Here is a 114,538-nt window from a genome sequence, read left to right on the forward strand (position 1 = left end):
CGTCGTCGCGGGGTAGTCGTCCGAGCCGGGACCTCCCGGACCCTGCGCCCCGCCGCCGTCGGGCGTGCCCTGGCCGGCCGCCGGCTGGGAACCCCAGCCGCTCCCCCACGACGGCGGATTCTGCGGCTGCGGAGGAAGCGGGCGATCGCTGTTGCCCTGAGTACCTGGCTGCTCGTTCATCGGAGGTCCTTTCGTTGCTGTTGACCACAGCATGGCAAGCTTCGCTGGGCTTCGAGCACGTGTTCGCTGAACGCATTCTGGGAGGTCGCTGGGTTGTCCCCGGACGAAGAGGTGACCGTTCGCCGGTTCTCCAGTATCACCCGCAGCGCCGACGGCCCGTTGAGTTCGGTGCGGCGGGCACAACGGCTGCGACCGACGACGCCGAGTGCCAGCCGGAGCGCGAACGCCCGGCGGCACGGCGTGCGGCGGAGCCGACGACGCCGCACGCCGCCGGCCGCGGTGTCGTCAAGCGTTCGCTGGTGGCACAGCGGCGACGGTGGACGCTCCAGGAGGCCAACCATAGAATCGGGAACACGGAGCCTCCGGCGTCCGCCTGACCCGATCCGGGATCGGCGCAGTCCGGAGGGCGTGCTGAAGGGTCGAGAATGCGAATGTTGAGCGGGCGCGCGAGCGTCGCCACCGTCCTGGGCGCCCTCGTGGCCCTGCCGCTGATGACGAGCACGGCCGCCGCCGCGGACGAGCCGGTGACCTTCCCGTCCGGTGACTACGTCGTGGACACGGCCGGCGTTCTCTCGGACCGCGAGGAGAGTGTGCTCGAGGCGGAGATCGAGCAGTTGCGCTCCGAGGACGACTTCACGCTGCGCATCGCTTACGTGAACACCCTCGAAAACCCGTCGGATCCTGATGCGTGGGCCCGGAGCACCCTGGACCTCAACGCGTCCGACCCCCAGTCCGCCCTGCTGGCGGTCAGGCTGCAGCCGGGGACGGCCCGCTTCGGAGCAGCGGAGGGTTCAGCGCTCGCCGACCAGGACGACGCGATCTACAACCGCTACATCGGTCCCGAGCTGGAGGCCGGTGAGTTCGGCACCGCAGGCCTCGCCGCCGTCGACGGGATCCGTGCGGCGCTCTCGGGGTCCGGCGGCGCGGGCACGTCGAACGGCGGGACGTCCAGGGGCACTACAGATTCCACGGCTGGAAGCGGCCTCGGTGGCCTGGTGCTGGTGGGCGGCCTGGTGGCGGTCGCCGGGGCCGGCGGTTACCTCCTGCTGAAGAATCGCAGCAGCGGCCAGAGTAAACGGGAGCAGTACGGGTACGGCCCCACTTCCCCGCCGGGCGGCGGTGAGCCCGTCGATCCGCTCGCGTCCGTGAGCGTGGAGGATCTCCGCAAGCGGGCGGGGAGCCTGCTCGTAGCGGCCGACGACGCCATCAAGTCCAGTGAGCAGGAGCTCGGGTTCGCCGAGGCCCAGTACGGCAGTGACGCGATCGCGACGTTCTCCTCCGACATCGCCGCTGCCCGTCAGCACATGAGCGAGTCCTTCAAGCTCCAGCAGCAACTGGACGACCACATCCCCGACACCGAGCAGCAGCAGCGCCAGTGGCTCGGTGAGATCATCCGGCGGTGCGAGGACGTCAACGCGTCGCTCCAGGCCCACAAGGCCGATTTCGACGCCCTGAGGGAACTCGAGAAGAACGCACCGGAGGCCTTGAGCCGCGCGCAGGCCGCCGCCGACGCCGCCGGTACGCGCTTCGCCGATGCCGAGCGGTCGTTGCGGACACTGCAGACCCGTTACCTGAAGACCGCCACCACCCAGGTGGCCGACAACATCGACCAGGCGCGCGAGCGGCTCAGCTTCGTGGGCAGCGCGTCCACCGAGGCGCAGGCGCGCATGGCCGAGGGCGACACGGGCCGCGCCGTCATCGCCGTCCGTGCGGCCGAGGAAGCGGTGCACCAGAGCACGGTGCTGCTCGACGCCATCGACAAGCGCTCCGAGGAGCTCCGGGCAGCGGAGGCCGAGCTGGAACGGGCGCTGCCGGAGGCCGAACAGGATCTCGCGCAGGCCCAGGCCATGGACCGGACCGGGCAGTACCACGACCTCGCGGGTCCCATCGCCGCGATGCAGTCCACCGTGACGACCGTCCGTCAGGAACGGCAGAGTGCCCGGAGCAACCCCTTGGCGCTCCTGCAGCGCCTCGAGACTGCGCACAGGCAGCTGGACGCGGCACTCGGAGGCGTGCGCGACCAGGAGGAGAACGCGCGACGGGCCCAGGGCGCCCTCCAGCACGCGATCATCGCGGCGCAGTCGAGCATCTCGGGAACGTCCGACTACATCCGCGCCAGGCGTGGCGGCGTGGGCAGCGAGGCGAGAACACGTCTCGCCGAAGCCGAACGGAACCTCGACCACGCCGTCCAGCTGCAACGGACCGATCCGGTGACCGCCCTCTCCCACGCGCAGCAGGCCTCCGCCCTCGCCGACCAGGCGGCGCAGCTCGCGGAACAGGACGTCGACGGCTTCGGCGGCCGCGGCCTCGGCGCCGGAGGGATGTACGGCGGCCGTGGTGACGGCATGGGCGGGGCGCTGCTCGGCGGCATCCTGCTCGGCTCCGTCCTGAACGGCGGCGGCTTCGGTGGTGGCTTCGGCGGCGGCTTCGGCGGCGGAGGAGGCGGCGACGGGGGCTTCGGTGGTGACGGCGGAAGCTTCGGCGGAGGCGGTTTCGGCGGGTTCGGCGGAGGGGACTTCGGCGGCGGCGACTTCGGCGGCGGCGACTTCTGATCGTTCCCCCGCACCGGCACGGCCAGCAGGACCACAGACCAGCACGAAGAATCGAAAGGGAGATCAATGGTGAAGCAGTCAATTTTCGGCAGGATCGCACAACTCACACGAGCGAACATCAACTCGTTGCTCGATCAGGCCGAGGACCCGCAGAAGATGCTCGACCAGATGGTCCGCGACTACACCAACAGCATCGCCGAGGCGGAGAGCGCGGTCGCCCAGACCATCGGCAACCTGCGGATGATGCAGGACGACTACAACGAGGACGTCGAGAACGCGCGTAGCTGGGGCAACAAGGCACTGGCTGCCTCCCGGAAGGCGGACGAGTACCGCACCTCGGGTGACACCGCGGACGCGCAGAAGTTCGACAACCTCGCGAAGGTGGCGATCCAGCGTCAGATGGCCGCGGAGAACGAGGCCAAGGGTGCCGAGCCCACGATCGCCTCGCAGACCGAGATCGTCGACAAGCTCAAGGACGGCCTCAACCAGATGAAGGGCAAGCTCGGTGAGCTCACGGTCAAGCGGGACCAGCTCATCGCCCGCGCCCGCACCGCGCAGGCGCAGCAGCAGGTCCACGACGCCGTCAAGAGCATCGACTTCATGGACCCGACCAGCGAGGTCGGCAGGTTCGAGGAGAAGATCCGGCGCGAGGAGGCCAAGGTCCGCGGTCAGCAGGAGCTCGCGTCGTCGAGCCTGGACTCGCAGTTCGAGAGCCTCGAGGATCTCGGCGAGCAGACGGAGATCGAGGCCCGGCTCGCCGCGCTGAAGTCCGGGACCGGCGGGCAGTCCGCCATCGGGCAGGGTGCGCAGGGTGCGGCGCCGACCGCCTCGCCCGCGACGAGCGGCGAGACGACCTACTGAGTTCTCGACGTACCCGACGGAGGGGACCGTGGCCTTCTCGGCCGCGGTCCCCTCCGTCGTCAAGGCTCCCCCTCTGTCAGAGGTCGCAGGTAGATTGATCGTCATGGCTGTAACTCTGATGTGGTTCCGGGACGACCTGCGTATCTCCGACAATCCCGCCCTGATCGCGGCGGCGGAGAGCGGTGACGACGTCGTCGCCTGCTACGTCCTCGACGAGGAGACGGACGGCATGAGACCGCTCGGCGGGGCGTCGAAGTGGTGGCTGCACCATTCGCTCGCAGCGCTCGCCGAGGACCTCGAGGACCTCGGTATCCCGCTGGTCCTGCGGCGAGGACCTGCCGGCGATGTGCTGCCCGGCATCGTGGAGGAAGCATCGGCCCACGCCGTCGTGTGGAACCGCCGCTATGGCCTGGCGGAGCGCACCATCGACGCGATCCTGAAGGGATCCTTCGGTGAACAGGGCATCGAGGCCACGAGCTTCCAGGCCAACCTGATGTACGAACCGTGGGAGGTCACCTCCGGCGCAGGCGAGGCCTACAAGGTCTTCACACCGTTCTGGCGGGCCTGCCTGGCCTCACGCACACCCCGCAAGCCCCTCTCGTCGCCCACGGCGCTCCACGGCCCCCGTCTCGCCTCCGACGACCTCGCGTCCTGGACGCTGCTGCCGACCACGCCCGACTGGGCGCAGGGTCTGCGGGACACTTGGACCCCCGGGGAGTCGGGTGCGCACCGGCGGCTCGATCTATTCCTCGAGTCCGCCGTCCACGGCTACAAGGACAAGCGGAACCTCCCCGCGGTCCAGGGCACCAGCATGCTGTCCCCGCACCTTCGCTTCGGCGAGATCAGCCCGTTCGAGGTGTGGCACGCCGCCCAGGCCCACAAGAACAGTGCGACGGCCGAGGACATCCGCGTGTACGGCTCGGAGCTCGGATGGCGGGAGTTCAGCTGGCAGTTGCTCTACTTCAACCCGGAGCTCGCCACGGTCAACTACCGCCCCGAGTTCAACGCCTTCACGTGGGAGGAATCGACCGAGACGGAGCTCGAGGCGTGGCAGCGGGGCCGTACGGGCTATCCGTTCGTCGACGCCGGCATGCGCCAGATGTGGGACATCGGGTGGATGCACAACCGTGTACGGATGGCGACGGCATCCTTCCTCATCAAGAACCTCATGATCGACTGGCGCATCGGCGAACAGTTCTTCTGGGACTGCCTCGTCGACGCCGACGCGGCGAGCAATGCGGCGAGCTGGCAGTGGGTCGCCGGATCGGGTGCGGACGCGAGCCCCTATTTCCGCATCTTCAACCCTGTGCTGCAGAGCAAGAAGTTCGACCCAGATGGCGCGTATCTCAAGCGCTTCGTGCCCGAACTCGCGAATGCGGAGAACATCCATGAGCCCTGGAAGGGATCGGCTCCTGAGTACCCGGACCCGATCGTGGATCTCAAGGAGAGCAGGGAGCGCGCCCTGAGCGCGTACAAGGCGCTCTCGGGAGGCTGACGGAGCCGTTCTCCCTCTGCAGCTTCCCGTCCCAGAGCTGCGGAGGGGCCTCTGGCTCGTCGTGGTCAGCCTTCGCTCACGGCGCCCAGCGGACAACGCTCATCTCTCGACCGCACACCACGAAAAAGTCCGGCTCACCCTCAGGTGAACCGGACTTCCTCTTTCGTTGCGGGGACAGGATTTGAACCTGTGACCTCTGGGTTATGAGCCCAGCGAGCTACCGAACTGCTCCACCCCGCGGCGTAAATACAACGTTACCGGGTCGTGGGCGGGGAGGCAAATCGACCTCCTCCCCGCCCGGTCCCGACCGGTCCGGCGATCAGCCGCCGGCGGCTGCGGAGGAGCGTTCCTCCGCGTCGAGTGCCCGCTGCAGGGCGTCCTGCAGGCGGGTCTGGGCTTCGCCGTACGCTGCGAAGTCACCGTCCGCGAGCGCCGTGTTGCCGTCCTGGATGGCCGTGTTGGCATCCTCGAGCGCAGTCCGCAGATCGGCGGCCGGATCGCCCGTCACACCACCCGGGGTGCCACCCGCGCTGGGCGCGGGAGAGGGCGACGGCGTGGGAGTTGCCTCGCCTTCGGCCGGCGGGGTCGCTGGATCCTCCGGCGTCTCGCCGACGTTGTCCTCGTCGCCGGTCGTCGCTCCCGAGCTGCCGCCGAAGACCTGGTCCAGCGCCTCGGCGAGCGTGGGCGCGAAGCCGACCGTCTCCCCGAAACTCACGAGCACACGTCGCAGGACGGGGAAGGACGAACTTCCCGACGACTGCACGTACACCGGCTGGACGTAGGCGATACCCCCACCGATCGGCAGGGTCAGGAGGTTGCCGTTGATGACCTCGGACGCACCCTGGCGCAGGAGGTTCAGTTCCTGCGACACCGTGGTGTCCGAATTGAACAGGTTCTGGGCCTGCCCGGGGCCGACGACAGAATCGATTCCCGAGCTGTCCAGCAGCGTCAGCTGGCCGTAGGTCTCGCTCTTGACGCCGTCCTCCCCTGTCCCGGCGTCGCCGTTGGCGGCGAGGAAGCCGTACAGGACGTTACGGGGAGTCTGTCCCGGTGGGACGAACGGGATGTAGGGAGTGGTCAGGGAGAACGCCGTCTCCTCCTGACCCTCCTCCTGGCCGGGCATCTGCAGGGTCAGGTAGAAGGGTGGCTGACGGTTCGCCGTGGTCGCGGCGGCCGCGTCCGTGCCCTCGCCGGGATCCGACGGAACGCTCCACGCCTCGCTGTTGTCGAAGAATTCGTCCGTCGCCGTGACGTGGTACTTCGCCAGGAGCTCGCGCTGCACCTTGAAGAGGTCCTCCGGGTAGCGCACGTGCGCCATCAGGTCCGCGGACATCTCGCTGTAGGGCTGCAGGGACGAGGGATATACGTTCTGCCAGGACTTCAGAACGGGGTCCTGGTCGTCCCAGGCGTAGAGGTTGACCGAACCGTCGTACGCGTCGACCGTCGCCTTGACCGCGTTGCGGATGTAGTTGATTCGCTCCGCCGGCAGGGCCGTCGTCAGGCCGCCCGCGGTCTGCGAATCCTGCGTCGCGGTGTCCAGCGCCTGCGACTGCGAGTACGGGAAGTTCGCGCTGGTCGTGTATCCGTCGATGATCCACTTGACACGACCGTCGACGATCGCGGGGTAACTGTTGCCGTCGAGCGTGAGGTACGGGGCGACCTTGCGGACTCGCTCCACCGGATCACGGTCGTACAGGATCTGGGACTCGGCGTTGACCTGGTCGGAGAGCAACAGATCGGTGGACTGGAACTTCAGGGCGTACACGAGGCGGTTGAAGGCGTTCCCGACGTCGGGGCCGCCCTCGCCACGGAATGTCGTGCGCGAGTCGGTCTCAGAGTTGTCATCCTGCGGACGATCGATCTCGGCGGGCGAGGTGCCCTCCGGCGCTCCCACGACGGAGTACTCGGGCGAGGACTCACCGAAGTAGATCCGCGGCTCGTACGTGGACTCGTCGCCGAGCACGCCGGTCGACGGGATGCCGGACTGCAGGAACTCGGGGCGGCCATCGGGCTGCACGGTCGAGCCCGCCGCTGCGACGACCCCGTAGCCGTGGGTGTAGAACGCGTGCTCGTTGACCCATCCCTCCGGGACACCGTTGGTGTCGAGCTCGCGCACGGCGATCACCGTGTCCTGGATCTCGCCGTCGATCTCGTACCGGTCGACGTTGAGCGTCTCCGGGAACTGGTAGTACTGCCTGAACTGCTGCAGCTGACTGAAGGCGTCGGACACCAGGTTGGGATCGAGCAGACGGATGTTCGCCGTCGTCTCGCCGTCCTCGTTAAGGGCGCCTGCTTCCGGTGTGGCGACCGGCTCGTAATCGCGCACCTGGACGTCGTCGAGCCCGTAGGCCTCCCGGGTGAGGTCGATGTTGCGGTCGATGAAGTCCCGTTCAGCATTGAGGCGCGAAGGATCGACCTGGAAGCGCTGGACGATCGAGGGGTACACGCCACCGGCGAGCAGGGCGGTGATGATGAGCATCGCGGACCCGATGAGAGGCAGCCGCCACCGGCCGATGAACGCCGATGCGACGAACAGGGCGGCGACGATCACGGCTGCGACGGCCAGGATGGCCTTCGTGGGGATCACGGCATTGACATCGGTGTAGAGCGCCCCGGCCCACGTGCCCTGGTTGAGCAGGGTGTCGTAGCGATCGAGCCAGTAGTTCACGCCCTGCAGCACCAGGAAGACCGCGGCCACGACCGCGATCTGGATTCGCGCCGCCTTCGTGGTGAAGAGTCCCTTCTCCTCGAGGCGGATGCCGCCGTAGAGGTAGTGCGTCAGGATCGTCGCGATGGCGCTGATGATGACCACGCTGATGAGGAAACTGGTCACGAAGCTCAGGAACGGCAGCGTGAACATGTAGAACGAGAAGTCCATGCCGAACTCGGGGTCTTCGCGACCGAACGGCTCCTGGTTGAGGAAGAGCAGCACGTCCTGCCACTGCGAGGACGCCGCCGTGCCTGCGAAGGCGCCGAGGACCACGGGGATACCGAGCATCAGCAGGCGGCGAATGGGCTCCAGCTGCGCCTGGTACCGGTTCAGGTTGTCCTGGATGGCGCTGTCCGGCGCATAGATGGGGCGGCTGCGGAACGCGATGCGCAGACTCAGGAACACGGCTCCGGCCATGACCAGGAACGCCACGAGGAACAGGGCGATCCTGGCGAGGTTCTGCGTGACGAACACTTCGAGGAAGCCGAGCTGGTTGTACCAGAGCACATCGGCGTACACCTGCGAGAGGTAGACGAAAGCGATCACGATCACCGCCACCACGATGATGGTGGGGATCAGCGGACTACGGCGGCGACGTGCTGCTGCACTCGCCGGGCTCGGGCTGCTGCCGAACGGACGGTCTGGTCCGGATGTCACATCTACCTCATCGTTAGCTGCTGCGGGTCACGACGACGGCTGCTTCCCCTGCTGACCCGAGCCGAACACGACGAAGGCCGACGGGGAGAAGGGCCCATCGTTAGTCATTCTGCCCTGTTCACGTTCGGCCGGACCACTTAGGTTCCCCGCCTGCTGCCGTCGTCGTCCGATCGTCACCCAAATGTGTCCTGCCGGGTCTTGCCTGCGACGCAGGTCACTCGTCCGCACCTCCCCGTCAGCAGGAGGGGAGGGAGTCAGCGCCCTCGCCGGAGCCGAGGGTCCCGACGGCGTCGACCGCCTGGTCGAGCGTCTCGATCCTGACGACGGTGAGGCCGTCGGGGATGTTGCCGACCACCTCCTCGCAGTTCTGCGCCGGAGCGAGGAAGAACTCCGCGCCGTTCGCACGCGCGCCGACGAGCTTCTGCGCTATCCCGCCGATGGGGCCGACGATCCCGGCGGAGTCGATGGTGCCCGTGCCGGCGAAGTGCCGGCCGCCGGTGAGGTCGCCCTCCGTCAGCGTGTCGACGATGCCGAGCGCGAACATCATGCCGGCGGAGGGGCCGCCGACGTTGTCGAGCTGGATCGACACGTCGAAGGGGAACTCGAAGGAGGAGGCGAGGAGGATGCCGAGCTGGTAGTCGCCCTCGTCCGACCGACGCGGCGTGACGGAGACCTCCGTCGGTGCGCCGTCGCGGACGAGGGACAGCCGTGCCGGTGCACCGGCGTCGTCGGCCAACGCGGCCCGCAGCGTCTCGACCGTGTCGATCGTGCGACCGTTGATGCTCCTCAGGACGTCGCCCTCCTCGAGCACTCCCTCCGCAGGGGCGTCGGACCCGAAACCGGCCACCGTGAGGTCCTCGGTGTAGTCGATGTCCTCGTGCGTCAGCGCGGCTGCGATCGCCGACTCCTGCGAGGAGGTCATCGCGACGCTGTTCTGCTCCTCGAGCTGCGAGGACGTGATGCCCTCGGGGTAGACGAGCTGCTCCGGGAGCACGTTCTCGGTCGGGCTCGCCCAGGCGCGGAAGGTGTCGAAGACGTTGACCTGACCGTTCGGCCCACCGCTCACGAAGACCGTCGTGAGATCCAGCTCGCCCGACGGCGGGAAACTCTCCCTGCCCTCGACCCGGATCAAGGGCTGCCCGTTGACCTCCCCGATCGTATTGAAGGCCGGCCCCGGGGATTCGATCACATAGGGCGAGGGCAGGAGGACCGCAGTGGCGCAGAGGACGACGGCGAGCCCGCCCGAGACCGCCATGGCACGAAGGCGTGGATCCCTCGGCCGCGCCTCGGGCCGGGGTGTGGGCGTCTGGGTGTCGACGGGGTGCGTCACGGTGCTTCTTCCTGTTGAGCGCTCACTTCGAGGGCGCGCAGACCCTGCGGCGCCCGGAACCTCAGAGTAAACGTTCGGACCGACCGCGATTCGCCCGGTCTTTGCCCTCAGCGAACGATGGACGCGGAAGTCGGACAGCGGTCGGGATGGCCCGGTAGCGTGGTGGACACATTCGGGAGCGGTGGGAACGCCGTCGCACCCGGCCCGCCATGCGACTCCAGGACCGGTGGTACCGATGACCAACCCTCCCACTCCATCGAACGGCGACGACGACACGCCTCAGGACCCGCTGTCCGAGATGCTGTCCAAGATGTTCGGCGGTGGAGCCGGTGGCTTCGACCCGCAGGAGATCGCGAAGGCTGCGGGTCTACCCTCCGACCCGGCCGCCATGGCGATGATGATGCAGCAGGTCCAGGCCATGTTCTCCACCCAGAGCGAGGGGCCGGTGAACTGGCAGATGGCACACGACCAGGCGCGTCGGGTCGCTGCGTCCGACGGTGATCCGTCCGTCACGCCCCTGCAGCGCAGGAGCGTCGACGAGTCCCTGAAGCTGGCCGAGATGTGGCTCGATCCGGTCACCGACTTCCCGAGCACCGGCCAGCTGGGCCGCGCGTGGTCGCGCGCCGAATGGGTCGAGGCGACGATGGTGACGTGGCGGCGCCTGACCGAGCCCGTGGCCACGAGCATCGCCAAGGCGCTCTCCGACGTCATCACCCAGCAACTGCCCGAGGAGATGGCCTCGATGATGGGCATGATGGGTGGCCCCGCGTCGATGCTGCAGAACGTGGGTGGCGCGATGTTCGGCATGCAGCTGGGGCAGGCGGTCGGTGCGCTGTCCAAGGACGTCGTGGGGTCGACGGACATCGGCGTGCCGCTGGCCGACGGTCGGATGGCACTGCTCCCGGTCAACGTGGCCGCCTTCGGGGAGGGCCTCGACATCCCCGAGCAGGAGGTGCAGCTCTTCCTGGCGGTGCGGGAGGCTGCACACGCCCGACTCTTCACGCACATCCCCTGGCTCACCGGTCACCTGCTCGGCAGCATCGAGCGTTACGCGCGGGGCATCCACATCGACATGGGGAAGATCGAGGAGGCCGCCCGCGACATCGATCCGACGAACCCCGAAAGCATCCAGGGTGCCCTCTCGCAGGGCGTGTTCATGCCCGAGCGGACCCCGGAGCAGGACGCCGCACTGGTGCGGCTCGAGACGACGCTCGCGCTGGTCGAGGGCTGGGTCGACGAGGTCTCCGCGAAGGCGGCCGCGAACCTGCCGTCCGCCGGTGCCCTGCGGGAGATGGTGCGTCGACGGCGTGCCACCGGCGGTCCTGCCGAACATGCGTTCGCTTCCCTGGTGGGCCTCGAACTGCGGCCACGGCGGCTGCGCGACGCGGCGACCCTGTGGGCCCTGCTCGCCGAGGAGCGCGGGATCGACGGACGCGACGCCATCTGGCAGCACCCGGACCTGCTGCCGACGGCGGAGGATCTCGACGATCCTGCGGGCTTCTCCAGCCGCCGCGCTCTGATCGAATCCTCCGGCGCAGACGTTGATGCGGCTCTCGAACGGCTGCTGGCCGGGGACTTCGACCAGCCCGCGAGCGACACCGCTGCTGCCGCTGATGCCGGCGGGTCTCCCGGTACGACCCATGCCGCCGATGCCGCCGACGGCACTGGTTCCGGATCCTCCGGAACGTCGGACTCGCCAGATGCCGCAGATGGCGCGCACACCGCAGACCTGGCCGAGGGCGGGAAGCCTGCGTCCGGGGAGGACGACGCCGACGCGAAGGACGCGTTGAACGACGGCGCAGCAGGTGACTCCGGGGAGGGCACCAGCGAGGAACCGGGGTCCGACGACCGTCGCTGACGGTCGGGGACGTCGCCGATCGGACATCGGTGACGTCCCTGGTCAGGTATCGGCGTGGTTCCTCAACAGATCGTCGACGACGTCCCGGTCGCCGTAGGAACCTCAGGGTGCGGCTCGTCCGTCGGCGTCAGCCGGTGCGAGGCGAAGGCTGCACCGTCGAGGAACGCCTTCGACGTCGCCGTGTGCGGGTACGCCTCGAGCAAAGCCCAGAAGACCGCATTGTGCGAGGGCTCGATGAGATGACTCATCTCGTGCAGGATCACGTAATCGATCACGTAGTCGGGCATGCCCTGGAGACGATGGGACAGGCGGATGGACCGGTGCGCGGGGGTCGCTGATGCCCATCGGGAGTTCTGATTGGTGACCCAGCCGATCGACGACGGCACACCCCTTCCGCCGAGATAGGTACGGGCAAGGGTTTCGGCACGACGCATGAGGTCCTGCTGAGCGCTGTCCTGGGAGGGCCGCTCGAGATACTTCGCCGACACCCGCTCGACCATGCGGTCCACCCAGTCCCGTTCCTGGCGCGCCGAGAAGTGGCCCGGGATGGAGACGCGGATGACGCCGTCCCGCAGATCCGCGCTGACGGTCCGTTTCCTCCGCGCTGATCTCCTGACCTCGACCGGCAGACGGCGGGGCGCCTCAGGCGGTGTCGACTCCTCAGACACTGTCGGCGATCAACTCGAGCACCGCGTCGCCGTACCGCTCGAGCTTCGCTGATCCCACTCCCGAGACGTCGCCTAGTTCCTCGAGCGTCTCCGGTTTCGCCTCCGCGATGGCGATCAGGGTGGCATCGGTGAAGACGACGAACGCCGGCACGTCCTTCTCCCGGGCTTCGGCCCGCCTCCACTCACGGAGCGCCTCGAACGTGGCTTCCTCGTAGGAGGCGGGACAGTCGGCGCACCGCCCCATCTTCCGCTCGGAGCCGGTGAGGAGCGGGCGCTTGCACACCCTGCACGTGACCGGTCCGGTCGCCTTCCGGCTCGCCTTCGCCCGAGGCTGACGGAAGGTCGCCTGACCCGCGACGGTCGGTCGCAGCGCGTCGAGGAAGCGGGACGGTTTGCGGCTCGCCCGTCCGCCCGGGGAACGGGAGGTGGACCAGGACATGGAGAGGTGGATCCGCGCCCGGGTGATACCCACGTAGAGGAGGCGGCGCTCCTCGTCCACGGCTTCCTGCGTGTCCGCGAACGAGATCGGCATGAGCCCCTCGCTCAGTCCCACCAGGAAGACGGCATCCCACTCGAGCCCCTTCGCGGAGTGCAGCGAGGCGAGCGTGACACCCTGCACCGTCGGTGCGTGCTGCGACGCGGCACGTTCCTCGAGTTCGGCGACGAACATCTGGAGGGTGAAGGCGTCCGCTCCCCTGGTGCGGTTGAGATCGTCGGCGAGGGACACCAGTGCCGCGAGCGACTCCCACTTCTCTCGGGTGGCGCCCGAGTTCTGCGGTGCCACCGAGGTGTACCCGAGTGACGCCAGGACGTCCCGCACCTGCTGCGGCACGTCGTCGTCCCCCGGCGTACGCGCTGCAGCCCTCAACTGGAGGAGCGCGTCGCGAACCTCCCGGCGCTGGAAGAACCGCTCGCCACCGCGCAGCTGGTAACCGATCCCGGCACTGGCCAACGCCTGCTCGTAGGCCTCCGACTGTCCGTTGGTCCTGTAGAGGATGGCGATCTCACTCGCCCTGACCCCCTGATCGAGCAGCACCCCGATCCGGCGCGCGGTATCGGCGGCCTCGGCCTCGTCGTCGGAACACTCCGTGAAGGCCGGCTCCGGACCCGGATCCCGCTGCGCGACGAGTTCGAGCGGCGTCGACCAGGTGGTGCTCGAGGAACGGCGGTCCACCTCGGAACTCCTCGCCGCGAGCAGCGAGTTCGCGGCGCGGACGACCTGCGGGGTGGAGCGGTAGTCACGGACCAGCTTCACCACCTGCGCGCCCTTGTAGCGTCGGGTGAAGTCCAGGAGGTGCCGGGAGGTCGCGCCCGTGAAGGAATAGATGGTCTGACTCGTGTCACCCACGACGCACAACTCCGAGCGCTCCCCCAGCCAGAGGTCGAGCAGCCGCTGCTGCAGTGGCGAGACGTCCTGGTACTCGTCGACCACGAAGTGGCGGTACTGCGCCCTGACGGTGGCTGCCACCTTCTCATCCTCCTCGAGGATGGCCACCGTCGTGAGCAACACGTCCTCGAAATCGATGAGGTTGCGGTCGATCTTCAGGTCCTCGTAGGCGGAGAAGATGCGCGACACCGTGACGAGGTCCATCCCGGCCGGCGCTTCCCGCCCCGCTGCTGCAGCCATGTAGGCGTCGGGTGTCAGCATCGACACCTTGGCCCACTCGAGCTCCGCCGCCACGTCGCGGATCGCGGCACGATCGGTCGTGATGCGAAGACGACGGGCTGCTTCCGCGATGAGCTGCGCCTTGTGGTCAACCAGAGCAGGCAGCGGTCCTCCGACCGCCTGGGGCCAGAAGTACTGGAGCTGCCGGAGCGCCGCGGCGTGGAAGGTGCGAGCCTGCACACCGCCCGCGCCGAGGTCACGGAGCCTCGTGCGCATCTCGGCGGCCGCACGTGCGGTGAACGTCACCGCCAGGACCTGCTGCGGCTTGTACACGCCGGTCTGGACCCCGTAGGCGATCCGGTGGGTGATGGCGCGGGTCTTCCCGGTACCCGCGCCGGCGAGCACGCACAGCGGCCCGGAGAGGGAGCTCGCGACGAGTCGCTGTTCGTCGTCGAGCCCCTCGAGAATGCTGTCCTCGAGCAGTACGCCGGTCACTAGGGGCGAGCCTCCGACGGCTCCTCGTCCAGGGGACCGCCGTACCAGCGCTCGATCAGCGCACGGGCGATGGACACGCCGCCGGCCACGGCGATCTTCTCGTCGCGCACCTCCTCGAACAGCTGCGCGCGCGTGAACCACCGCAGGGACCGCATCTCCTCGAGGTCCGGCACGGCGTCCGTGGTGACGGCACGCGCCGTGAAACCGAGCATGAGGGAGGCAGGGAACGGCCAAGGCTGCGAGCCGAGGTACCGGGGCTCGTCGATCTCGATCCCGGACTCCTCACCGACCTCGCGGAGGACGGCGGCCTCGAGTGATTCCCCCGGCTCCACGAAGCCGGCGAGCGTCGAGTACCTGTTCTCCGCCCACGCCATCGCCGAGCCGAGGAGGATGCGGTCGTCGTCGTCGATCACGGACACGATGATCGCGGCGTCCGTGCGGGGGTAGTGCTGCGACTCGTCCTGCGGGCACTGGCGCACCCACCCGCCATCACGGACCAGCGTCGGTGTGCCGCAGCGCGGGCAATGCGTGTGCGTCGCGTGCCAGTTCGCGATGGCCGCAGCCTCCACGAAGAGTCCGGCGTCGCGCGCGTCCAGAGACGCGGCGATCTCGCGCAGGCCGAGCCACTGGTCGGCGGGCACGACCGATGCGTCGGCCTCCTGCAGGACCGCGAGGACGACCGCCTGTCCGGCGTCGACTGCGCCCTCGTTGATGCGCCCGAGGTAGACGACGAGTTCCGGGCGCTCGAGGGCCGCGGGAGCGACGAGGGAGAGTCGTGTCCCCGCGACGGGCGCCTTGCCGCCGCTGAGGGCCAGCACGAGCGTCTCCGGCGAGGACCACAGCTCGTCGAGGATGTTCTCGGACGTCCTCCGGTCGCCGTCGCGGTCGGAATCGGCACGGGAGAGCGGGAGCGATCCGAGGGGTGGGAGCACGAGGTTTCGGAGCGCGGAAGTCATGCTCCTACGGTACGTGGCGGGTCTCCCAAAACACACTCGGGGGCGAGCGGGTGGAGGAGTAGTCCGCCCGCCGGAACGAGTAGTGCATCTGACGACTCGCCGCCCCGGTGTAAGAAGGTGCCCCGCTGGTCGCCCTACGGTGGACCTTGTGAAACGGACACCCATGGAACTTGCTGCCATCGCCAGCGCCGCAGTGCCTGGCCTGGCTCCGACGGGCGTCGCAGGTGCCCCCGACGACGCCGCCGATTTCGACTCCGCCCTGCTGGTGGACGACGCCGGGAAGCAGTGGCGCGTCCGGTCCCCCAGGCACCCTGAGGCGAGCATGCGGCTCGAGACCGAGCTGCAGGCCCTGCGTGCCTTCACCCCGGCCGTCAAGGCGGAGCTCCCCTTCCTGATCCCGCACATCGCGGGCAGCGTGCGCCAGGGCGAGCTCAGCACCTTCGTGTACTCCCATCTGACCGGGACCACCAGGACCCTCGAAGCCCTCGCCGCCGGCGGGCGGACCATGGCGCAGGAGATCGGCCGCGTCATCGCCGGGATCCACGACCTGCCGCAGGAGATGGTGCAGCGCGCCGATCTCCCCAGTTACGAGGCGAACGAGTACCGCCAGCGGAAGCTCAACGAGCTGGACCAGGCCGCCACGACAGGCCGTATCCCGTCCGTGCTGCTGCGCCGGTGGGAACACGCCCTCGAGGACGTCGCGCTGTGGCGTTTCACCCCGACGGTCGTCCACGGGGATCTGCACGAGGACCATCTGCTCATCGCGGCCGGTCGCGTCTCCGCCGTGACGGGGTGGACCGACCTCAGCATCGGCGATCCCGCGGCGGACTTCGCCTGGCTCGCCGCGGCGGAGCAGCCGTCCTTCGTGGATGCGGTGTACGCGGGCTACGCCGAGGCCAGGGGCGCAGCCGTCGACCCCCACCTCGCCCGGCGCGCGGCCCTCGCGGCCGAGTTCGCTCTCGCGCAGTGGATGGTGCGCGGGCTCGCGCTCGACGACGCACGGATGATCGCGGAGGCGGACGGCATGCTGGCGACCCTGCGCCACGACGTCGAGGTGATCGAGCGGGAACAGCACGAGGCCGCAGAGCGGGCCCGGCTCGCCCACGAGGAGCGCCTCGAGTGGGGCGACCACGAAGGCTTCGATCCCGACGACGATCCCTCCTTCGAGGACGACGCCGAGGGCGGCGCCGAGGGCTCCTGGACGGACGACGTCGGGACGGAGGATGCCGGAACCGACGACGAGGACCCCCGACCCTCCGGTGGACGCTCGTCGCACGATCGGACGGGGAACGGCAGCCACGTCGTCGACCGAGGATCGACGTACGGGCACGACGCTCGACGCTCCGGCACGCTCGCCGCGCGGAAGGACCACGAGCACGGACCGGAAGACGCCGTCGGTCACGCGCAGATCCAGGGCGACGAGCACCGGGACGACGAGCACCGGGCCGACGCCACCGACGGACGCTCCGGCTCATCGCTCGCCCATGCGCGCCTCACCGCCGGCCGTCGCGGCGCGTCCGTCATTCCCGACCCCGACGGGGCGTCGCGCACCGCGAACGTGACGCTCCTCAGGACCTCCGATCGGACCGACGACGGACCGGCCGACGACGTCGCGACCTCGGCGCTCCCGATCATCTCCTACGGAAGCTAATCGGCGGGGCCCTCCTGCAGACTCGCGCCCGCCCTGTGCGCGCTGCCGATGATGCGTTCGAGTTCGTCGGCATCCGCCAGGTCGTGAGGCCTCACCACGAGGTCGTCGGCGACGTAGAAGAAGGCTGCCCGCACCTTCTCCAGCGGCTCGTCCTTGAGTCGTGACCACGCGAGACGGTAGACGGCCAGCTGGATCGACTTCGCCGCCCTGCGGTCGGGTGCGGGCGGGCGTCCCGTCTTCCAGTCGATCAGGTCCCAACCGCCGTCGGCATCCCGGAACACGGCGTCGATCCGACCCCTGACGACGGTGTCAGCGATCCTGGTCTCGATGGGTACCTCGATCGCCGCCGGCTCCCGGAGGGCCCACTGGGACCTCTCGAAGATCTCGGCCATCTCCGTCAGGCCGAGCGTCTCGTCGACGTGCGCGTCCGCGCCCCCGGGGTACTCGCCGAGGTCGAGCATGCCTCCCGCCCCGTAGAACTCCTCGATCCACGCGTGGAATGCCGTGCCCTTGCGGGCGGCGGATCCCGGTCGTCGCGGCAGCGGACGACGCAACTGCTGCATCACCGCCGCGGAGTCCTCCCGCAACTCGACGAGGGTGGACGCGGAGATGTGTGCCGGCAGGGACAGCGGACGGCGACGACGGTCGCGCTGCTGACGCGCGAGGGCGAGGCGGACCTCCTCGTCCCAGCGTCCGCCGCCGAGCTGCACATCGAGGCGGGGGGTCTGCAGCTGGTCGACGACGGCGTTCGCAGCGAATTCCATCGCCCCGCGACGCGACCCGAGCGGATCCACCGGCCACACGGCACGTTCCGGCGCGGACACGGCAGGATTGGTATCGCCCGCATGCTCGGTCGAGATCCAGTGCGGAGCGTCGTACCCCTCCCGTCCGGCCGTCGCGAGGGTGAGCAGATCCACGAGGTAGGCGGACGGCTCCGACGGTTTCGTCCGGCCGCCGCCCCACGCCGACGAGGTGCAGACCAGGGCATGTTTGGCGCGCGTGAAGGCGACGTAGGCGAGGCGACGCTCCTCACGTTCGGCGTGGGCGCGCGCCTCATCGGTGAAGACCTCCTCGCTCCCCAGCCACTCACGCTGGTCACGGTGCTCCCAGTCCCACTGGGGTAGCTCCGGTGCGTCCCCCCTGAGAGGCCAGGGAATGGAGGCGTCGCCGCTGCTCCACCGCGAGTCCTTGCCGCTGGGGAACGATCCGTCATTCATGCCGGGCACGAAGACGACGTCCCATTCCAGGCCCTTCGACGCGTGCACGGTGAGGAGCTGCACTGCGTCCCGGCTCGCTTCGAGCTGGGTCACCGGCAGTCCGTCCTCCTCCTGGTCGGCCGCTTCGAGCCAGCCCAGGAAAGCCGGCAGATCCACCCGTTCCGCACTCGCCACGAATCCTGCGACCGCCTCGGTGAAGGCGTCGAGGTTGCGTCGGGCCTCGTGGATGCTCTGCCCGGGCCTGGAGGCGACCTCGATGTCCAGCAGCATGGTGCGTTCGACCTCACCGATGAGCGTCCCGAGATCGTCACCGACGAACCCGCGCAGCATGCGGAGCTCGGCACGGAGCGCCAGCAGACGCTGGCGCGCGGCGTCGCTGAGCTCCCGCCCCGAGGCGGACGTCCATCCGGCGGGCGGGAAATGGTCCACGGCCTCGACGAGGCTTCCCGCCTCGGCCCTGTCGGGGACGACGGCGGCGTCGGCAGCCTGCCCATCCACCGTGCCGTCGGAGAGCCGGCGAGCATCGCCCCCGCGGCGGTACAGCGCTTCCCGAGCATGGGCAAGGTGGCGCGACCACTCGCCGAGCGCCATCAGATCGGCCGGTCCGACGCGCCACCTCGCTCCGGCAAGCAGCCGCAGCATCGAATCGGACCTGTCGGGATCGCCGAGGACGCGAAGGGTGGCGAGGAGGTCCACGATCTCCGGGGTACGGAGGAGCCCGCCGAGCCCGACGACCTGCACCGGGATCCCTGCACGCTCGAGTTCCCTGCGCAGCGGATCGAACTGCTTCCGGCCCCGGCAGAGCACGGCGATGGTCGGCATCAGCGGCGTCCCGTCCGGTTCCGTCTCGAAGCTGCGGCGACGCTGACGGACGACCTCCAGCGCCACCGCCTCGGCCTCGCTGAGGGCCCGACGGTCCTCCGGATCCGGCGCGGAGGACCCGGGGGTCCGGACGCGTGCATCGGTGGCGAAGCGCCCGAGGAGGACTTCCCCCAGCGGGGCACCGGGTCGTGCGACGAGTTCCGGTACCTGCTGCACCCCGGCTGTACGCAGCCATGGGGCAGGAGTGTTGAGCGGCGCCGACACCGTATTCGCCGCCTCGAGGATGGAGGTGGAGTTGCGCCAGGCGATGGACAGGTGACTCACCGATGACGGCGTCCGCCCGTCCGCGGTGTACCGCGGGAACGCCGTGCGGAAGGTCGCCAGCTGTCCTGCCGAGGCACCGCGGAATCCGTAGATGGACTGGTGCGGATCACCCACTGCGGTCACCGACCGGCCATCGGCGAACAGGCGCGAGAACAACACCATCTGCGCGTGGGACGTGTCCTGGAACTCGTCGAGCAGCACTACGCGGTACTTCGCACGTTCCGCCTCCCCTGCTTCGGGTACTTCCTGCGCGATGCGCGCCGCCAGGGACACCAGATCCCCGAAGTCGAGGCTTCTCCTGGACAGCTTGGCCTCGGCATACCGCTCCACCAGTTCGGTGACGGTGACGCGCGTCCTGAGCTTGTCCAGGAGCTGACGCACCTTCTGCGTGGACACCTTGTCCGATCCCTCGACGTACGGGCGGGAGACCACGTGCTCGACGTGGCGCCGCAACTCGTCCCGCACCCTGCTCGGTGTGACGAGGTGCTCGGCACATTCGCCTGCCATGTCGAGCACCGACTTCACGAGCGTGCTCTTCGCCGCGGTGAGGTGCTCCCACTCGCCGTCATAGGCCTCGACGACGGTCGACGCGAGTTGCCAGGCCTGCGCAGTACCGAGCATGACCGAATCGCGTTCCACACCGATCCGGAGGCCGTAGTCCTGCACGATCCCGTTGGCGAAGGAGTGGTAGGTCGAGATGGTCGGGTCCAGCCGCTCGTCGGGGCTCACCGGCCCCCGTACCCCGGACCCGCTTCCTTCCGTGACCCGGCCGGCTGCCGACGCATCCGCTTCCGCGGTGGCGGTGTAGAACTGGGCGAGCCGCTGACGCACCCGCGACGCGAGCTCGCCGGCCGCCTTCCTCGTGAAGGTGACCCCCAGGATCTGCTCGGGCCGGACCAGCCCGTTCGCGACGAGCCACACCACCCGATCCGCCATCGTCTTCGTCTTCCCCGACCCTGCCCCGGCGATGACCAGCATCGGCTCGAGGGGCGCCTCGATCACTGCGACCTGCTCGTCGGTGGGGTAGAGCACGGGGGTATCGGCATCGGTGTGCAGCAGTTCCGCCAGATACCGCGCAGAGAAGGCGGGTGCCGGGTGCGGTAGGCCCACGATCGGCTCCGCACGGCTGTCGACGTCCGCGCCGGTGCCGGTCCGGCTGTCGGTGCCGTCCGTCGCTGCGTGCTGTCGTTCAGTCACTGGGTCACCTGCTTGCCTTCCTCGCACAGCGGGCACACCTCGGGCAGCCTGCAGCCCGTGCCGCCGAACCCGGAACGGCGGGGGTCGTGCACCGTGTCGAACGTAGCCGATGCCATCAGCGCCGCCGCTTCCTCGATCATGCTCCTGGCCCACCCGTCCGTCGGCTCCAGCGCAGGCTGCTCCTGCACGGCGAGGCCCTTGGACTTCGTCCCCAGGTGCACGAGCGCCGCCCCTCCGGGCTCCCTCCGGACCGGCGCCTCGATCGTCGTGGGGTCGCTGTCGCCGGGCCCCTCGCCGTCGGACGGCGTGTCAGCAGGGCCGCCGTCGTCCGCGGCACCAGAATCTGTTCCGTCGTCGAACCGCGCTCCCTCCGCCACCGCGGTCTGATAGGCCGCGAGTTGAGGATGCTGCCCGATCTCCGCCGCCGGAGGGGCGCTCCGGCCCGTCTTCAGATCAACGACCACGAACCGTCCGTCGGCGTCGAGCTCGAGCCGGTCGATCTGACCACGGAGCCTCACGATGCGCTCCTTGTCCCCGACCGCCATCCCGAGGTCGACACTGAAGTCCACCTCGGTCGCCGCCAGGCTGCGACCCGCAGACCTCATCGACAGCACATAGGCGGCGAGCTTCCGCACCATGACCTCCGCCCGCCGGAACTCAGCACGTCCCTCCCACGAGTCCTGGATACCGAGTTGGGGCCATCGGCGCTCGAGCTCGCGGACGTACTCGGTCCCGCTGGCGTCCGGGAGGTCCTGGGCGATCTGATGCACGAGCGTCCCGAGCGAGCGGGCGAAGTCGGTTGTCCGTTCACCACCGGCCGCAGACACGAACCAGCTCAGAGGCGACCGCAGGACGGACTCCACCTTCGAGGGCGAGACGGGGATGGGCTGGTCCGGAGGGACGACAGGCGCGTCACTGCTCGGTCCGAGAACGCCCCACCACTGATCGGGATGTGCCCCGGGAACCGGCGGCTCCTGCGCGGCGAGATGGGCGAGATGGCCGACCGCCTCCCGCGCGAGCGGGTTGGTGTCCGGGCCGTCCTGGGCGTACTTGCGCAACTCGGCGACGAGGGCGCGCAGGGTGACGGGACGGAGCACCTCCGTCCTGGCACGCTCGCCGACGCCGGGCGGAAGGGGGTCCACGAGGTCGAGGAACGGTGACGGCTGTTCCTCCTGCGAGGACACGGCGGACACGACGAGCTCCCGTGTGGCGCGGGAGACCGCGAGGGAGAACGTCCGCAGCTCGTCGAAGCGGATGTCCTGCGTGAGCGTCACCGGGTCGCGGGTCGATCGGAAGGACTCTCCGTGGTCCAGCAGGGCGCGGAGCTCCCCCGAACCGAGCATCTCGCCGCGCAGGCGGAGGTTCGGCCAGACGCCGTCCTGCACCCCGGGGACGATGACGACCTGCCAGTGCCGGCCTGCAGCGCTGGCGGGCGTGAGAACGGAGACCGAGGGCTGGCGATCAGCGCGCCGGGCGAGGGTGTCCATGGGGATGTCCTGGCTCAGGACGTACTCGAGGAACAGCGCGGGTTCCGCACCGGGCACCTGCTCGACGAAGCGTTCCGCCGTGTGGAAGAGAGCCATCATCGCGTCGAGGTCGCGATCAGCCCTCGCCGACGACGGTCCTTCGGACAGTGCCGTGTCCGACCATTGCTTCGACAGCCCCGACGCGGACCACAGGGCCCACAGGACGGTCTCGGGGTCGGTCCCGGGTTGCTCCGCCGCTGTTCTTCCGGCGTCGATCATGCGGCGGAGCCTCCGGACCGGGGCGCCTTCTGTACCGAGCACGGGCGTCTCGTCGGTGGTCCCGAAGAGGGCGGCGAGGAGGTCGTCGCTCGATCGCGTGCCACCCTGCAGCAGTTCGGCACGGCGCAGGACCTGCCGCAACCGGCGCAGGTCGAGACTGCTCGCACCACCGAGCCGTGAGGTGAGCAGGGACACGCAAAGTTCCGCGTCGAGGTCCACACGACCGATGACCACGGCGAAGAGGTCGAGGAGTGGGCGGACCGCCGGTTCCTCGCGGATCGCGGTCTCCGCGGCAGGTACGTTGACCGCGACGCCCTGGGAGGTCAGGAAACGCTGCACCGCCGCCACCTGCGCTCCGTTGCGCACGACGACCGCGATGTCGTCCAGGGCCACCTCCCTGAAGAGGTGGGCCTCGAGGACGCGCTGGACGATGAATCGCTGTTCGTGGAACGAACTGTCGAGAAGGTGCGCGGACACGTGGAGGCGATGTCCGTCGGCCGTGGCCAGGTCGGTGCCGTCGTCGGAAGCGGACCCGTCGGGACGCCCGGAACGCACGAAGCCCTCGGGATCCACGGGGCCCACGGGACGCACGGAGCGGTAGGACGTATCGACCGCCGTCGTCGCGATCCTGGCGGCGACCCTGCTCCATGCGTCGAAGAGCGGTCCGGCCAGGGTCTGCGACGAGGGCAGGGTGACCGTCGTGAGGTCCTCGGGAAAGAGTGCCGACAATCGCCCCGTCAGTTCGGGGCGCGCTCCGCGGAAGCCCTGCGCCACCGTGTCGGGGCAGGAGGTGACGACGACGTCGTTGCCCGCACCGAGGAGCCCGAGGAGGGCGTGCACCGCCGGGTTGGCTTCCTGGTAGTCGTCCACGAGGATCAGCTGGAGCCTTCTCCGCTCCTGGTCCAGGAGGTCGGCGTCATCCTCGAGGAGATGCCGCGCCGCCGTGAGGATCCCGGCGGGATCGAACGCCTCGGGCATCCGGAGATCGAGCACGTCCCTGTACTCACGGTAGAGCGCGGCCGCAGCCACCCACTCCGGGTGGTCGAAGCGCTCACCCCACGCGGCCAGGTCATCGGGACGCACGCCGTACTCGCTGACGCGGTCGAAGAGATCGCGGATCTCCTGGCGAAAGCCGCGCGTGGGCAGTGCCAGCGACAGCCCTGCGGGCCACTCCAGCCGGGGCATGCCGTCCGTCAGGTGGCCGGTGAGGAGTTCCCTGATGATCAGGTCCTGTTCGGCGCCCGAGAGCAGCCTCGGCGGCCGGGTGATCGACGGCGTGCGACCCTCGGCCTTGGCCCGCCGGATGAGGTCGAAGGCGTAGGAGGCCCAGGTGCGTGCAGGAGCTGTGCTGATGCTGCGCTGGAGCTTGTCGGTCACGTCGTCGCGCAGCCGCGTCGCCGCAGCACGCGTGGGGCCGAGGAGGAGCAGCCCCTCGGGTTGGACCGCCCCGGCCGTGATGCGCCGCACCGCGAGGTCGGTCAGCAAGGAGCTCTTGCCGCTACCCGGTGCACCCAGGACCAGGACCGGACCCGTCACCGCCTCGAGCGAGGCGAGGACGGCGTCGTGGTCACCGGCAGGTCCGGACCAGGGATGACGAGGCACCGCCCGAAGGGTGCCGGCGGTGTCCGGAAGGGTGGTGGTCATGGAACAAGCCCATCACATCCCACGGACATTCGACCGCTGCGGCTCGCCCTCGTCGCCCTCGGTCGGCGGCCGCCCTCCTGGTCCGCCCGCGAGCCCTTCGATGAGCTCGACGATCGGCTCGTACTCCACCGCCGACGGGTCCCAGCGGGCGCGTCGAAGGTCGACGCGGTAGTCGTCCGGCCCGGCGTCCTCCGCCCCGACGCGGAGCGCCGTCCCCTCCTGCTCGTAGTGGAGCCGCGCACGCGCCGCGAGTCCCTGCGGTGGGTGTCCGCCGGCCCTCACGACCCGCCACCACGGGACGGCGCGGGTGCTGTGGGACAGGGCTCGTCCCACCTGCCGTGGGCCGCCGCACTCGAGCAGTTCAGCGATGTCCCCGTAGGTGAGCACCCGTGAGACCGGGATGCTCTCGGTGACGGCGAGCACCGCGGCGGCGAACGCGACGGGATCGACGCGCGACGAGACAGCAGGATCCACATGGCCACCGACACCGGCCGTGTCCCGGTGGCTCTCCTTCGGGCTGATCCTCGGCTGCACGCCTGCCATGCTAGCCCTGCCCCGGAGGGCATGCGGACGCCGTCCGCCGGTCCCACGGTGCGGCTGCGCCATTTGGTCGGACCGGGCCAGTAGCTTGTCCCCATGAACAGCTGGCACGAGCGCCCACGGGCTGCCTTCGATCTCGAGACCACGGGGCGCGACCCACTCGACGCACGCATCGTCACGGCGACGATCGTGGTCGTGGACGCTGCCGGCGAGGTCATCGAGCAGCACGAGTGGCTGGCCGATCCCGGCGTCGAGATCCCCGATGGCGCTGCCGCGATCCACGGGATCACCACGGAGCACGCCCGGGCTTCCGGGCGACCGGCGCCCCTGGTGGTGCGGGAAATCGCCTTGGTGCTCACGCGCCTCTTCGACGCCGGTGTGCCCGTACTCGCCTACAACGCCCGGTACGACTTCACGGTGCTCGCCGAGGAGGGCCGCCGCCACACGGTGGCGACACCCGATCCGTCGCCGGTGATCGACCCGTACATCATGGACAAGCAGGCTGACAGGTACCGCAAGGGCAAGCGCACGCTCACGGCCCTCTGCGAGCACTACGGCATCGCGTTCGAGAAGGCTCATACGTCCGCCGCGGACGTGCTGGCGACGCTTCGCGTCGGTCAGGTCCTGGCCGAGAGGTACGCCTTCCTCCAGCGCCCGGCGGAGCCCCTGCACCAGGCGCTCGTGGTGTGGGCGGACCGGCAGGCCGCCAACTTCGAGGAATACCTGCGGCGCACCGATCCCGACGCCGTGATCGAGCGGGCGTGGCCGATCCTCGGACGTGCTGCCACCGGCGCAACGGCGACGCCGCCGGCCGCGGCTCCGATCCCCGCGCAGATCACAGCTATGGTTCCCGAGCTGATCCCCGGGCAGATCGCAGGACTCATCCCCGCGCTGGTTCCCGCGCCGCTCCCGGCGCGGATGCCGGAGCCGGCACTCGTGGAGGCCGAGGCACACGTGGCGCCGCCGCTCCCCAAGGAGCTCGCCGAGGTGGCGTGACGTCCGAGGCCACTGGCACGGGCGCAGAGGCCGAGGCCCAGTGGATCGCGCGCGGAGCCGACATCGAGCACGGCGCACGGCCGGCCGAGCACCGGGTGGTCAGTCGATCGGCACGGCCTCCGCGGCGGCTCTCGCCGCAGCAGGCAACGCGGCGTGGATGCGCTCCATGGCGGCGTCGTCGTGGGCGGCGGAGAGGAACCACGCCTCGTAGACGGACGGCGGGAGGTAGACACCGGAGTCGAGCATGGAGTGGAAGAAGGGCCCGTAGCGGAACCCCTCCTGGCCCTGGGCATCCGCATAGTTCCACACACCGTGCTCGGCGGTACCGAACGCGACGCTGAACAGGTTGCCGGCGCGCTGAATCGAGTGGTCCACCCCGGCCCTCGACAGTTCCGCGGACAGGGCGTCGCTCACCTCGAGGGAGCGCGCGTCGACGTGGCGATAGACGTCGGCGGTCGCGGCGGTCAGGGTGGCGACACCGGCGGCCATGGCGATCGGGTTCCCCGAGAGGGTACCCGCCTGGTAGACGGGCCCGATCGGCGCGAGGTAGTTCATGACGTCGGCCCGCCCGCCCAGGGCCGCTGCCGGGATGCCGCCGCCGATCACCTTGCCGAAGGTCAGGAGGTCGGGCGTCCACGGGTACTCTGCGTCGTCGGCCCCACCGGTGAGCTTCCAGTAACCGCCCGCGTGGGTCCGGAACCCGGTCATGACCTCGTCCACGATGAACAGGGCACCGTGCTCGGACGTGATGCGGCTGAGGAACGCATTGAAACCGGGAGCCGGTGTCACCACGCCCATGTTGGCCGGCGCCGCCTCGGTGATGACGGCGGCGATGTGCTCGCCGTGGGTGCGGAAGGCCTCCTCGACGGCCTCGACGTCGTTGTAGGGCAGAACGAGTGTCTCCGCCGTCGTCGCCTCGGTGACGCCTGCCGAGCCCGGCAGCGCGAGCGTGGCGACGCCCGAACCCGCGGACGCGAGAAGGCTGTCCACGTGACCGTGGTAGCACCCCGCGAACTTGACGATCAGGTTGCGGGACGTGAAGCCGCGGGCGAGCCGCACGGCGGTCATCGTCGCCTCGGTACCGGTCGAGACCATGCGCAGGAGCTCGACGGCGGGCACGCGGTCCTTCACGAGCTGGGCGAGGTCCGCCTCGGCGGGTGTGGAGGCCCCGAAGGTGAGTCCGTGGTCCACCGCACGGTGGACCGCGGCGATGACGTCGGGGTGGGAGTGCCCGAGGAGCGCCGGGCCCCAGGAGCAGACGAGGTCGACGTACTGCTTCCCGTCCGCGTCGGTGACGTAGGCGCCGTGGGCATCGACGAGGAAGCGCGGGGTGCCACCCACCGAGCCGAAGGCCCGGACAGGCGAGTTCACACCGCCGGGCATGAGGGCGCGGGCGCGCTCGTACAGGGTGTCCGACGTGGTCGGGGATGTGGTCATGGGAGGGGTTCCTTAGTTCTTCTCGTCGAGCCAGAGTGCCAGCTCGGAGGCCCAGTAGGTGAGGATCATCTGCGCACCGGCGCGCTTGATGCCGAGGACGGACTCCTCGATGGCGCGGCGGCGGTCGATCCAGCCGTTGGCCGCGGCGGCCTCGATCATCGCGTACTCACCGGAGATCTGGTAGGCGGCAACGGGGACGGGCGACATCGCGGCGACGTCGGCGAGGACGTCGAGGTAGCTCATGGCCGGCTTGACCATCACCATGTCCGCTCCCTCCTCGATGTCGAGCTCGACCTCGAGGAGGGCCTCGCGCCGGTTGGCGGCGTCCATCTGGTAGGTCCGGCGGTCGCCGGTGAGCTGGGAGTCGACGGCCTCGCGGAAGGGGCCGTAGAACGCGGACGCGTACTTCGCGGCGTAGGCGAGCACCACGGTGTCCTGGTGGCCGGCCTCGTCGAGTGCCTGGCGGATGACGGCGACCTGGCCGTCCATCATCCCGGAGGGGCCGAGCACATGAGCACCGGCCCTCGCCTGCTCGACGGCCATCTGCGCGTAGAGCGCGAGGGTCGCGTCGTTGTCCACCGAGCCGTCGTCCGCGAGCACGCCGCAGTGGCCGTGGTCCGTGAACTCGTCCAGGCAGACGTCGCTCATGACCACGAGCGCATCGCCGACCTCCGCCCGCACGTCGGCGATCGCCCTGTTGAGCACGCCGTCGGGGTCGATGCCCGCACTGCCGGTCGCGTCGCGGCGCTCAGGGATGCCGAACAGCATGATGCCGCCCACGCCCCGCTCCACGGCCTCGGCCGCAGCCCGACGGAGCGAGTCGGTGGTGTGCTGCACCACGCCAGGCATGGACAGAATGGGCGAGGGCTCGGTGAGGCCCTCCCGGATGAAGGCCGGCAGGATCAGCTCGGACGGATGCACGCGGTACTCGGCGACCACGCGCCGCAGCGCGGGGGTCGAGCGCAATCGGCGCGGACGGTGCTGGGGGAAACTCACGGCTGATCTCCGATCGGTGGTGTCGACATCGGTGAGGTGGTCGGCGAGGTGGACAGTGGGGTAAGCAGTGAGGCGAGCGGTAACGCAGCCACCGCTCGTCCCACGCAGGACGGGAGGCCGTCGAACGCCTCCCGGACGGCGTCGACGATCGCGCCTGGGGTCGGCGCGGCCGCCGTCGCGACCGGGGACCATCCCGCTTCCCGGATCGCCGCGGCGGTCGTCCGGCCGATGGCCACCGGATGGAACGTCACGTCCCCGCCGCCCAGCGTGTCACGGAACTGCTGCACGGTGCTCGGCGCGGTGAAGACGACGGCGGGCTGGACACCTGCGGAGGCCGACGCCATGAGGTCCCGCGGTGAGACGAGCGGCGGGGTTTCCCCGTCCTCGACGACGCCGGGCACGCTCCTGCGCGGATCGGCCGGGTAGGGGACGGTGCGGTAGGCCTCGACGCGGTCGACCGTCCAGCCGAGATCGGCGAGCCCCGACCGCAGGTCCTCCGGCGCAAGGTCCGCCTGCGGGAGGGCGATGCGACCGTTCCCCGGGCCGAGCGCCTGCAGCAGCCCTGCCGAGGACGCGTCCTCGGGCACCAGGTCGGCACGGATCCCCGCCTCCGCGAGCACGCGCGCGGTCGTGGCCCCCACGGCGGCGACGCTCGCTCCGCCCGCCGCGATCGCCTCGCGGAAGCCGGGCCCGCTCCCCCGCGCGACGACGTCGAGCGACCTCACGGTGTTCCCGCTCGTCACCACGAGCCACCGGTACTCGCCGGCTGCGAGATCCGCGATCATCCTCCGAGCAGCATCCTGGTCCGACGGCAGCTCGGTCGCGGTGAGCGGCATGGCATACGCCGTCATCCCGGCGGCCTCGAGCGCCGCCGCGATCCGCACCGCCCGCTCCGGAGGACGGAGGACGACGACGCTCCTGCGCGCGAGGGGATCGACCACGCGGCTCAGCTGTTCAGGGGCGCGATGTCGGCGGCGCCGGCAGCGACCAGTTCCTCGGCGAGCTCCAGCCCGAGCCGGGCGGCCGCGACGGCGTCGGTCGCCGGCGCCGATCGCGTGAGCCGGAGAACCGCCCGACCATCCAGGCTGCAGACCGCTGCCTCGAGCGCCAACTCCTCCCCCCGCAGGTGCGCGAGCGCACCGATCGGGGCGGCGCAGCCCGCTTCGAGCTGCAGCAGGACGGCCCGCTCCGCCGTGACGGCGAGGCGGGTCGGGAGGTGGTCGTAGGCGGCGAGTGCCTCGCGCAGGCCTGCCGTTGCGTCGACCTCCCTGCACTCCACCGCGAGCGCGCCCTGTCCGGGCGCGGGCAGCATCACGTCGGTGTCGATCAATTCGCTGATCGCCTCCTCGCGCCCCAGCCTCCTGAGACCCGCTGCGGCGAGGACGACGGCGTCGAGGTCACCGGGTGCGCCGATGACGAGCCCCGCCACCCGGCCCAACCGCGTGTCCACGTTGCCCCGGATGTCGACGACCTCGATTCCGGGGCGTGCAGCCCTCAGCTGCGCAGCGCGGCGCGGCGACCCCGTTCCCACCCGCGCGCCGTCCGGGAGCGTGGCGAGCGTCAGTCCGTCGCGGGCGCACAGGGCGTCGCGCACGTCCTCTCGCTCCGGCACGGCGGCGACCGTGAGTCCCGGCGCCGGGAGCGTCGGCAGGTCCTTGAGGGAGTGCACGGCGATGTCGCACCGCTCGTCGAGCAGGGCGTCCCGGAGGGCGGCGACGAAGACTCCCGTGCCGCCGATCTGCGAGAGCGAGCCCCGCGAGACGTCCCCTTCGGTCCTCACCCTGACGAGGTCGTAGGGCAGCCCCGAGAGCTCCGCGATCCGCTCCGCGACCGTGGTGGTCTGCGTCATCGCCAGGGCGCTGCCCCGCGTGCCGACGCGGACGGCGGTGGTGCCGACGTCCATCACATACCGGGGTTGGGAAGAGGCGTCCCCACGGTGGAGTCCACCGCGGCGATGGTCGGCTTCTCGCCGCGCCGGTTGGCGCAGCAGTTGGGCCGGCAGACGTCGAACCACGGGCCGAGTGCCGTGGCGGAGGGCCGCTCTGCGATGTTGTTGTCGATGGTGCGCTCGAGCACGAGGTCGATCAGGCCCTCGACGAACTTCACGTGCGTGCCCGGGGTGGGCACGCGGTCCGCCACGATGCCGAGTTCGCCGCAGGTCTCCAGGGCCTCCGTGTCGAGGTCCCACGCCACCTCCATGTGGTCGGAGACGAATCCCAGCGGGACGATCACGACGCCGCGCGTACCGGACTCGTAGCGGTCACGGAGGGCATCGCTGATGTCGGGCTCCAGCCAGGGGATGTGCGGGGCGCCGGAGCGGGACTGGTAGACCAGCGACCACTCGACCCCTGCTGCCTCGGGGATGCGGTCGAGGACCGCCTGCGCCGTGGCGAGGTGCTGCGCCACGTAGGCGCCTTCCTCGTACGCAGGGCCACCCTCGCCGTTGCGGGGTCCCGCCGCTTCGGCATCGCCCATGGGGATGGAGTGCGTGGAGAACATGATGTGCACGGGGGCGTCGGGCGTCCCCTTCTCCGCGAGCCCGGCACGAACCGTGGCGAGGCCCGCGCCGACACCCTCGACGAACGGCTCCACGAAGCCCGGGTGGTCGAAGTACTGGCGGACCTTGTCCACCTCGAGCCGACCCTCCAGACCGGTCTTCACGAGCGCCATGCCGAGGTCCTCGCGGTACTGGCGGCAGCTCGAGTAGCAGGAGTAGGCGCTGGTGGTGACGGCGAGGACCTTGCGGTGCCCGGCGTCGTACGCCTCCTGCAGCGTGTCGGCGATGAAGGGCTCCCAGTTCCGGTTGCCCCAGAACACCGGCAGGTCGATGCCGCGGCGGCGGAGTTCCGCCTCCATCGCGGCGCGCAGGGCGCGGTTCTGGCTGTTGATGGGGCTCACGCCGCCGAATGCACGGTAGTGGTGCGAGACCTCCTCGAGGCGCTCGTCCGGGATACCGCGTCCGCGGGTGACGTTGCGCAGGAAGGGGATGACGTCGTCCTGCCCCTCCGGTCCGCCGAAGGACGCCAGCACGATGGCGTCGTACGCCTTCGGGGCCATGCGTCCGCGCTCGTCCACTCCGTCAAGGGGGTTGAATGCCTGCGTCGTCACTGGAGCACCTCTGCAATCTCGTCGTGGGTGATTCGTCGGCCGGTGTAGAACGGGACTTCCTCGCGGACGTGCCGGCGTGCTTCCGTCTCGCGGAGGTAGCGCATGAGGTCCACCAGGTCCACGAGCTCCGGAGCCTCGAGGGCGAGGATCCACTCGTAGTCGTTCAGGGCGAACGAGGACACGGTGTTGGAGATGACCTGGGGGTACTTCCGACCCTTCAGGCCGTGGTCGATCAGCATGTCGCGGCGCTCGTCCGTCGGCAGGATGTACCACTCGTAGGACCGCACGAACGGGTAGACGCACACCCACTCCGCCGGTGCGACCCCGCGGGAGAAGGCCGGGCTGTGGGACTTCGTGAACTCGGCGTCGCGGTGCACGCCCATGGCCGACCACACGATGGTGGTCTCGGCGAAGAGGTCGGTGCGTCGCAGCTTGCGCACGGCCGCCTGGAGGTCCTCCGGCTTCGGTCCGTGGAGCCAGACCATGACGTCGGCGTCGGCCCGCATGGCCGAGACGTCGTAGAAGCCGCGAAGCACCACGCCGTCCTGCTGGAAGGACCCGATGACCTCCTCGAGGGGGTGTGCCCCGGAGTCGGTGGTCGCCGAACCACGCTTGAACACCGTCCAGAGCGTGTAGAAAAGTTCCTCGGCGGGAGCGCTCTGAGCTGCCGGGTCCTGGGGGGCGTGGGCGTCGTTGCTGCCGGTCGGCTGAGTCATGGTCCTAGTCTGCCTCCTGGCCCGGGGCGTTTCGAATCCCAAGTCTTCTACAGCAGGTAGAAGAGATGAACGTCACACTACGCGTCGGCCCCCGGATCGTCCAGGGCGTCGGCGAGGGCATGCGCACGCTTCCGGGCGTCGTCGACGACGGCGACGAGACCGGTGCCCGCGAGCCATCCGCCCGTCACCGCGAGCGTCGAGGAGGAACCGGCCACGATGGCCCGGATCCGGGCCACGCGGTCCCGGTGACCGACGGACGCGTGGGGCAGCGCCCCGGCCCAGCGCACCACGTCGTGGTCGAGGAGCGAGGCCTCGTCGATCGGCACGCCGAGCAGCGCCGTCGCGTCCGCGAGTGCGTGGCGCAGGAGGACGTCGTCGGGCGTCCCCAGTCCGACGTCGGACGGGCCATCACCCACGCGTCCGTAGGAGAGGCGCAGGACGTGCGTGCCCGGAGCGGCGTCGTCGCGCAGCCACGCCCACTTCGCGGTGGCGTGCGTCAGTGCCTTGGCGGCCACGCCGGCGACCCCGCGTGCCACCAGCACGCCGGTCCCGCGCGGCGCGGCGTCGAGTCCCGGCGCGTGCACCACGAGCGTGACGAGCGCGACGCCGGGAACGGGCGAGGGCCGCTCCCCCGCCAAGTCGGGGATCACGGGAGCGAGGAGATCGACCGCGGCACCCCCCTCCACCGCCACCAGTAAGCCGTCGGCCGGGACGCGGTGCGTGCCGGCCGCGTCCTCCGTGACGACGGTCCACCCGCGGGGTGCCGTCCCCACGCCGGTGACCCGCTCGTCCGTCCGCAGGTCGGCGCCACCCGATCGCAGATCCGCCACCAGGGCGTCCCGCAGCTGGTGGATCCCGCCGATCAGGCCCCCGACCGCCGCACCCGCGGGCGCGGCGGACCGCAGGGCTCCGGCCGCCGCACCGAGCGAACCGAGCCGTGCCATCGTGGCCCGTAGTCCGGGCGCCACGGAGTCCGCGTCGAGGTCGTCGGGGTCCGCCGAGAACACTCCGCCCGCGACGGGGGCCACGAGCAGCGCGAGGACGGCCTCGCCCATGCGTGAACGTACGAGTTCACCGAGGCTCACCGATGCACGCGTTGCGAGGGTGCCGAGCGGTTCCGTGGCGTCCTTCGCCGCCTCGCGCGCTGCGGTCTCGCCGATGACGTGGACGATCGCGGGGGCCGTGGGGTCGGCGGGGATACCGAGGATCCCCGAGTTCGGCAGCGGCTGGGCGCTGCGGCGGAGGTCCTCGCCCGGCAGTTGCACCCACGCGCCGGACGCGTCGGGCGTGACGATCAGCGAACCCAACCCGAGGTCCTCGGCGAGCGACGGGACGGTCGCCGAGCGCGTGGAGAACGACTCCGCGCCGCTGTCCAGGCGCAGGCCCCGCAGGACGCGGCCGTCGACCGTCCCGCCGAAGCGGTGCGTGCGCTCGAGCACCGTGACGTCGATGCCCCGCGCGAGGAGGGTCCTCGCGGCGACGAGTCCGGCCATCCCGCCGCCGACCACGACGACGCGGCACCGCGGGCCTTCCGCGGACTCGTCCGCCGCTCCGTCCGCTGCCTCGACCGCTGTCCCGTCCGCGAGCGACCGCGAGCCGACCATGACTACGGCGCCACCGAGTGGACGAGCTCGACGACGCGCGTGAGCACCTGCGGGTCGGTGTCCGGCGGTACGCCGTGCCCGAGGTTCACGACGTGGCCGGGAGCGGCCGCACCGGCCCTCAGGACCTCCCGCACGTGCGCCTCGAGCACGGGCCACGGGGCGGGCAGCAGAGCCGGGTCGATGTTGCCCTGGAGCGGTACGGTGCCACCGAGCCGGCGGTTCGCCTCGTCGAGCGGCAGCCGGTAGTCAACACCGATCACGTCCACGCCGACGTCGTGCATGGCCACGAGCAGCTCGGACGTGCCCGTCCCGAAGTGCACCAGCGGTGCACCGAGGCCGCGCACGTGGTCGAGGGCGCGGCCCGACGCCGGGGCGACGTGGCGCTCGTAGTCGGCGAGCCCGAGCGAGCCGGCCCAGGAGTCGAACAGCTGTGCCGCACTGGCTCCTGCCTCGAGTTGCGCCCGGAGGAACATCCCGGAGGCGTCGGCGGCCCACTCGGTGAGTGCGCGCCACGTCTCGGGGTCGGCGTGCATTATGGTCCGCGGGCCGAGGTGGTCGCGGGACGGCCGGCCCTCCACCATGTAGGCGGCCAAGGTGAAGGGGGCGCCCGCGAAACCGATGAGGGGCGTGCTCCCGAGTTCCGCGACGGTCAGCGCGACCGCGGCCCGGATGGGATCGAGAGCGGCATCCGTGAGGACGGGGAGGGCGGCGACGTCGGCCGCCGAGCGGACGGGCGTCCCGAGCACCGGGCCCACCCCGGGCACGATGTCGACGTCAACCCCTGCGAGCTTGAGCGGGATCACGATGTCGGAGAAGAAGATGGCGGCGTCGACGTCGTGCCGGCGGACCGGCTGCAGGGTGATCTCGGAGGCCATCGCGGGGTCGAGGCACGATTCGAGCATGCCCGTACCCTCCCGGAGCGAGCGGTACTCGGGCAGCGAACGGCCCGCCTGCCGCATGAACCAGACAGGACGCCGGTGCGGGGTCCGTCCCCGGTACGCTGCGATGAGCGCCGAATCGGTGGTGCGTCCGTCGACGAGTGGGTGCGTTGCTCCGAGCTCCATGGGGCCGATTCTGCCGAACATCCGGGCGGAACGATAACCGGGTCGGCGTCGCGGGGCCAGGGGTGGTGAAGATCACCGAGCGCAGGAACCACCCACGATGGGTGGAAAGCCGCAGGATCACGCGGTTCCGCGCCGGAAGACGCCGCGTGGACCCTCGCGGTAAGGACTGCCTGACCGGCGGCTGCGACACGATCTCGGTATGATTGACGTGTTGTGGTACTCCTTTCTCTCGTAGCGACGCACTCGAACGTGGACCTGGAAACTGTCGCCCGACTCAGCGTCGGGGCCCCCCAGGTCCCTTCCGCCGCGCTCGCCGGTGGCCAGGCCGTGGCGGGCGCCGTGGTCCTCGCGACGTGCAACCGCTTCGAGATCTACGCCGAGGCTCCGTCCGAGGAGGACGTCGAAGCCGCGCGGTCCGCGATCGTCTCCACCATCAGCCAGTACTCGGGCATCTCCGAGCAGTCGGTATCCGCCTCCTTCGAGACCCACACGGGCCAGGACGTCGCCGAGCACCTCTTCGCCGTGGGCGCCGGGCTCGACTCCGCCGTCATCGGTGAGCGGGAGATCGCCGGGCAGGTGCGTCGCGCCCTCATCGACGCGCAGGCGTCAGGTGCCGCCAGCGGGGGTCTCGTCCGTCTGTTCCAGGCCGCCTCGAAGACCGCCAAGGACGTCGGGGCGCAGACGGCCCTCGGGAGCCGCGGGCGCTCCATCGTCTCCGTGGCCCTCGAACTGGCCGGTGACCTCTCCGGCGACGCCGACTGGTCGGGCCGGAGCCTCGTGATCTTCGGGACCGGCGCTTACGCAGGCGCCACCATGGCGGCGCTCAAGGAGCGCGGCTGCACCGACATCTCCGTCTTCTCGTCCTCGGGACGCGCCGAGGCCTTCGTCGCCACCCGCGGCGGTACGGCCCTCGCGTCCGCAGATCTGCCGGGCGCCATGCGCCGTGCGGACGTCGTCATCGGGTGCAGCGGTAGCGACGCCCGGATCGACGCCGACGACATCCGCCGGGTCCGTCAGGGCACCGACCGGCCGCTGGTCATCATCGATCTCGCCCTCAGTCACGACTTCGATCCCGAGGTCGGCACGCTCGACGACGTCGAACTCATCACGCTGGAGTCCGTCCGGGCCGCGGCTCCGGAGGAGCAGGCCGACGCTCTCACGCAGGCGAGCGAGCTCGTGCGGTCGGCAGCCCGGACCTTCGAGGAGCAGCAGGCCACGCGTGCCATGAACGCGGCGATCGTCGCCCTGAGGCAGCACACGCAGACCGTGCTGGACGCCGAGATGGAACGCGTGCGCGCGCAGCACGGCTGTACCGCGGCTGCCGAGGAAGTGGAGTTCGCTCTCCGCCGCATGGTGCGGCAGCTCCTGCACGTCCCCACGGTGCGTGCCCGCGAGCTCGCGGCCGAGGGTCGTCAGGACGAGTACACCGCCGCTCTGGAAGCGCTCTACGGCATCGATGTGGCGCCCGTGGCCGACGGACCTGCCGTTCCCCGCCCATCATCCGCGGCTTCCGCCGAGCCAGTCGACGGCACCGTCGACAGGCCGTCCACCGCCGTCGTGCCCGTGCCGCGCGAGCACCGTCACGGCGCCGGCGGCGTGTGCCCGGTGGACCACGACCGGCCCTCACGCAGCGCCTGACGCCCCTCGCACCGGGCCCGCACCACGTCGCCCGACGGGCACCCCTCTAATACGTGGCTTTGTCCGGCTCGATCCTGTCGACCCACGCGAGGATTCCGCCCTCCACCGAGCGCACGTCGGAGTGACCGCGTGCGAGGAGTACACGGGCGACGTCGGCGGACCGCATCCCCGACTTGCAGTGCACGAGGATCGTCCGATCGGCGTCGACCACGACCTCCCCGGTGATGACGGCGTCCTTGGGCGCCAGTGAGGCGCCGTCGATGCTCACGATGGCGTACTCCTCGGGGGACCGGACGTCGAGCAGATCGAAGTCCACCCGACCGTCCGCACGCTCCGCCAGGAGCACGGCGAGCTCCTCGACGGACACCAGAGGCACCGACGGCTCCGCACCGACGGCCCCTCCGACTCCGTCGGCTCCCGCTCCGGCACCCGGCGCACCGGTTCGTGAGGGCAGACCGCAGAACGCCTCGTAGTCGGCCAGGTCCGTGATGCGCGCTGCGGTGGGATCGGGCCGGACCCGCACCTCGCGCCAGGTCATTGCGAGGGCGTCGAAGACCAGCACCCGCCCCAGCAGAGTGGTGCCCGTACCGGTGATCAGCTTGATGGCCTCGTTGACCATCACGGAGCCGATCTGCGCGCACAGCACACCCAGGACGCCGCCCTCGGCACAGGAGGGCACGGCCCCCGGTGGCGGCGCCTCCGGGTAGAGGTCCCTGTAGGTGGGTCCGCGGTCCTGCCAGAACACGCTCACCTGCCCGTCGAAACGGAGGATCGAACCCCACACGTAGGGCTTGCCGAGGATCGCCGCGGCGTCGTTCACGAGGTAGCGGGTGACGAAGTTGTCGGTCCCGTCCAGCACGAGGTCGTACCCGCCGAACACCTGCAGCGCGTTGTCGCGGGTCAGTCGCTCCTCGTGCAGGATTACCCGGACGAGCGGATTGACCTCCCGGATGCTGTCGCGGGCCGAGGCGGCCTTCGACCGTCCGATGTCGGACACCCCGTGGATCACCTGCCGCTGCAGGTTGGACAGTTCGACGTCGTCGTCGTCGATGATCCCGAGCGTGCCCACCCCCGCCGCTGCGAGGTAGAGCAGCGCGGGCGAGCCGAGGCCTCCTGCCCCGATCACCAGCACCCTGGCGTTCTTCAGGCGCAGCTGAGCCTCGATCCCGAAGCCCGGGATGATGAGGTGGCGGGAGTAGCGCTCGGTCTCCTCCCGGGTCAGCGTGCCGAGTGCCTCGACCAGCGGTGGCAGTCCGGCGGGCGTCCCCGCCGCACTCCCGACGGCGGCCGGCACGGACGATGCCGACGGCGTTGTGGGCGCGGACTGCGCGGGCGACGGCTTGAGCTGCGAAGCGTTCATACCCAAGGGTATTCCCGCCACCGGCCCACTGCTTCCGGGACGTCCTCAAGGACGGCAGGGGGACGCGCCAGGCGGAGAGCCGCGAGCACGATCGCCCTGCCCCGTACCACCGCGGATAGACTGGCGGGCACGACGGCGCGACCACGCCACACATCGCGCCGCCCCTCCCCCGGCGCATGCCGCCCATCCCCGAAGCGAGGACCGAGCCCCTGTGAGTGCCGAACCGACCACCGCCGGACGGGCGCCGCGGATGCCGCGCGACGAGCGGCGTCGTCAGCTCCTCGCGGCAGCGCAGGAGGTGTTCGTGAGCAACGGGTACCACGGGGCGGCCATGGACGACATCGCGGAAGCCGCGGGGGTGAGCAAGCCGGTGCTGTACCAGCACTTCCCGGGCAAGCAGGACCTCTACCTCGCGCTGCTGGACAGTCACCTCGCGGAACTCACCGACCTCCTCGTCGACGCCATCCGGTCCACCGATGACAACAAGATGAGGGTGCACGCGACCATGCGCGCCTACTTCCAGTTCATCGCCCAGGACAGCCGGGCACACCGGCTGGTCTTCGAATCGGACATCAGCAACGAACCCGAGGTCAGCAGGCGCCTCGAGGCGTTCAATGCACACTTCGCCGGCGCGATCGCCGGGGTCATCGCCGATGACACCCAGCTGTCCAGCGTCGAGGCCACCCTCCTCGGCCGCGGGCTCGCCGGAATGGCGCAGATCAGCGCCCGCTACTGGCTGGAGACGGACGGCAGCCTCGACATCGATGCCGCGTCCGAACTCATCTACCGTTTAGCTTGGCGCGGAATCAGCCGCTTCCCCAAGGAGATCTAGAGTAGATTCCGGAGGGAATCCAGAGGATCACAACAGGAGGCACGCGCCATGGAAGTCAAGATCGGTATTCAGAACGTCAACCGGGAGATCACCCTCGACTCCTCCGAGACCGCCGATGCCATCGCGGACCTCGTGGCCACGGCCATGAGCGGCGGAACCGAGCTGCGGCTCAGGGATTCCAAGGGCCGCCAGGTCATCGTCCCGACGTCGGTGCTCGGCTACGTGGAGATCGGCGCCGAGGAATCGCGCCGCGTCGGCTTCGGCGCACTCTGACCGCTCTGCCCCGCGGGACGGCCGCGGCCTGACCGTTCCTCCGGGAGCGCCGGGAGCATCGGCACCAGTACGTCTACTGCAGAAGACCTACGGATCCTGTCCGTAGGTCTTCTGCGTGAACGACACCTTCGCCGGCCCGGGTGCGACGTCGGACCCGGGCTTTGGTTGAGGTGCGGGCCGAACGTCCGGGTTGTCCGGCCGAGGCCGAGGAGCCCCGGATCCGGGGTCTATGCCGTCAGACCGAGCGCACTCATGCGGCGCGAGTGGTTACGCGTCAGCTGGGAGAACATGGCCGTGGTCTGCTGCGTGTGATCGGCCTCGTCGGCGAAGAGGAGACCGGCCAGGTACTGGCGCTCGATGCCGACGCGCTGGGCCTGCGTGAGTGCCTCACCCACGAGACGCCGGCCCCACAGGGCGAGCCGGGAGGCGAGCCGCGGGTCGTCCGCGAGCGCCTCTTTGAGACGCCGGTGGAGGTGGGCGGCCCCGTCACCCGAATCGATCGTACTGATGAGCTCGCGTGTACGAGGATCCAGCCGATCGGCGAGCGCCCGGTAGAAATCGCCCGAGAATCCGTCGATCACGTAGGCCTTCATCAGCGACTCGTACCAGTCACCGGGTCGGGTGCGCTCATGGAAGGCATCGACCGAGGCCTGGAACGGACTCATGGCGTCCTCGATCGTCATACCCAGATCGGCCACGAAGGCCTCGACCAGTTCGAAGTGTTCGAACTCCTGCACCGCGAGCCTGCCGAGGCTCGCCCGGTCCGCGAGACTCGGCGAGAAGCGGGCGTCGGAGGAGAGGCGTTCGAACCCGGACAGCTCGCCGTAGGCGATGACGCCGAGCAGGTCCGCGACGAAGCGCGCGTAGAGGGGCTCCTCCAGCGGGTCGGCGGCGGACTCCTCGGGGAGAGCATCCGCTGGGATGGCGGACACCGGAGGAAGAGGTGCGGGTGGCGTCGTCTGTGTACCTGCGCTCGAAGGGTGGGCGTCGGGCGACGACGACTGCGTCGAGGTGGGAGCCGTGCTGTCCGAGGAGCGGTTGTTCATTCTGCCAAGAGTACGCAATGGCCGGGCGGCGATCCCGATGAGGACGCATCCGTGTGCCGGAACGAGTAGCGGACATCCCTTCATGCGGGGCCCCTGCCACTCCTTGTGCCGCTCGCGCCGATGTCTGTGACGTGCATTACCGTAAGGCCTGTGCCAGCACAGCATATGGATCTCCGGGACCGGGACTCCCAGCAGCGCCTCACGGAGTCGCTGCGGGCGTTGCGCGAGGAACTCGAGGTCCGGGAGGGGTTCGCCCCGGACGTCCTCGCGGAAGCTGAGACCGCGGTGGCCCGGCACGAACTGCCTGCCGTCGACCTCCGGCATCTCCCCTTCCTCACCATCGACCCGCCCGGTTCCACGGATCTCGACCAGGCCGTCCACCTCGCACGCACCGGCGCCGACCGCGCGAACGAGACGGACGCCCTGCAGAGCGCGCACGCCGGTCATCGCACGGATGGAGCGGCAGGCTCCGACGGCACTGCCCGTCCGCCGTCGCCCGCCTACGAGGTCTGGTACGCGATCGCGGACGTGCCGCTCTTCGTTGAGCCGGGCGGCGCGGTGGACGCCGAGGCGAGGCTGCGCGGACAGACGCTGTACGCGCCGGACGGTCGCATCTCGCTGCATCCGGAGGTCATCTCCGAGGGCGCGGCGAGTCTTCTGCCCGATCTCGACCGCCCCGCCTTCGTATGGCACTTCGAGCTGGACGCGAACGCCGTGGTGCTGTCGGTCACCGTCAGCAGGGCGACGGTCCGGAGCCGCCGCCACCTCACCTACGCCGAGGTCCAGGCCGCGATCGACGCCGGCACGGCGGACGACCAGCTGGTGCTGCTGCGGGAGGTCGGCCTGCGCCGCATCCAGCTCGAACTCGACCGCGGCGGCGCGAGCCTCAACCTGCCGCGCCAGGAGATCACGCACGACGGCGAGAGCTACGACATCGTCACGGAGCCGGCTCTCCCCTGCGAGGACTGGAACGCGCAGATCTCGCTGATGACCGGCATGGCTGCGGCGCGCATGATGATCGACGGCCGGATCGGGATCCTCCGCACCATGCCCGAGCCCGACGACGGCGCGCTCGGCAAGTTCCGGCGTCAGTCCGAGGCACTGGAGCATCCGTGGCCGTCCGACCTGCCGTACGGCGCCTTCCTGCGCACCCTGGACGTCGGCGATCCGAAGCAGCTCGCCCTCATGCACGCCGCTGCCTCCCTCTTCCGCGGGGCCGGCTACACGGCGTTCGACGGCACCGTGCCGGAGGATGTCGGACAGTCCGCGATCGCGGCGCCCTACGCCCACACCACCGCCCCCCTGCGCCGCCTCGTGGACCGCTTCGTCCTCGTGACATGTGCTGCTCTGTGCGCGGGCGAGGAGGTCCCCGCCTGGGTCCGGAGCGCGCTGCCCCAGCTCAACTCCCTCATGGCGTCGTCGAACCAGACGGCGTCGCGCCTCGACTCCGGGGCCATGGACGCCGTGCAGGCTGCCCTGCTGAGCAACCGCATCGGTGAGGCCTTCTCCGCCGTCGTCCTCCAGGGCTCGCCACCCGCCGTCGACGACGCCCCGGGCAAGCGGGCACCGCGGCTGTCCGGGACGGTGCAGGTCACCGAGCCACCGCTGGAAGCGAAGTGCTACGGAGAGCTCGTGGCCGGCGAACGCGTCACCGTCGTACTGCTGGAGGCGGACATCGCCCGGCGACGCCTGCGCTTCGAGGTGAAACCCGCGGACACCTCGAACAGCGCCGCGCACGGGTCCGATGGCAGTTCGCGAGTGCAGGCAGGGTAGGCTTGACGGTAGTAATGGATGCCCGGTCGTTATCATCTGGATGACCCGCAGAACCTCCTCGATCACGAGAACCCCGCAGCCGCGATCTCCTCGCAGCACGCACGCAGTCGCAAGCCCGCGATCGGCTTCCACTGGCCGCCCTGTGCCCGCCGATACGCTCCGCCCCGGTCGAATCATCCGGTGCGTCGAGCCTCGGCGGCCACAGAGCCTGAATGAAAGAACGTGCAGAACGTGCAGAACCACATCACGGACACCTCCGCCATGACGGACGCCCACCACCTCGTCGCCGACAACTCCGAAGACGCCATCGACGTCGAGGAGACCCTCGTCACCACCGAGGAACCGCACGCGGTCGTCGCGGAGACGTTCGCGGACTTCAACGTCCGCCCCGACATCGTCGAGTCCCTCGCCGACGCCGGCATCATCCACCCCTTCCCCATCCAGGCCATGACTCTCTCGATCGCGCTCGGGGGCCACGACATCATCGGGCAGGCCAAGACCGGCACGGGAAAGACCCTCGGTTTCGGCATCCCGGCGATCCAGCGTGTCGTCGGCCCCGATGACGCCGGCTACGAGAAGCTGCCCGTCCCGGGCGCCCCGCAGGCCCTCGTGATCGTCCCGACACGCGAACTCGCAGTGCAGGTCGCGAGCGACCTCACGACGGCGGCCAAGAAGCGCAATGCCCGCATCGTCACCATCTACGGCGGACGGGCCTACGAGCCCCAGATCGAGGCGATCAAGAAGGGTGTCGAGATCGTCGTGGGGACCCCCGGTCGCCTGATCGACCTCTACAAGCAGAAGCTGCTGGTGCTGAAGAACGTCAAGATCGTGGTGCTCGACGAAGCGGACGAGATGCTGGACCTCGGGTTCCTGCCCGACGTCGAGACGCTCATCGCCGCGACACCGCCGGTCCGCCAGACGCTGCTGTTCTCCGCGACCATGCCCGGCCCCGTCATCGCGATGGCCCGCCGCTACATGACGCAGCCCACGCACATCCGCGCCGCGGATCCCGAGGACGAGGGCATCACCAAGAAGGACATCCGGCAGGTCATCTACCGGGCACACAACCTCGACAAGGCCGAGGTCGTCGCGCGCATCCTCCAGTCGCGCGGCCGTGGCCGGGCCATCATCTTCTGCAAGACGAAGCGCACCGCTGCGAAGCTGTCCGAGGAACTGATCGATCGCGGATTCGCGGCCGGCGCGATCCACGGCGACCTCGGCCAGGGCGCGCGCGAGCAGGCCCTGCGGGCCTTCCGCGGCGACAAGATCGACGTCCTGGTCGCCACCGAGGTGGCTGCCCGCGGCATCGACGTCGAGGACATCACGCACGTCATCAACTACCAGTGCCCCGAGGACGAGAAGGCCTACCTGCACCGCGTGGGCCGCACAGGCCGCGCCGGCAAGAAGGGCACAGCGGTCACCTTCGTCGACTGGGACGACGTGCCTCGCTGGGGTCTCATCAACAAGGCGCTCGGCCTCGACACCCCCGAGCCCGTCGAGACCTACTCGTCCTCGCCCCACCTCTACACGGACCTCGACATCCCCGAGGGCACCAAGGGCCGCCTCCCCCGTAAGGACCGCAAGCTGGCCGGCATCAACGCCGAGGTCCTCGAGGACCTCGGGGAGACCGGCAAGCGCGGCGGTGGCGCACGGACCGACGGCGGCAGGAACGACGGCGGCGCACGGACCGACGGTGGCCGAGGCCGCTCGGGCGGTGGACAGCGCAGCTCGAGCGCCGGCCCCGATCAGGGCGACGGCTCGCGCGACGGGGCTGCGGGCGGCTCGCGCGCTCCCCGCAGTCGCGGTCGCGGCGGCAACCGGAGCAGCACCTCCGAGGCACCTGCCGTGACGTCCGAGCCCACTGATGGCCCGCGTCGTGGCACGGGGCCCGAGTCCGACGCCCCTGCAGGCGATCGGCCGCGCAGGAGCCGCACGCGGCGGCGGAACGGCGAGGTCGTCGCCAAGCCCGCCGGTGGCGCCGAGGACTGACGCCCGGTGACCGATCGACCGGCGCGCGCAACGCCGCCGGCGTCGTCGGACGTGTCACCGGCGTCCGCGCCGTCGTCGGACACGACGTCGGCCTGGAGCCCTGACGGGCCGAACCTCGTTGTCCACGCGGACAACGCGGCCTACCTCCCCACACTGCCCGACGGCGCCTTCTCCATGATCTACGTGGATCCGCCCTTCAACACCGGCCGTGCGCAACGGCGCCAGCAGACGTCGATGGTGCGGGCGGCCGACGGCACCGGTGACCGCGTGGGCTTCAAGGGCTTGTCCTACACGACGGTCAAGGGTGTGCTCGCGAGCTACGACGACGCCTTCGAGGACTACTGGGACTTCCTCGCCCCGCGCCTCGCGGAGGCCTGGCGCCTCCTGGCCGCCGACGGCACCCTCTACGTGCACCTCGACTACCGCGAGGTGCACTACGCGAAGGTCATGCTGGACGCCCTCTTCGGCCGGGAGTGCTTCCTCAACGAGATCATCTGGGCCTACGACTACGGCGCGCGCACGCGGCGGAAGTGGCCTGCGAAGCACGACAACATCCTCGTCTACGTGAAGGACCCGGTGGGCTACCACTTCGACTCCGCCGCGGTGGACCGGGAACCGTACATGGCCCCCGGGCTCGTCACCGCCGAGAAGGCCGCTCTCGGGAAGCTTCCCACCGACGTCTGGTGGCACACCATCGTCTCCCCCACCGGCCGGGAGAAGACGGGGTACCCGACGCAGAAACCCGAGGGACTCCTGCGACGCGCCGTTGCTGCGAGCAGCCGTCAGGGTGACTGGGTGCTCGACTTCTTCGCGGGTTCGGGCACTCTGGGCGCCGTGGCGGGGAAGCTCGACCGCCGGTTCGTCTGCGTCGATGCGAACCCGCACGCCGTCGACGTCATGCGCGCGCGCCTCGAACCCTGGCTCTAGGGCCGGAGACGCAGGAAGGGCCGGATCCGCGAGGTCAGCAGACGGCGGCCGAGCCCGTCGCCCGTTCCCTGATGAGGTCGAGCGTCTGCTCGGTCGTGACATTCTCGCCGAGCAGGTTGGGTTTTCCGGTGCCGTGGTAGTCGCTGGAGCCGGTGACGAGCAGGCCGTTCTCCCGGGCGATCCGCCGCAGTTCCACGCGGGCGCTCTCGGGGTTGTCCCGGTGCTCCACCTCGAGACCGAGCAATCCGGCGTCGATCATCTCGTTGATCACCGCGCCGCCCACCACGGCTCCGCGGTTGAACGCGGAGGGGTGAGCGAAGACCGGCACGCCGCCCGCCTCGCGAATGAGCGCGACCGCCTGGGCGGGGTGCGGCGCGTAGTGGCTCACCCAGTAGGGGGAGCGGGCCGTCAGGACGCGTTCGAAGGCCTCCGAGCGCGTGGCCACGATACCGAGGGCGATCATCGCGTCGGCAATGTGAGGACGGCCGACCGTCGCCCCCTCGGTTACGTGCTCCTGCACGAGTTCCCAGGTGATCGGATAGTCGGCCGCCATGAGTTCCACCATGCGTCGGGCTCTCGTGAGGCGCGCGTCCCGCGATTTAGCGATCTCCGCAGCCAGCCCGGCGTGCAGCGGGTCGTGGAGGTAGGAGAGCACGTGCACGCTGACACCGGTGTCCGTCCGACAGGACACCTCCATGCCGGGGATGAACGTGATCCCGTGCGTGAGAGCCGCTTCCGACGCCCGATCCCAGCCCGCCGTCGAGTCGTGGTCGGTGAGCGCGACGGCGTCCAGCCCGGCGGCAGCCGCCGACGCCACGAGGACGTCCGGGTCCTCCGTGCCGTCGGAGACGTTGGAGTGCGTGTGCAGGTCGATTCTCACCGGACCAATCTACGCGGCGCCGCGGGTCCTCCCGAACGCGGGCTGTGCTCCCCCGGGCCCGGCGGTGGGCCTCGGCCACCCCGGGCCGGCGGGGAGCACAACGGTCGACGACGACGGGGAGCCGGCCCTCGACCGGGCGCTCGGGCTTTCGACCACCACGGTCTCGGTGAGACGATGACGAGATGAACACCGACGACCTGAGCACCGCGAGCCAGACCCCGAGCACCGATGCCGAGGGACAACCCCTCGCCGAGCGCAACGAGAACCGCTCCCAGAGACCTGATTCCGACGCCTTCAAGGCCTTCATGGCGGGCAGTTGGGCTCCCGCTGCCGCCGACCTGCCCGACGAGGCGCCCGTGGCGACGCATGCTGCACGACGTCGTCGGGCTGTGTCGGAACGGTTCCCCGGGGAGCGGCTCGTGATCCCGGCCGGTCCGTACAAGGTCCGCTCGAACGACACCGACTACCGCTACCGCCCGCACTCCGGGTTCGCGCACCTGACCGGGCTGGGCCTCGACCACGAGCCCGACGCCGTCCTGGTCCTCGAACCCGTGGATCCCGGGACGGGCGACGACGGCGGCAACCACACCGCCACCCTGTACTTCCGGGAACTGGCCGGCCGCGACAGCGCCGAGTTCTACGCGAATGCGCGCTATGGCGAGTTCTGGATCGGTCAGCGACTCTCCATGGCACAGCTCAAGGCGCAGCTCGCGCTCGAGACGGCGGACCTCGCCGAGCTGGAGGTGGCCATCACCAAGAATGCCGGCGTGGCCGAGATCGGTGGCATGAGCATCCGCCTGCTGCGGGAGGTGGACCAGAACGCCGACGCACTCGTGGACACCTCGCGCATCAACACCGGCGTGGACCTCGAGAAGGCGGACGCGCTGGACGCCGTCCTCGCCGAGGTGCTGTCGGAACTGCGCCTGATCAAGGACGCCTGGGAGATCGAGCAGATGGAGGCCGCGGTCGCCGCCACCGTCAACGGCTTCCACGACGTGATCCGCGCCCTGCCGCGCGCCCTCACCCATCCGCGAGGGGAACGCGTGGTGGAGGGGGCGTTCTTCGCACGGGCGCGTGAGGAGGGCAACGACCTCGGGTACGACACCATCGCCGCTTCGGGCAACAACGCCACGACGCTCCACTGGATCCGGAACACCGGGCAGGTGCGAGCGGGCGACCTCCTGCTGCTCGACGCCGGCGTGGAGGCGGAGACGCTGTACACCGCCGACGTCACACGGACCCTGCCCGTCAACGGCACCTTCACCGACGTGCAGCGCCGGGTCTACCAGGCCGTGCTCGACGCCGCGGACGCCGGGCTCGCTGCGGCACAGCCGGGACGCAGGTTCCGCGATGTCCACCGGGCCGCAGTGACGGTCCTCGCGGAGAACCTGGACCGCTGGGGCCTGCTTCCCGTGACCCTCGAGGAAGCCCTCGCCGACGACGGCCAGCACCACCGGCGCTGGATGCCCCACGGCACCAGCCACCACCTCGGGATGGACGTGCACGACTGCGCCCAGGCGAAGCGTGAGCTGTACCTCGACGGCGTACTGACGGAGGGCATGGTCTTCACCATTGAACCGGGACTGTATTTCAAGGCCGAGGACCTCGCCGTACCAGAGGAGTACCGCGGCATCGGCGTGCGCATCGAGGACGACATCCTCATGACCGCCGACGGGCCCGTCAACCTCAGTGCGGCGCTCCCCCGCGATCCCGCGGACGTCGAGTCCTGGATCGCCGGGATCTGGGGCGCCGACGACTGACGCCGGCCCTCCTGCGCAGGAGGACGTCGGAACAGTCCTAACGCACCGAGAAGGCCGGGACCATCGGTCCCGGCCTTCTTCAGGTTTGCATCGAGGACCTGCCGCTGGATCGTCGCCGCATGCCTTCTCGCGCGGCGCTCCGCTGACCGGCTGTGTAGCGGTCAGCGCCGCTGCGGACGCCCGGTCACGCGGTCAGCGTGTGCCGTCGGCGGAGGAGGAACCGTGCCCGGTCCCAGCCGCCTGTCCGTCCTGAGCCGGTGCGGTCCCGCCCTCGCTCCCCTGCGCCGGCGCAGGTGCCCCCGCCGCCGGATCGTCCACGCGGACTCCGTACTGCGGGCGGCCGTCGGGCAGGTCGGGGAACCGGCCCCGCCTCGGCCCGGTGGTACCCGGCCCTGCGGTCTGCGACTCGGGCGAGCCGGGCTGCTGACCCGTGCCCTGAGGCTGCCCCTGCCCCTGCCCCTGCGGCTGACCCTGAGCCTGGCCCTGACCCTGACCCGGCGCCTGCTGCCCCGCGTAGGGGTCGTTCCAGGACGCTGGCCGGTCGGGCGCGCCCTGCGGCGGCTGGGACGGCGCCTGGCCCCAGGCACCGGGGTTGGATCCGGGATGCTGCGCCTGACCGTTCATCGGGAGCTTCTGCAGCAGGCGGCGGGCTTCTCCCGCGAGCGACGGATCGACGAGCACGTCGTAGCTCGTGGCCACCACCTGGCTGGTCGAGGTGAAGTCACGCTTGCCGCGCTGGAAGGCGTAGGTGAGGACACCGAAGAGCAGCCAGAAGATCGCGCCGAGCGCGATGGAGGACGGGACGGTGCTGATCATCTCGCTGCCCGCGAAGAGTCCGAGGATGATGCCAACGAACAACCCGAACCAGGCACCCGACGCCGCGCTCGCGAGCGCCACGCGCGGGTAGCTGAGCCGCCCGGTGACCCGTTCGACCGTCTTCAGGTCGTTGCCGATGATGGCCACCTTCTGCACCGCGAACTTGTTGTCGGCCAGGTAGTCCACGGCCTTCTGCGCGTCGAGGTAGCTCGTGTAGCGGCCGATCGTCTCCCCCGTGGGGAGGATGCGGTCCGGAGTACGGGAGCTGGTGGTTCCGAGCGGTGGTGTCGACATGACCCCATTCTTGCTCACGCCCGTGCTGGAGGGGAGGCTTATCGCCGGTGGTGAACTGCTGATCACCTGGACGTCGGCCGGACGGACGCTGAATGCGTGCGGCTCCTCCCCGCACCACGTGCGTGCTGGTGGAGGGTCACCGAGGCGTACCGCGGGCGGTCTCCGCCACGGGCCCGGGTGCGATACCGGGTGTGCTTGCCGCTGCGGATAGCCTAGAGCTGTGACTACCAACCCGACCCGCGTCTTCGTCGCGCGGTTGCTGGGCCTCGACGTGTTCGATCCGCTCGGTGACCGTCTCGGCCGTCTCCGTGACGCCGTGGTACTGGACCGCGGTCCGGCCAAACCGCCGCAGGTCGTCGGCCTCGTGGTCGAGGTTCCCGGCAAGAAGCGCGTGTTCGTCCCGATGACGCGCATCACCTCGATGGACCCGTCCCAGATCATCTGCACCGGTCTCGTCAACCTCCGCCGCTTCGAGCAGCGCGGCGCCGAGATGCTCGTCGTCGCGGAGCTCTTCGACCGCCGGCTGACCCTGCGGGACGGCAGCGGCAACGCCGTCGTCGAGGACATCGCGATGGAGCGGAACCGGGCCGGTGACTGGCACGTGTCCCAGCTCTTCGTGCGCAGGGGCGGCTCGGTGTCGCCCCTGCGCGGCCTCCGCCGGGGCGGCGAGCGCCTCATCATCGACTGGCTCGACGCCTTCCACGGCACCAACGACGAGCCGCAGGGCGCCACCCAGTTCGTGGCCCAGCACGACGACCTCAAGGCCGCCGACTTCGCCGACGCGCTGCACGAGATGAACGACAAGCGGCGCATCGAGGTGGCCGGCGAACTGCAGGACGACCGCCTCGCCGACGTGCTGCAGGAACTGCCCGACGACGACCAGGTCCAGATCCTCACGTCCCTCTCGCGGGAGCGGGCGGCGGACGTGCTCGAGGAGATGGACCCCGACGACGCGGCCGACCTCCTGAACGAGCTGCCCGAGGCGCAGAAGGAGGAGCTGCTCCAGCTCATGGAGCCCGACGACGCCGAGGACGTGCGCCGGCTCCTGGAGTACGAGGAGGACACGGCGGGCTCCCTCATGACCACCGTGCCCGTGATCCTGCCTCCGGAGGCGACGGTCGCCGAGGCCCTCGCCCATGTACGACGCGAGGAGCTGACACCGGCCCTCGCCTCCTCGATCTTCGTCTGCCGCCCGCCGCTCGAGACGCCGACGGGCCGCTACCTCGGCGTCGTGCACATCCAGCAGCTCCTCCGCTACCCGCCGCCGGAACCGCTCGGCAACATCATCGACACGGACCTCGAGGCCGTCGGCGACCAGGCGAACGTCAGTGAGGTGTCCCGCATCCTCGCGACGTACAACCTGAACTCCCTGCCGGTGGTGAACACCGACGGCAGGCTCGTCGGTGCCGTGACCGTCGACGACGTCCTGGACCACCTCCTGCCCGACGATTGGCGGGCCCAGGACGACACAGCCGTACCGAAACGAGGTGGCCGCCGTGGTTGAGAAGATCCGATCCAACTCCCGGGGTCTCGACACCCCGCGCGAGGCGCGCAAGCGCTTCCTCCCGCGCCTCCGACCGAACCCGGACCGGTTCGGCAGTGGCACGGAGAACATCGCCCGCTTCATGGGTACTCCGCAGTTCCTCTTCTACATGACGGTGTTCGTCGCGGTGTGGCTGACCTGGAACACCGTGGCGCCGGAGAACCTGCGCTTCGACAGCGCGGCGCTGGGATTCACGGCACTGACCCTGATGCTCTCCCTCCAGGCGTCGTATGCCGCACCCCTCCTGCTGCTCGCGCAGAACCGCCAGGACGACCGCGACCGCGTCTCCATGCGGGAGGACCGCCACCGCGCGGAGCGGAACCTCTCCGACACCGAGTACCTGACGCGCGAGATCGCGGATCTCCGGATCGCGCTCCGCGAGGTCGCCACCCGGGACTACGTCCGGTCGGAGCTCCGTTCGATCCTCGAGGAGCTGCTCGAGACGGCCGACGGCCAGGAGCTCACCCTGCAGAAACGCAAACCCCGCAAGCCGTCCGACGGGACCATGTCCCTGCCGAAGGTCCAGGCCGGGAGGAAGCCCTCCAGGTGAACGGGTCCCCCCAGGAGGAGGCCGTCCGCGCCGCGCTCGACACCGTGATCGACCCCGAGCTGCGCCGCCCGGTCACGGAACTCGGCATGGTCGACACCGTGACCATCGACGGCTCGACGGTGCGGCTGAGAGTACTGCTCACCATCGCCGGCTGCCCGCTCCGTGACACGATCACGCGCGACGCCGAGGCCGCGCTCGCGGCGGTGCCGGGCGTCGAGGCGGTCGAGGTGGAGCTCGGTGTCATGGACCAGGCGCAGCGCGACGCACTCAAGGAACGCCTGAAGGGCGCCGGGGGCCGGCGCGGCATCCCGTTCGCAGATCCCGCCTCCCTCACCCGTGTCTATGCGGTGGCCAGCGGCAAGGGCGGGGTCGGGAAATCAAGCGTCACGGTGAACCTCGCCGTCGCGCTCGCCGCGCGCGGGCTGCGTGTGGGGATCATCGACGCCGACGTCCACGGCTTCTCCGTACCCGCCCTCATGGGGATCACCCAGCAGCCCACGCGGGTTGACGAGCTCATCCTGCCGCCGGTCGCGCACGGTGTGAAGGTCATCTCCATCGGCATGTTCGTGGAGGGGAACCAGCCCGTCTCCTGGCGCGGTCCCATGCTGCACCGAGCGCTCGAACAGTTCCTCACCGACGTCTACTTCGGGGATCTGGACGTGCTGCTGCTCGACCTCCCCCCGGGTACCGGTGACATCGCGATCTCCGTGGCGCAGCTTCTTCCCGCCTCCGAACTGCTCGTCGTCACCACGCCGCAGAGCGCCGCGGCGGACGTCGCCGAGCGCGCCGGCGCGATGGCGCTGCAGACAGGCCAGCGCGTCGCGGGGGTCATCGAGAACATGTCCTGGCTCGAACTGCCCGACGGCGGCAGGCTCGACCTCTTCGGCGAGGGCGGCGGCCAGATCGTGGCCTCACGCCTGACCTCCACCCTGGGGACGGAGGTGCCCCTCCTCGGCAGCATTCCCCTCGACGTCGCCCTGCGTGAGGGCGGGGACGCCGGTGTGCCGGTGGTGCTGCGTGAGGGTACGTCGCGGTCGCAACGTGAACTGACGGCGATCGCGGACCTGCTCGCGCATCGGCCGCGGGGGCTCGAAGGTCTGCGGCTACCCGTCACACTGCGCTAGCACCGGACGACGGAGGTCGGCGTACCGGGCCGCGGAGTGGCACGGCGGACCTATCAGGTCGCGGGGTGGCACGGCGGACCTGTCAGGTCGCGGGGTGGCACGGCGGACCTGTCAGGTCGCCTCGGAGTCGTAGGGTGCGCTCTGGCCTGCGGCCAACTGGGGACCGACCGGGACGGACACGGTCTGCCGCGTGGCCGCCGCTACCGCGGGAACCGCGGCGACGGCCCGCGGCGCACCCTGGCTGACGGGCTTGAAGGCGTCCTCGATGTCATCGAGCAGCGCCTCCTTGATGATCCGGCGTGGGTCGTACTGACGCGGGTCGAGCTTCCGCCAGTCCACCTCGTCGAGTTCGGGGCCCACTTCTTCACGGAGCTGCTCCCGCGCTCCCGACGCCATCCGGCGGAGGCCCTTGACGAGTCGCGCGAGCTGCGAGGCGTACTCCGGGAGCCGCTCGGGGCCAAGCACCACGACGGCGATGAGCGCCAGAACCACCAGTTCGAGGCCGTTGATTCCAAGCACGTGAAAAGACTACCTTCCCGGCTTCCGCCGCACACACCGGATGCGCGCCCACCGGCCCTCCATGGACCGGGGACGCCGAACCTTCACGTCCCGGTCACTCCGCCGTCACCTGGAGGCGTCCGGGTCGGTGATCATGGACAACCCGCGGACGATGCGGCTCATCATGGAGTCGTCCTCGGGCTGCGGCGCCAGGGAGAGCTGCGCATGCTCCGTCGTCACGAGCTGGTTGAGCGTCCCGGGCATGGCAGCCGCCGGGAGGGTCGAGATCACCGTGTAGGTGACCGACGGCGAGTCCAGGACGACCTGCCAGGGCGTCCCCGACCGCACCCAGACATCCCGATCCGTCCCACCGATGTGCTCGAAACCGGCCGCCGTGACGGTCCGGCCGGTGACGGCGTCCACGGGCGGCCCGTCAGCGGCACCGGACTCGCCCACCTTCCGCTGCTCGTACACGGTGACCGTCTCGCCGTCGTTCTCCAGCACCAGTTCGAGGGTGGGCCTGCCCGCCACCGTGATTCCCTCCGCGCTGGTCAGGGTGAAGCCGAGCGATTCGAGTTCGGGGCAGTACCACCCGCCGGCACGGAGGGTGTCGAGTTGCTCGGTGTCGAGCAGTGCGGGTGTCTCGGGTGCCACCGATTCCCAGCCCGCCCGCAGTGCGGTGGTACCGGATGCCGCCTCCACGGGCGTCGGCGAGGCCTGGGAACCGACGAGGTAGGCGCTCGAGAGCAGGACCGTCACCACCACCGCGGATCCTCCTGCGGCTCCGACGAGCGAGCGACGCCGACGGGCGGCATCATGCGTGTGCCCGTGACGGGACGAGGCATCCATGGATCGGTGCACGCGGACGCTCTCCTGTCCGTCGTGGAACCGGGTATCAGCATCCGACCCCTGACCTGTGGCGGGCTCACTCGTCGAGAGGTCGGCCGCTCCGGTGGATAATCCTGCCCGCTCCCCGGGGGGCGGCGGAATGTTCGGCTGCGAGGCCTGGATAGGGCGCCGCTCCCCGGCGAGGGGTGCAGAAAAGTCCTGTGCGAGGAGCCGCATGCGGAGTCCCGGGTGCGGTGCAGGCTGCTGAAGCCCGAGCAGGGCACTCTTCAGGGCACGCAGGCGTGCGACGGTCTCCCGACAGGACGTACAGCGGGCCACGTGGTGCTCCACGCTGACCCTGCGCCGATCGGAGAGCTCGCCGTCCACGAGATCCTGCAGTGAACGATGCGGATGGAGCATGCCGTCTAGCCCAGACCAGCGATCCGTGGGACCCCCAGTGCGGCGCTGTTGCCCCCGGACCGGCGCGGGTCGCGGTGGGCGAGCTTCTCGCGGAGCATGGTGCGGCCGCGATGGATGCGTGAGCGGACGGTGCCGAGCTTCACGTCCAGGACGCGCGCCACCTCGTCGTAGGCGAGCCCTTCGAGATCGCAGAGGACCACGGCTGCACGGAAGTCCGGCGGCAGCTCCTCGAGGGCGGCCTGCACGTCGATGTCGAGATTGTTGAACTCGAAGCTACGTTCCGGCCCGTGGTGCTTGCTGGGGAGCCTGCTCTCGGCTTCGTCCGTCAGCCCGTCGAAGCGGATGCGGGTCTTGCGCCGCGCCTGGTCGAGGAAGAGGTTGGTGGTGATGCGGTGCAGCCAGCCGTCCAGCGTGCCCGGCTTGAAGTTGGCCAGCGACCTGAACACGCGGACGAAGACCTCCTGCGTGAGGTCCTCGGCGTCGAAGCGGTTACCCGTGAGCCGGTAGGCCAGCCGGTAGACCTTGGGTGAGTAGGTGGTAACCACTTCCTCCCACGAGGGCGCCACCCAGGGGTTTCCGTGTTCGTCGAGCACAACCGGATCACCCTCGGAGCCAGGCTCCGTGACAGCCTGAGCCGCCTTCACACTGGACATCTCTAACCCCTTCTTGCCGCAGGTCCCCGTCCTCACCGAGCCATGGTGCGGAACCGTGGCCGGTCGGTACGAAGCATTCGGGACCACTCCGATGAGGGATGCCCGAGCAAAAAGTCTTTCTCACCAAGCTGGGAGTCGGCTGGCAGGTGAGGTGGGAGTGCTCTGCGCGGACGCGCCCTTGACATCGGTCGAGCCTGCCGCTCGGGTGCGCGCGAACGGCTGCAGGCCCCGCCCCGTTGCACAGTAGGGTTGGGTACGGGCTGTCGCCCCTCCCGACCACCTTGCCGCGCCCGCCGGCGCACCACAGAACGGAAGTCCATGGCCGCCGACAAACACAGCAGCTGGTCCTACACGGAGGGGCTGCCCGTCGAGGACGACATCCTCCTCCGCGCACGGGACCGCTCGCACGAGCTCGGCGTCACCCCGGTGACCCCCGCCGTCGGCGCCGCGCTGACCGTCCTCGCAGCGGCGTCGAAGGCGACGACGGCGGTCGAGGTCGGTGCGGGAGCCGGCGTCTCGGGCGTCTGTCTGCTCCGCGGCCTCGCCGGTAACGCGGTCCTCACGACCATCGACTCCGACGTCGACCACCTCCGCGCAGCGCGCGAGGCGTTCCTCGAGGCGGGCATCCCGTCCAACAGGACCCGCACCATCTCCGGACGCGCGGGCGACGTGCTGCCGAGGCTGACGGACGGCGCCTACGACCTCGTGTTCATCGACGCCGACAAGCAGGGCCTGCCGACCTACGTGGAGCAGGCCACACGACTGCTGAAGGCGGGCGGCATCCTCATCGTGAACGATGCCCTGGATCAGGATCGCGTGGCGGAACCTGCCGTCCGCGACGCGACGACCACCACGCTGCGGAAGGTGGGCAAGGCGGTCCGCGAGGACGAGACGCTCGTCTCGGCCCTGTTGCCCACGGGGACAGGGTTGCTCCTGGCGGTCAAGCAGCGCGCGTGACCACCCCCCGGTGCAGCGGCGCCGGCACCCGATCGGTTCCGGCGCACGCTCCTGGTGGGACCGACGCGGTCAGCACGGGCGGGCGCTCCCTCACTGCCTCCCAGCACATGTGACGGCAGGAGGGCGCCGCGCGACGGCACAGGGATTCGTCCCTCCGACCACACGGTGGACGCGGAGGGCCGGAAGGAGCGTTCAGGAAGCTGCGGTCAGCCGGTGACGGTGAGGAGACAGTCCTTCAGCTTGCCGGCTTCCTCGGCATTGAGCTCCACGACGAGGCGTCCACCGCCGTCGATCGGCACCCTCATGATGAGACTGCGCCCCTCCTTGGTGACTTCCATCGGTCCATCGCCGGTACGCGGTTTCATGGCAGCCATGGGGGTGTCCCTTTCAACAGGGCGCGACCGCGGTCAGCGGTAGCGCGACAGTAACCGGTGCGCCGGGCCGGTCCACAGGAGTGTCCCGGCGGCGCACGTCATCCCCTTCATTATTCAGTACAAGCCCCTGACCTGCTAATTCGCGTGCGGCGTGGATCACACCGCAGCCGGTCACGGCGGGTAGTCGCCGTCCTGACCCGTGGGGGTCCAGCCCCACAGCCACTCGACCCAGACGGCCTGCAGCACCACGGAGACCGGCAGTACGAGCCAGAGCAGGCGCCCACCTCTGACACCCGCGACGGCCAGTGCCAGTGGGAAGAGCGGCAGCAGGATCCGCCACGTGCTCGACTGCGGATCCCAGAACGCCGCGAGGTACAGCAGGTAGGCCGCGCACCAGGCGCGCGGCACCGGCCCCAGCGCCTGCACCGGCGGCGCGAGCATCAGCCCCACCACGCCGAGGAGCAGGAGCACGACGGCGAAGGCGCCCGCCACCGGTCCGAGCAGTTCCATCGCCCCGTGGACCCAGGGCACGAACGGCACGAGGGGTTCGCCGCGCCAGGCCGTCTCCGTCGCGACGTACGCATCCATCCGACCGGTGACGAGCCAGGCGATCGCGGGCCAGGCGACGGCGGAGACCGACGACACGACGCCCAGGAGGAAGAGCGGCAGCACGCGACGTGCCGCCCGCTCCCGCACGCCCGGATCGCTCCCCCGCCGCGCGGACCAGACAGCCATCAGGAACAGGATGCCCACCATGACCGCGAAGGGCACCCCGGCGGGACGCGACAGGCACATGAGGACGACGACGGGCATGGCGGCGATGTAGCGGTGGGTCGCGACGAGCAGGAGCGCCGATGCGAGGAGCAGCAGATGGAGGGACTCGGCGTAGGGCACCTGCAGAATCACGGCCACCGGCCCGAAGGAGACCACGGCGACGCCGAGCAGGGCTGCCCGGTGCCCGGTCCGCACCCTGAACAGCCGGTAGATCACCAGCGTGGCGGCGGCCGCGGCGACCAGCGCGACGACGGGTGCGAGAACGCCCCACCCCAGCCCGGTGACGAGGTCCAGGAGCCGCACGATCCCCGGGAAGAGCGGGTAGAACGCCCACTGGTTGTGACGGACGACCCCGGCGTCGTCGGTCGGCAGCTCGGCCGGGTAGCCCTCCCGGAAGATCCGCTCGTACCAGCCGCTGTCCCAGAAGTTGACGAACGTACCGTAGCCGGGCGCGGGGCCGGACCACGGGCTCGCCCCCTGCCGCGCGGCGGCCGCGAGGAGGACCGCCGAGGAGACGATCCGACCGGCCACGAAGACGAGGAGCACCTGCACGGACCAATGGCGGAGACGGCTGCCGTGCCGTGGGGTGGTGTTCGTCAGGGAGCTGCTCACGCCTGGTCCTCCCGTCCTGGCGGCGCCGCCCCGGCGCCGGCACGCCGCTCCGCCTCGACCTCGGAGCGGACCCAGCAGTCGCGGAGGTGGTCGTTCACGAACCCGGTGGCCTGCAGCATCGCGTAGGCCGTCGTCGGGCCCACGAAGCGCAGGCCCGCCACCTTGAGGTCGCGGGCCAGGGCGACGCTGCCCGGCGTGGTCGCCGGGACGTCCTCCAGCGACACCGGCGCCTGTGCGTCCACGGCGCGGTACGGCTCCAGCAGGGAGGCGAGGGTGACGCCGGCGGGCAGGGCGAGGAGGGCCCGGGCGTTGGCCACGGTCGCGGTGATCTTCAGCCGGTTGCGGATGATCCGCGGTTCCAGCATCAGCCGCTCGACGTCGTCGGGGGTGAAGGAGGCCACCGCGGCCGGGTCGAACCCGGCGAAGACCTCGCGGAACGCCCCCCGCTTCCTGAGGACCGTGATCCAGCTCAGGCCGGACTGGAAGGCCTCCAGGCTCAGCCGTTCGAAGAGCGCCGCCTCGCCGCGGACGGGCCGGCCCCACTCCTCGTCGTGGTAGCGCTGGTAGTCGGGACTGGAGGAGGCCCAGCCGCACCGGATCCGGCCGTCCCCCGCTTCCGCGGTGTCCATCACGTGTGGCCTGTCCCGCGAGCCGCGCCGGTGGCCGCCTCGCCCCGCAGCTCGGCGATCACGGCGTCGCGCTCGTTCAGGGCATCGGCGAGGCGGTCGAGCACCTCGTCCACCTGATCCATCCGGTAACCCCGGAGGCCCAGCCCGAAACGCAGGGCATCGACGTCGCTCCCGCGTGGGTTCTCCGGCAGCAGGACCGGAGGCAGGGACGCGACGGGAGGCGCCATGCCGTCAGCGGCGGCCGGGAACCTGCCGCCGCCCACCGGCAGTGCCCGGCCCGAGGCCAGGAGGGCTGTTCCGCCCACCAGCAGGATCGCGAGGATGAGCAGGAAGATAGTCACACGGCAATGGTGCCAGAGAGAGCGCGTCGTGATCAGGACCGCGGTGCCTCAGAAGCCGGGTGCCCGCCCGGCCTCCGCCGCGACGATGCGCACGGCCTCCTCCGCCGTGTCGACGAGCTGCAGCAGGGCGAGGTCCTTCTCCGCGATGGTGCCCTCGGCGAGGAGCGTCCCCTCGATCCAGTCGATGAGGGGGCGCCAGTAGGCGACCCCGACGAGCACGATCGGGAAGGACGTGACCTTGCGGGTCTGGACGAGGGTCATCGCCTCGAAGAGCTCGTCGAGTGTCCCGAAGCCGCCGGGGAGCACCACGAATCCGCTCGCGTATTTCACGAACATGGTCTTGCGGGCGAAGAAGTAGCGGAAGTTGATCCCGAGGTCCACCCACTCGTTCATGCCCTGCTCGAAGGGGAGCTCGATCCCCAGGCCCACGGATGTGCCGCCCGCCTCGCAGGCTCCCTTGTTGGCCGCTTCCATGGCACCCGGGCCACCGCCCGTGATGACCGCGTACCCCGCGCCGACCAGCAGCCGGCCCACCTCCTCGCCCACGGCGTAGAAGGGCGAGTCCCGAGGTGTGCGGGCCGAGCCGAAGACACTGATCGCCGGTCCGAGGTCCGCGAGGGTACCGAAGCCCTCGACGAACTCGCTCTGGATACGCAGCACACGCCAGGGGTCGGTCCTCGTGAACCCGCCGGAGTCGTCCGCGTCGAGCAGCATGTTGTCCGACTGCGGGCCCGAGGCCTGACCGCGTCGCAGCTCGACCGAACCCTTGCGCCGCGTGGGCTTCTGCGCGGGCGGGGAGTCGGGGGCCGGGGGCGTCTGGGAAGGGCACATCTGCTCAGGTTATCGGGCTCCGGACGCCATGAACGGGAGGTTTCTCTTGAATTACAATCGCCGCCGGGACGCCCTCGTGCATTGCCGAGGGGGAATAGTTCGCTACATTTCTCCCATGACACGTGACACACGACCGGCAACCCCCGCGTCCTCGGTAAGCCCGCTCGTCTCCCTCACGAACGTCAACAAGCACTTCGGCGACCTCCACGTCCTCCGCGACATCAACCTCAAGGTTGCGCGCGGTGAGGTGGTCGTGGTCATCGGGCCGTCCGGCTCGGGCAAGTCGACGCTGTGCAGGGCCATCAACCGCCTGGAGACGATCGACGACGGCGAGATCACCATCGACGGCAAGGTGCTGCCCGCCGAGGGCAAGGCTCTGGCCAAGCTCCGGGCCGACGTCGGCATGGTGTTCCAGTCCTTCAACCTGTTCGCCCACAAGTCGATCCTCGAGAACGTGACCCTCGGCCCCACGAAGGTCAAGGGGATGAAGGCCGGGGAGGCGAAGGATCTCGCGATGTCGCTGCTCAAGCGCGTCGGGGTGGACAACCAGGCGCAGAAGCTCCCGGCTCAGCTCTCCGGCGGCCAGCAGCAGCGGGTCGCGATCGCGCGGGCCCTCGCGATGCAGCCCAAGGTCATGCTCTTCGACGAGCCGACCTCCGCCCTGGATCCCGAGATGATCAACGAGGTCCTCGACGCCATGGTGTCGCTCGCCAAGGAGGGCATGACCATGATCGTCGTGACGCACGAGATGGGCTTCGCCCGCCGTGCCGCCGACCGCGTGATCTTCATGGCCGACGGGCAGATCATGGAGGAGGCGACTCCGGAGGAGTTCTTCACCAACCCGCAGAGCGATCGCGCCAAGGACTTCCTCGGCAAGATCCTCTCCCACTGACAGCTCCCGACCAGGCCGGGCACACCGGCCGTCGCAGCCTTTTATCGTCCATCCACACCTCGTACGTCACAGAGCCTCCCGGGGCCGCAACACTAGGAGATCCAATGCAGAGAACCCGATACGCAGCAGCCGCGGTGGCCGCCGTGGCCGCACTCACGCTGTCCGCCTGTGGCGGCGGAGACGCCCCTGAGGGCGAAGCGAGCGGCGAGGCCGGCGGCGAGCAGATCCGCATCGGTATCAAGTTCGACCAGCCCGGTCTCGGCTTCGACGAGGGAGGCTCCTACTCGGGCTTCGACGTCGACGTGGCGAAGTACGTCGCGAACGAGCTCGGGTACGGCGAGGACCAGATCGAATGGGTCGAGGCACCCTCGGCGAACCGCGAGAACCTCCTCACCAACGACCAGGTGGACATGATCTTCGCGACCTACTCCATCACGGACACCCGCAAGGAGACCGTGGCGTTCGCCGGACCGTACTTCGTGGCCGGCCAGGACCTCCTGGTGCGCGCGGACGACGACTCCATCAACGGGCCCGACGACCTCGAGGGCAAGAACCTCTGCTCCGTCACCGGCTCCACGTCCGCGCAGAAGATCAAGGACCAGTACGCCGGCGTGAACCTGGTGGAGCAGCCGAGCTACGCGGAGTGCGTGACGCTGATGGCGAGTGGCAGCATCGACGCCGCCACGACCGACGACATCATCCTGGCCGGCCTCGCCGCGCAGGAGTCCAACGCCGGACAATTCCGTGTGGTCGGGGCGCCGTTCTCCGAGGAGAACTACGGAGTGGGCCTTCCCCAGGACAACACCGATTGCGAGGCCATCAACGAGGCGATCACCAAGATGATCGAGGAAGGCGCCTGGGAAGAAGCCATCACCCGCAACACCGAGGGTGCCGACTACACGTTCAACGCCGAGCTGAACCCCCCGACGCCCGAAGCCTGCGCCTGATCACCTGACTCATCGGTGGGGTCGCCCTGACGGGCGGCCCCACCGATGCCATGCAACGACACTCCCCGAAAGGAGGTGATCCGTGGAGAACTACCTGTCCCTGTTCGAGACGTACGACGTCCCGGCCGCGTTCTGGGTCAACATCCAGCTCACGTTCTGGGCTGCGATCTGGTCGCTCGTCCTCGGAACGGTCCTCGCGCTGTTCCGCATCTCCCCCATCGCCAGCCTGCAGTTCGTCGGCGCGTCCTACGTCAACATCTTCAGGAACACACCGCTGACCATCATCATCGCCTTCGGTGTGCTCGGGATGTTCGGTCAGCTCCAGGTGGTGATGTCCGAGGACTTCGACCTCAACTTCTTCCGGCTGGCCGTCCTCGGCCTGTCCGTCTACCACGCGGCCTTCGTGTGCGAGGCGATCCGCAGCGGCGTGAACACCGTGCCGCTCGGCCAGGCCGAGGCAGCCCGCGCGATCGGCCTGAGCTTCCTCCCCGCGGCCCGGCTGGTCATCCTCCCGCAGGCCTTCCGCGGCGCGATCGCACCGCTCGGCAACGTCCTGATCGCTCTCATCAAGAACTCGACGGTCGCTGCGGCCGGGTCGGTGGCAACCGAGTCGTCCAGCCTCATGAAGACGATGATCGAGTTCGACAGCGATCTCGTGATCCCGATCTTCCTGACGTTCGCCCTCGGCTTCGTCATCATCGTCATACCCGTCGGCCTCCTCACCACCTGGGCCTCGAGAAAACTGGCGGTGGCTCGATGAGCGCGCAGCAGGTCCTCTTCGACGCCCCGGGCCCGAAGGCCAGGCGTTCCATCCTCATCGGCAACATCATCGGCGTCCTGCTCATCGCGGGGCTCCTCGCCTGGCTGCTGACCGTCCTCGCGGGCAAGGGTCAACTGGCCCCGGAGAAGTGGTCCCCGTTCCTCGAAGGGCGTTCGTGGGAGTTCTTCATCCTCCCCGGCCTCATCGAGGGGACCCTGCGTGCCGCGGCCATCGCCGTCGTCGCGTCCGTGGTCTTCGGGCTGGTGTTCGGCATGGCGCGCCTCGCGCACTTCGCTCCGCTGCGGCTCGTCGCCGGGACCATCGTGGAGTTCCTCCGCGCCATCCCCGTGCTGCTCATGATGATCTTCCTCTGGCTCGCGTTCGGGCAGATCGACGCCATCACGGATCCGGCGTTCACCGCCGTCGTCGTCGCCCTGACCCTCTACAACGGATCGGTGATCGCCGAACTCATCCGGTCCGGTGTGCACGGACTGCCGAAGGGCCAGCGCGAGGCCGGCATGGCGATCGGCATGACGCCGATGCAGTCCCTGCGCAGCATCGAGGTGCCGCAGGCGCTCATCGCGATGCTGCCGGCACTCATCAGCCAGTTCATCGTGATCCTCAAGGACTCCGCGCTCGGCTACATCATCGGGTACTCCGAGCTCCTTCAGGGCGCCCGGCGGCTCGGCGTCGGCGAGGGCAACCTGCTGCAGGCGCTGCTGGTGGCCGCGGTGATCTTCATCCTCATCAACTTCGCGCTCTCGACCCTCGCCACGCGGCTCTCCCGGCTGCTCAGCTTCAGGGTCAGGGGCACCACCAAGGCGGCGGCGAAGAACGTGGTACCCATGGACGCCTCGGCGACCTGACGGGTTCACTCCACTGGCGTGTACCAGGAAGGGCCCGGCACCTGTGCCGGGCCCTTCCTCGTCAGCACGTCCTGTGAGCGGTTCAGCAGGTGTCGGGACCGGTCAGGACAACCAGGTGGTCAGCGCGCCCAGGCAGGCACGCACGGCGTCCGCGTGGACGTGCTCGTCGTCCGTGTGCGCGAGGAGGGCATCCCCGGGGCCGAAGTTGACGGCCGGGACGCCGAGCGCGCTGAACCGCGCGACGTCCGTCCAGCCGTACTTGGGTTTCGGCGCCGCACCGACCGCCGCGACGAAGGCGGCCGCCGCCGGGTGGTTCAGTCCGGGTCGGGCACCGGCGGCCACATCGGTCAGCTCGACGGCGAAACCGTCGAGGAGCGCCCGCACGTACTCCTCCGCCTGCGCGGGGCTCTTGTCCGGCGCGAAGCGGTAATTGACCTCGATGACGGTGCTGTCCGGGATCACGTTGCCCGCGGTGCCGCCGGAGATCCGGACGGCATTGAGGCTCTCCCGGTAGTCGAGGCCGTCCACGTGCACCGTCGCCGGCTCGTGGTCACGCAGGCGCACGAGGATCTCCGCCGCGCCGTGGATGGCGTTGTCCCCCCGCCACGCCCGTGCGGAGTGCGCAGCCTTGCCCGTGACCCGTACGTCGAAGCGCGCGGTTCCGTTGCATCCGCCTTCGACCGTGCCGTCCGTCGGTTCGAGCAACACGGCGAAATCAGCGCGGAGCCACTCCGGGTGGCTCTCCGCCACGCGCCCGAGCCCGCTGAGTGAGGCCTCGACCTCCTCGTGGTCGTAGAAGATGAAGGTGATGTCCCTCGTGGGCTCCGTCAGGGCGGCCGCCAGTGCGAGCTGGACCGCGACGCCGCCCTTCATGTCCGTCGCTCCCCTGCCGTAGAGCACGTCCCCCTCCCAGGCGGACGGCACGGTTCCCCGGGAACCCGGCGCGGTGGGGAGGGGCACGGTGTCGAGGTGGCCGGCGAGGATCACCCGCTCGGCACGGCCGAGCCGCGTCCGCGCCATCACGCAGTCGCCGTCGCGCACCACCTCCAGGTGACCCTGTCGGCGGAGGGTGCGCTCGACGGCGTCCGCGATGGCCGCCTCGTTCCCCGAGACGCTCTGCAGGTCGAGCAGCTGCGCGGTGAGCAGCGCCACGTCGGTCGTCGGATCGAGGTCCGTGGAGGGTGTCCGGATCATGCTGCAACACTAACGCTCGGTAGAATGCACCCCATGACTTCTCCTGCGCCCAGCTCCCCCGCGCCCGGCGACACCCGTACCGCAGGAGGTCTCGGCCTCGCGACCGTCACCGCGGACGGCGTCGTGCTCGACACCTGGTTCCCGTCGCCCCATCTCGGCTCCCGTGACCAGGACGACGACGGCGCCGATGCCCTCCGCGACACGCTCGAGGCGCTCGCAGCCGCCGGGGTCGACAACGCCCGGAAGGTGACACGGCGCGTCGTCGACGTGTCGATCGATCTCGACCAGGCCCCGACCGGCACCGAGGACGCCTACCTGCGGCTGCACCTGCTCTCCCACCGCCTCGTGCAGCCGAACAGCATCAACCTCGACGGCATCTTCGGCCTCCTCCCCAACGTCGTGTGGACGAACCACGGGCCTGCGCGAGTGGACGACTTCGAGACCGTCCGCGCGGCCCTCCTGGCGCACGGACCGGTGACGGTCTACGGCGTCGACAAGTTCCCCCGCATGGTCGACTACGTGGTCCCGGCCGGCGTGCGCATCGCCGATGCCGACCGCGTCCGGCTGGGAGCGCACCTCGCGGCGGGAACCACCGTGATGCACGAGGGCTTCGTCAACTTCAACGCCGGCACCCTCGGCCACTCGATGGTGGAGGGCCGCATCTCGGCAGGAGTGGTGGTCGGTGACGGTTCCGACATCGGCGGTGGCGCCTCCATCATGGGTACGCTCTCGGGCGGTGGCACGGAGCGCATCACCCTCGGTCAGCGGTGCCTGCTGGGCGCCGAGGCGGGCGTCGGTATCTCCCTCGGCGACGACTGCGTGGTCGAGGCGGGCCTCTACCTGACGGCGGGTACCAAGGTGACGCTGCAGGACGGCTCCACCGTGAAGGCGAAGACGCTCTCGGGCGAGTCCGGCATCCTCTACCTCCGCAATTCCGTCACGGGGGCGGTCGAGGCGAGGCCGCGAACGGGCGAGGGCATCGCCCTGAACCCGGCCCTGCACGCCAACTGACGCATGGCCTCCAGGAGCAGCTCGCCGGCCCGTCGGAGACGACGCACGAGGACTGTCGTCATGCTCGCGTCCCTCACCGCCGTCATGATCGGTGGTACGGCCCTCGCTGTGCGCCAGCTCGACGAGAGCGAGATCCTGGTGCGGGAGCGCTGCAGTGCCACCGTCGGCGCGGACACGCACGAGCTCTCCCCCATCCAGGCCTCCAACGCGGCCCTGATCGCGGGCGTCGCGGTGAACCGCGGGCTGCCCGCGCGTGCCGCCTCCATCGCCATCGCGACGGCCATCCAGGAGTCCCGGCTCGAGAACATCGACTACGGTGACGACGCCGGGCCCGACTCACGCGGCCTGTTCCAGCAGCGCCCCTCGCAGGGCTGGGGTACGGAGGAGCAGGTCATGATGCCGATCTACGCGACCGGCGCCTTCTACGACGCGCTCGTCAAGGTACCCGGCTACGAGTCCCTGCCCATCACCGAAGCGGCACAGACCGTGCAGCGCTCCGCCTACCCGGAGGCGTACGCGGACCACGAGCCCGAGGGCAGGGCCTTCGCCTCCGCCCTCACCGGGAACTCACCGGCGGCCCTCGACTGCACCCTCCGGGAGCCGACGGGCACCGGCGACGCGCTCTCGGTCTCGGCGGCGGCCGAGGAGGTCTTCGGTCCGCTGGACACCGCCGCCGACGGCGACCGCCTCACCGTGAGGCTCGAGGGGACCGCGGGGTGGGCCGCCGCGCAGTGGGCCGTCGCGAACGCCGGCACGCAGCACGTCACCTCCGTCTCCTACTCCGGTCTGCAGTGGGTCCGGGAGGACGGCGGCTGGTCGGCGGCGACCACGGACCCCGGCATCCTGACCATCGACGTGGCGGGCCTGACGCCGTGACCGCGCGCGACGTCCCCGGTGCGGTGGGCATCCTGCCGTTACCGGGCGCCACCGGGCGTCACCGGGCGTCATCGGGCGCCAGCCGGCCTCACTGACGTCACCGGCTCTCAGGCCAGCATGCGGATGATCGGTTCCACGTAGCTGCGGAACGCGTGTTCTTCGTCGAACAGCTCCTGGCACATGAGCAGCGTGTGCGGTTCCACCCACCAGGCACGCCGGACTCCGAGCGGCAGCTCCACGACCTCGAGCTGGAACTGCCGCGCACTCCGCCCCAGTTCCAGTTCGCGTTCCTGGACCATGCGGTCGAGCAGGTACTCGACGCTGCCCGCACCACGGGCGCCCACATGGAGCGCGTACTCCGCGCACCGCTCCTCCGCCCACTCCGTGGCCGCCCCGACATGGGCGCGCAGGAGGGTCTTCAGGGCCTCCATGCCGTCGAGCGCCTCGAACAGGGGCGGCAGCGGGAGCACGGCGTCGCTCACGCGGTGCCGCAGAAGGCTGTGCCACCACGCCTCCCACTCGACGCGGAGGGCGGCCCGGCCGCCCACCCGCTCCGCGATGCGCCGCGTGTCGACGGGCCGGACCGTCGGGACCACGGGCGGCAGGGCCGGGCGTCCGACGCCGCGCAGACCCGCGCAGTCCCGCAGGTACAGCGCCTCGAGGAGCACTGCGGACGTGTCCACGACGAAGTGCTCGGTGGACGTGGGATCGGAGTACGTCATGGCTCCCCTCGGGCCGGACGGACGGACGGCACCGGCCGAACTGAGTACAGGGTAAACCCGGTATGCCCCCGCCCTCCAGAGCTTGGTGCCCCTCCGTCCTAGGATGGGACCATGAAGATCCTCGTCACCGGTGGCAGCGGCTACATCGGCTCCCACACGGTCCTGACCCTGCTCGAACACGGCCACGACGTCGTCGTCGTCGACAATCTGCTGAACTCCACGGAGACCTCGCTCCAGCGCGTCGCCACCCTCGCGGGGCGGGCTCCCACCTTCCACCAGGCGGACCTCCTCGACGAGGCGAGGTTACGCGAGATCTTCGCGGCGGAGTCCGTGGACGCCGTGATCCACTTCGCGGGTCTGAAGGCCGTCGGGGAATCCGTCGCGAAGCCGCTGTACTACTACCACAACAACGTGGGCGGCACCCTGAACCTGCTGCGCGTGATGGACGACGCCGGCGTGCGCACGCTCGTGTTCAGCTCCTCGGCCACGGTGTACGGGGCCTCCGAGGAGGTGCCGCTGACGGAGAAGCTGCCCCTCGACGCCGTGAACCCCTACGGGCGCACGAAGGAGCAGATCGAGGACATCCTGTCCGACCTCGGCGCTGCGGACGGGCGCTGGACCATCGCCCTGCTGCGGTACTTCAACCCGGTGGGCGCCCATGCCTCGGGCACCATCGGCGAGGACCCGACCGGCATCCCGAACAACCTCCTACCGTTCGTGGCCCAGGTGGCCGTGGGACGGCGGGAGAAGGTGCTGGTGTTCGGCAACGACTACCCGACGCCGGACGGCACGGGCGTCCGCGACTACATCCACGTGGTGGACCTCGCCGCCGGGCACCTCGCAGCGCTCGACTACCTCGTGGCCCACGGCGGGGTACACACCTGGAACCTCGGGACCGGGAACGGCTCCTCGGTCCTCGAGGTGCTCACCGCGTTCTCCGCGGCCGTGGGACGAGGCATCCCGTACGAGTTCGCGCCGCGCCGCCCCGGTGACGCCGCCGTCAGCTACGCCGACCCGTCGTCGGCCCTCGCCGACCTCGGGTGGTCCGCCACGCGCACCCTCGCGGAGATGTGCGAGGACCACTGGCGCTGGCAGAAGAACAACCCGCAGGGCTACGCGACGGCCTGAGCACGAGGGCACACCAACGCTGTATAAAGGTTCTGATGGACCCTTCGCCCCCACGAACGACGGCGGCCGCCCACCTGCAGGTGGGCGGCCGCCGTCGTCCTCGGGTGGACCGGGTCAGTTGGCCGGGTAGTGGCGCTCGCCCTCACCCGTGTACAGCTGGCGCGGGCGCCCGATCTTCGTCTGGGGGTCCTGCATCATCTCGCGCCACTGGGCGATCCAGCCCGGGAGGCGCCCGATGGCGAACAGCACGGTGAACATCTTCTCCGGGAAGCCCATGGCCTTGTAGATGAGGCCCGTGTAGAAGTCGACGTTCGGGTAGAGCTTCCGCTCGATGAAGTAGTCGTCCGCGAGGGCCTTCTCCTCGAGCCGCATCGCGATGTCGAGCAGTTCGTCGTTGCCGCCGAGCTTGCTCAGGATGTCGTGGGCCGTAGCCTTGACGATCTTCGCGCGGGGATCGTAGTTCTTGTAGACACGGTGCCCGAAGCCCATGAGCTTCACGCCGTCTTCCTTGTTCTTGACCTTCTCCATGAAGTCCTCGGGCTGCATGCCCTTGGCCTGGATGTCGCGCAGCATGTTCAGCACGGCCTCGTTGGCACCGCCGTGCAGCGGACCGAACAGGGCGTTGATCCCCGCCGAGACGGAGGCGAACATGTTCGCGTTGGAGCTGCCCACGAGCCGCACGGTCGAGGTGGAGCAGTTCTGCTCGTGGTCGGCGTGCAGGATGAGCAGCAGGTCGAGGGCCTTGACCATCATCGGGTCGAGGTCGTAGGGCTCGGCCGGCAGACCGAAGGAGAGCCGCAGGAAGTTCTCCACGAGGTTCATGGAGTTGTCCGGGTAGAGCATCGGCTGGCCGATGGACTTCTTGTGCGCATACGCCGCGATGACGGGCAGCTTGGCCATGAGGCGGAACGTCGAGAGCTCCACCTGCTCGTCGTCGAACGGGTCCAGGGAGTCCTGGTAGAACGTGGACAGCGCCGAGACCGCCGAGGACAGCACGGGCATGGGGTGGGCGTCCCGCGGGAAGCCTCCGAAGAAGCCCTTGAGCTCCTCGTGCAGGAGCGTGTGGCGACGGATCCGCCCGTCGAACCCGGTGAGCTGCTCGGGTGTGGGCAGGTTCCCGTAGATGAGCAGGTAGGAGACCTCGAGGAAGCTCGAGTTCTTCGCCAGCTCCTCGATCGGGTAGCCGCGGTACCGCAGGATCCCTGCGTCGCCGTCGATGTAGGTGATGGCCGACGTCGTCGCGGCGGTGTTCATGAAGCCGGGGTCGAAGGTGACCTGACCCGTCTGCTTCAGCAGTTTCGAGACGTCGTAGCCGTTGTTGCCCTCGACGGCGGGCACCAGCGGCAGGCTCAGCTCGCCACCGGCGTAGTGCAGGGACGCAGCATTCTGCTCGGTCATTGACTCTCCTTCAGGAGCGGGAGCGGGGCGGGGCCCCGATCATCTTCGCAGGAGGACACGCGTCACTCCGGACAGCACGGTTCGGTCCAAACGCTACCGTCACAGGGTCCTGATCACTAATTCCCGGCACCCGAAGACCGGGCTGATCGGTCTACGGCTGCGCCTCGGATGGCTGCGCGGGTGCGGGCGCGGATCAGCGCTCGGCTGAGGCGAGGCGGGCGACGGCGGCCTCGATCCTCTCGTCGGAGCCGGTCAGGGCCACGCGCACGAAGCCGTTGCCGGCATCACCGTAGAAGGTGCCAGGACCCGCGAGGATCCCGAGCCCGGCGAGCCATGCGATGGTTTCCCACGTGGGCCTGCCGTCCGATGCCCAGAGGTACAGACCCGCGGCTGACCCGTGCAGGGTGAACCCGGCGCCCTCGAGCGCGGGGATCAACTGCGCGCGGCGACGGCGGTAGACGTCCTTCTGGCCCGCCACGTGCGCGTCGTCCCCGAGCGCCACGCGCATGGCCTCCTGCACGGGGTAGGGCACGATCATCCCGGCGTGCTTCCGCGAGTTCACGAGGTTGGCGATGATCGCGGGGTCCCCCGCCGTGAAGGCGGCCCGGTAGCCGGCGAGGTTCGACTGCTTGCTGAGCGAGTACACGGCCAGGAGCAGCTCGTGCGAGCCGCCCGTCACGCGGGGATCGAGCACGCTCGGTACGGCCTCGCCGCCCTCGGCGGGGTCCCAGGCGCCCCAGCCGAGCTCTCCGTAGCACTCGTCGGAGGCGACGACGGCCCCGAGCGCCCGGGCGTCGTCCACGATGGCCTTGAGGGCGTCGACCCCGAGGACGTCACCGGTCGGATTACCCGGTGAGTTGATCCAGACCAGGCGCACACGCGCGCGGATCTCGTCCGTGAGATCCGCGAGGGAGTCGGCTGCAACCGGGGTGGCTCCGGCGAGGTGCGCACCGACGTCGTAGGTGGGGTACGCGACGGTGGGGCGGACGACGACGTCGCCCTGCCGCAGCCCGAGCAGGAGCGGGAGCCAAGCCACGAGTTCCTTCGAGCCGACGGTGGGCAGGACGTCCTTCGGATCGACGCCGGGGACCGACCTGCGGCGCTCGAACCAGGCTGCGATCGCCTCGCGCAGCGCGAGGGTGCCGTGGGTGGTGGGGTATCCGTGGGCGTCGGCGGCACCGGCGAGCGCCTGCTGCAGGAGCTCGGGCGTCGGATCGACGGGTGTGCCGATCGAGAGATCCACGATCCCGTCGCGGTGCCGGGCGGCGATCTCCCGGTACGGAACCATCGCATCCCATGGGTAGTCGGGCAGGTGCAGCCCGAAGGGCGCGCCGACCGTCACCTACGCGGGCTGGTTCTGGGGCGGCAGGGCCGCGATGATCGGGTGGTCGAAGCCCGCGTTACCGACCTTCGCGGCGCCGCCGGGCGAGCCGAGGGCTGATCCGGAGGGCGCGGGGACGTCGAAGAACTCGACGTTCGCCTTGTAGTACTCGGCCCACTGCTCGGGGGTGTCGTCCTCGTAGTAGATCGCCTCGACCGGGCAGACCGGTTCACACGCGCCGCAGTCCACGCACTCGTCGGGCTGGATGTAGAGCGACCGCTCGCCCTCGTAGATGCAGTCGACAGGGCACTCCTCGATGCAGGCCTTGTCCTTGACATCCACGCAGGGCTGCGCGATTACGTAGGTCACTTCCCACGCCTTTCCTTGTGACTGGGGTCGGCTGGCGCACCGTCGGTACTCCGTCCAGCTTAACCCAACCCTCCGACGCGTCAGGACCACCGGTGGGCTCGCAGACGGCTACCCGGCGTCCTGACCGGTGCCGCCCCGGGCACGGTCCGGAGGCCCCGAGGGCGGAGGTCGAGGCCTCTAGGCTGGGAGCATGCCGTCAGCCATCGAACTCCTCACCTCGCTCCCCCTCGGGACGCGGGTGGTGGTGCGGCGCCGCATCGAGGGAGGATGGACGGACTCCCTCGGGGACCTCGTGGCCCGGGATACGTCGTCCTGCACCGTCCGCACACGGCGGGGGGACGACGTCGTGCTCCTCGCCGACGTCGCGTCCGCGAAGCCCGTACCGCCCGCGCCGGAACGCCGCGCACCACGACGCTGACCGTCCCGCGGGACGCCCTGCAGTGATTGGGAGCGTCAATCGAAGAGCTCGCCCCCCGTACAATCGACGCATGGACATGGACGAGGACCTCCAGGCTCGCGGACGGGCGCTCAGCTCCCCCGTCCGCCTCCGCATCCTCCGCCTCTGCCTGCACAGGCCGCGGACCAACAAGGAGATCGCCGAGACGCTGGACCTCAATCCTGCGACCGCCCTGCACCACGTGAGGACCCTGCTCTCCACCGGGTTCCTCGCGGCGGAGCAGCCGCGCACCGGGAACCGCGGCGCGAAGGAGATCCCGTACCGCGCCACCGGCCTCAGCTGGCGCAGCCGCATGCCGAACTCGGCCCCCGTACTCGTGGAGACCTTCCTGCAGGAGATCGAGGGATTGCAGCCTTCGGAGATCGACGTGTGGCGGCTCGGTGTGAAACTCAACGACGAGCACCGCGCGGAGCTCATGGGGCGCGTGCGCGAGGTCTTCGAGGACTACGTGCGCCGCGGGCCCGACGAGGACGGCACGGCCACCTCGATCATGCTCGCGCACCACCTCGACCGCACGGCCGACTGACCCACTGACACACGCTGCCCAGAGCGCGATACGGGCCGCGCCGAGGGTGCCTGCGCCTTCGTTGCACCTGCTGTCCGGCCGCCGACACCCCTACCGACGGGATGACCGACGCAGCACGACGGCGCCGAGGGCGACGGCCACGAGCGTCACCACGAGCACCCCGAACAGCCAGACGTTGCCCGCGACGGCCACCGCGGGTGCGGCCTCGGAGGACCCGGTGAGGATGAGCGTCTTCGACGACGCCGACGACAGCAGCGCGACGACGCCGTAGGCGACACCACCCGCGAAGGCCGTCATGATCACGTTCTTCGCCCACAACCCGCAGTACAGGAAGAGGCTTCCGGCCAGGATCAGTGCCGCGACGGCTCCTACCTGCAGCTGTGACCCGCCGACGGACAGCAGCTGACCGTGGAGGAGCGTCCCGAACACGCCTCCCGCCACGCCTGCCGCGAGGCTGCCGAGGATCGCCGTGCGGCGTCCGGGTACCACTCCGTCCGCTGCTGGCGGTCCGGTGCGACCGATATCGGCAGCACCGGGTATCCCCGCTCCCGTGCGATGCCCCTCGGCGGCCGCCGTCAGCGGTGTCCCGGCGTCCGCCGTTCCGGATGCTTCGGAGGCCGCCGTGAGCGGTGTGCCTGCGTCCCCCGGGAACGACGAACGCCGGCCCTCCCCTGCTGGGGAGGCACCGGCGTCGTCGTCTGTCATCGGGGTGCTGGGGCTACGCGGATCAGGCGCGGGCGCGTGAACGCGAGGCGCGCATGCGCTCGTTGGCGTCGAGGATGACCTTCCGGATGCGGATGGTCTCCGGGGTGACCTCCACGCACTCGTCCTCGCGGGCGAATTCGAGGGATTCCTCGAGCGTGAGGTTGCGCGGCGGGGTCAGGTTCTCGAAGGTGTCCGACGAAGCCGCACGCATGTTGGTGAGCTTCTTCTCCTTCGTGATGTTGACGTCCATGTCGTCGGCGCGCGAGTTCTCGCCGACGATCATGCCCTCGTACACCTCGGAGGTGGGCTGCACGAAGAACGAGCCGCGCTCCTGCAGGTTGATCATCGCGAACGGGGTCACGACGCCGGAGCGGTCGGCGATCATCGAACCGTTGGTGCGGTACTCGATGTCACCGGCCCACGGCTCGTAGCCCTCGGAGATGGACGCGGCGATACCGGCGCCGCGCGTGTCTGTCAGGAAGCGGGTGCGGAAGCCGATCAGGCCGCGGGCGGGCACGATGAACTCCATGCGGACCCAGCCCGTACCGTGGTTCGCCATGTTGGTCATGCGACCCTTGCGGGCTGCCATGAGCTGCGTGACGCCACCCAGGTACTCCTCGGGGACGTCGATGGTCATGTGCTCCATCGGCTCGTGGATCTTGCCGTCGACGGTCCGGGTGACGACCTGCGGCTTGCCGACCGTGAGCTCGAAGCCCTCGCGTCGCATCTGCTCCACGAGGATGGCCAGCGCGAGCTCGCCACGTCCCTGGACCTCCCACGCATCGGGACGCGCGGTGGGCAGCACGCGGAGCGAGACGTTGCCGATGAGCTCCTTGTCGAGGCGGTCCTTGACCTGGCGGGCCGTGACCTTGGCGCCCTTGACCTTGCCGGCCAGCGGCGAGGTGTTGATACCGATGGTGACGGAGATGGCCGGGTCGTCGACCGTGATCAGCGGCAGCGGCTGCGGGTTGTCGACGTCGGTCAGGGTCTCACCGATGGTGATGCCCTCGATACCGGCGACGGCGACGATCTCACCCGGGCCCGCGGACTCGGTGGGCACGCGGTCGAGCGCCTTCGTGGCGAGCAGCTCGGTGATCTTGACGGTCTTCAGCTCGCCGTTCTGGCGGGCCCAGGCAACGGTCTGGCCCTTGCGGAGCGTGCCGTTGAAGATCCGGAGGAGGGCGAGGCGGCCGAGGAACGGCGAGGCGTCGAGGTTGGTGACGTGTGCCTGCAGGACGCCGTTCGGGTTGTAGCGGGGCGCGGGGATGTGGTCGATGATCGTCTGGAACAGGGGCTCCAGGTTGTCGTTCGACGGCGCGCTGCCGTTCTCCGGCTGCTCGATCGAGGCGGCGCCCACGCGTGCTGCGGCGTAGACCACCGGCACGTTGAGGATCAGATCGAGGTCGAGGTCGGGGACCTCGTCGGCGAGGTCGGACGCGAGGCCGAGGAGCAGGTCCATCGACTCGCTGACGACCTCCTCGATGCGGGAGTCCGGGCGGTCCGTCTTGTTGACCAGGAGGATCACGGGGAGCTTCGCCGCCAGGGCCTTGCGGAGCACGAAGCGGGTCTGGGGCAGCGGACCCTCGGACGCGTCGACGAGGAGGACGACCCCGTCGACCATCGACAGGCCGCGCTCAACTTCGCCGCCGAAGTCGGCGTGGCCGGGGGTGTCGATGACGTTGATGGTGATGGTCTCGCCCTTGGCGGCGGGGCCGTCGTAGAACACCGTGGTGTTCTTCGCGAGGATCGTGATGCCCTTCTCGCGCTCGAGGTCACCCGAGTCCATGACGCGGTCGGCGACGTCGCCGTGGGACGCGAACGAATTGGTCTGCTTCAGCATGGCGTCGACCAGGGTCGTCTTTCCGTGGTCAACGTGCGCCACGATGGCTACGTTGCGGAGGTCGCTGCGAACAGCGGTGTTGCCTGTGGTTTCGGACATGCGTGAGTACTCAATTCGATAACTACTGCAGGGAGTATGGTGGCGGCTACAGCGCTCGCCCTGCCCCCATTCTAGGGGCTGCGGAAAAACCGACCTAATGCGCCCGTCTACGGGCACTCAGGGCGTCCTGAACGAACCGCAACGGCGGCCCCCGGAGGGAACCGCCGTTGCAGTCGCTTCTCGCCTGGCGAGCCCTACGGCGCGGTCAGTCGATATGTCCCGGCCGGCGGATACCACGCACCGGGGACGCAGGCGTACCCTGCGCCGCCCCCTGGTCGGTCGAGTAGTCGGCGAGGTGCTCCTGTACCTGGCGTTCCACCTGATCGGACATGGACTCACTCACCTGGTCGCTGACGCGGTCCGCCATCGCGGTCGCTGCGGCAAGCCGCTGGGCTGCCTGCCAGGCACGGTGCTCACCGTGGAAGGCCTTGGCCGTGGCGATGCACATGAGGAGCATGACGACGCTGAACGGCAAGGCGGTCAGGATCGCGGCCGTCTGGATGGAGCTCAGACCCGTATCGCCCACCAGCAGCAGGGCGATCGCGACGAGCGCGGCGAGACCGGCCCAGAAGACCCTGATCCAGTTCCGCGGATTGGGGTCCCCGCCCGTGGAGATCATGCTCATCACCAGGGCACCGGAGTCCGCGGAGGTGATGAAGAAAATGGCGATGAGGAGGATCGCTCCGATGAGCAGGGCGGGGCCGCCCGGCAGTTCACTGAGGAGGCCGAACAGCGCGTTCTCGGTGTCCACCGACCCGTCCTCGGCGATCAGGCCGCCCTGGCCGAAGATCTCCCGGTAGATGGCCGATCCGCCGAGGACGGAGAACCAGAGGAAGCCGAGCGTCGTGGGGACCAGCAGCACGCCGGCGACGAATTCCCGGACAGTGCGGCCCTTGGAGATCCGGGCGATGAAGATGCCGACGAACGGGGCCCAGGACATCCACCAACCCCAGTAGAAGGTGGTCCATGCAGCCTGCCAGGCCTCGCCCTCGGCGCCGGAGAACGCAAGGGTGTTGAAGGTGAGGCCGACGACGTTCTGGAGGTAGTTGCCGATCGACTGCACGAACTCACGCAGGAGGAAGAGGGTGGGGCCTGCGAACAGGACCACGAGCAGCAGGACGCCGGCCAGCACGAGGTTGATGTTCGAGAGCCACTTCATGCCCTTGCCGACCCCGGAGATGACCGACACGATGGTCAGCGCCGTGATGCACATGATCAGGCCCACCTGGGTGGCCTCGGTCGCAGCGAGGATTCCTGCGCTGTCGAGTCCGGACGAGATCTGCAGTACACCGAGACCGAGCGACGTGGCGACGCCGAACAGGGTTCCGACGAGCGCGACGACGTCGATGGCGTGACCCCACCCACCCTTGACCCGGTCACCGAGGAGCGGCTCGAGGGTCCAGCGGATGGAGATGGGGCGGCCCCTGCGATGAACGGCGTAGGCGATCGACAAGCCGACCACCACGTAGATGCTCCACGCGTGCAGCCCCCAGTGGAGGAAGGTCTGCGTGATGGCCTGCTGCCCCAGCTGCACCTCGGTGCCCGTTGCCCCGGGGCGAGGACTGGCGAAGTGGTTGAGCGGCTCGGCGACGCCCCAGAACACCAGGCCGATCCCCATGCCCGCTGCGAAGAGCAGCGCGAACCAGGACATCGTGGAGAACTCCGGTTTGTCGTCGTCCTTCCCGAGGCGGATGTCACCGTAGCGGCTGAACCCGACCCAGAGGGAGAACACGACGAAGAACGCGACCAGCGCTACGTAATACCAGCCGAACGCACCGATCACGTTCTCCTGGATCCCGGCGAACAGACCGGACGCGGAATCCGGTGCTATCAGCGCGTAGGCCACGAAGAGAACGATGAGCGCGGACGCCGGGATGAAGACCGGGAGCGCCAGACGCGCTCCGCGTTCTGGCTTCGTGCGGGTGGTCGAATCAGCAGGAGAGGGCGGACTGTCGGCAGCCTCTTCCCTGTTCTTGATACTCACGGGTGTTCTCCTTCGTTGATGCGTGGCGGGCGCGATGAGCGTGCCGGCCCGCACTCCGGACACGATGATGGGTACTAAGCCTACAGAGCGCTTTCATGTCAAGGGCCTGGAAAAGGTGGCCCGGAAGCGGACAAGTGTGAGAAGCAAGCACCTTGCGCAGGGACACCCGGGCACCCACGGGGCGTCATCACGGGGATCCGAAGGGGTGGCACGGGTGCGGCACCTCGCAGCCGCATCGTGGGGCAATTGTTATCTCGGGTGGTGCCGGATGCGGGACGAGCGGCCTCCGTCATCGGAGGCCGCTCGTGTGGTGCTCGATCCGGTCCAGAGATGTGGCGGCACCCGGATGACTCCCGGGATCGCCGTGGAGATCGTCCGGCTGGACCCCGCCCCGACTGTCAGTCGCTCGTCGCCATCAACCTGGCCCGGAGTTCGCGGCGCTCGCGCTGCTTCACCGGGTCGGGCAGCGGAACGGCGGCCAGGAGTCGCTGCGTGTACGGGTCCTGCGGACTCCTGAGGATCTGGTCCCTCGTGCCCTGCTCCACGATCCGTCCGCGCTGCATGACGCAGATGTAGTCGGCCAGCACGTCGACCACCGCGAGGTCGTGCGTGACGAAGAGACAGGCGAACCCGAGCTCGCGCTGCAGGTTCTGGAACAGCTCCAGCACCTTCGCCTGCACCGACACGTCCAGGGCCGACGTCGGCTCGTCCGCCACCATGAGCTTCGGCTTCAGCGACAGGGCGCGGGCGATCCCGACGCGCTGCTTCTGACCGCCCGAGAGTTCGTGCGGGTACCTGTTGCGGTAGGCGCGAGGAAGCTCCACCTGGTCGAGCAGCGACTCGATGCGCTTCTGCAGCTCGCCGCCCTTCGCCTCACCGGCGAGGAACATGGGCTCGCCGATGCTCTCGCCGATGGGCAGGCGCGGATTGAGGGACGACGACGGGTCCTGGAACACCATGCCCACGTGACGCCTGACCTCGACGAGCTCCTTGGAGGTGGGGCGGAGGCCCGAGATGTCCGTCCCGACCACCTTCAGGGAACCGGCGGCGACGGACAACAGGCCCACCGCAGCACGCCCGATCGTCGTCTTGCCGGATCCCGACTCCCCCACGAGCCCGATGACCTGCCCGGGGTAGACCGTGAGATTGGCGCCCTCGACGGCGCGGAAGGCCGGGACCCGGCCCTGCTTCGGATACTCGATGGCGACGTCCACGAGCTCGAGCACCGGCGCTGCGGTCGGCTTCGCCGGCACCTCCTCGTCCGGGAGCTGCGAGAGCACCTCACGCTCACGGCGTTCGAGTTCGTCGTGGTCCACCGTCTGCAGCTCGGTGTGGGTGGCCGCCGCGAGTGCGGCGGTGATGTCGACGTCGTCGTTCCCGGCGCCCTGACCGAGGTGCGGCACCGCAGCGAGCAGTGCCTTCGTGTACTCGTGCTGCGGGTTGTTGAAGATCTCGTCCGCTGTGCCCGTCTCCACGATCCGGCCCTTGCGCATCACCGCGATACGATCTGCGAGGTCCGCGACCACGCCCATGTCGTGGGTGATCAGCACGATCGCACTGTTGAGCTGGTTGCGCAGGTTCCGCATGAGGTCGAGGATCTCGGCCTGCACGGTGACGTCGAGGGCCGTGGTCGGTTCGTCGGCGATCAGCAGCCTCGGGTCGCAGGAGAGCGACTGTGCGATCATGGCGCGCTGACGCTGCCCGCCGGAGAGCTGGTGCGGGTAGGACCGGAACGCCTTGTCGGGGTCGGGGAGCTCCACCATCTGCAGCAACCGCAGGGCACGCTGTTTGGCCTCGTCGGGCGAGATCTCGTTGTGCAGCCGCAGTGTCTCCACGATCTGGAAGCCCACGGTGTACACGGGGTTCAGCGCGGTCATCGGCTCCTGGAAGATCACCGCGACATCGTTGCCCCTGATCTGCCGCAGCTTCGCGGGGGACATCGTGAGCACCGAGGCGCCGTTGAGGAGCACCTCGCCCGTGACACGGCTGTTGGAGGGCAGCAGCCCGAGCAGCGACATGGAGCTCGCGCTCTTGCCCGAGCCCGACTCCCCCACGATCGCGAGCACCTCGCCCGCGTTGACCTCGTAATTGAGGTCGATCGCCGCGGGCACCCACTTCTTGTCGACCCCGAAGTCGACGCTGAGGTTCCGGACCTCGAGGACCGGCCCCTGCGAGGCGGGCCGCCCCGCGCCGTCGTCCCCGGTGGTTCCGATGACCTGAGTGCTCATGAGAGGTTCTCCTTCGTGGCGGAGCCGCCGCGGGTACGCGGGGTCTCCTGGATTGCCGGGTGCAGCGGTGGTGCTGGGACCATTGATGCATGAAGAGCTTCGAGGCGGCCGGGTCCACCGTGTTCAAACCGAGAACCGCTCCGTGGTTCACGGGCCTCGCGGTGCTGGTCGCGGCCGCCGGCCTCGCGTCGATCATCGCGACCGAGGGTCCGGTCGGTCTGGCGTCGGGCTGGCCGCTGATCGGCGTCGCTTACGTGGGCTGGTGGCTGTTCTGGTACCCCGTGGTCGTGATCGCCACGGAAGCCGTGACGATCCGCAACCCGCTGGTGACCGTCACCGTGCCGTGGTCGCGTCTCATCGACGTCGACACGAAGTACGCGCTGAAGCTGGTCACGCCGTCGGGCTCCTACACGGCCTGGGCCGCTCCGGCGCCCGGCGTCTGGGGAACCCATTCCGGCAAGGCCGAACATGTGACGCATCTGCCGTCCACGAGTTACGGACCCGGCGGTTCCATCCGGCCCGGCGACCTCAAGAACTCCGACTCCGGGTACGCCGCCTACCTGGTGCGCGCCCGCTGGGAGGAGATGGTCGACGCCGGCAGGATCGACGTCGACGACGCCGCGAGCGTGCGGCACTCCGTCAACTGGGCGCAGCTCGCCGTCGCCGTCGCGCTGGTCGGCGCCGGTGCCGTGACCCTGGGGCTCGGCTCCTAGACGGTCGGTCACGCGGCCGCCGGCTTCTCGTCCTTGGTCCTGCTCGCGTTGAACTTCTTCTGGCGCGGATCGAAGGCGTCGCGCAGGCCGTCGCCGATGAAGTTGATGCACAGGCAGATGAGCACGATGAAGAGCCCGGGGAACCAGAACAGCCACGGCCGCGTCTGGAACGCCTCCTGGTTCTGACTGATGATCAGGCCGAGCGAGACATCCGGCGCCTTCACGCCGAACCCGATGTAGCTGAGCGCGGTCTCGAGCAGGATGGCCGAGGACATCAGCAGCGTGGTGTTCACGATGATCACGCCCACAGCGTTCGGCAGGATGTGCTTGAAGATGATGCGGGCGTTCGACGCCCCGGCGATCTTGGCCGCGTCCACGAACTCACGCTCGCGCAGCGACAGGAACTCACCGCGGACGAGCCGGGCGAGGCTGGTCCAGAGGACCAGGCCGAGGAAGATGCCGAGCAGCCAGATCTGCGCACCCGGACCGACGAAGCGGTTGACGGCCTCGCCGAGCGTCGCGGCGGCGAGCACCACGGGGATGATGATGATGACGTCGGTCAGGCGCATCAGGACGGCCTCGGAGGCACCGCGGAAGTACCCCGAGCACGCACCGACCACCACACCGATGAGGCCCGCGAGGGAGCCGATGATGAACATGATGATCAGCGAGTTCTGGGTACCACGCATGGTCATGGCGAAGTAGTCGCGGCCGATCGAGTCCTGGCCGAACGGGTGATCACCCCAGCTGAACGGACCCGTGACGGTGGGGGCACCACCGTTGACCAGGGGCACGAACTCGGTGTGGTTGTACTTCCACCACCCGGGGATGCCGGCGAAGCCCACCGAGGTGAACGCCAGGAGGAAGACGATCGCGAAGATCACGAGGCTGACGATCGCGGCGGTGTTGTCGAGGAACTTCCTGCGGACGATCTGCCCTTGGGACAGGCCTTTGGCGTCGGGCTCCGGCGCGGGGTGCGTGGGGCCCGTCACGGTTGCCTGCTCTCCGAGAGGGAGGTCCGAGGGGGTCTGGATGCTCATGCTTTTACCCTTACGCGCGGGTCGAGGAATGAATAGACGATGTCGGCGACGAGGTTGAAGACCAGCGCCAGGATGCCCGCCACGAGGAAGAAGCCCATGATCGGGTCGGGATCGGTCCGGCCGAGGGCCTGGACGAACAGCTGTCCCATCCCGGAGAAGGCGAAGACCTGCTCGGTGATGATGGCACCGCCGATCAGCGCTCCGACGTCGAAGGCCACGAGGGTCGCCAGCGGGATCAGTGCGTTCCGGAACGCGTGCCGCATCACGACGGTGCGCTCACTGAGGCCCTTCGCCCGCGCCGTACGGATGTAGTCCATGTTCATGATCTCGAGCATCGACGCGCGGGAGTACCGGCTGTAGCTGGCAAGGGAGGCCAGCAGCAGCGCCAGCGTGGGCAGCAGGAGGTGAGTGAAGGTGTCGAGTCCGTTCACCCAGAACGTGCCGTCGAGCCCGGGGGTCTCCGCGCCGACCGTCGCGATGGGCCTGCCGCGGATGCGACCGTTGTTCACGTAGGAGGGCCACGTGACCATGAAGCGGTCGATGACGATGAGCAGCCCCATGAGGAAGCCCGTGATCGCCCCCGCGCGCATGCTCTGCCCGCGGTCGTAGCCACCCATCAGATAGCCGACGCCGAGACCGACGAGCACCGTGACCGCGGCGAGGATCACGATCATCCAGATGGTGGCGCCGTTCAGGATCGGGTTGACGACGTAATAGGCCACCAGGCCGAGGGCGACCACGATCAACGCCGAGTACAGGGCCTTCCGGTTACGGAGACCGGCCGTGAGCGCGACGACGCCGAAGGCGATGCCGACACCTGTGACGAGGATGACGATCGGACCGAGCCCGGGGTTCGAGAACCAGTTCACGAGATCGAGGACGAACAGGAGCGCCGCGGCCACGACCGCCCCGAGCACGAAGGCGATCCCCTTCCGCTTCCAGGACCTGCCGGTGAAGAGGGACCAAATCAGGCCGCTGGCGATCGCGACCACGAGGATCGTCGTCGGTGGGATCTGCGGATCCGCGAGGAAGTTGTTGAAGCCGATTGCGCCGAACTCCTTGAGGAGCACTGCGAGCCAGAAGATCGGCAGGGAGAAGAAGAGGAACGACATGAAGGTCACGCCGTAGTCCAGACCGCTGTACTGGCGGAGCGCCGTGAGGATGCCGAGCGAGATGCCGATGATGATCGCGAGCACCGTGGCGGTGGTGACCAGCGTGATGGTGTTGCCCATCGCGCGGATCAGCGAGGAGGTGACGGCCTCGCCCTGGATGCTCGACCCGAGGTCGCAGGTGGCCGCGAAGGGCACGAGGCACTTGGCCGCTCCGGCGAGCCACCCGAAGTACCGCAGGGGCGCCGGGGTGTTGAGATCGAGCAGCTCCGTCCGGGCCTGGATGAGCTGGTCGCGGTTGGGGGCGTTGCTGGCGCGGAGGTCCTCGAGGGGATCACCCGAGAGGGCCGTCAGCTGGTACACGATGAAGGACGCACCCAGCAGGATGAGAACGGCCGTGACAAGACGCCGGACGATGTAGGTCACCATGGATTTTGTTGCCTCAATGTTGAAGTCGGGCGGGATGCACCCGTGCTATCGCAGAAGTGTAGTGCAGGCCTCAGGTGCCGCAGAAAGTGGCGGATCCCAATCAGTCCGGGCCCCGCTGCGGCCTGCAGGCCGCAGCGGGTCGCCGCGCGGGAACGCGAAAAAGCGCCGGGACGGACTGGTTCCGCCGTCCCGGCGCTTTCCTCGATGCAGCTGTTCAGGAGCTGATCGGTGTCCCTACTGGGTGATCTGCCAATCCCAGAAGTTCCACCACACGCCGGTCTGGTTGGGCATGTACTCGACGCCGGTGACGGCATCGCTGTACGCGTCCACACCGGGGACCTGGAAGAGCGGCAATCCGTACTTCGAGTCCCAGATCAGCTTGTCGATCTCGACCTGCAGACGATCCTGCTCGGCGGGATCGGTCGTGACGACGAGTTCGTCCATCAGGGCGTCGGCCTCGGGGCTCGAGAAACCGTTGAAGTTCGAACCGTTGCCGGACTTGAAGATCTGCGGGACACCGGACACGCCGACGCCCGAGTTGATCCAGCCGAAGATCGTCGCGTCGTACGTGCCGTTGCCGAGTGCGGCGCCCCAGTCGGAAGCACCGAGGCCACCGTCCACGACGCGGAAACCGGCCTGCTGGGCGGACTCAGCGATCAGCGTGTAAGCGTTCAGTCGGTTCGGGTTGTCACGGTTGTACATGATGCGGACCTCGGGGGTTGCTCCTGCGAGCAGCTCGCGTGCACCCTCGATGTCCTGCTCCGCGTAGGCCTCGGAGCCGTTGTTGGCTGCCGACTCCTCGTAGGGCTCCTGGTCCGCGAGGAAGAGCTGCGAATCGAGCGGCTCGGCGTCGGGGTTGAGCTTCCGCACGATGGTCTCGACGAGCTGCTCGCGCGGCACGGTCTTCATGAAGGCCTCGCGGACGCTCTCCTCGGCGAAGACGCCGCTGAAGTTGAGGTCCAGGTGGTCGTAGGAGAGCTCATTGCCGCGGTTGACGTTGACGCCCTCGAGAGCCTCGAGCTGTTCCACGGTGTCCGCGGACGCCTGCGGCGCGATGATGTCCGCCTCGCCGTTCTGCAGGGCCTGGACCTGGGCGGGGGCCTCACCGATGTAGCGGACGGTGATCTCGTCGACCTTCGGTTCGGGACCCCACGAGTAGTCCTCGTTGCGCGTCAGGGTCATCGACTGGTCCGGGGTCATCGCGGAGGCGATGAACGGTCCGTTCGAGAGGAACAGGGACGGGTCCGTGGGGAGTGACTTCGTGTCGAAACCCGTGTTCCAGAAGTCGGCGACCGCCTGGAGCTCGGGGCGCTCCTGCGGGTTCTCGGGATCGCCCTCGGGTGAGGTCTCGATCAGTTCGATCAGCGCGTCCTCGTCAGCGAGGCCACCCTTCTCCGCCAGCACGTGGGCCGGCGTGGAGATGCCACCCTCGGTCATGAGGCCGAAGGCCACCTGGTAGTCCGCGAACGGCTCGGAGTACTCGAGCGTGAGCGACCGTCCGTCCTCGCCGATCTCGGGCAGCGAGGTCAGTCCGAGGCCCGTCGTGTCACCGGCGTAGTCGAAGTACGTGGCGCCGGAGACGACCTCGCCGGCCTCGTCGGTGGTGGCGTCGTTGAAGTGACCGGAGCCGATGGCCCAGTGGAGGAGCAGGTCCCCGCCGTCGACTGGTTCTCCGTCGGACCAGTTGACGCCTTCGTTGACCGTGTACTTGACGCTCAGGGGATCCTCGGAGAGGACCTCCATGGTGCCGAAGTCCGTGTTCTCGACGACCTCGAGGTTGTTGTCGATGTAGACGAAGCCGGAGTGCGTCGCGTAGGCGATGCGTCCGTTGATGTCCACGTTGCCTTCAGAGCTGTTCGAGTTGAAGGAACTGAATCCGTTCACCTCGACGACACGGATGTTTCCGCCCGTTGCTTCGCCCTCAGCGCTCTCCTCGGGTGTCTCGGTACCCGTGTTGGCAGCGCAGGCGCTCAGTGCGAGAGCTGCGACAGCAGCAACTCCCACTGCTTTGGAAGTACGTCCGAAACGCATTCCGCCTCCTATTTCATAATGTGGTTCCAGCCTCACGCGGAGTTGCATGACAGCCGATACGCGACCCTTCAGGGTGACGACACTCACGTGAGCCACAGCCTAGGTGCTGTTTGTTACCGGCAGGTATCCATCGGGTCGGGGCGCTGGCGGTTGTTACCGAGCTGCAACAAACGCTCACCGAGCCGTTCTGCCCTCGGCCTCGGGTTCCCGCTGTGCCGACTCAGCGCAGCACCGTCGCCGCCTAGCAGGCAGGAACGACGACGTCGGTCACGGCTCGCGCTTGATCGCGCCTCCGGCTCGGTGCTTTGCTAGGAGGATCGGGTGCTTCCGTGGCGCCGGGCGACGGGAGAGACATGGCGTGGCTGTTCGTGGACAAGCACGCGGCCGTCTGGGACGACGACGCGAACGTGCAGGCAGCCATCGGTGCGCTGAAGGCCAGGCTCGACCAGCACAGGGAAGTGCATCTGTCGATCCAGAGCAAGGGCCTGAAGGGGCCCGTCTTCGTGATCACGAAGGAGACCGTGTTGAGCTCGCCGGAGCTCAACAACCGCTTCAATGCAGACCTTTTCGCGGAGCTCACGACGCCGACGGCGCGGAACAGCACCACCATCCACTGGTTCTCCGACGGCCGGGGCTTCGTGTCGGAGACCAACAGCCGCATGTGGTGAGCGGCCGCTCCCCCGCTGCTGTCCCGTTGGTCACTGCTGCGGCGTCAGCACTTTCGAGAACACCGTGGACCCGGTGGCGTCGCGCAGGCTGACGGTGAAGGTGTCGTCGTCGAGCTGCACGTGGCCGAAGAACTGGTTCTCCCCGTTGCGCGGCGACTCGCCCGGGAAGCGACCCGCCTTCGAGAACACCACCTCGGGGCCGAACGTGGCGTCCATGGCGTTGGGGCCGAACGACCCCGCGGCGATGGGGCCGGCCACGAACTCCCAGAACGGGTCGAAGTCGGTGAACGCTGCGCGTGCCGGTGAGTAGTGGTGTGCTGCGCAGTAGTGCACGTCCGCTGTCAGCCAGACGATGTTCTTGACCCCGTTCCGCTTGAAGGCACTGAGCACTCCTGCGATCTCCAGTTCCTTGCCGAGCGGTGCGCCGGGATCCCGGTTGGCGAGGCTCTCCTGGTTCACCGGACCATCGGGCACGATGATGCCGAGCGGCAGGTCCGCGGCGATCACCTTCCACGTGGCCTTGGACCTGCTCACCTCGCGGATGAGCCAGTCCACCTGCTCCTGCCCCAGGATGCTCGTCCGGCGAGCCTCCTTGCCGTCGGTGTTCGGGCTCTTGTTCGTGCGCATGTCCAGGCAGAAGACATCCAGCTGCGGACCACGGCTGATCCTGCGGTAGATGCGTGTAGGCTGGTACTGACCGGCGTCGTCGACCTTCCCCGGCCGCCACACCGCCGCGCTGTCCGCGATGGGCATGTTCTCCTGCCATGCCTGCCGTCCGCGCGCTGCCAGCGTGTTGACGTCCCGCACGGTGTAGCGGGGATCGTCCAGGATCTCGCCGGGGTACCAGTTGTTGGTGGTCTCGTGGTCGTCCCAGTTGGCGATGACGGGCACGTCGGCGAAGAGCGCTCGCATGTTCACGTCCATGGAGTTGTACCGGTGCCTGCCGCGGAACTCGGTGAGGGTCTCGGCCACCTTGGACACCTCCTCCGTCACGAGGTTCCGCCACACCTGGCCGTCCTGCTCCACCACGGTCTCGGCCAAAGGTCCGTCCGCGTAGATGGTGTCACCGGAGTGGATGAAGAAGTCCGGGCGGGTCTGATGCATGGTCCGGTACCCGCGCATTCCCCCGAGTTCCTCGTTGATGCCCCAGCCCTGACCGGCGGTGTCACCGGTCCAGACGAAACTCTGCCCGCTCGACGCCCCCGTGGCGCCCTTCCCCGCGGCATGGCCCTTGCCGTTGACGGCGCCCTTGTCCGGCGCCGTGCAGAAGGTTCCCGCCACCGCTTCGCCGGCGGCGCCGCCGTCGTCCTCGAAGCTGACCTCCAGGGCGAAACGTGTGTTGGGCGGGAGATGGCCCGCGTGGATCTTGGCCGTGAAGTCGGACGCCTCGGTGGCACGGGGCCCCCGATAGGTCCGTTCGAACGCGCCGCGGCCCCGAAGGATCTCACCATCGTCGCCCACCGCACGCAGGACGGCCCTCATCCGGCCTGCGGCCGAGGAACGCGACCACAGCACCGCGGAATCCGAGGTGACATCACCCGTCGCGATGCCGCTGGGAAGCGTCAGGCGGTTGCGGACCAGGGCGACCCCGCCGGGTGAACGAGTCAGGGGCGTCGCGTTCACCGCGGTGGGAGCGGACGCCAGGACTGCGGCCAGGACGGAGCCCTTGACGATGCTGCGGCGGGAGATGTCGGCGCGTGGGAAGGAGGTCATGGCGCCAGCGTTCACCGTGCTGGAACATGGCGCCTTGACCGCGGATGAACAGCCGGTGAGGCGAGTCGGAACAGCAGGGTGGACACCATCGAGGGGGCTTACCACCCGCCGGCTCGGCTACCCGACGGTGACGGTACCTGTCCGGATGCCCCAGAGGACGGTCTGGAGGCGGTCGCGAGCCCCCGTCTTCTCGAGCAGATGAGCGAGGTGGTACTTGACGGTGGTCTGTTCCACGAAGAGTTGTGCGGCGATCTCGGCGTTCGAGAGGCCCTGCGCGAGAAGCCGGAGGACGTCGATCTCCCGGTCGGTGAGCGGCGAGGGAAGCGTAGCGCGTACATCGGCCGGTGGTCTGGGTGGGCGGCGCTGCACGAACTCCTGCAGGATCCGCCGGGTCAGCCGCTGGTCGAGGGTGCCGTCGCCCTGGGCGACCGAGCGGACGGCGTCGAGCAGCGTGTCCTCGTCGGCGCCCTTGAGGAGGAAGCCCGCGGCCCCTGCTTCGAGGGCGGCGAAGATGTCGTCGTCGATGTCGAAGGTGGTCAGGATCAGGATCTCGCTGCTCAGGGTGGCGTCGGCGGAGATGACGCGCGTCGCGGCGACGCCGTCCAGAACGGGCATCCGGATGTCCATGCACACGACGTCGGGGCGGAGTTCCGTGGTCAGCCGGATGGCGTCCCGACCGTTCTCGGCCTCCCCGACGACGGTGATGTCAGCGGCCGAGTCGAGCAGGACAGCCAGTCCGGCGCGGACGATGACCTGGTCATCGGCGATGAGGACACGGATCATCGTGGTGCTCCTGGTTCGGAAGTCGGGATCCGTAGCTGGTTGCTCCAGCCGCCGGCTTCGGTGGGTCCGGTGACGAGCTCGGCTCCGATGAGCGTCGCTCGCTCATGCATGCCGACGAGCCCGTACCCGTCCCTGTCACGGTCGCGGACCGGTGGCGGCTGAGCGTGGGTGACCTCCCGGAAGCGGATGGTCGACGTGTTCTCCACGGTGAGCACAGTGCAGTCGGAGGTGTACTCGATCGTCACCGCGCACGCGGCGCCAGGAGCATGGCGGGCGGCGTTGGCGAGCGATTCCTGGACCACGCGGTAGACCGTCGCCTGGGCGGCAGGCCCCAGCTGAGTCGGCTCCCCCGTGGTCCTGAAGGTGACGATCTGACCGCGGCGTACGGCGGCGTCGATCAGCTGCGGGAGGTCATCAAGTCCCGGGGTGCCGCCTGGCGCCCGGACATCGCCGGTGTCGGCCTCCGTGTCCGGTTCAGGGCGGAGCAGACCGACGGTCCTGCGGAGATCGATCATCATGGCCCGGGCTTCTCCTTCGAGTTCACGGAGCATGGCCCGTGTGCGGAGCGGATCCTTGTCGATGAGTGTTCCTGCCGCCTGTGCGGTGACGATGATGCCGGACAGATGGTGTCCGGCGATGTCGTGCAACTCCCGGGCGAGCGCGGTCTGCTCGGCCCGCCGCCGCTGAGCGGTGTCGCGGACTTTCTCGCGGCGGATCAGCTCGTCGCGTTCCTGCGCAGCAACGGCGAGGTGCGCGCGATTGCGGACGAATTCCGCGACCAGTGCCGGTGCCGCGTACTCGGCGACCAGGCGCCCGGCGACCACGGCGACGGTGAGCAGCGGCGGCTGGGGCCCGCCCAGTGCCACCCCGAGGACGACGACGCTGCTCACGACTGCGAGCGCCGCCAGGTACAGCCACGCCTGTGGCCGTGGTGCCCACCGGATGACGTGGAAGGCGGCGATGGCGACCGCAAGGCCCCCGAGTCCCAGGTCCGCGCCGCTGAGGGCGAGGAGAGCCGTCTGGAGCATCACGACGATGGTGAACACCGGCGCTGCGGCTCTGTACCGGAAGAGGAGTGCGGCGGCCTGACCGGCTGCGAGAGCCGCGTGCAGCGCCGTCAGAGCGAGTGGTTGAGGCGGCTGCAGGAGATCCGTGGTTCCGATGACGAGGTAGATGACCGCACTCACGAGAACGACGACGGGTGGGGCGACCACGCGCAGGCGTGAGGGCTGACGGTCGGATGCCGACCTCGTGAGGAGCGCGCAGTCCCTCGCCAGCCGCCGGCTTCGCATGGACCTCACGGACTAAGTCAACCACGGGCATACCGGTCAGCCACGGCCGCTCCGGCGCCGACTGTCCTTATGGCCAGTGCGGGACTGGTCCTGCGGCGGGGGTGCGGGACGCACCTGATTGACACCCTCGAAATATGAACGAACAAGAGAATGAACCCCTCCTCGTCCAGCACCTCTCGAAGTCCTTCCGCGGTGTCCGGCGGGCGGAGGACATCACCTTCACCGTCGGCGCCGGCCGCGTCACGGGCCTCCTCGGCCCCAATGGTGCCGGCAAGACCACGATCATCCGTATGCTGCTGGGTCTGGTGGCCCCCGACGCGGGAGAAGCGCTCGTGTTCGGCAAGCCCTTCCGCCACCTGCCCGATCCGACGCGGCTCGTCGGAGCCGTGCTCGATGCCGGCGGTCTCCACCCCGGCCGTACCGCCCGGCAGCATCTGAGGATCGCCGCCGCTCAGGGTTACCACGGGACGGCCCGTGTCGAGGAGGTGCTCGAGATCGTCGGCTTGAGCGCCGACGCCGATCGCCGGATCCGTGACTACTCCCTCGGCATGCGCCAGCGCGTCGCCATCGCCACGGCGATCCTCGGCGACCCGAAGATCCTCGTTCTCGACGAGCCCGCGAACGGCCTCGATCCTGCCGGGATCCACTGGCTGAAGCGGTACCTGCGCTCCTTCGCCGACCATGGCGGCAGTGTCCTACTGTCCTCCCACATCCTCGCCGACGTGGCGCAGGTCGCCGACGACATCGTGGTGGTCACGGACGGTCGGGTGCGCTCGGCGACCACCCTCGCCGACGCCCTCACCGCGTCCGACGGCGACCTCGAGCACTTCTACCTCTCCATGATCAACGCCTCCGAACGGATCACCCATGCTGCGCGCTGAAACTCTGAAGCTCATCACCATCCCCGCGACGAAACTCGCCGTCCTCATCGCGGCGCTCGGGCTGATCGCCACGCAGCTCACCTCCACCGTCCTGCTGCCTCACCTCGTCGACAGCGGAGCCGCCGGCCCGGAGGTCACCAGCGAGCTCCCGGTCATCGACATGGCACTGGCTTCCGAGCAGCTGGCCGTCCTCAATCCTCTGGGAGCCGGCAGTTCCGTGGGGATCGTCCTCATCGCCGTCATACTCCTCGGAGTCCTCGCCGGTACCGGTGATTTCCGGTTCGGCGGCATGGTCGGCGCGGCACTGGCCGAACCGCGTCGTGAGCGCATCGTGCTCGCCAAGGTCGAGGCCACCGCGCTGATCGGCGCCGCAACAGGACTCATCCTCGCGGCGGTGTCCATCGCCAGCCTGTTCCTCGCGCTGATCCTCGACGGCACGGCCATGGCGGCCGGCCTGCCCGACATCCTGGGGACCCTCGGTCGCGGGGTCCTGGTCATCACGTTCCTGAGCCTGATCGGACTCGCCACCGGCCTGCTCCTTCGAAATCAGCTCACCGCGGTCCTGGTCATGCTGAGCGTCCTGGTCCTGGAACCGATCCTCCTGGCGATCCTCCAGCTCGCCACGGGGACCCTCCCGATCTGGGCACAGCTCATGCCCGTGACCCTGTCCCATGCCGTGATCGGTGCACCCGATGCAGTCACCGGCATCGCCGCTCTCGGAGCTCTCACTGTCCTGACCGCACTCCTCCTGACCGGCGCCGCCGTCGTCCTCAACCGCCGCAGCCTCTGACCCTCCGCTGACCCCCCAACCCGATCGGACACCACGTGACCTACTCGACTCATCCCCCGAAGCATGAGCCCGCCCGCACCGCCCTGCTCTGGGCCCTCCTCATCGCAGCGCTGCCCGCCAACATCATGACCACCACGGTGGTTCCCATCGTGGCGCTCTCGATTCCCTCCGGAGTCATCACCCTCACCTGCGCGGCACTCCTCGTCCGACGGCACAGGCGCCGAAGGCGCGCATCAGGGACCATCCCCTCCATGACATCGGGGCACTGACATGAGACGCACACCCGCCTTCACGGTCGTCGCGACCGCACTGATGGCCACGTTCACGGTGACCGCCTGCACGTCCTCGCCTGCACCCGACGCCTCCCAGGACGTACCGGAGGTGCTGACCAGCATCGCCGAACGACTTGTCGACGAGGGGTACCCGGCCGCAATCGTGACCCGCACCCTTCCGGACGGCACCGCGCAGACCGCTACCGCCGGCACAGCCGACCTCGCCACCGATGCCCCCGTCCCCGCAGATGCGGAGGTGCGTATCGGGAGCGCGACCAAGACGTTCACCGCGGTGGTGGCGCTTCAACTCGTCGAGGAAGGACGCCTCGAGCTGGACCGGAGTGTCGACACGTACCTGCCCGGCATCATCGAGGGCGAGGGGATCGACCCTGACGCCATCACGGTCCGCCAGCTGCTCCAGCACACCAGCGGCCTCCCCGAGTACGCCGACGTCATCGCCGCGGAGCCCTTTGCCCAGCGCGACGTCTACCGCTCACCGCGGGACGTGCTCGACCTGGCGCTCGAGCGGCCCGCAACCTTCCCCCCGGGGGAACGGCACGAATACTCCAACACCAACTACATCGCTCTGGGCCTCATCATCGAATGTATCGCGCAACGACCCCTGGCCGAACAGATCCACGACCGCATCGTCACACCCCTGGACCTCGATCACACCTACCTGCCCGGACCGGGTGACAGAGGACTTCGAGGAGACCATCCCCTCGGCTACCACGTCGAACCGGACGGGGAACTGGGCGACATCACCGAGGCCGATCCTTCCTCGGCCTGGGCAGCCGGAGCGATGGTGTCCACGCCTGCCGAGCTCAACACCTTCATGCAAGCCGTCCTCGACGGAGAACTCCTGGAACCGGCCGAGCTCGATCAGATGCTCTCCGGCATCCCCACCGGCGACGAGCTCTTCCCCGGATCCCGGTACGGCCTGGGGATCGAGAGCACCGAGCTGAGCGGTGGAACGGCCTGGGGCCACTCAGGCGACATCCCCGGCTACCAGACCCGCAACGCGGTCGCGGAGGACGGCACCGCCGTCACCGTCTCCGTGACCGCACTTCCCTTCGCCATCTTCGACGGCCCCCAGGCGGAGCTGATCGAGCGCTATCGCGTGGTGATCGACACCGTCGACGAAGCCCTCAGCACTCCCTGAGCCGACGCACGCGCCCCGGTTCACTCACAGGCATGCCGCCCTCCGAAAGTGTCATGGAGGGCGGCATGTCTGCTGATTCGGATGAACTGCCTAGACGTTGAAGCGGAACTCCACCACGTCGCCGTCGGACATCACGTATTCCTTGCCCTCGATGCGCACCTTGCCACGGGACTTCGCCTCGCTCATCGACCCGGCGCTGATGAGGTCCTCGAACGAGACCACCTCCGCCTTGATGAAGCCGCGCTGGAAGTCCGAGTGGATGACGCCTGCGGCCTCGGGCGCCGTCGCACCCTTCTTGATCGTCCAGGCGCGGCTCTCCTTCGGGCCCGCCGTCAGGTAGGTCTGCAGGCCGAGGGTGTGGAAGCCCACGCGTGCGAGCTGGTCGAGGCCGGATTCCTCCTGGCCGTTCATCTCGAGCATCTCGCGTGCCTCGGCCTCATCGAGCTCCACGAGGTCGGCCTCGAGCTTGGCGTCGAGGAAGATGGCGTCGGCGGGCGCGACGAGCTCCCGTAGTTCCGCCTGGCGCTCCGGGCTGCCGAGCACGGCGTCGTCGACGTTGAAGACGTAAATGAACGGTTTGGCGGTGAGCAGGCTGAGTTCGCGGAGGTGCTCCATCTCGAGCTTGTCGCTCGTCACGGAGGCGAAGATGGTGTCACCGCGCTCGAGGACGGTCTGCGCCGCCTGCATGGCGGCGAGTTGCGCGGCCTCGCGCTTCTTGATCTTGACTTCCTTCTCGACGCGCGGGATCGCCTTCTCGAGCGTCTGGAGGTCGGCGAGGATCAGTTCGGTGTTGATGGTCTCCATGTCGGAGCGGGGGTCAACCTTGCCGTCGACGTGGATGACGTCGGGGTCGTCGAACACGCGGATGACTTGGGCGATCGCCTCAGCCTCGCGGATGTTGGCGAGGAATTGGTTGCCGAGGCCCTCACCCTCGGACGCGCCCTTGACGATGCCTGCGATGTCGACGAAGGACACGGTGGCCGGCAGGATCTGCTTCGATCCGAACACCTCGGCCAGACTCTGGAGACGCGAGTCGGGCAGACTCACCACACCGACATTCGGCTCGATGGTCGCGAACGGGTAGTTCGCAGCCAGCACGTTGTTGCGCGTCAGCGCGTTGAAGAGGGTTGATTTGCCGACGTTGGGCAGTCCGACGATGCCGATAGTAAGAGCCACGGGAGTCGAGTCTACCGGCCTGTGCCCCGGCGCTCGCCTGTGTCCTGACCGCTGAATGTCGGAGCGTACTGCGACAGTGTGGGCATGAGCACAATCACCGTTCTCCTGGTTCTCCTCGCCCTCCTCGTCGGGTGTGCGCTCGGGGCGTTCCTCACGCTGCGAACGCTCCGCTCGCGCGACGACGGCCTGCGGATCGAGCTCGACGACGTCGCCGAGCGCCTCGGGCGCACCACGACGGAGCTCGCCGCTGCCGCCGCGCAGCGGGACCTGCTGCAGCAGCACAACCGTGAACTGACCGGCAGGACGTCGGCGGACCAGGACGTGCTGCGCGCGCTGGCGCCCGTCGCCGAGAAGCTGACCCAGGTGCAGCGACAGGTGGGACTCCTCGAGCGCGATCGCGTCGAGCAGTACGGAGAGCTCGCCCGGCAGCTCGAGGAAGCCCGCGAGGCGGACGCCCGGCTGCTGCACACCACGCAGTCGCTCGCCGGCGCCCTCCGCAGCACCAGTGCCAGGGGCCAGTGGGGTGAGGTGCAGCTGAGGCGCGTCGTCGAGGCAGCGGGGATGCTCTCGCGCGTCGACTTCCTGGAGCAGGTCTCGGTCACCGGCAGCGACGGCGCGATCGCCCGGCCCGACATGGTGGTCCGGCTGCCCGGAGACAAACAGCTCGTGATCGATGCGAAGGTGCCGCTGAGCGCGTTCCTCGCTGCCCAGGAGCACCCCGAGACCGCCGACGACTGCACCGCCTCCGCGCCTGCGGACACCGACGCGCGGCGCGCGGAGCTGCTGCGTCAGCATGCGAAGGCCGTGCGCGCCCATGTCGACGCGCTCGCCCGGAAGAAGTACTGGGAAGGGGTGGCCAACTCCCCCGAACTGGTCATCTGCTTCATCCCCGTCGAGTCCGTGCTCTCCGAGGCACTGCGGGCGGATCCGGAGCTGCTCGACTACGCGTTCAGCCGGAACGTCGCGCTCGCCTCGCCGGTCTCGCTGCTGGGCATCCTCAAGGGCGCGGCGTTCAGCTGGCGGCAGGCGGTCCTGACGGACAACGCCCGGGAGCTGTTCGAACTCTCCAAGCAGCTCTACGAGCGCCTGGGCACGATGGGCGGCCATGTCACACGGCTCGGCGCGTCGCTGACCACGTCGGTCGAGCGGTACAACGCGTTCATCGGTGCGCTCGAGTCGCGCGTTCTCCCCACCGCCCGAAGGATCGGCGCGTTCGACTCGGCGTCACTCGAGGTGGTCGACGCCGCGGCCGAGGCGCCGGGAGACGGGGCAGTTGCTACCCCTGCGGGGCAGCACGCGGATGTCAGTCTCCTGGGAACGGCCCGCGCCCAGCGCGCCGGCTCGACGACCGGGCCTGCGGGAAGCGCGACGGTCATCGAGGCGACACCGCGACCGTTGACAGCGCACGAGCTCCTCGACGGAACGGACGGCTGACGAGCAACCTGCCTGGGCGCTCCCTACCTGAGCTGACGGGAAACAAATTCAGCGGGGGCGAACGGACGTGAGCCGGGACGTCCTGAGCCGGCGTGCGGCGGCTGTCTTTCTCCGGAACTGACGGGCGTACGTCAGTCCAACGTCGGTGCGTCAGTTCAGGGAGGAGCGGTCCTGCCGCTGTCCCCGACCGCCGCGGCCCTGGGAGGGATCCCCCATCGCCTTGAGTGCCGCGCGGATCTCCTTGGGGAGGGAGAAGATGATGTCCTCCTCCGCCGTCACGACCTCCTCCACGTCCGCGTAGCCGTATTCGGCGAGCAGACGGAGGACGTCCTGCACCAGGTTCTCCGGAACCGACGCGCCCGAGGAGACGCCCACCGAGGTGACCCCTTCGAACCAGGACTCGTCCACCTCGTTGGCGTAATCGACCCGGTACGAAGCCTTGGCGCCGTATTCGAGCGCCACCTCGACGAGACGGATCGAGTTCGACGAGTTCGACGACCCGACCACGATCACGAGGTCGCACTGCGGGGCGATCTTCTTGATGGCCGCCTGGCGGTTCGACGTGGCGTAGCAGATGTCGTCGCTGGGCGGATCCTGCAGGGTGGGGAACCGTTCCTTGAGCAGGTTCACGGTCAGCATCGTCTCATCCACGCTGAGCGTGGTCTGCGACAGCCAGATCAGGCGTTCCGGATCCCGCACCTGCACCTTGTCGACGTCCTCGGGCCCGTTGACGATCTGGATGTGGTCCGGCGCTTCACCCGCGGTGCCCTCCACTTCCTCGTGGCCCTCGTGCCCGATGAGGAGGATGTCGAAGTCGTCGCGCGCGAAGCGCTGCGCTTCCTTGTGCACCTTCGTCACGAGCGGGCAGGTGGCGTCGATGGTCCTGAGTCCGCGGTCCGCGGCCGACTGCACGACGGCGGGCGACACCCCATGCGCCGAAAACACGACGAGTGCGCCCTCGGGAACCTCGTCCGTCTCGTTCACGAAGATGGCGCCCTTGGCCTCGAGCGTCGAGACCACGTGCAGGTTGTGCACGATCTGCTTCCGCACGTAGACCGGCGGACCGTAGTGCTCGAGAGCCTTCTCCACGGCGATGACGGCGCGGTCCACGCCGGCACAGTACCCACGCGGAGCGGCGAGCAGTACCTTCTTCTGCCCGCTCACGGGCGCGGCGGCGAGGACGTCCTCGGGGGAACGACGCCGGCGCGGGATGGTGGGCATGGGGACCTGAACGGCGGTACTGGTCATGCCCCGATTCTACGTGGTCGCCCTGCGCGGGTCGGTCGCCGAGCCGAGGGGTCCGCTCAGGGCTGACCCCGGCGCCGTCGGCCGAACGTGAGCTGCAGGACGACGCCGAGCACCACCGCGAGCAGTCCCCCGACGATCACCGGTGTGCTGGACGCTGCGATGCTGACGGCGGCCCGACCTGTCAGGCCCCCGAGCAAGACGTCCGCGAGCGCACCCGTGCCGGGAGTGCCGGCGACCACGCCGGGCAGCCAGGTTCCGGCGAGCGCTCCGACGACGCCGATCGCGGCGAGACCGAGTCCCAGGAGCGCTAACGTGGTGCCGCGCCGTCGGGCGATGACGAGTGCGAGCAGAGCGACGACGCCGGCCGCTGCGAGGTAGAGCTGCCAGGGCTGGACCGCGTCGGCGAGGCCACTCAGCAGACCTCCGCGCTGGACGGAGCCGATGTCGATGATGGTGTCCTCGGGCAGCGGCACGTCGATGCCCAGCGTTCCTGCGAGGTCCCCGGTCAGCAGATCGATCACGGGACCCAGATCGAGGCTGAGGACCGCGGGGGCCGTCTCCGTCGGATCGGGCGCCTGCGCGAAGGTGAAGGCGTGCGAGAGTCGCAGCGTCTCGGCCCATGCCGCCTCGTAGCCGGAGGATCCGCTGACGGTTCCGGCGGCATCGCGCACGAGCGGTTCGACGACCGAGTTCAGCTGCTCGGGGAGACCGATGGTGGCCGTGACCTCCCCTGCCAGAGCGTCCGCAAGGGTGTTCTGGAAGGCCTGATCGTCGGCCAGAGGAGCGGCCAGAGCCACGAAACCGGACTGCTCGACGAGGTTCTCGTCCACCCAGGCGGCAGCGAGTCCCCCGGCGGCCAGGAGGAGGGCGACGAGCGCCACGACGGCTGAGAGGAGGGTGCGCATGGGGTCCTTCGCTGGGAGCTACAGCTCCCGATTATGCCCGTTCTGCACGGTCGGGCACGCGTGGGACGGCGGTGGGCAGCGGCTCCGAGTAGGAGGCGCTCGATGTCACTGCGCACATACCGCCGGGCGCAGCGGAGCTCTGGGGGCCGGGGGTGGTAGACGTTAAGGACGAGCAACGGTCGTCGACCGGTGCGGGCCGATGGAGGACGGGACGAGCAATGACGAGTGAGGCGACGCGGACGGGCGCCGTGGACGACGCCGGCGGATCAACGCCTCCGTCCACCATCCCCCCGACGGCCGCGGAGACCTCACCGGACGCTCCCTGGCCGCTGCATCTGCTGTCCGAGAAACTGAAGGCGCACATCGAGCGAGCGCCCGCCGCGTGGGTCGAGGGGCAGGTCATCGAGCTCAATCGGCGCGGGAGCATGTGCTACATCACCCTGCGTGACGTCGACTCCGAGGTGTCGCTCTCCCTGTCGGTCTACGGCAGCGTGATGGACCGGGTCTCCTCCCCGCTGGAGCGCGGGTCACGCGTGGTCGCGAGGCTGAAGCCGGACTTCTGGGTCAAGACGGGCCGCCTGTCCATGCAGACCATCGACATCCGACCCGTCGGCATCGGCGACCTGCTCGCGAGGATCGAGCGGTTGCGGCAGGCACTGGCGGCGGAGGGACTGTTCGCGTCGACCCGGAAGAAGCGCCTGCCGCTCCTCCCTCACCGGATCGGGCTGATCACCGGTCGGGAGTCGGACGCCATGAAGGACGTGACGCGCAACGCGGCCCTCCGGTGGCCCGCGGTCGAATTCGACGTGCGCGAGGTCGCCGTCCAGGGTGTGAGCAGCGTCGCGCAGGTGATTGCCGCCCTCGCGGCCCTCGACGCCGACCCCCACGTGGACGTCATCATCATCGCGCGCGGCGGAGGGGCACTGGAGGATCTCCTGCCGTTCAGCGACGAGTCCCTCGTCCGGGCGGTCGCCGCCGCACGGACGCCCGTGGTGAGTGCGATCGGCCACGAGGCGGACCGCCCGCTGCTCGACGAGGTCGCCGATGTGCGCGCCTCGACACCGACCGACGCCGCGAAGCGTGTGGTCCCCGACGTGACGGAGGAACTCGGACGCATCGCCCAGGCGAGGAGTGCGCTCGAACGGTCCATCCGGACCCTCGTGCATCGCGAGGCAGACAGCCTCGCCACGCTTCGCTCCCGGCCCTCCCTCGCGAAGCCCGAAGGCATGGTCGACGTGCGTGAGGCGGACATCGAGCGGCTGCGCTCCCGCTCCCTCCGGAGTACGAGCACGGCAGTGACGCGTGAGGCCGACGCGGTGCACCACCTGCGCGAGCGGGTCAGGTCCCTCTCCCCCCAGAAGACGCTCGACCGCGGCTACGCGGTGGTGCAGCTGGCCGACGGGCACGTGGTCCGGGAACCCGCCGAGCTCGATGACGGCGACGCCCTGCGCATCCGCGTCGCGGGCGGCCACTTCAGCGCGATCACACGCAACCGAATCGGCTCGGCACAGAGCCACCAAGAGGACGAGGACACAGCATGACGGATCACCAGCAGTCGGCGCAGGCGGATGTCGGCACCCTCTCCTACGAGCAGGCCCGCGAGGAACTCGTGGCCGTCGTCTCCCGGCTCGAAGCCGGCGGCGTGAGCCTCGAGGAGTCACTGGCCCTGTGGGAGCGTGGCGAAGCGCTCGCCGACCGGTGCGAAGCATGGCTCGAGGGCGCGAAGGCGAGGCTCGCAGCAGCGCGCGACAAGGCCGAGAGCCAGTAGGAGAGGTGGACGCGGCGGAGGCGACGGCGGAAGCCCACGCTCAGGCTCAGGCGAGGTCTTCCACGGCAGCGGCCTACGACGTCGTCGCCGTCGACTACGCCCAAGCGCTTCCGGACGTGAGCTTCGAGGCATCGCTGGACCGGGCGATGCTCGAGGAGTTCGCCGCCCGCGTTGCCGGCACGGGCAGCGGCACGGGCAGCGGCACGGGCACGGGCACGGGCACGGGCACGGGCACGGGCGAGCCTCGGGTCGTCGATGTCGGCTGCGGTACCGGCCGGCTGGCAAGTCTCCTGGTGGAACACGGGTTGGAGTACGCCGGAGTGGACGGCTCGAGCGGCATGCTCGACGTGGCGAGGGCTCTCCACCCGGACCTGCCGTTCCGGGTCGGTGATCTCGCGGAACTGCCCGCCGAGGACGCATCCGTGGACGGCGTCCTCGCGTGGTACTCGATCATCCACACGCCGTCGTCGGACCTCCGAGCTGTGGTGCTCGAGTTCCGGCGGGTCCTGCGGACCGGCGGGTTTCTCCTCCTGGGCTTCCAGTCGGGCGAGGGCGAGCGTCGCATCAGCAGCGCGTACGGTCACGACGTCGCGCTGACGGCCGTGCTGCACGCTCCCGGCGCGGTCAGCAGAAGCTGGTGGACGCCGACTTCCTCGTCGAGGCGAGTCTCGTGCGCGCACCACGACCCTCCGAGCGACACCCGCAAGCCATGATCCTGGCGCGACTGCGTGAGACTCCGTGAATCTGCGTGAGTCTGCTTGAATCTGCGCGAGTCTGCCCGAGACCGCCTGAGTAGAACGGCGAGCCGCCCCGAGGCATCAGGACGGCTCCGCACCCCGAGGAGGTGGTTCCTGCAGGGCCCACGCGTTGCCGTTCGGGTCCGCGAAGTAGACGAATCTCCCCCATGGCTGCTCATCGATCTCCGACGCCTGCACCCCACGCTCCACGAGGTCGGTGCGAGCTCGCGCAACGTCGGCCACGACCACTTGGATACCGCGCAGCGAGCCCGGAACCATGTCGCTGATGCCCTCTCCGAGGGCGATGGAGCAGGCCGAGCCGGGCGGCGTCAGCTGCACGAACCGGACACTCTCGCTGACGCGGATGTCCACGTCGAGGACGAAGCCCGCCCGGTCGCGGTAGAAGGCGATGGAGCGGTCCACATCGCTGACGGGTACGCCGATGAGTTCGATCTTCCAGTCCATGAGGGCCTCCGGTGATGGTCGGGTCTCAAGACGAGGAGGCGACGCGGACAGACACTGTCCGCATCGTCGGTCTGCGGCCTCAGCTGGCGGCGAGCCGCTGCTTCTCGACCTCGACGTCGAAGGTCGCCCGCGGCCAGCTCAGCTGCATGTCCTCGAGGGTCCTGGTGAGCAGGTGCTGGACGGCCAGCCGCGCGTACCACTTGCGGTCAGCGGGAACCACGTACCACGGGGCGGCCTCCGTGCTCGTGCGCTCGACGGCGAGCTGGTAGGCCTCCTGGTAGGCGACCCAGTGCTCACGCTCGTCGATGTCACCCGGGTTGTATTTCCAGTACTTGTCCTTGCGCTCAAGCCGCTCCGCCAGCCGTGACTTCTGCTCGTCCTTGCTGATGTGGAGCATCACCTTCAGCACGCGGGTCCCCGCCGCCGCGAGCCCGGACTCGAACGCGCGGATGGCCGGGTACCGGTCCTCGACCTCGGCAGCCGGCGACAAACCGCGCACGCGGTGGATCAGCACGTCCTCGTAGTGCGAGCGGTCGAACACGCCGATGATGCCCGGACCCGGCAGTTGGCGCTTGATGCGCCAGAGGAATGTGTGCTGCTGCTCGGCGGCGGTCGGCGCCTTGAAGGCATGGTGCTTCACGCCCTGCGGGTCGACCAGCCCGACGACGTGGCGGACGATCCCGCCCTTGCCCGACGTGTCCATGCCCTGCAGGACCAGGAGCACCGCGATCCCGCTCCCGGCACGGCTCTCGGCGAAGAGCTTCTCCTGCAGGAGGGACAGAGCATCCGCGCCGGCGGCGAGAGCGGCTGCGCCCTCCTTCTTGCCGCCGTCGAACCCCGGCGTGGAGCGTGGGTCCACGCCGGCGAGCGAGAAGTCCGGGCCGGCGAGGAGCAGGCGGTGCAGTTCGGCGACGTCGACGGTGGGCGGGACCATGGGACTCCTCGGAAGTGGTGCGCTGCTCAGGGCTTGTAGGTCGAGAGGAAGTCGGCGAGGCGCCCGATCGCGTCCTCGATGACCTCGACGCTCGGGAGGGTGACCATGCGGAAGTGGTCCGGATTGACCCAGTTGAACGCGGTGCCGTGGGAGATCAGGATCTTCTGCTGCTTGAGGAGGTCGAGGGCGAACTTCTCGTCGTCCTTGATCGGATACACCTCGGGGTCGAGCTTGGGGAACAGGTAGAGCGCCCCCTGCGCGACTTCGCAGCTGACCCCGGGGATGGCGTTGAGCATCTGGGCGGCCTTGTCGCGCTGCTGCTTGAGACGCCCGCCGGGCAGGATGAGATCGTTGATGCTCTGGTAGCCCCCGAGCGCCGTCTGGATGGCGTGCTGTGCCGGCACGTTCGCGCACAGGCGCATGTTCGCCAGCAGGTTGATGCCCTCGATGTAGTTCGCGGCGTCGCGCTTGGGCCCGGAGATCGCCATCCAGCCACTGCGGAAACCGGCGATGCGGTAGGCCTTGGAGAGGCCGCTGAACGTGAGGCAGAGGACGTCGTCGCCGGCGACGGAGGCCGCGTTGATGTGGACGGCGTCGTCGTAGAGGATCTTCTCGTAGATCTCGTCGGCGAAGAGGATGAGCCCGTGCTGCCGCGCCAGCCGGACGATGCCCTCGAGGACCGGCTTCGGGTAGACGGCGCCCGTGGGGTTGTTCGGGTTGATGAGGACGATCCCCTTGGTGTTCGGCGTGATCTTCGACGCCATGTCCTCGAGATCGGGCCACCAGTGGTTGTCCTCGTCGCACAGGTAGTGCACCGGCGTGCCGCTGGCGAGCGCGACGGACGCCGTCCAGAGCGGGTAGTCCGGGGTGGGGATGAGTACCTCGTCGCCCGCGTTGAGCAGGGCCTGCATGGACAGAGTGATGAGTTCGCTGACCCCGTTGCCGAGGTAGACGTCGTCCACGTCGATCGAGTTGATACCGCGGCCCTGGTAGTACTGAACGACGGCGGTGCGCGCCGAGAAGATACCGCGGGAGTCGCTGTAGCCCTGGGCCTTCGGCAGGTTGCGGATCATGTCCACGAGGATGGCGTCCGGTGCCTCGAAGCCGAAGGGCGCCGGATTGCCGATGTTGAGCTTGAGGATCCGGTGGCCCTGCGCCTCCATGACCATGGCATGTTCCAGCAGCGGGCCCCTGATGTCGTAGAGGACATTGCGGAGCTTGTCCGACTGCTTGTACGTGACCATTGGAACAGGATGCCACAGCGAGGGCGCAGTGCCCCGGAAGGCGATGCCGGTCACCGGACCGCAGGGTCGGACACCCGCGCGGCGAGGGCGAGGGACGCCCGGAGCCCCGGACGCACCCGAGGGAGGCCCGGACGTCGGGCCTCCCTCGGATTCGGAGCAGGTGAGGGTCAGGTGAGGATCAGCCCGCCAGACCCTTTTCGGCGAGCCAGTCGGCCGCGGCATCGGCCGGCATGCGCTTCTCGTCGCCACTGACTTCGCGGTTCAGGGAGAGGAGATCTTCGGTGGTCAGCTGCGCCGACACCTCGTTGAGGACGTTCTGCGCCTCCTCGCTGACGGTCTCCGTGTTGATGAGCGGCAGGACCTGCTGGGCGATGAAGTTGTTCTCCGGGTCCTCCAGCACTACGAGGTCGTTGTCCTCGATGGACGGCGTCGTGGTGTAGATGTCCGCCACCTGGACCTCGTCGTTAAGCAGGGCCTGGAGCGTGAGCTCACCGCCGCCGTCGTTCAGGGCCTCGAAGTTGCCCGGCACGCAGCCGTACTTCTCCTCGAGCCCCGGCAGACCGTACGCACGCTCCTGGAACGTGCTCGGCGCGCCGAGGGTGATCTCGCCGCACACCTCCGCGAGGTCGGCGATGGACTCCAGTCCGTACTCCTCCGCGGTGGCAGCCGTGACCACGAGTGCGTCCTTGTCCTCCGCCTCGCTGGGATCCAGGACGCCGAGGTTCGCTCCCGGCGACTTCGTCTCGAGAGCTTCGGGGAGGGCCGCCATGATGTCCTCGGCGGACGCCGCGGTGGCCGCCGGGTCCGCGAGGAGCAGCAGATTGCCGCTGTACTCGGGGATGACGTTGATGGAGCCGTCCACCATGGCCTGGTAATAGATCTCACGGGACCCGATGTTCGGTCGCGTGGTGGCCTCGATGCCGGCGGCGTTCAGCGCGCCCGCATAGATCTCGGCAATGATCTGGCTCTCGGGGAAGTCAGCTGAACCGACGACGACGGACCCCTCGGGCTCCGCGCTCGCCGGCTCACCCTGGGGGTCGCTGTTCGCACCGCAGGCAGTCAACGCCAGCATGGCCGTCAGGCCGCCGGCCAGTCCCATCATGGCGCGCCGGCTCGAGGAAGCGCGCGAGTGTGACAGGTTCTTCATGTTGTTCCTCCTTGTGCACTGGCGACGGCCTCTTGCCGGCCAGATCCTCTGAGCGATCCCTGCACCGGGCGCGCGACCCTGAGACCCGGTGAGATCGCGAACCTTTGGACGAGGGCCATGAGCCCGTCGACGGCGATGGCGAGCACCGCGATGACGACGGCGCCGCCGAACAGCCGGCCGTTGTCGTTGATCTGCGTGCCCTCGACGAGGAACACGCCCAGCCCGTCCGCTTTCGCGTAGGCGACGACGGTCGCGGTCGCGACGACCTGCAGGACCCCGGCCCGCACTCCACCGATCATCACCTGCAGACCGTTGGGCACCTCCACGCGGAACAGCACCTGCCATTCGGTGAGCCCCATGCTGCGCGCAGCGTCCACCACCGTGCGGTTCACCGAGGAGATGCCGGCGTAGACACCGCTGAGCACGGGCGGGACGGCGAGCAGCACCAGGGCCCACACCGACGGCATGATGCCGCGTGAGAAGAGCAGCGCGAAGAGGAACACCATGCCGAGCGTCGGGAGCGCCCGGAGGATGCCGATCCCCGAGACCACGAGGACACGCCCCCTGCCCGTGTGCCCGACGAACATGCCGAGCGGCACGGCGATGGCACACGCGATGAGCAGCGTCAGCCCCACGTACCCGAGGTGTTCCAGCACGCGCATCGGGATGCCGCGCGCGCCGCTCCAGTTCACGGGGTCGGACAGCCATTCGCCCATCTGCACGAAGAGGTTGGAACTCGAGTAGTCCATCAGGCAGCCGCTCCTGCGTGACGCGCCTCGAGCGCGAGCGCCGGGGCGGGGGTGCGCGAGGACGTCGCCCGCGTCCACGGCGTGAGCACCCGTTCGAGGAGGACGAGCACGAGGTCGAGCACGAGGGCGAGCAGCAGCGTGGCCAGGATCCCGACGGCGATCTGCTCCGGGTAGTTCCGCGTCAGGCCGTCCGTGAACAGCCTCCCGAGGCTCGGCACGCCGATCAGGGCGCCCACGCTGACCATCGAGATGTTGGTGACCGAGATGACCCGGACGCCGGCGATGAGGACGGGCACCGACAGCGGAAGATCGACGGTGAGGAAGCGCCGCAGCGGCGTGAAGCCCATGGCGACCGCGGCCTGCCGCACGCCGTCATCGATCGAGTTCAGGGCGTCCACGGTGGAGCGCATGAGCAGGGCCACGGCGTAGATGGTCAGCGCGACGACGACGTTCACCATGCTGAGGATGCTGGTGCCGAGGACGATCGGGAGGAACACGAACATCGCCAGGGACGGGATCGTGTAGAGCAGCGACGACGCCGTCAGGAGGACGGCGCCCGCGGTCCGGTTGCGCCGGGCGATCTGCGCGAGGGGCACGGCGATGATCACGCCGAACACCAGCGGCAGGATCGACTGGAGGAGATGGTTGCCTGTCAGCTCACGCAGCAGGGTCGCATTGGCCGGCACGTAGTCGACCATCCCCTGGATCCAGTCCACGGCTACACCGCCGTGTTGTGATCGGCGCGCCCGCGGTCCAGCCGGGCCGCCTCGATGAGCTCGAAGATCTCCGCCGCGCGGACGACGCCGACGGCACGGCCGTCGTCGTCCACCGTCACGCCGAGACCGGAGGGCGAGGACAGCGCGGCGTCCAGCGCACGTCGCAGCGTGTCCCCGCGCCTGTAGAGCGATCCGCCCGGCACGGCGTCCGCCTGCCGGTGGATGCTCTCGCGCGTGGCCTCCGGTACCCAGCCGTGCGGCCGTCCGTGGTCGTCGACGAGCAGGGCCCACGGCGAGCGCACCGAGACGGTCGGGTCCGCGAGGAGGTGCGCGTCGATGGTCTCCACGGGGTGGATGGTCAGGCGGTCGCCCTCCTGGAAGGACAGGTGCCGGAATCCACGGTCACGGCCCACGAAACCGGCCACGAAGTCGTCGACCGGGGCGCGGAGGATCTCCTCGGGCGCCGCGAACTGTGCGAGCCGGCCACCCACCGCGAAGACCGCCACCTTGTCGCCGAGGATGGTGGCCTCGTCGATGTCGTGCGTCACGAAGACGATCGTCTTGGCGAGATCGCGCTGCAGCCGGAGCAGTTCGTCCTGGAGTTCGGCGCGCACCACGGGGTCCACGGCGCTGAACGGCTCGTCCATGAGCAGCACGGGCGGGTCCGCGGCGAGCGCACGCGCCACCCCGACGCGCTGCTGCTGGCCGCCGGAGAGCTGCGCCGGGTACCGGCGCCCGAATTCGGAGGCGAGGCCGACGACGTCGAGCAGCTCCTGCGCCCGCTTCCGTGCCTCCGCCTTGCCCACGCCGTTGAGCCGCGGCACCGTGGCGATGTTGTCGAGGACCGAGCGGTGCGGCATCAGACCGGAGGACTGCATCACGTAGCCCATGGACCGCCGCAGCTCGGCGGCCTTCTGCTGCGAGACGTCCTGGCCGTCGAGGAGGATCTGCCCCGAGGTGGGCTCCACCATGCGGTTGATCATGCGCAGGGATGTGGTCTTGCCGCAGCCCGACGGACCGACGAACACGGTGATGCTGCCGCGGTCGATGTCGATGGAGAGGTCGTCCACGGCGGGGCGTCCGGCGTCGTACGTCTTGGTGACGTTCCGGAAGACGATCATGGGCTCGGTACCGGATACCTGCTCGGGAGGTGTCATGGCAGCAGCGCCTTTCCTTGCAGGTCATCTCGGCCGGGTTGTGCCCGCGGACCGCGCTGACGCGGGCCGGCTTGCCGTCTGGGATCCCGTGACGCGGAGTGCGCAACGGTCAGTTCAAGCTGTCGAAGCTCTGAGTCTAACCACCACTCCCGCTCAGGCAAGACGCACCGGGGCGGCCTGCGGATCCGCCGGGCAGCCCAGCCCGGCGCGGTGGCGCATCAGGAGTCCGTCATAGGTCCGTCAGAGGTCCGTCAGAGGTCCGTCAGGAGGAACGGCACGCCCATCACGGGGTCGTGGTCGAGGACCACGACGTCGGTGATCCCCTCCGCCGTCAGCCTCACCTCGAGCCGCTGCTGCAGGGCGGGCTGATGCATGGCGAGCCCTCCCCCGAGCACCACCGGACCGGGCCGCCCGATCACGGCGGCGACGTCGAGGATCAGCTGGGTGAGGTCCGCGGCCGCCCGGTCCACGATGCTCGCGGCGTCCTCCGAGCCGGCGCTCGCGGCGTCGAACACGAGGCTCGACTGCGCGGCCCAGTACGTGCGGCTCGACGCCTCGGCGGAGTGGAAGAGGCCGATCAGTTCCGTGGGCGTGTCCACGCCGTTCCGCGTCAGGACGGCGGTGTCGAGCCCATCGGGGACCAGCCCGACGTCGTGCCGGTGCAGCGTGCGGCGCACCGCTTCGCGGGCAATCCAGTACCCGCTGCCCTCGTCACCGAGCAGGTACCCCCACCCGCCCGAACGGGCTTCGCGACCGTCCGGCGCGACTCCCCAGGCCACGGACCCGGTGCCGGCGATGACCGCTGTCCCCGTGCGGGCGCCACCGGCGGCGAGGATGAGTCGGGTGTCGTGTACGACGTCGATCGCCGCGTTCGGCGCGAGCGGCGCGATGAGGGCGCGGAGCCGGTCGGCGTCCTCCGGAGTGTCCACCCCGCCGGACCCCGCGACGACCCGCAGCACCTCGGCGCCGCCGTCCGCCAGCAGCCCGCGGAACAGCACGGCGAGGTTCGCCGCCGCGTCATCGCGCGTCACGTTCTGCACGTTGGCGCTGCCCGCCCTCGCCTCCGCGACCAGCGTCCCGGCGCGCCACAGGGCACCGTGCGTCTTGGACCCGCCGATGTCCACACCGACGACGACGTCATCGGCCTTCACCTCGGTCACCACGGCACCCGGGCGCTGTCCGGAGGCGACGTCAGGATCCGGTGCCGGGGACGGGTGTGATAGGGGCGTCGACATGACTCCAGCCTACGGACCGGTGCCGGCCGTGCCACGGCCCCGCTCGGGACGGTCAGGACGCGTGGGACGGTCGGGGCCGTGGAGCGCGTCAGCGCTGCAGCCCGGAACGCAGCCGGACCACCGAGGACCCGACGGCCAGCACACCGCAGACAGCAGCGACGATGAAGGCGAAGACCGTGACCGAGGGGGTGAGCCCCCAGACGCCCGCGGCTGCACCGAGTCCCAGCACCGGCACGGCGCTGCCCAGATAGGTGATCACGTACACGGCACTGACGGTCTGGGCGTGCAGGGCCGGGTCGACCCTCGTGGACACCTCGTTGAACACCACCCGGAACGCCATGCCCTGGCCCAGGCCCGCGAGGACGCAGGCGCCGACGAGCAGCGGCAGGCTGCCCGTCCCCTGCGCGACCGGGAGGAGGGCCACGCCGGTGGCCATTCCCGCGAGGCCGAGCGGCACCACGAGGCGCCCCCGGAGTGAGAGCAGCTGGCTGACGGCGGACGAACCGAGGACGAGCGCCGCGAGCAGCCCGATCAGCGGACGCGAGGTGGTCCCCGCGATGCCCGCGAACCACGTGGGAGCGAGGCTGAGCGTGAACCCGAACACGGAGAAGCTGAGGAAGCCCACCGCAGACGCCGTCCAGAACGCGCGCCGCGCTCCCGGGGACACCGCTGGGCGGCGGGGCCGCAGGGCCGCGAGCGGGCGGTCCGCAGCCGCCGCGCTGATGGCGGGCCGGGCACGGAGCAGCACGAGCGGGACGAGCAGCGACGCCAGCACCACGAGGTACACGAGGAAGGGCGTCCGCGTGGGTGAGGGAAGGAGGGACAGCAGGCCGCCGATCACCGGGCCCGCCGCTACACCGCCCGCGGAGGCCATGAGTGTGAACCTGGACGCCCAGTCGGGGCGGCTCGGCAGGAGGTCTCGAAGTGCAGCCGCGCTGGCGCCGGTGGCGAGCGCGACCGCTGCACCCTGCAGCGCACGGCCCGCCGTGAGCATGGGCAGCGACGTGGCCGCGGCGAAGAGTCCGGCTCCGGCGAGTCCGAGCACGACGGCGAGGACCAGGGCCGCGCGTCGGCCGATGTGGTCCGACCAATGCCCGGCGAGGACGAGCCCGCCGATGAGAGCGATGACGTAGGAGGAGAAGGCGACGGTGACGGCGAAGGACGACAGGCCGAGGTCCGCCTGGATGAGTGGATAGAGAGGAGTGGCGAGGTTCGCGCCGATGAGGAGCGTGGAGATGACCGTGACCGCGAGCGCGAGCCGGACGGCGAGGGATGCGTCCCAGACGCCGGGCTCCGCCGTCGTAGGCCGCATGCGCAGCTCGTTGATGACGCTCATACCGCTCTGGACCTCCATGCGCGCTCGGAAGCGGTGCGCGCGATACGCACCCTCTATAGGATGAAGGTCCTTGATCCTTCTGCAGTGTTCCAGCTGACGGATGTGAGCACGGTGCGCAACAGGAATGTGACCCGCTGACCGGAAGTGAGCGATGTGAGCAAGCTTGACCACCTCGACCTCCGCCTCCTGCTCGAGCTCGTGCGCGATCCGCGGGCGCAGGTGAGCGATCTCAGCGAGCTCCTCGGTGTGGCACGGAACACCGCGCAGACGCGCATTCGCCGGTTGCTCCGAGCCGGCACGCTGCGGACGAACGGACGCGAGCTGGATCTCGAGGCCCTCGGGTACGACGTCGTGGCCTTCGTGACGATCGAGGTGTCCCACCGCGAGCTCGACGCGGTGATCGCCGGGCTCCGCACCCTGACCCAGGTGCTGGAGGTGCACGAGATCTCCGGGCGCGGCGACGTCTGGTGCCGCGTCGCGGCCACCGACACCCACAACCTGCAAGCGGCCCTCCGCTCGATCCTGCGCCTCAAGGGCGTCATCCGCACCGAGACCGTCCTGGCCCTGCACGAGCACATCCCCTACCGGACGGAGCCTCTCCTGGAGCGCCTCACGCACTCTCCGACAGACACCTGACGGCGGCGCCGGACCCGCCCTACCCGTCCCGATAGCTCTCCAGTACGCCCAGCCGTTTTCCCACGCGATCAGCATCGAGGAGCATCATGACCCTTCCGTCCACCGACACCCGCGTCACCTATCCGGCGGGCGCCGTCACCGGTGCCGCCCGTGTGCTGCACACCGAGGTGCGCCCGGACGGGAGGAGGGTGGTCCTGCTCGACACCACGCCGTTCCACCCCGTGGATCACAGCTGGCCGGACCAGGGAGCGGACCGCGGCGTCCTGAGGTCGACGTCGGGCGCGTGGCCCGTCATCGACTGCGTGGTGGGCGCCACCGACGGATCCACCCTGCACCTCGGCGCCGAGTCACCCGTGCGCAAGGGCACCGAGGGGTGGGCCTTCGTCGTCGCGCACCTCCTTGAGCCCGGGACAGAGGGCCCCGAGGAGGGGGACGACGTCGTCACGGAGGTGGATGCCGCCCATCGCGCCGCGATCTCCGCCGGGCACACCGGGTGCCACCTGGCCTCGCTCGCCCTCAACCGGGCGATGGCCGGGCGGTGGAAGAAGGACGTGACGGCGGACGCCCTCGGTGCCCCGAACTTCGACGCCCTCGCGATCGACACGACCGCCATCGGCGACTTCGGATCCGTGGACCTGTACCGCCTCGGCAAGTCCCTGCGCCGCAAGGGCTTCGACGTCGAAGGGCTCGAGGCCGCGTTGCCCGCCCTCGAGGAGCAGACGAACGCGCACCTCTCCGCATGGACGTCGACGGGCGCTGCCATCCGGATCGACACGGACGGACCGGGCCTGACGGATCGACGGCGCTGGGTGTGCGATCTGCCCGGCGAGGAGGCGCAGATCCCGTGCGGTGGCACGCACCTGACCTCGCTCGCGGGTCTCGCCGTCTCCGTCCGCCTTGAGACGGTCGATCACGACGGCACACCGGGACTCCGCATGACGACGGCGGTCGACGGTACCGGGGCGTGACGGGCGCTCTTCTCATCTTCATCTCATCCGGCGCCGTGATACTGGTCGCATGCGATCCTCGGCGAGTCGTCTCTGGCTACTGAGCGCGGTCATCACCGCGCTCCTGGCCACCACGGCGCTGACGCTGGCCGCCTTCCTCGGTTCCCCGGACGACCAGCCGCTGGGCCCGGCCGTCGTCGTCACCGGCGACGCGACGCCGCAACCATCACCGCAGGCGTCCCCGACCGGGTCGGAGGTGCCGCCGTCCCCATCGGAGCCGTCCCCCGCTCCCGCCGCGCCCCCGGCTCCTGCGGCGACCATCCCCGCGCCCGTACCCGCCCCGCCTGCTCCGGCGCCCCCGGTGCCGGCTCCCCCCGCGCCCGCGCCCGCGCCCGCGCCCGCGGTGCCCGCACCCGCAGCACCCGCCCCGGGCCCCGCCGTCGTTCCCGCGCCTCCGCCGGTCATCGGCCCGGGGGACGACGACGGGGATGACGACGGCGGCGGGGATGACGGCGGGGACGACGACGGCGGAGATGACGGCGATGATGGCTGACCAGACCCAACCGCTCCCCGTGCTGCCCCTGCCCGACGGCACCGTCTCCCCAGCTCCGGCTCCCTCTGGAATGTCCGATCCCGGAGCCGTCCGCATACCGCCGGCACCTGCCGCGCCCCCTCCGGCCGCACCTCGGAAGGAAAGGCCGGTCCGAGCGTCCGACGTGCCCGCAGCGTCCGCCGATGCGGATCAGGACGATCGGGGCATGCCGGGCCCGTTCATCCGTCTCGGCCGCATCTTCGGGCGGGCGAGCCGCCGCTGGTCCGTCCGCTCCCGGGTCCTGAGCGCCCTGCTGGCACTCTCGGCGCTCGGCCTGCTGGTCGCCGGGACCACGGCGTACAGCCTCCAGCGCGCGGCCCTCAACGCGGGCATGGACGACTCCCTGGCACGCAGCTTCGGCGAGTTCGAGAACCTGCTCGCCACGGGGATCGACCCGGAGACGCGGGGCGACTTCGTCTCCGCGGAAACGCTCGTCTACCTCGTGATGCAGCGGACCCTGCCCGCACCCAACGAAGGCATGATGGGCGTGCGTGACGGTGAGGCCGTGCTGCTGGCGAACGAGACCGTGCCGCTCCGTCTCGAGGAGGACCCCGAGCTGATCGACCTCGCCTCCGCCGCCCGGATCGACGACGACGTACGCATCACGAGCATCGACACCGCCGGGACCACCTACCGGGCCATCGTGGTGCCCGTGCAGCTCAGCGCGGACACCGCACCGACCATGTTCGTCCTCGCCTTCGACTCCGACGCCGAGCACGCCCAACTCGACCGCACCTTCACGACGTTCGCGCTCATCAGCCTCGCGACGCTCGTGCTCATCGCGGCGGTCGGCTGGCTGCTCATGGGCAACCTGCTGCACCCGGTGCGGCGGTTGCGGGACACGGCGCGGAAGATCGGGGACACCGACCTCTCACGCCGCATCCTCGTCACCGGTAACGACGACCTCTCCGACCTCACCCGTACCTTCAACGCCATGCTGGACCGCCTCGAGACGTCCTTCGGATCACAGCGTCAACTGCTCGACGACGTGGGCCACGAACTCCGGACACCGATCACGATCATCCAGGGACACCTGGAGCTCCAGGACTCCCGCGACCCCGAGGACGTCGAGGCCGTCCGGGCCGTGGCGCTCGACGAGCTCGAACGCATGCGCTTCCTCGTCGATGACCTGGTGACACTCGCCGGGAGCACGCGTCCCGACTTCGTCCGGGCCGAACCGACCGACGTCGGACGGCTCACCGACGACGTGATCGACAAGGCCCGCGGTCTCGCGCCGCGCCGCTGGATCGTCGACTCCCGTGCGGACACCACCGCGGAGCTCGACCCTCGACGCGTCACCCAGGCGCTCCTCCAACTCGCGGCCAACGCGGTCAAGTTCTCGGCCGAGGGGTCCACCATCGCGGTCGGAAGCAGGCTCGAGGACCACGGGGTCAGCCTCTGGGTCCGCGACGAGGGCGTCGGCATCAGCCCGGCCGACCAGCAGAGGATCTTCGGGCGCTTCGAGCGCGGCGCCGACGGCAAGCGGGCCGAGGGATCGGGTCTGGGTCTCGCGATCGTGGAAGCCATCGCGGTGGCCCACGGCGGGCAGGTCACCCTGCTCTCCGCCCCCGGCCGTGGGTCCACCTTCACGCTCTCGCTCCCGGTGGACGGACGCACCGGGGCGTCCACGGACGGCCCTCCTGCACGACCGTCCATCACGCGGCGTGCCACCACGCCACTCAGAACACAAACGCCAGTGCCGACCCCCGCACCGAGAGAGAATTCGTGACCCAGATCCTGATCATCGAGGACGAGGAGCGCATCAGCGCCTTCGTCGCCAAGGGCCTCCGCTCGGCGGGCTACGCGCCGTCGATCGCCGCCACCGGGCGCGACGGGTACCACCTCGCGCAGAGCGGGGACTTCGACCTGATCATCCTCGACCTCGGGCTGCCCGACCAGGACGGCTTCACGGTGCTCAGGCGACTGCGTGACGCCCGCAACGACACCCCGGTGATCATCCTCTCCGCCCGCAACACCACGGATGACACCGTTGCCGGACTCGAGGGTGGAGCCGACGACTACATGACCAAACCGTTCCGGTTCGAGGAGCTCCTCGCGCGGGTGCGGCTGCGGCTCCGGCAGGATACCGGAGCCGGCGAGACCTCCGTGCTCGCCCACAACGGCCTGCAGCTGGACCTCCGGGCACGTCGCGCGCTCATCGACGGCCGCGAGGTGGACCTCTCGGCCCGCGAATTCGCCCTGGCGGAGGCCTTCATGAGAAATCCCGGGCAGGTACTCAGTCGCGAACAGCTGCTCTCACGCGTCTGGGGCTACGACTTCGACCCGGGGTCCAACGTCGTCGACGTCTACGTGCGCTACCTGCGCAACAAGCTCGGAGCCGAGCGCTTCGCGACGGTACGGGGCATGGGGTACCGGCTCGTGTCCGAACGGCCCTGACAGGCGGGAGCGCAGACACTGACGGTCGCGCGCTGACGGTCGCGCGCTGACCGGTCGTGGACTTCTCAGGCGCGACGGCGCTGCAGGACGTCGTCGAGGTTGATGCGACCCGTCGCGGGAGCGGCATTCGACCCGGCAGCATCGTCCTCGAGGGGCGTCGCGCGGGCTGCAGCCTCGGAGGCCTTGATCGGCGTCCTGGTGGTGGGACGGGGGGCTTCGGGCAGGTCGAGGGGCGCAGGGGCCTCGCGCTCGGCCTTCGCGGCGTCCACGTAGGTGGGACGCGGGAGCTCGACGGGCACCCATGCCGTCGCACCGGCGGGCAGGACCTGCCTCGTGGCCGCCGCAGGTGCGGAGGTGCGGTCGGCGGTGCCCCGGGCGACGGCGAGGGCAGCCGTCCGGAGTTCCATCGCGGAGAGCGGGCGCGCGCCTGCGGACTCAGCGTCGAAGAGCTGAGTGGGACGCTGCGGCGCTGCGATGACGCGAGCGTGCGTGTGCACCGGCTCGGCGGTCGTGAGGACCGGGGCCATGGCGTGGTCGAAGGCACGCTGGACCCGCGCGTGGCGGCCCCTGATCGCCAGGACGCGCAGCACGGCGACGGCGGCGGCGGCCGTCAGGAGGCAGAGCAGAGGCGGGAAGAAGGGCACGAGGTCCAGGATGGCGAGCACGGTCGTGACAAGTGCTGCGACCAGCGCGAGCGCACCCGTCGATGCGACGCCGAGTCGGACGGAACGGGACGTGGGTTTGCTCGTCGCGAGCTTCCTCACCGCCTGCAGCCGGGCAGCCGATGCACTGCTGCGGGCAGAACCCGCCGCCCGCGGGGCCGGAGTGGGGTCCTGGTCTGCCATCATCATCGTGTTCTCTCCTGAACGATCCGCCGTCCGCTCCGCGTAGTCACGTGCGCTCCCGGACGTTGCCGGCATGGTTCCCCGGAGCACGAAGGGAGCAACCCATACGAGCCAGAGCCCGACGATCGCAGCCAGCACCAACGAGCTATCCAGGGAGAAGACCACACCTAGAACGGTAGGAGGAACGGGACGTCACGGACTGCATTACCCCCGGTGTGTCGGCAGGTCATATGCAGTGGAGGGCATCGAACCGTCGCTCACGCGCGGTGGGCGTCCATCCGCTCCAGCCACGGCGTCAGCAGGCCGTGCGGAACGTCCTCCTTGGTGAGCGCGAAGCTCCGGTGATCGGCCCACTGCCCGTTGATGTGCAGGTAGCGGGGCCGGAGCCCCTCATCACGGAACCCGAGCTTCTGCACCACCCTGAGACTGGCCGCATTCTCGGGGCGGATGTTGATCTCCATGCGGTGCAGACCGAGGTCGTCGAAGCAGTAGTCCGTCGCGAGGGCCACTGCCGTCGGTGCGATACCCCGGCCCGCGAGCTCGGAGTCCACCCAGTACCCGAGCGTCGCAGTCATCGCCGAGCCCCAGGTGATGCTCGAGACCGTGAGCTGCCCGGTCAGCCGCGCCTGCTTCGACCCTTCGGGCTGCTGCGTGATGAGGAACGGCAGTGCGGCGCCGGCCCGCGCCTGCGCCGTGAGCGACCGCACCATCTGGTGGTACGTGGGAAGGAACCCCTCGGGGTCGGGGTTGGATGCCTCCCAGGGCGCGAGCCATCGCGCATTGCGGTGCCGCAGAGCGGTCCACGCTGCCTTGTCCCTGTGGCGGATGGGCCTCAGGACCAGCGAGCCGGTCCTGAGGTTCACAGGCCAGCTACCGGCCGACCACATGGTGGATCAGTCCGTGATCCCCGCGCTGAAGTCCTTGATCCACGCGCGAAGGTCCGGGCCGAGGTCCTCGCGCTCGGAGGCGAGCGTGACCACGGCCTTCAGGTAGCTCAGCTTGTCGCCGGTGTCGTAGCGGCGACCGCGGAACACCACGCCGTACACACCGGAGCCCTCGCCGTCGGCCGCCGCGAGGGTCTGCAAGGCGTCCGTCAGCTGGATCTCGTCGCCGCGGCCGGGTGCCGTCGTCTCGAGGACGTCGAAGACTCGGGGGTGCAGCACGTAGCGGCCGATGACGGCCAGGTTCGACGGCGCATCCTCAACCGACGGCTTCTCGACGAGGTGGTTCACGCGCACGTGGTCCTCGCCGTCGACCTCGGTGATGTCCGCGCACCCGTACGCGCTGATCTGCTGCGGGTCCACCTCGATGAGCGCCACGACCGAGCCGCCCGTGGTGGCCTGGACCGCGATCATGGTCTCGAGGAGCGGGTCGCGCTCGTCGATGAGGTCGTCACCGAGCAGCACCGCGAACGGCTCGTTGCCGACGTGCAGCTTGGCCCGCAGGACGGCGTGGCCGAGGCCCTTGGGGTCGCCCTGCCTCAGGTAGTGGATGTCCCCGAGCTCGGAGGGCCGGCGCACGGCGGCGAGCTTGTCGTGGTCGCCCTTCGCCTCGAGCGTCTGCTCGATGAACGGCACGCGATCGAAGTGGTCCTCGAGCGCTCGCTTGTTCCGTCCGGTGATCATCAGGACGTCGGACAGACCGGCGTCGACGGCCTCCTGCACCACGTACTGGATGGCGGGCTTGTCGACGACCGGGAGCATCTCCTTCGGCATCGCCTTCGTGGCTGGAAGGAAGCGGGTCCCCAGCCCGGCCGCAGGGATGACGGCCTTGGTCACGCGTGATCCTAAAGTCATGGGACCCACACTACATAACGTGCCCGCTCCGGCCCGGTGGTTGCGCACAATGGTGCGATGGAGAGTATCGCGGCGACCGCACGTGCTAAGGACAAGGCGCTGCTGCGCTCGCGGATCCGCGCTGCACGCGCCGAGATGACCGCTCATGACCGCGCACGCCAGGCGGCCGATCTCGCCCGCGAGGTGCTGGCCCTCCTCGCCGGGCTCCCGCCGTCCGACGGTTCACCGAGCGCACCGGGTGCACCGGGCGCACCGGGTGCACCGAACGCGTCCTCCACCGACCCCCGCACAGGGACGCTCGCGGCCTACCTCGGTCTCGGGACCGAACCCGACGCCACTCCCCTGCTGACGGCCGCGCACCGCCTCGGGTACGACGTCGTCGTCCCCGTCTGTGAACCGGGGTACGCCCTGTCCTGGGCGGCATGGGCACCCGGCGTCCCGCTCGTGCGGTCGCCGCGGGCTCCGGTCGAGGAGCCCACCGGTCCACGCCGCCGGTTCGAGGACATCGGGGGCGTTGCCCTGATGGTGGTGCCCGCCCTGTGCGTCGATGGTTCGGGCTACCGCCTGGGCCAGGGCGGCGGGTACTACGACCGTTTCCTCGCGCAGCCGGCCGTCCGCGGTTCCGGTGTGCGGGCGATGGGGATGGTGTACCGCTCCGAGCTCCTGCCGGCGGGAGCACTGCCGGCCGAGACCTTCGACCAGCCGCTCGACGGCGTC

The 114,538-nt window shown here is 69.6% G+C and carries 100 protein-coding genes, 1 tRNA gene and 1 pseudogene (2 of these 102 only partly in view); 42 read left to right on the forward strand and 60 right to left on the reverse strand.

Features of this window, described 5'->3' with window-relative positions; translation table 11 throughout:
• Positions 1–180: the 5' end (the start) of a trypsin-like peptidase domain-containing protein gene (locus AC4D16_RS04520; protein WP_490954105.1), read on the reverse strand. It extends 1,425 nt beyond the left edge of the window; only the first 180 of its 1,605 coding nucleotides appear in the window; it begins with the start codon at positions 178–180; its stop codon lies off the left edge, out of view.
• Between the two features lie 425 nt (positions 181–605).
• Here AC4D16_RS04520 and AC4D16_RS04525 point away from each other — a divergent pair, with 425 nt between their 5' ends.
• The 3 genes from AC4D16_RS04525 to AC4D16_RS04535 all read left to right on the forward strand — a co-directional run bounded on the left by AC4D16_RS04525 (position 606) and on the right by AC4D16_RS04535 (position 5,088).
• Complete coding sequence (locus AC4D16_RS04525) at positions 606–2,732, forward strand: TPM domain-containing protein (protein WP_490954106.1); 2,127 nt, start codon at positions 606–608, stop codon at positions 2,730–2,732.
• A gap of 66 nt (positions 2,733–2,798) precedes the next feature.
• Positions 2,799–3,593 (forward strand): PspA/IM30 family protein, encoded by a 795-nt coding sequence (locus AC4D16_RS04530; RefSeq protein WP_490948692.1) that lies wholly within the window; start codon positions 2,799–2,801, stop codon positions 3,591–3,593.
• A 103-nt stretch (positions 3,594–3,696) separates the two neighbouring features.
• A complete protein-coding gene (locus AC4D16_RS04535; RefSeq protein ID WP_490954107.1) occupies positions 3,697–5,088 on the forward strand; it encodes a cryptochrome/photolyase family protein in 1,392 nt (463 codons plus the stop codon).
• A 166-nt stretch (positions 5,089–5,254) separates the two neighbouring features.
• On the opposite strand, the gene AC4D16_RS04540 is transcribed toward AC4D16_RS04535, so the two are convergent.
• The 3 genes from AC4D16_RS04540 to AC4D16_RS04550 form a co-directional block, all read right to left on the reverse strand.
• A tRNA-Met gene (locus AC4D16_RS04540) sits at positions 5,255–5,328 on the reverse strand.
• Between the two features lie 79 nt (positions 5,329–5,407).
• Positions 5,408–8,455 carry a UPF0182 family membrane protein gene (locus AC4D16_RS04545; protein ID WP_490954108.1) on the reverse strand — a complete coding sequence of 1,016 codons (3,048 nt, stop codon included), beginning with the start codon at positions 8,453–8,455 and terminating at the stop codon, positions 5,408–5,410.
• Positions 8,456–8,690: 235 nt separating this feature from the next.
• Positions 8,691–9,785, reverse strand: coding sequence for a YlbL family protein (locus AC4D16_RS04550; RefSeq protein WP_490954109.1), 1,095 nt, complete (start codon positions 9,783–9,785; stop codon positions 8,691–8,693).
• A gap of 235 nt (positions 9,786–10,020) precedes the next feature.
• On the opposite strand from AC4D16_RS04550, the gene AC4D16_RS04555 reads away from it, so the two are divergent.
• The gene (locus AC4D16_RS04555) at positions 10,021–11,643 is read left to right on the forward strand and encodes a zinc-dependent metalloprotease (RefSeq protein ID WP_490948688.1); all 1,623 of its coding nucleotides are present in this window, start codon (positions 10,021–10,023) and stop codon (positions 11,641–11,643) included.
• 62 nt (positions 11,644–11,705) lie between these two features.
• Here AC4D16_RS04555 and AC4D16_RS04560 read toward each other — a convergent pair whose 3' ends face one another.
• Genes AC4D16_RS04560 through nudC form a run of 3 tightly spaced genes read right to left on the reverse strand, consistent with a single transcriptional unit; the run spans position 11,706 to position 15,368 of the window.
• Complete coding sequence (locus AC4D16_RS04560; protein ID WP_490948687.1) at positions 11,706–12,311, reverse strand: M48 metallopeptidase family protein; 606 nt, start codon at positions 12,309–12,311, stop codon at positions 11,706–11,708.
• On the reverse strand, positions 12,304–14,412 hold the full coding sequence (locus AC4D16_RS04565) for an ATP-dependent helicase (RefSeq protein ID WP_490954110.1): 2,109 nt from the start codon (positions 14,410–14,412) through the stop codon (positions 12,304–12,306). The genes AC4D16_RS04560 and AC4D16_RS04565 overlap by 8 nt, the downstream gene beginning before the upstream one ends.
• Complete coding sequence (nudC, locus tag AC4D16_RS04570; protein WP_490954111.1) at positions 14,412–15,368, reverse strand: NAD(+) diphosphatase; 957 nt, start codon at positions 15,366–15,368, stop codon at positions 14,412–14,414. The genes AC4D16_RS04565 and nudC overlap by 1 nt, the downstream gene beginning before the upstream one ends.
• A 163-nt stretch (positions 15,369–15,531) precedes the next feature.
• On the opposite strand from nudC, the gene AC4D16_RS04575 reads away from it, so the two are divergent.
• Complete coding sequence (locus AC4D16_RS04575; RefSeq protein WP_490954112.1) at positions 15,532–17,019, forward strand: phosphotransferase; 1,488 nt, start codon at positions 15,532–15,534, stop codon at positions 17,017–17,019.
• Here AC4D16_RS04575 and AC4D16_RS04580 read toward each other — a convergent pair.
• The 3 genes from AC4D16_RS04580 to AC4D16_RS04590 all read right to left on the reverse strand — a co-directional run bounded on the left by AC4D16_RS04580 (position 17,016) and on the right by AC4D16_RS04590 (position 24,502).
• The gene (locus AC4D16_RS04580) at positions 17,016–20,492 is read right to left on the reverse strand and encodes an ATP-dependent helicase (RefSeq protein ID WP_490954669.1); all 3,477 of its coding nucleotides are present in this window, start codon (positions 20,490–20,492) and stop codon (positions 17,016–17,018) included. The genes AC4D16_RS04575 and AC4D16_RS04580 overlap by 4 nt on opposite strands.
• Positions 20,493–20,575: 83 nt before the next feature.
• On the reverse strand, positions 20,576–23,968 hold the full coding sequence (locus AC4D16_RS04585; RefSeq protein WP_490954113.1) for an ATP-dependent helicase: 3,393 nt from the start codon (positions 23,966–23,968) through the stop codon (positions 20,576–20,578).
• A gap of 12 nt (positions 23,969–23,980) precedes the next feature.
• The gene (locus tag AC4D16_RS04590) at positions 23,981–24,502 is read right to left on the reverse strand and encodes an MGMT family protein (RefSeq protein WP_490954114.1); all 522 of its coding nucleotides are present in this window, start codon (positions 24,500–24,502) and stop codon (positions 23,981–23,983) included.
• A 102-nt stretch (positions 24,503–24,604) separates the two neighbouring features.
• Here AC4D16_RS04590 and AC4D16_RS04595 point away from each other — a divergent pair.
• Positions 24,605–25,282, forward strand: a pseudogene (locus AC4D16_RS04595) (3'-5' exonuclease); the annotation flags it as partial.
• Positions 25,283–25,603: 321 nt separating this feature from the next.
• On the opposite strand, the gene hemL reads toward AC4D16_RS04595, so the two are convergent.
• The 8 genes from hemL to hemE form a co-directional block, all read right to left on the reverse strand.
• On the reverse strand, positions 25,604–26,941 hold the full coding sequence (gene hemL, locus AC4D16_RS04600; protein WP_490954115.1) for a glutamate-1-semialdehyde 2,1-aminomutase: 1,338 nt from the start codon (positions 26,939–26,941) through the stop codon (positions 25,604–25,606).
• Positions 26,942–26,953: 12 nt separating this feature from the next.
• Entirely contained in the window at positions 26,954–27,937 is a 984-nt protein-coding gene (gene hemB / locus AC4D16_RS04605; RefSeq protein ID WP_490954116.1) for a porphobilinogen synthase, read from the reverse strand.
• Complete coding sequence (locus AC4D16_RS04610) at positions 27,934–28,878, reverse strand: uroporphyrinogen-III synthase (RefSeq protein ID WP_490954117.1); 945 nt, start codon at positions 28,876–28,878, stop codon at positions 27,934–27,936. The genes hemB and AC4D16_RS04610 overlap by 4 nt, the downstream gene beginning before the upstream one ends.
• 5 nt (positions 28,879–28,883) lie before the next feature.
• Positions 28,884–29,840, reverse strand: coding sequence for a hydroxymethylbilane synthase (gene hemC, locus AC4D16_RS04615; protein WP_490954118.1), 957 nt, complete (start codon positions 29,838–29,840; stop codon positions 28,884–28,886).
• On the reverse strand, positions 29,840–30,994 hold the full coding sequence (locus tag AC4D16_RS04620; protein ID WP_490954670.1) for a ferrochelatase: 1,155 nt from the start codon (positions 30,992–30,994) through the stop codon (positions 29,840–29,842). The genes hemC and AC4D16_RS04620 overlap by 1 nt, the downstream gene beginning before the upstream one ends.
• Before the next feature lie 47 nt (positions 30,995–31,041).
• Positions 31,042–31,761, reverse strand: a complete 720-nt coding sequence (hemQ, locus tag AC4D16_RS04625) for a hydrogen peroxide-dependent heme synthase (protein WP_490954119.1) — start codon at positions 31,759–31,761, stop codon at positions 31,042–31,044.
• A gap of 77 nt (positions 31,762–31,838) precedes the next feature.
• The gene (hemG, locus tag AC4D16_RS04630) at positions 31,839–33,365 is read right to left on the reverse strand and encodes a protoporphyrinogen oxidase (RefSeq protein WP_490954120.1); all 1,527 of its coding nucleotides are present in this window, start codon (positions 33,363–33,365) and stop codon (positions 31,839–31,841) included.
• A 2-nt stretch (positions 33,366–33,367) separates the two neighbouring features.
• Complete coding sequence (gene hemE, locus AC4D16_RS04635) at positions 33,368–34,429, reverse strand: uroporphyrinogen decarboxylase (RefSeq protein WP_490954121.1); 1,062 nt, start codon at positions 34,427–34,429, stop codon at positions 33,368–33,370.
• A 213-nt stretch (positions 34,430–34,642) separates the two neighbouring features.
• On the opposite strand from hemE, the gene AC4D16_RS04640 reads away from it, so the two are divergent.
• The gene (locus tag AC4D16_RS04640; protein ID WP_490948674.1) at positions 34,643–36,067 is read left to right on the forward strand and encodes a glutamyl-tRNA reductase; all 1,425 of its coding nucleotides are present in this window, start codon (positions 34,643–34,645) and stop codon (positions 36,065–36,067) included.
• Positions 36,068–36,113: 46 nt separating this feature from the next.
• Here the strand turns inward: AC4D16_RS04640 and moeB are convergent, their stop codons facing one another.
• Complete coding sequence (gene moeB / locus AC4D16_RS04645) at positions 36,114–37,361, reverse strand: molybdopterin-synthase adenylyltransferase MoeB (protein ID WP_490954671.1); 1,248 nt, start codon at positions 37,359–37,361, stop codon at positions 36,114–36,116.
• 316 nt (positions 37,362–37,677) lie between these two features.
• On the opposite strand from moeB, the gene AC4D16_RS04650 reads away from it, so the two are divergent.
• Positions 37,678–38,259, forward strand: coding sequence for a TetR/AcrR family transcriptional regulator (locus AC4D16_RS04650; RefSeq protein WP_490954672.1), 582 nt, complete (start codon positions 37,678–37,680; stop codon positions 38,257–38,259).
• A 48-nt stretch (positions 38,260–38,307) separates the two neighbouring features.
• Positions 38,308–38,532 carry a DUF3107 domain-containing protein gene (locus tag AC4D16_RS04655; protein ID WP_490948673.1) on the forward strand — a complete coding sequence of 75 codons (225 nt, stop codon included), beginning with the start codon at positions 38,308–38,310 and terminating at the stop codon, positions 38,530–38,532.
• Positions 38,533–38,759: 227 nt separating this feature from the next.
• Here AC4D16_RS04655 and AC4D16_RS04660 read toward each other — a convergent pair whose 3' ends face one another.
• Positions 38,760–39,464: a ferritin-like fold-containing protein gene (locus tag AC4D16_RS04660; RefSeq protein ID WP_490954122.1), complete on the reverse strand. Its 705-nt coding sequence runs from the start codon at positions 39,462–39,464 to the stop codon at positions 38,760–38,762.
• 264 nt (positions 39,465–39,728) lie between these two features.
• On the opposite strand from AC4D16_RS04660, the gene AC4D16_RS04665 reads away from it, so the two are divergent.
• From AC4D16_RS04665 to AC4D16_RS04675, 3 genes are all read left to right on the forward strand, one after another.
• Positions 39,729–41,351, forward strand: coding sequence for an RNB domain-containing ribonuclease (locus tag AC4D16_RS04665; RefSeq protein WP_490954123.1), 1,623 nt, complete (start codon positions 39,729–39,731; stop codon positions 41,349–41,351).
• Positions 41,352–41,612: 261 nt separating this feature from the next.
• The gene (locus tag AC4D16_RS04670; RefSeq protein WP_490954673.1) at positions 41,613–43,340 is read left to right on the forward strand and encodes a DEAD/DEAH box helicase; all 1,728 of its coding nucleotides are present in this window, start codon (positions 41,613–41,615) and stop codon (positions 43,338–43,340) included.
• 51 nt (positions 43,341–43,391) lie between these two features.
• Positions 43,392–44,267 carry a DNA-methyltransferase gene (locus AC4D16_RS04675; RefSeq protein WP_490954674.1) on the forward strand — a complete coding sequence of 292 codons (876 nt, stop codon included), beginning with the start codon at positions 43,392–43,394 and terminating at the stop codon, positions 44,265–44,267.
• Positions 44,268–44,301: 34 nt separating this feature from the next.
• Here the strand turns inward: AC4D16_RS04675 and AC4D16_RS04680 are convergent, their stop codons facing one another.
• A complete protein-coding gene (locus tag AC4D16_RS04680; protein WP_490954124.1) occupies positions 44,302–45,147 on the reverse strand; it encodes a PHP domain-containing protein in 846 nt (281 codons plus the stop codon).
• 182 nt (positions 45,148–45,329) lie between these two features.
• Between AC4D16_RS04680 and AC4D16_RS04685 the strand changes: the two genes are divergently transcribed.
• Positions 45,330–46,907, forward strand: a complete 1,578-nt coding sequence (locus AC4D16_RS04685) for an aminopeptidase P family protein (RefSeq protein ID WP_490954125.1) — start codon at positions 45,330–45,332, stop codon at positions 46,905–46,907.
• A 192-nt stretch (positions 46,908–47,099) separates the two neighbouring features.
• Here AC4D16_RS04685 and AC4D16_RS04690 read toward each other — a convergent pair whose 3' ends face one another.
• On the reverse strand, positions 47,100–48,017 hold the full coding sequence (locus AC4D16_RS04690; protein ID WP_490954126.1) for a YflT domain-containing protein: 918 nt from the start codon (positions 48,015–48,017) through the stop codon (positions 47,100–47,102).
• A 220-nt stretch (positions 48,018–48,237) separates the two neighbouring features.
• Here AC4D16_RS04690 and AC4D16_RS04695 point away from each other — a divergent pair, with 220 nt between their 5' ends.
• The 3 genes from AC4D16_RS04695 to AC4D16_RS04705 are packed head-to-tail and all read left to right on the forward strand — an operon-like array spanning position 48,238 to position 51,234.
• Complete coding sequence (locus AC4D16_RS04695) at positions 48,238–49,521, forward strand: magnesium transporter MgtE N-terminal domain-containing protein (RefSeq protein ID WP_490948667.1); 1,284 nt, start codon at positions 48,238–48,240, stop codon at positions 49,519–49,521.
• The gene (locus AC4D16_RS04700; RefSeq protein WP_490954127.1) at positions 49,514–50,110 is read left to right on the forward strand and encodes a DUF1003 domain-containing protein; all 597 of its coding nucleotides are present in this window, start codon (positions 49,514–49,516) and stop codon (positions 50,108–50,110) included. Before AC4D16_RS04695 ends, AC4D16_RS04700 begins: the two co-directional genes overlap by 8 nt.
• On the forward strand, positions 50,107–51,234 hold the full coding sequence (locus AC4D16_RS04705) for an Mrp/NBP35 family ATP-binding protein (protein ID WP_490954128.1): 1,128 nt from the start codon (positions 50,107–50,109) through the stop codon (positions 51,232–51,234). Before AC4D16_RS04700 ends, AC4D16_RS04705 begins: the two co-directional genes overlap by 4 nt.
• Before the next feature lie 111 nt (positions 51,235–51,345).
• On the opposite strand, the gene AC4D16_RS04710 is transcribed toward AC4D16_RS04705, so the two are convergent.
• The 3 genes from AC4D16_RS04710 to sigE form a co-directional block, all read right to left on the reverse strand.
• Entirely contained in the window at positions 51,346–51,753 is a 408-nt protein-coding gene (locus AC4D16_RS04710) for a sec-independent translocase (protein WP_490948664.1), read from the reverse strand.
• 105 nt (positions 51,754–51,858) lie between these two features.
• The gene (locus AC4D16_RS04715) at positions 51,859–52,980 is read right to left on the reverse strand and encodes an anti-sigma factor family protein (RefSeq protein ID WP_490954129.1); all 1,122 of its coding nucleotides are present in this window, start codon (positions 52,978–52,980) and stop codon (positions 51,859–51,861) included.
• Positions 52,981–52,985: 5 nt separating this feature from the next.
• Positions 52,986–53,633: an RNA polymerase sigma factor SigE gene (gene sigE / locus AC4D16_RS04720; RefSeq protein WP_490954130.1), complete on the reverse strand. Its 648-nt coding sequence runs from the start codon at positions 53,631–53,633 to the stop codon at positions 52,986–52,988.
• Positions 53,634–53,951: 318 nt separating this feature from the next.
• Between sigE and AC4D16_RS04725 the strand changes: the two genes are divergently transcribed.
• On the forward strand, positions 53,952–54,590 hold the full coding sequence (locus AC4D16_RS04725) for an O-methyltransferase (RefSeq protein WP_490954131.1): 639 nt from the start codon (positions 53,952–53,954) through the stop codon (positions 54,588–54,590).
• A 206-nt stretch (positions 54,591–54,796) separates the two neighbouring features.
• Here the strand turns inward: AC4D16_RS04725 and AC4D16_RS04730 are convergent, their stop codons facing one another.
• The 5 genes from AC4D16_RS04730 to AC4D16_RS04750 all read right to left on the reverse strand — a co-directional run bounded on the left by AC4D16_RS04730 (position 54,797) and on the right by AC4D16_RS04750 (position 58,151).
• Positions 54,797–54,964, reverse strand: a complete 168-nt coding sequence (locus AC4D16_RS04730) for a DUF3117 domain-containing protein (protein ID WP_081737717.1) — start codon at positions 54,962–54,964, stop codon at positions 54,797–54,799.
• Between the two features lie 171 nt (positions 54,965–55,135).
• Positions 55,136–56,350 carry a hypothetical protein gene (locus AC4D16_RS04735; protein ID WP_490954132.1) on the reverse strand — a complete coding sequence of 405 codons (1,215 nt, stop codon included), beginning with the start codon at positions 56,348–56,350 and terminating at the stop codon, positions 55,136–55,138.
• The gene (locus tag AC4D16_RS04740) at positions 56,347–56,979 is read right to left on the reverse strand and encodes a DNA-3-methyladenine glycosylase I (protein ID WP_490954133.1); all 633 of its coding nucleotides are present in this window, start codon (positions 56,977–56,979) and stop codon (positions 56,347–56,349) included. Before AC4D16_RS04740 ends, AC4D16_RS04735 begins: the two co-directional genes overlap by 4 nt.
• Positions 56,979–57,320: a DivIVA domain-containing protein gene (locus AC4D16_RS04745; RefSeq protein WP_490954134.1), complete on the reverse strand. Its 342-nt coding sequence runs from the start codon at positions 57,318–57,320 to the stop codon at positions 56,979–56,981. The genes AC4D16_RS04740 and AC4D16_RS04745 overlap by 1 nt, the downstream gene beginning before the upstream one ends.
• Before the next feature lie 48 nt (positions 57,321–57,368).
• Complete coding sequence (locus tag AC4D16_RS04750) at positions 57,369–58,151, reverse strand: LOG family protein (RefSeq protein ID WP_490954135.1); 783 nt, start codon at positions 58,149–58,151, stop codon at positions 57,369–57,371.
• A gap of 115 nt (positions 58,152–58,266) precedes the next feature.
• Between AC4D16_RS04750 and AC4D16_RS04755 the strand changes: the two genes are divergently transcribed.
• The 4 genes from AC4D16_RS04755 (at position 58,267) to AC4D16_RS04770 (ending at position 61,616) form a co-directional block, all read left to right on the forward strand.
• Complete coding sequence (locus AC4D16_RS04755; protein WP_490948656.1) at positions 58,267–59,043, forward strand: amino acid ABC transporter ATP-binding protein; 777 nt, start codon at positions 58,267–58,269, stop codon at positions 59,041–59,043.
• A 104-nt stretch (positions 59,044–59,147) separates the two neighbouring features.
• Entirely contained in the window at positions 59,148–59,990 is an 843-nt protein-coding gene (locus AC4D16_RS04760) for a glutamate ABC transporter substrate-binding protein (RefSeq protein ID WP_490948655.1), read from the forward strand.
• Between the two features lie 82 nt (positions 59,991–60,072).
• Complete coding sequence (locus AC4D16_RS04765) at positions 60,073–60,750, forward strand: amino acid ABC transporter permease (RefSeq protein ID WP_490954136.1); 678 nt, start codon at positions 60,073–60,075, stop codon at positions 60,748–60,750.
• Positions 60,747–61,616 carry an amino acid ABC transporter permease gene (locus tag AC4D16_RS04770; RefSeq protein WP_490954137.1) on the forward strand — a complete coding sequence of 290 codons (870 nt, stop codon included), beginning with the start codon at positions 60,747–60,749 and terminating at the stop codon, positions 61,614–61,616. The genes AC4D16_RS04765 and AC4D16_RS04770 overlap by 4 nt, the downstream gene beginning before the upstream one ends.
• Positions 61,617–61,718: 102 nt before the next feature.
• Here AC4D16_RS04770 and dapE read toward each other — a convergent pair whose 3' ends face one another.
• Complete coding sequence (gene dapE / locus AC4D16_RS04775; protein WP_490948652.1) at positions 61,719–62,810, reverse strand: succinyl-diaminopimelate desuccinylase; 1,092 nt, start codon at positions 62,808–62,810, stop codon at positions 61,719–61,721.
• Between the two features lie 33 nt (positions 62,811–62,843).
• On the opposite strand from dapE, the gene dapD reads away from it, so the two are divergent.
• Positions 62,844–63,821: a 2,3,4,5-tetrahydropyridine-2,6-dicarboxylate N-succinyltransferase gene (gene dapD / locus AC4D16_RS04780; protein ID WP_490954138.1), complete on the forward strand. Its 978-nt coding sequence runs from the start codon at positions 62,844–62,846 to the stop codon at positions 63,819–63,821.
• 60 nt (positions 63,822–63,881) lie between these two features.
• A complete protein-coding gene (locus AC4D16_RS04785; RefSeq protein ID WP_490954139.1) occupies positions 63,882–64,697 on the forward strand; it encodes a hypothetical protein in 816 nt (271 codons plus the stop codon).
• Positions 64,698–64,804: 107 nt separating this feature from the next.
• Here the strand turns inward: AC4D16_RS04785 and AC4D16_RS04790 are convergent, their stop codons facing one another.
• Complete coding sequence (locus AC4D16_RS04790; protein WP_490954140.1) at positions 64,805–65,419, reverse strand: hypothetical protein; 615 nt, start codon at positions 65,417–65,419, stop codon at positions 64,805–64,807.
• Positions 65,420–65,530: 111 nt separating this feature from the next.
• Here AC4D16_RS04790 and galE point away from each other — a divergent pair, with 111 nt between their 5' ends.
• Positions 65,531–66,547 (forward strand): UDP-glucose 4-epimerase GalE, encoded by a 1,017-nt coding sequence (gene galE, locus AC4D16_RS04795; RefSeq protein ID WP_490954141.1) that lies wholly within the window; start codon positions 65,531–65,533, stop codon positions 66,545–66,547.
• A 114-nt stretch (positions 66,548–66,661) separates the two neighbouring features.
• Here galE and AC4D16_RS04800 read toward each other — a convergent pair whose 3' ends face one another.
• From AC4D16_RS04800 to fdxA, 3 genes are all read right to left on the reverse strand, one after another.
• Positions 66,662–67,945, reverse strand: coding sequence for a citrate synthase (locus AC4D16_RS04800; RefSeq protein ID WP_490948647.1), 1,284 nt, complete (start codon positions 67,943–67,945; stop codon positions 66,662–66,664).
• 193 nt (positions 67,946–68,138) lie between these two features.
• Positions 68,139–69,287: a succinyldiaminopimelate transaminase gene (dapC, locus tag AC4D16_RS04805; RefSeq protein ID WP_490954142.1), complete on the reverse strand. Its 1,149-nt coding sequence runs from the start codon at positions 69,285–69,287 to the stop codon at positions 68,139–68,141.
• Entirely contained in the window at positions 69,288–69,635 is a 348-nt protein-coding gene (gene fdxA / locus AC4D16_RS04810; protein ID WP_490948645.1) for a ferredoxin, read from the reverse strand.
• 190 nt (positions 69,636–69,825) lie between these two features.
• Between fdxA and AC4D16_RS04815 the strand changes: the two genes are divergently transcribed.
• Together AC4D16_RS04815 and AC4D16_RS04820 are read left to right on the forward strand one after the other, a co-directional pair.
• Positions 69,826–70,053 carry a putative acetyltransferase gene (locus tag AC4D16_RS04815; protein ID WP_490954143.1) on the forward strand — a complete coding sequence of 76 codons (228 nt, stop codon included), beginning with the start codon at positions 69,826–69,828 and terminating at the stop codon, positions 70,051–70,053.
• Positions 70,054–70,123: 70 nt separating this feature from the next.
• Positions 70,124–70,618, forward strand: coding sequence for an ArsR/SmtB family transcription factor (locus AC4D16_RS04820; protein WP_490948643.1), 495 nt, complete (start codon positions 70,124–70,126; stop codon positions 70,616–70,618).
• Between the two features lie 90 nt (positions 70,619–70,708).
• Here AC4D16_RS04820 and AC4D16_RS04825 read toward each other — a convergent pair whose 3' ends face one another.
• The 4 genes from AC4D16_RS04825 to AC4D16_RS04840 form a co-directional block, all read right to left on the reverse strand.
• Positions 70,709–71,323, reverse strand: coding sequence for a hypothetical protein (locus AC4D16_RS04825; RefSeq protein ID WP_490954144.1), 615 nt, complete (start codon positions 71,321–71,323; stop codon positions 70,709–70,711).
• A 22-nt stretch (positions 71,324–71,345) separates the two neighbouring features.
• A complete protein-coding gene (gene typA / locus AC4D16_RS04830; protein ID WP_490948641.1) occupies positions 71,346–73,262 on the reverse strand; it encodes a translational GTPase TypA in 1,917 nt (638 codons plus the stop codon).
• Between the two features lie 205 nt (positions 73,263–73,467).
• Positions 73,468–75,246, reverse strand: coding sequence for a BCCT family transporter (locus tag AC4D16_RS04835; RefSeq protein ID WP_490954145.1), 1,779 nt, complete (start codon positions 75,244–75,246; stop codon positions 73,468–73,470).
• Between the two features lie 398 nt (positions 75,247–75,644).
• The gene (locus AC4D16_RS04840) at positions 75,645–77,474 is read right to left on the reverse strand and encodes an ABC transporter ATP-binding protein (protein ID WP_490954146.1); all 1,830 of its coding nucleotides are present in this window, start codon (positions 77,472–77,474) and stop codon (positions 75,645–75,647) included.
• A gap of 89 nt (positions 77,475–77,563) precedes the next feature.
• Here AC4D16_RS04840 and AC4D16_RS04845 point away from each other — a divergent pair, with 89 nt between their 5' ends.
• Complete coding sequence (locus AC4D16_RS04845; RefSeq protein ID WP_490954147.1) at positions 77,564–78,187, forward strand: PH domain-containing protein; 624 nt, start codon at positions 77,564–77,566, stop codon at positions 78,185–78,187.
• An 8-nt stretch (positions 78,188–78,195) separates the two neighbouring features.
• Here the strand turns inward: AC4D16_RS04845 and AC4D16_RS04850 are convergent, their stop codons facing one another.
• The 3 genes from AC4D16_RS04850 to AC4D16_RS04860 all read right to left on the reverse strand — a co-directional run bounded on the left by AC4D16_RS04850 (position 78,196) and on the right by AC4D16_RS04860 (position 82,769).
• Positions 78,196–79,227, reverse strand: coding sequence for an ABC transporter permease (locus AC4D16_RS04850; protein WP_490948637.1), 1,032 nt, complete (start codon positions 79,225–79,227; stop codon positions 78,196–78,198).
• Positions 79,224–80,765, reverse strand: coding sequence for an ABC transporter permease (locus AC4D16_RS04855; RefSeq protein ID WP_490948636.1), 1,542 nt, complete (start codon positions 80,763–80,765; stop codon positions 79,224–79,226). The genes AC4D16_RS04850 and AC4D16_RS04855 overlap by 4 nt, the downstream gene beginning before the upstream one ends.
• Before the next feature lie 234 nt (positions 80,766–80,999).
• Complete coding sequence (locus AC4D16_RS04860) at positions 81,000–82,769, reverse strand: ABC transporter family substrate-binding protein (RefSeq protein WP_490948635.1); 1,770 nt, start codon at positions 82,767–82,769, stop codon at positions 81,000–81,002.
• Between the two features lie 380 nt (positions 82,770–83,149).
• On the opposite strand from AC4D16_RS04860, the gene AC4D16_RS04865 reads away from it, so the two are divergent.
• Positions 83,150–83,464 (forward strand): hypothetical protein, encoded by a 315-nt coding sequence (locus AC4D16_RS04865; RefSeq protein WP_490948634.1) that lies wholly within the window; start codon positions 83,150–83,152, stop codon positions 83,462–83,464.
• A 30-nt stretch (positions 83,465–83,494) separates the two neighbouring features.
• Here AC4D16_RS04865 and AC4D16_RS04870 read toward each other — a convergent pair whose 3' ends face one another.
• From AC4D16_RS04870 to AC4D16_RS04880, 3 genes are all read right to left on the reverse strand, one after another.
• Positions 83,495–85,177, reverse strand: a complete 1,683-nt coding sequence (locus tag AC4D16_RS04870; RefSeq protein WP_490954148.1) for an alkaline phosphatase D family protein — start codon at positions 85,175–85,177, stop codon at positions 83,495–83,497.
• A 117-nt stretch (positions 85,178–85,294) separates the two neighbouring features.
• The gene (locus tag AC4D16_RS04875; protein WP_490954149.1) at positions 85,295–85,960 is read right to left on the reverse strand and encodes a response regulator; all 666 of its coding nucleotides are present in this window, start codon (positions 85,958–85,960) and stop codon (positions 85,295–85,297) included.
• Positions 85,957–87,252: a sensor histidine kinase gene (locus AC4D16_RS04880; protein ID WP_490954675.1), complete on the reverse strand. Its 1,296-nt coding sequence runs from the start codon at positions 87,250–87,252 to the stop codon at positions 85,957–85,959. Before AC4D16_RS04880 ends, AC4D16_RS04875 begins: the two co-directional genes overlap by 4 nt.
• A 134-nt stretch (positions 87,253–87,386) precedes the next feature.
• Here AC4D16_RS04880 and AC4D16_RS04885 point away from each other — a divergent pair, with 134 nt between their 5' ends.
• Genes AC4D16_RS04885 through AC4D16_RS04900 form a run of 4 tightly spaced genes read left to right on the forward strand, consistent with a single transcriptional unit; the run spans position 87,387 to position 90,357 of the window.
• The gene (locus AC4D16_RS04885; RefSeq protein ID WP_490954150.1) at positions 87,387–88,133 is read left to right on the forward strand and encodes an ABC transporter ATP-binding protein; all 747 of its coding nucleotides are present in this window, start codon (positions 87,387–87,389) and stop codon (positions 88,131–88,133) included.
• A complete protein-coding gene (locus tag AC4D16_RS04890; protein ID WP_490954151.1) occupies positions 88,120–88,923 on the forward strand; it encodes a hypothetical protein in 804 nt (267 codons plus the stop codon). Before AC4D16_RS04885 ends, AC4D16_RS04890 begins: the two co-directional genes overlap by 14 nt.
• Before the next feature lie 35 nt (positions 88,924–88,958).
• Complete coding sequence (locus tag AC4D16_RS04895) at positions 88,959–89,192, forward strand: hypothetical protein (protein WP_490948629.1); 234 nt, start codon at positions 88,959–88,961, stop codon at positions 89,190–89,192.
• A 1-nt stretch (position 89,193) separates the two neighbouring features.
• Positions 89,194–90,357: a serine hydrolase domain-containing protein gene (locus AC4D16_RS04900; RefSeq protein WP_490954152.1), complete on the forward strand. Its 1,164-nt coding sequence runs from the start codon at positions 89,194–89,196 to the stop codon at positions 90,355–90,357.
• Between the two features lie 90 nt (positions 90,358–90,447).
• On the opposite strand, the gene ychF is transcribed toward AC4D16_RS04900, so the two are convergent.
• On the reverse strand, positions 90,448–91,533 hold the full coding sequence (gene ychF, locus AC4D16_RS04905) for a redox-regulated ATPase YchF (RefSeq protein ID WP_490954153.1): 1,086 nt from the start codon (positions 91,531–91,533) through the stop codon (positions 90,448–90,450).
• Between the two features lie 84 nt (positions 91,534–91,617).
• On the opposite strand from ychF, the gene AC4D16_RS04910 reads away from it, so the two are divergent.
• On the forward strand, positions 91,618–92,967 hold the full coding sequence (locus tag AC4D16_RS04910) for a DNA recombination protein RmuC (protein ID WP_490954154.1): 1,350 nt from the start codon (positions 91,618–91,620) through the stop codon (positions 92,965–92,967).
• A 150-nt stretch (positions 92,968–93,117) separates the two neighbouring features.
• Here AC4D16_RS04910 and AC4D16_RS04915 read toward each other — a convergent pair whose 3' ends face one another.
• Together AC4D16_RS04915 and AC4D16_RS04920 are read right to left on the reverse strand one after the other, a co-directional pair.
• Positions 93,118–94,215 (reverse strand): 4-hydroxy-3-methylbut-2-enyl diphosphate reductase, encoded by a 1,098-nt coding sequence (locus tag AC4D16_RS04915; RefSeq protein WP_490954155.1) that lies wholly within the window; start codon positions 94,213–94,215, stop codon positions 93,118–93,120.
• Between the two features lie 56 nt (positions 94,216–94,271).
• Complete coding sequence (locus AC4D16_RS04920) at positions 94,272–95,120, reverse strand: hypothetical protein (protein WP_490954156.1); 849 nt, start codon at positions 95,118–95,120, stop codon at positions 94,272–94,274.
• A 218-nt stretch (positions 95,121–95,338) separates the two neighbouring features.
• On the opposite strand from AC4D16_RS04920, the gene xseA reads away from it, so the two are divergent.
• From xseA to AC4D16_RS04935, 3 genes are read left to right on the forward strand one after another with little or no spacing between them, the layout of a single operon-like run.
• Positions 95,339–96,661: an exodeoxyribonuclease VII large subunit gene (xseA, locus tag AC4D16_RS04925; protein WP_490948619.1), complete on the forward strand. Its 1,323-nt coding sequence runs from the start codon at positions 95,339–95,341 to the stop codon at positions 96,659–96,661.
• On the forward strand, positions 96,658–96,888 hold the full coding sequence (locus AC4D16_RS04930; protein ID WP_490948618.1) for an exodeoxyribonuclease VII small subunit: 231 nt from the start codon (positions 96,658–96,660) through the stop codon (positions 96,886–96,888). The genes xseA and AC4D16_RS04930 overlap by 4 nt, the downstream gene beginning before the upstream one ends.
• 5 nt (positions 96,889–96,893) lie before the next feature.
• A complete protein-coding gene (locus AC4D16_RS04935; protein WP_490954157.1) occupies positions 96,894–97,601 on the forward strand; it encodes a class I SAM-dependent methyltransferase in 708 nt (235 codons plus the stop codon).
• 105 nt (positions 97,602–97,706) lie between these two features.
• Here AC4D16_RS04935 and AC4D16_RS04940 read toward each other — a convergent pair whose 3' ends face one another.
• From AC4D16_RS04940 to AC4D16_RS04980, 9 genes are all read right to left on the reverse strand, one after another.
• The gene (locus AC4D16_RS04940) at positions 97,707–98,090 is read right to left on the reverse strand and encodes a VOC family protein (RefSeq protein ID WP_490954158.1); all 384 of its coding nucleotides are present in this window, start codon (positions 98,088–98,090) and stop codon (positions 97,707–97,709) included.
• 79 nt (positions 98,091–98,169) lie between these two features.
• Entirely contained in the window at positions 98,170–99,024 is an 855-nt protein-coding gene (locus tag AC4D16_RS04945) for a PPK2 family polyphosphate kinase (protein ID WP_490954159.1), read from the reverse strand.
• A gap of 26 nt (positions 99,025–99,050) precedes the next feature.
• Complete coding sequence (locus tag AC4D16_RS04950; RefSeq protein WP_490954160.1) at positions 99,051–100,268, reverse strand: pyridoxal phosphate-dependent aminotransferase; 1,218 nt, start codon at positions 100,266–100,268, stop codon at positions 99,051–99,053.
• A gap of 178 nt (positions 100,269–100,446) precedes the next feature.
• Positions 100,447–101,415 carry an ABC transporter substrate-binding protein gene (locus AC4D16_RS04955; RefSeq protein WP_490954161.1) on the reverse strand — a complete coding sequence of 323 codons (969 nt, stop codon included), beginning with the start codon at positions 101,413–101,415 and terminating at the stop codon, positions 100,447–100,449.
• Positions 101,412–102,164 (reverse strand): ABC transporter permease, encoded by a 753-nt coding sequence (locus AC4D16_RS04960; protein ID WP_490954162.1) that lies wholly within the window; start codon positions 102,162–102,164, stop codon positions 101,412–101,414. Before AC4D16_RS04960 ends, AC4D16_RS04955 begins: the two co-directional genes overlap by 4 nt.
• Positions 102,164–102,880 (reverse strand): ABC transporter permease, encoded by a 717-nt coding sequence (locus AC4D16_RS04965; protein ID WP_490954163.1) that lies wholly within the window; start codon positions 102,878–102,880, stop codon positions 102,164–102,166. The genes AC4D16_RS04960 and AC4D16_RS04965 overlap by 1 nt, the downstream gene beginning before the upstream one ends.
• 2 nt (positions 102,881–102,882) lie before the next feature.
• Positions 102,883–104,001 (reverse strand): ABC transporter ATP-binding protein, encoded by a 1,119-nt coding sequence (locus tag AC4D16_RS04970; RefSeq protein ID WP_490948776.1) that lies wholly within the window; start codon positions 103,999–104,001, stop codon positions 102,883–102,885.
• 287 nt (positions 104,002–104,288) lie between these two features.
• Positions 104,289–105,272, reverse strand: coding sequence for an N-acetylglucosamine kinase (locus AC4D16_RS04975; protein ID WP_490954164.1), 984 nt, complete (start codon positions 105,270–105,272; stop codon positions 104,289–104,291).
• 88 nt (positions 105,273–105,360) lie between these two features.
• Entirely contained in the window at positions 105,361–106,608 is a 1,248-nt protein-coding gene (locus AC4D16_RS04980) for an MFS transporter (RefSeq protein WP_490954165.1), read from the reverse strand.
• A gap of 153 nt (positions 106,609–106,761) precedes the next feature.
• Here AC4D16_RS04980 and AC4D16_RS04985 point away from each other — a divergent pair, with 153 nt between their 5' ends.
• The 5 genes from AC4D16_RS04985 (at position 106,762) to AC4D16_RS05005 (ending at position 111,180) form a co-directional block, all read left to right on the forward strand.
• A complete protein-coding gene (locus AC4D16_RS04985; protein ID WP_490948608.1) occupies positions 106,762–107,244 on the forward strand; it encodes an Lrp/AsnC family transcriptional regulator in 483 nt (160 codons plus the stop codon).
• Positions 107,245–107,330: 86 nt separating this feature from the next.
• Complete coding sequence (locus AC4D16_RS04990) at positions 107,331–108,212, forward strand: alanyl-tRNA editing protein (RefSeq protein ID WP_490954166.1); 882 nt, start codon at positions 107,331–107,333, stop codon at positions 108,210–108,212.
• Positions 108,213–108,261: 49 nt separating this feature from the next.
• On the forward strand, positions 108,262–108,744 hold the full coding sequence (locus tag AC4D16_RS04995) for a hypothetical protein (protein ID WP_490954167.1): 483 nt from the start codon (positions 108,262–108,264) through the stop codon (positions 108,742–108,744).
• Positions 108,745–108,949: 205 nt separating this feature from the next.
• Positions 108,950–110,512, forward strand: coding sequence for a sensor histidine kinase (locus tag AC4D16_RS05000; RefSeq protein WP_490954168.1), 1,563 nt, complete (start codon positions 108,950–108,952; stop codon positions 110,510–110,512).
• On the forward strand, positions 110,509–111,180 hold the full coding sequence (locus tag AC4D16_RS05005; RefSeq protein ID WP_490948604.1) for a response regulator transcription factor: 672 nt from the start codon (positions 110,509–110,511) through the stop codon (positions 111,178–111,180). Before AC4D16_RS05000 ends, AC4D16_RS05005 begins: the two co-directional genes overlap by 4 nt.
• Positions 111,181–111,245: 65 nt before the next feature.
• Here the strand turns inward: AC4D16_RS05005 and AC4D16_RS05010 are convergent, their stop codons facing one another.
• The 3 genes from AC4D16_RS05010 to galU form a co-directional block, all read right to left on the reverse strand.
• Positions 111,246–112,190, reverse strand: a complete 945-nt coding sequence (locus AC4D16_RS05010) for a hypothetical protein (RefSeq protein WP_490948603.1) — start codon at positions 112,188–112,190, stop codon at positions 111,246–111,248.
• Positions 112,191–112,282: 92 nt separating this feature from the next.
• Complete coding sequence (locus tag AC4D16_RS05015) at positions 112,283–112,912, reverse strand: GNAT family N-acetyltransferase (RefSeq protein ID WP_490948602.1); 630 nt, start codon at positions 112,910–112,912, stop codon at positions 112,283–112,285.
• Between the two features lie 6 nt (positions 112,913–112,918).
• The gene (galU, locus tag AC4D16_RS05020; RefSeq protein WP_490948600.1) at positions 112,919–113,821 is read right to left on the reverse strand and encodes a UTP--glucose-1-phosphate uridylyltransferase GalU; all 903 of its coding nucleotides are present in this window, start codon (positions 113,819–113,821) and stop codon (positions 112,919–112,921) included.
• A 57-nt stretch (positions 113,822–113,878) separates the two neighbouring features.
• On the opposite strand from galU, the gene AC4D16_RS05025 reads away from it, so the two are divergent.
• Positions 113,879–114,538: the 5' portion of a 5-formyltetrahydrofolate cyclo-ligase gene (locus AC4D16_RS05025; RefSeq protein ID WP_490954169.1), read on the forward strand. The gene runs 33 nt beyond the window's last position; the window shows 660 of its 693 coding nt (coding positions 1–660); it begins with the start codon at positions 113,879–113,881; the stop codon falls past the right edge of the window.

It is taken from the genome of Arthrobacter sp. TJ-236, from assembly GCF_058269235.1.

Excerpts from the sequence above, each read along its gene's own strand:
- AC4D16_RS04525 (WP_490954106.1), top strand. The coding sequence starts at position 606 with ATGCGAATGTTGAGCGGGCGCGCGAGCGTCGCCACCGTCCTGGGCGCC.
- AC4D16_RS04530 (WP_490948692.1), top strand. The coding sequence starts at position 2,799 with ATGGTGAAGCAGTCAATTTTCGGCAGGATCGCACAACTCACACGAGCG.
- AC4D16_RS04535 (WP_490954107.1), top strand. The coding sequence starts at position 3,697 with ATGGCTGTAACTCTGATGTGGTTCCGGGACGACCTGCGTATCTCCGAC.
- AC4D16_RS04555 (WP_490948688.1), top strand. The coding sequence starts at position 10,021 with ATGACCAACCCTCCCACTCCATCGAACGGCGACGACGACACGCCTCAG.
- nudC (WP_490954111.1), bottom strand. The coding sequence starts at position 15,368 with ATGACTTCCGCGCTCCGAAACCTCGTGCTCCCACCCCTCGGATCGCTC.
- AC4D16_RS04575 (WP_490954112.1), top strand. The coding sequence starts at position 15,532 with ATGGAACTTGCTGCCATCGCCAGCGCCGCAGTGCCTGGCCTGGCTCCG.
- AC4D16_RS04585 (WP_490954113.1), bottom strand. The coding sequence starts at position 23,968 with ATGACCACCACCCTTCCGGACACCGCCGGCACCCTTCGGGCGGTGCCT.
- hemL (WP_490954115.1), bottom strand. The coding sequence starts at position 26,941 with ATGACCACATCCCCGACCACGTCGGACACCCTGTACGAGCGCGCCCGC.
- hemC (WP_490954118.1), bottom strand. The coding sequence starts at position 29,840 with ATGGACGTCGGCACCACCGCCGTCCGCGTCGGCACGCGGGGCAGCGCC.
- AC4D16_RS04620 (WP_490954670.1), bottom strand. The coding sequence starts at position 30,994 with ATGGCCCCGAAGGCGTACGACGCCATCGTGCTGGCGTCCTTCGGCGGA.
- hemQ (WP_490954119.1), bottom strand. The coding sequence starts at position 31,761 with ATGACTCAGCCGACCGGCAGCAACGACGCCCACGCCCCCCAGGACCCG.
- hemG (WP_490954120.1), bottom strand. The coding sequence starts at position 33,365 with ATGGTCGGCTCGCGGTCGCTCGCGGACGGGACAGCGGTCGAGGCAGCG.
- hemE (WP_490954121.1), bottom strand. The coding sequence starts at position 34,429 with ATGGAGCTCGGAGCAACGCACCCACTCGTCGACGGACGCACCACCGAT.
- AC4D16_RS04650 (WP_490954672.1), top strand. The coding sequence starts at position 37,678 with ATGCCGCGCGACGAGCGGCGTCGTCAGCTCCTCGCGGCAGCGCAGGAG.
- AC4D16_RS04655 (WP_490948673.1), top strand. The coding sequence starts at position 38,308 with ATGGAAGTCAAGATCGGTATTCAGAACGTCAACCGGGAGATCACCCTC.
- AC4D16_RS04670 (WP_490954673.1), top strand. The coding sequence starts at position 41,613 with ATGACGGACGCCCACCACCTCGTCGCCGACAACTCCGAAGACGCCATC.
- AC4D16_RS04685 (WP_490954125.1), top strand. The coding sequence starts at position 45,330 with ATGAACACCGACGACCTGAGCACCGCGAGCCAGACCCCGAGCACCGAT.
- AC4D16_RS04690 (WP_490954126.1), bottom strand. The coding sequence starts at position 48,017 with ATGTCGACACCACCGCTCGGAACCACCAGCTCCCGTACTCCGGACCGC.
- AC4D16_RS04715 (WP_490954129.1), bottom strand. The coding sequence starts at position 52,980 with ATGCTCCATCCGCATCGTTCACTGCAGGATCTCGTGGACGGCGAGCTC.
- sigE (WP_490954130.1), bottom strand. The coding sequence starts at position 53,633 with ATGTCCAGTGTGAAGGCGGCTCAGGCTGTCACGGAGCCTGGCTCCGAG.
- AC4D16_RS04725 (WP_490954131.1), top strand. The coding sequence starts at position 53,952 with ATGGCCGCCGACAAACACAGCAGCTGGTCCTACACGGAGGGGCTGCCC.
- AC4D16_RS04730 (WP_081737717.1), bottom strand. The coding sequence starts at position 54,964 with ATGGCTGCCATGAAACCGCGTACCGGCGATGGACCGATGGAAGTCACC.
- AC4D16_RS04740 (WP_490954133.1), bottom strand. The coding sequence starts at position 56,979 with ATGGACACCGCGGAAGCGGGGGACGGCCGGATCCGGTGCGGCTGGGCC.
- AC4D16_RS04750 (WP_490954135.1), bottom strand. The coding sequence starts at position 58,151 with ATGTGCCCTTCCCAGACGCCCCCGGCCCCCGACTCCCCGCCCGCGCAG.
- AC4D16_RS04755 (WP_490948656.1), top strand. The coding sequence starts at position 58,267 with ATGACACGTGACACACGACCGGCAACCCCCGCGTCCTCGGTAAGCCCG.
- AC4D16_RS04760 (WP_490948655.1), top strand. The coding sequence starts at position 59,148 with ATGCAGAGAACCCGATACGCAGCAGCCGCGGTGGCCGCCGTGGCCGCA.
- AC4D16_RS04770 (WP_490954137.1), top strand. The coding sequence starts at position 60,747 with ATGAGCGCGCAGCAGGTCCTCTTCGACGCCCCGGGCCCGAAGGCCAGG.
- dapE (WP_490948652.1), bottom strand. The coding sequence starts at position 62,810 with ATGATCCGGACACCCTCCACGGACCTCGATCCGACGACCGACGTGGCG.
- dapD (WP_490954138.1), top strand. The coding sequence starts at position 62,844 with ATGACTTCTCCTGCGCCCAGCTCCCCCGCGCCCGGCGACACCCGTACC.
- AC4D16_RS04785 (WP_490954139.1), top strand. The coding sequence starts at position 63,882 with ATGCTCGCGTCCCTCACCGCCGTCATGATCGGTGGTACGGCCCTCGCT.
- AC4D16_RS04790 (WP_490954140.1), bottom strand. The coding sequence starts at position 65,419 with ATGACGTACTCCGATCCCACGTCCACCGAGCACTTCGTCGTGGACACG.
- galE (WP_490954141.1), top strand. The coding sequence starts at position 65,531 with ATGAAGATCCTCGTCACCGGTGGCAGCGGCTACATCGGCTCCCACACG.
- AC4D16_RS04800 (WP_490948647.1), bottom strand. The coding sequence starts at position 67,945 with ATGACCGAGCAGAATGCTGCGTCCCTGCACTACGCCGGTGGCGAGCTG.
- AC4D16_RS04815 (WP_490954143.1), top strand. The coding sequence starts at position 69,826 with ATGCCGTCAGCCATCGAACTCCTCACCTCGCTCCCCCTCGGGACGCGG.
- AC4D16_RS04820 (WP_490948643.1), top strand. The coding sequence starts at position 70,124 with ATGGACATGGACGAGGACCTCCAGGCTCGCGGACGGGCGCTCAGCTCC.
- AC4D16_RS04825 (WP_490954144.1), bottom strand. The coding sequence starts at position 71,323 with ATGACAGACGACGACGCCGGTGCCTCCCCAGCAGGGGAGGGCCGGCGT.
- typA (WP_490948641.1), bottom strand. The coding sequence starts at position 73,262 with ATGTCCGAAACCACAGGCAACACCGCTGTTCGCAGCGACCTCCGCAAC.
- AC4D16_RS04840 (WP_490954146.1), bottom strand. The coding sequence starts at position 77,474 with ATGAGCACTCAGGTCATCGGAACCACCGGGGACGACGGCGCGGGGCGG.
- AC4D16_RS04845 (WP_490954147.1), top strand. The coding sequence starts at position 77,564 with ATGAAGAGCTTCGAGGCGGCCGGGTCCACCGTGTTCAAACCGAGAACC.
- AC4D16_RS04850 (WP_490948637.1), bottom strand. The coding sequence starts at position 79,227 with ATGAGCATCCAGACCCCCTCGGACCTCCCTCTCGGAGAGCAGGCAACC.
- AC4D16_RS04855 (WP_490948636.1), bottom strand. The coding sequence starts at position 80,765 with ATGGTGACCTACATCGTCCGGCGTCTTGTCACGGCCGTTCTCATCCTG.
- AC4D16_RS04865 (WP_490948634.1), top strand. The coding sequence starts at position 83,150 with ATGGCGTGGCTGTTCGTGGACAAGCACGCGGCCGTCTGGGACGACGAC.
- AC4D16_RS04870 (WP_490954148.1), bottom strand. The coding sequence starts at position 85,177 with ATGACCTCCTTCCCACGCGCCGACATCTCCCGCCGCAGCATCGTCAAG.
- AC4D16_RS04875 (WP_490954149.1), bottom strand. The coding sequence starts at position 85,960 with ATGATCCGTGTCCTCATCGCCGATGACCAGGTCATCGTCCGCGCCGGA.
- AC4D16_RS04880 (WP_490954675.1), bottom strand. The coding sequence starts at position 87,252 with ATGCGAAGCCGGCGGCTGGCGAGGGACTGCGCGCTCCTCACGAGGTCG.
- AC4D16_RS04885 (WP_490954150.1), top strand. The coding sequence starts at position 87,387 with ATGAACGAACAAGAGAATGAACCCCTCCTCGTCCAGCACCTCTCGAAG.
- AC4D16_RS04890 (WP_490954151.1), top strand. The coding sequence starts at position 88,120 with ATGCTGCGCGCTGAAACTCTGAAGCTCATCACCATCCCCGCGACGAAA.
- AC4D16_RS04900 (WP_490954152.1), top strand. The coding sequence starts at position 89,194 with ATGAGACGCACACCCGCCTTCACGGTCGTCGCGACCGCACTGATGGCC.
- AC4D16_RS04910 (WP_490954154.1), top strand. The coding sequence starts at position 91,618 with ATGAGCACAATCACCGTTCTCCTGGTTCTCCTCGCCCTCCTCGTCGGG.
- AC4D16_RS04915 (WP_490954155.1), bottom strand. The coding sequence starts at position 94,215 with ATGACCAGTACCGCCGTTCAGGTCCCCATGCCCACCATCCCGCGCCGG.
- AC4D16_RS04920 (WP_490954156.1), bottom strand. The coding sequence starts at position 95,120 with ATGCGCACCCTCCTCTCAGCCGTCGTGGCGCTCGTCGCCCTCCTCCTG.
- xseA (WP_490948619.1), top strand. The coding sequence starts at position 95,339 with ATGACGAGTGAGGCGACGCGGACGGGCGCCGTGGACGACGCCGGCGGA.
- AC4D16_RS04930 (WP_490948618.1), top strand. The coding sequence starts at position 96,658 with ATGACGGATCACCAGCAGTCGGCGCAGGCGGATGTCGGCACCCTCTCC.
- AC4D16_RS04940 (WP_490954158.1), bottom strand. The coding sequence starts at position 98,090 with ATGGACTGGAAGATCGAACTCATCGGCGTACCCGTCAGCGATGTGGAC.
- AC4D16_RS04945 (WP_490954159.1), bottom strand. The coding sequence starts at position 99,024 with ATGGTCCCGCCCACCGTCGACGTCGCCGAACTGCACCGCCTGCTCCTC.
- AC4D16_RS04950 (WP_490954160.1), bottom strand. The coding sequence starts at position 100,268 with ATGGTCACGTACAAGCAGTCGGACAAGCTCCGCAATGTCCTCTACGAC.
- AC4D16_RS04955 (WP_490954161.1), bottom strand. The coding sequence starts at position 101,415 with ATGAAGAACCTGTCACACTCGCGCGCTTCCTCGAGCCGGCGCGCCATG.
- AC4D16_RS04960 (WP_490954162.1), bottom strand. The coding sequence starts at position 102,164 with ATGGACTACTCGAGTTCCAACCTCTTCGTGCAGATGGGCGAATGGCTG.
- AC4D16_RS04970 (WP_490948776.1), bottom strand. The coding sequence starts at position 104,001 with ATGATCGTCTTCCGGAACGTCACCAAGACGTACGACGCCGGACGCCCC.
- AC4D16_RS04975 (WP_490954164.1), bottom strand. The coding sequence starts at position 105,272 with ATGTCGACGCCCCTATCACACCCGTCCCCGGCACCGGATCCTGACGTC.
- AC4D16_RS04980 (WP_490954165.1), bottom strand. The coding sequence starts at position 106,608 with ATGAGCGTCATCAACGAGCTGCGCATGCGGCCTACGACGGCGGAGCCC.
- AC4D16_RS04990 (WP_490954166.1), top strand. The coding sequence starts at position 107,331 with ATGACCCTTCCGTCCACCGACACCCGCGTCACCTATCCGGCGGGCGCC.
- AC4D16_RS04995 (WP_490954167.1), top strand. The coding sequence starts at position 108,262 with ATGCGATCCTCGGCGAGTCGTCTCTGGCTACTGAGCGCGGTCATCACC.
- AC4D16_RS05000 (WP_490954168.1), top strand. The coding sequence starts at position 108,950 with ATGCCGGGCCCGTTCATCCGTCTCGGCCGCATCTTCGGGCGGGCGAGC.
- AC4D16_RS05015 (WP_490948602.1), bottom strand. The coding sequence starts at position 112,912 with ATGTGGTCGGCCGGTAGCTGGCCTGTGAACCTCAGGACCGGCTCGCTG.
- galU (WP_490948600.1), bottom strand. The coding sequence starts at position 113,821 with ATGACTTTAGGATCACGCGTGACCAAGGCCGTCATCCCTGCGGCCGGG.